The organism is Glutamicibacter sp. NPDC087661, from assembly GCF_044743275.1.
Lineage (GTDB): Bacteria > Actinomycetota > Actinomycetes > Actinomycetales > Micrococcaceae > Glutamicibacter.
This window is the reverse complement of sequence record NZ_JBIUWE010000001.1, coordinates 163,641-275,869: the sequence shown is the minus strand read 5'-3', so window position 1 is coordinate 275,869 and position 112,229 is coordinate 163,641. Positions and strand designations below refer to the sequence as shown.

108 protein-coding genes, 4 tRNA genes and 1 riboswitch (1 of these 113 only partly in view) are annotated in these 112,229 nt (G+C 60.8%); of the genes, 40 read left to right on the top strand and 72 right to left on the bottom strand.

Going from position 1 to position 112,229, the window contains the following annotated elements; translation table 11 throughout:
- Positions 1-685: the 3' portion of an aspartate-semialdehyde dehydrogenase gene (gene asd / locus ACIOTN_RS01315; RefSeq protein WP_400342041.1), read on the top strand. 434 nt of this gene lie to the left of the window's left edge; 685 of the gene's 1,119 nt are visible here — the last part of the coding sequence; its start codon lies beyond the left edge, outside the window; the stop codon is at positions 683-685.
- A gap of 81 nt (positions 686-766) precedes the next feature.
- Here the strand turns inward: asd and ACIOTN_RS01310 are convergent, their stop codons facing one another.
- The 7 genes from ACIOTN_RS01310 to ACIOTN_RS01280 all read right to left on the bottom strand — a co-directional run bounded on the left by ACIOTN_RS01310 (position 767) and on the right by ACIOTN_RS01280 (position 5,922).
- Entirely contained in the window at positions 767-1,282 is a 516-nt protein-coding gene (locus tag ACIOTN_RS01310) for a GNAT family N-acetyltransferase (RefSeq protein WP_388022769.1), read from the bottom strand.
- Between the two features lie 52 nt (positions 1,283-1,334).
- Positions 1,335-2,396, bottom strand: coding sequence for a UDP-N-acetylmuramate dehydrogenase (locus tag ACIOTN_RS01305; RefSeq protein WP_133833608.1), 1,062 nt, complete (start codon positions 2,394-2,396; stop codon positions 1,335-1,337).
- Positions 2,397-2,448: 52 nt separating this feature from the next.
- The gene (locus ACIOTN_RS01300; RefSeq protein ID WP_105656886.1) at positions 2,449-3,648 is read right to left on the bottom strand and encodes an MFS transporter; all 1,200 of its coding nucleotides are present in this window, start codon (positions 3,646-3,648) and stop codon (positions 2,449-2,451) included.
- Between the two features lie 2 nt (positions 3,649-3,650).
- Positions 3,651-4,067 carry a MaoC family dehydratase gene (locus ACIOTN_RS01295; RefSeq protein WP_105656887.1) on the bottom strand — a complete coding sequence of 139 codons (417 nt, stop codon included), beginning with the start codon at positions 4,065-4,067 and terminating at the stop codon, positions 3,651-3,653.
- A 2-nt stretch (positions 4,068-4,069) separates the two neighbouring features.
- Positions 4,070-4,516, bottom strand: a complete 447-nt coding sequence (locus ACIOTN_RS01290; protein WP_105656888.1) for a MaoC family dehydratase N-terminal domain-containing protein — start codon at positions 4,514-4,516, stop codon at positions 4,070-4,072.
- A 101-nt stretch (positions 4,517-4,617) separates the two neighbouring features.
- Positions 4,618-4,893 carry a hypothetical protein gene (locus tag ACIOTN_RS01285; RefSeq protein WP_105656889.1) on the bottom strand — a complete coding sequence of 92 codons (276 nt, stop codon included), beginning with the start codon at positions 4,891-4,893 and terminating at the stop codon, positions 4,618-4,620.
- Between the two features lie 87 nt (positions 4,894-4,980).
- Positions 4,981-5,922 (bottom strand): DUF2797 domain-containing protein, encoded by a 942-nt coding sequence (locus tag ACIOTN_RS01280; protein ID WP_332727213.1) that lies wholly within the window; start codon positions 5,920-5,922, stop codon positions 4,981-4,983.
- A 241-nt stretch (positions 5,923-6,163) separates the two neighbouring features.
- Here ACIOTN_RS01280 and ACIOTN_RS01275 point away from each other — a divergent pair, with 241 nt between their 5' ends.
- Positions 6,164-6,940 (top strand): GTP pyrophosphokinase family protein, encoded by a 777-nt coding sequence (locus ACIOTN_RS01275; RefSeq protein ID WP_286134123.1) that lies wholly within the window; start codon positions 6,164-6,166, stop codon positions 6,938-6,940.
- 82 nt (positions 6,941-7,022) lie between these two features.
- Here ACIOTN_RS01275 and ACIOTN_RS01270 read toward each other — a convergent pair.
- Both ACIOTN_RS01270 and ACIOTN_RS01265 read right to left on the bottom strand, forming a co-directional pair.
- Positions 7,023-7,099 (bottom strand) — tRNA-Met (locus ACIOTN_RS01270).
- Positions 7,100-7,146: 47 nt separating this feature from the next.
- Positions 7,147-7,218: transfer RNA gene (locus ACIOTN_RS01265), tRNA-Thr, on the bottom strand.
- 533 nt (positions 7,219-7,751) lie between these two features.
- Between ACIOTN_RS01265 and ACIOTN_RS01260 the strand changes: the two genes are divergently transcribed.
- Both ACIOTN_RS01260 and thiC read left to right on the top strand, forming a co-directional pair.
- A tRNA-Thr gene (locus tag ACIOTN_RS01260) sits at positions 7,752-7,823 on the top strand.
- A gap of 273 nt (positions 7,824-8,096) precedes the next feature.
- Positions 8,097-8,204, top strand: a riboswitch (TPP riboswitch).
- The gene (gene thiC / locus ACIOTN_RS01255; RefSeq protein WP_332594905.1) at positions 8,201-9,943 is read left to right on the top strand and encodes a phosphomethylpyrimidine synthase ThiC; all 1,743 of its coding nucleotides are present in this window, start codon (positions 8,201-8,203) and stop codon (positions 9,941-9,943) included. It overlaps the preceding riboswitch by 4 nt.
- Positions 9,944-10,035: 92 nt before the next feature.
- On the opposite strand, the gene ACIOTN_RS01250 is transcribed toward thiC, so the two are convergent.
- Positions 10,036-11,955: a DEAD/DEAH box helicase gene (locus ACIOTN_RS01250; RefSeq protein WP_388022972.1), complete on the bottom strand. Its 1,920-nt coding sequence runs from the start codon at positions 11,953-11,955 to the stop codon at positions 10,036-10,038.
- 308 nt (positions 11,956-12,263) lie between these two features.
- Here ACIOTN_RS01250 and ACIOTN_RS01245 point away from each other — a divergent pair, with 308 nt between their 5' ends.
- The gene (locus ACIOTN_RS01245; RefSeq protein ID WP_133833604.1) at positions 12,264-12,680 is read left to right on the top strand and encodes a hypothetical protein; all 417 of its coding nucleotides are present in this window, start codon (positions 12,264-12,266) and stop codon (positions 12,678-12,680) included.
- 88 nt (positions 12,681-12,768) lie between these two features.
- On the opposite strand, the gene ACIOTN_RS01240 is transcribed toward ACIOTN_RS01245, so the two are convergent.
- Positions 12,769-13,926 carry a cystathionine gamma-synthase gene (locus tag ACIOTN_RS01240; RefSeq protein WP_388022777.1) on the bottom strand — a complete coding sequence of 386 codons (1,158 nt, stop codon included), beginning with the start codon at positions 13,924-13,926 and terminating at the stop codon, positions 12,769-12,771.
- Between the two features lie 27 nt (positions 13,927-13,953).
- Positions 13,954-15,318, bottom strand: coding sequence for a pyridoxal-phosphate dependent enzyme (locus tag ACIOTN_RS01235; RefSeq protein ID WP_105657076.1), 1,365 nt, complete (start codon positions 15,316-15,318; stop codon positions 13,954-13,956).
- Positions 15,319-15,457: 139 nt separating this feature from the next.
- On the opposite strand from ACIOTN_RS01235, the gene ACIOTN_RS01230 reads away from it, so the two are divergent.
- Positions 15,458-16,420, top strand: a complete 963-nt coding sequence (locus ACIOTN_RS01230) for a DNA-3-methyladenine glycosylase family protein (protein ID WP_402734710.1) — start codon at positions 15,458-15,460, stop codon at positions 16,418-16,420.
- A gap of 24 nt (positions 16,421-16,444) precedes the next feature.
- On the opposite strand, the gene trxA is transcribed toward ACIOTN_RS01230, so the two are convergent.
- Both trxA and ACIOTN_RS01220 read right to left on the bottom strand, forming a co-directional pair.
- Positions 16,445-16,819, bottom strand: coding sequence for a thioredoxin (gene trxA, locus ACIOTN_RS01225; protein WP_105656896.1), 375 nt, complete (start codon positions 16,817-16,819; stop codon positions 16,445-16,447).
- 141 nt (positions 16,820-16,960) lie between these two features.
- Positions 16,961-17,042: transfer RNA gene (locus tag ACIOTN_RS01220), tRNA-Tyr, on the bottom strand.
- Between the two features lie 182 nt (positions 17,043-17,224).
- On the opposite strand from ACIOTN_RS01220, the gene ACIOTN_RS01215 reads away from it, so the two are divergent.
- A complete protein-coding gene (locus ACIOTN_RS01215) occupies positions 17,225-17,713 on the top strand; it encodes a YajQ family cyclic di-GMP-binding protein (RefSeq protein WP_105656897.1) in 489 nt (162 codons plus the stop codon).
- Between the two features lie 115 nt (positions 17,714-17,828).
- Here ACIOTN_RS01215 and ACIOTN_RS01210 read toward each other — a convergent pair whose 3' ends face one another.
- Positions 17,829-18,446: a hypothetical protein gene (locus tag ACIOTN_RS01210; RefSeq protein WP_402734709.1), complete on the bottom strand. Its 618-nt coding sequence runs from the start codon at positions 18,444-18,446 to the stop codon at positions 17,829-17,831.
- A 194-nt stretch (positions 18,447-18,640) separates the two neighbouring features.
- Entirely contained in the window at positions 18,641-19,519 is an 879-nt protein-coding gene (gene htpX / locus ACIOTN_RS01205) for a zinc metalloprotease HtpX (RefSeq protein ID WP_402734708.1), read from the bottom strand.
- Positions 19,520-19,757: 238 nt separating this feature from the next.
- On the opposite strand from htpX, the gene rarD reads away from it, so the two are divergent.
- Positions 19,758-20,696, top strand: a complete 939-nt coding sequence (gene rarD, locus ACIOTN_RS01200) for an EamA family transporter RarD (RefSeq protein ID WP_105656900.1) — start codon at positions 19,758-19,760, stop codon at positions 20,694-20,696.
- Positions 20,697-20,790: 94 nt separating this feature from the next.
- Here the strand turns inward: rarD and gabT are convergent, their stop codons facing one another.
- The 3 genes from gabT to ACIOTN_RS01185 form a co-directional block, all read right to left on the bottom strand.
- A complete protein-coding gene (gabT, locus tag ACIOTN_RS01195) occupies positions 20,791-22,134 on the bottom strand; it encodes a 4-aminobutyrate--2-oxoglutarate transaminase (protein ID WP_402734707.1) in 1,344 nt (447 codons plus the stop codon).
- 206 nt (positions 22,135-22,340) lie between these two features.
- Positions 22,341-22,484 carry a methionine/alanine import family NSS transporter small subunit gene (locus ACIOTN_RS01190; RefSeq protein ID WP_105656902.1) on the bottom strand — a complete coding sequence of 48 codons (144 nt, stop codon included), beginning with the start codon at positions 22,482-22,484 and terminating at the stop codon, positions 22,341-22,343.
- 2 nt (positions 22,485-22,486) lie between these two features.
- Positions 22,487-24,094 carry a sodium-dependent transporter gene (locus ACIOTN_RS01185; RefSeq protein ID WP_105656903.1) on the bottom strand — a complete coding sequence of 536 codons (1,608 nt, stop codon included), beginning with the start codon at positions 24,092-24,094 and terminating at the stop codon, positions 22,487-22,489.
- A gap of 114 nt (positions 24,095-24,208) precedes the next feature.
- Here ACIOTN_RS01185 and ACIOTN_RS01180 point away from each other — a divergent pair, with 114 nt between their 5' ends.
- The 4 genes from ACIOTN_RS01180 to ACIOTN_RS01165 all read left to right on the top strand — a co-directional run bounded on the left by ACIOTN_RS01180 (position 24,209) and on the right by ACIOTN_RS01165 (position 26,931).
- Complete coding sequence (locus tag ACIOTN_RS01180) at positions 24,209-25,612, top strand: PucR family transcriptional regulator ligand-binding domain-containing protein (RefSeq protein WP_332489058.1); 1,404 nt, start codon at positions 24,209-24,211, stop codon at positions 25,610-25,612.
- A gap of 18 nt (positions 25,613-25,630) precedes the next feature.
- On the top strand, positions 25,631-26,065 hold the full coding sequence (locus ACIOTN_RS01175; RefSeq protein WP_105656905.1) for a hypothetical protein: 435 nt from the start codon (positions 25,631-25,633) through the stop codon (positions 26,063-26,065).
- Positions 26,065-26,577: an HIT family protein gene (locus ACIOTN_RS01170; RefSeq protein ID WP_332489059.1), complete on the top strand. Its 513-nt coding sequence runs from the start codon at positions 26,065-26,067 to the stop codon at positions 26,575-26,577. The genes ACIOTN_RS01175 and ACIOTN_RS01170 overlap by 1 nt, the downstream gene beginning before the upstream one ends.
- Positions 26,578-26,760: 183 nt before the next feature.
- On the top strand, positions 26,761-26,931 hold the full coding sequence (locus ACIOTN_RS01165) for a hypothetical protein (RefSeq protein WP_166650716.1): 171 nt from the start codon (positions 26,761-26,763) through the stop codon (positions 26,929-26,931).
- Between the two features lie 83 nt (positions 26,932-27,014).
- On the opposite strand, the gene ACIOTN_RS01160 is transcribed toward ACIOTN_RS01165, so the two are convergent.
- A complete protein-coding gene (locus ACIOTN_RS01160) occupies positions 27,015-28,112 on the bottom strand; it encodes a polyprenyl synthetase family protein (RefSeq protein WP_332489060.1) in 1,098 nt (365 codons plus the stop codon).
- Between the two features lie 290 nt (positions 28,113-28,402).
- Between ACIOTN_RS01160 and ACIOTN_RS01155 the strand changes: the two genes are divergently transcribed.
- The 4 genes from ACIOTN_RS01155 to ACIOTN_RS01140 all read left to right on the top strand — a co-directional run bounded on the left by ACIOTN_RS01155 (position 28,403) and on the right by ACIOTN_RS01140 (position 32,381).
- Positions 28,403-29,740, top strand: a complete 1,338-nt coding sequence (locus ACIOTN_RS01155; RefSeq protein WP_402734706.1) for an isochorismate synthase MenF — start codon at positions 28,403-28,405, stop codon at positions 29,738-29,740.
- A 166-nt stretch (positions 29,741-29,906) separates the two neighbouring features.
- Complete coding sequence (locus ACIOTN_RS01150; protein ID WP_133833594.1) at positions 29,907-30,695, top strand: ABC transporter substrate-binding protein; 789 nt, start codon at positions 29,907-29,909, stop codon at positions 30,693-30,695.
- 98 nt (positions 30,696-30,793) lie between these two features.
- Entirely contained in the window at positions 30,794-31,585 is a 792-nt protein-coding gene (locus ACIOTN_RS01145; RefSeq protein WP_105656910.1) for an amino acid ABC transporter permease, read from the top strand.
- A 13-nt stretch (positions 31,586-31,598) separates the two neighbouring features.
- Positions 31,599-32,381 (top strand): amino acid ABC transporter ATP-binding protein, encoded by a 783-nt coding sequence (locus ACIOTN_RS01140; RefSeq protein ID WP_133833593.1) that lies wholly within the window; start codon positions 31,599-31,601, stop codon positions 32,379-32,381.
- A gap of 70 nt (positions 32,382-32,451) precedes the next feature.
- On the opposite strand, the gene menD is transcribed toward ACIOTN_RS01140, so the two are convergent.
- From menD to ACIOTN_RS01125, 3 genes are all read right to left on the bottom strand, one after another.
- Positions 32,452-34,143 (bottom strand): 2-succinyl-5-enolpyruvyl-6-hydroxy-3-cyclohexene-1-carboxylic-acid synthase, encoded by a 1,692-nt coding sequence (gene menD, locus ACIOTN_RS01135; protein WP_402734979.1) that lies wholly within the window; start codon positions 34,141-34,143, stop codon positions 32,452-32,454.
- A gap of 155 nt (positions 34,144-34,298) precedes the next feature.
- On the bottom strand, positions 34,299-36,416 hold the full coding sequence (locus tag ACIOTN_RS01130; protein WP_402734705.1) for a PhoX family protein: 2,118 nt from the start codon (positions 36,414-36,416) through the stop codon (positions 34,299-34,301).
- Between the two features lie 125 nt (positions 36,417-36,541).
- Positions 36,542-37,537, bottom strand: coding sequence for an o-succinylbenzoate synthase (locus tag ACIOTN_RS01125; RefSeq protein ID WP_402734704.1), 996 nt, complete (start codon positions 37,535-37,537; stop codon positions 36,542-36,544).
- A gap of 80 nt (positions 37,538-37,617) precedes the next feature.
- Here ACIOTN_RS01125 and ACIOTN_RS01120 point away from each other — a divergent pair, with 80 nt between their 5' ends.
- Positions 37,618-38,481 (top strand): phosphatase PAP2 family protein, encoded by an 864-nt coding sequence (locus ACIOTN_RS01120; protein ID WP_105656915.1) that lies wholly within the window; start codon positions 37,618-37,620, stop codon positions 38,479-38,481.
- 24 nt (positions 38,482-38,505) lie between these two features.
- Here the strand turns inward: ACIOTN_RS01120 and ACIOTN_RS01115 are convergent, their stop codons facing one another.
- The 4 genes from ACIOTN_RS01115 to pdhA form a co-directional block, all read right to left on the bottom strand.
- On the bottom strand, positions 38,506-39,531 hold the full coding sequence (locus ACIOTN_RS01115; RefSeq protein WP_402695874.1) for a hypothetical protein: 1,026 nt from the start codon (positions 39,529-39,531) through the stop codon (positions 38,506-38,508).
- Positions 39,532-39,765: 234 nt separating this feature from the next.
- The gene (locus ACIOTN_RS01110; RefSeq protein ID WP_402734703.1) at positions 39,766-41,157 is read right to left on the bottom strand and encodes a dihydrolipoamide acetyltransferase family protein; all 1,392 of its coding nucleotides are present in this window, start codon (positions 41,155-41,157) and stop codon (positions 39,766-39,768) included.
- Positions 41,158-42,240 carry an alpha-ketoacid dehydrogenase subunit beta gene (locus tag ACIOTN_RS01105; RefSeq protein WP_105656918.1) on the bottom strand — a complete coding sequence of 361 codons (1,083 nt, stop codon included), beginning with the start codon at positions 42,238-42,240 and terminating at the stop codon, positions 41,158-41,160. It abuts the gene before it with no gap.
- Position 42,241: 1 nt separating this feature from the next.
- Complete coding sequence (gene pdhA / locus ACIOTN_RS01100; protein ID WP_402734702.1) at positions 42,242-43,405, bottom strand: pyruvate dehydrogenase (acetyl-transferring) E1 component subunit alpha; 1,164 nt, start codon at positions 43,403-43,405, stop codon at positions 42,242-42,244.
- A gap of 226 nt (positions 43,406-43,631) precedes the next feature.
- On the opposite strand from pdhA, the gene ACIOTN_RS01095 reads away from it, so the two are divergent.
- Complete coding sequence (locus tag ACIOTN_RS01095) at positions 43,632-44,084, top strand: Lrp/AsnC family transcriptional regulator (protein ID WP_013349765.1); 453 nt, start codon at positions 43,632-43,634, stop codon at positions 44,082-44,084.
- Between the two features lie 76 nt (positions 44,085-44,160).
- Here the strand turns inward: ACIOTN_RS01095 and ACIOTN_RS01090 are convergent, their stop codons facing one another.
- The 9 genes from ACIOTN_RS01090 to ACIOTN_RS01050 all read right to left on the bottom strand — a co-directional run bounded on the left by ACIOTN_RS01090 (position 44,161) and on the right by ACIOTN_RS01050 (position 51,797).
- Positions 44,161-44,946, bottom strand: coding sequence for an enoyl-CoA hydratase/isomerase family protein (locus ACIOTN_RS01090; RefSeq protein ID WP_402734701.1), 786 nt, complete (start codon positions 44,944-44,946; stop codon positions 44,161-44,163).
- A gap of 18 nt (positions 44,947-44,964) precedes the next feature.
- Entirely contained in the window at positions 44,965-46,125 is a 1,161-nt protein-coding gene (gene paaE, locus ACIOTN_RS01085) for a 1,2-phenylacetyl-CoA epoxidase subunit PaaE (RefSeq protein WP_105656922.1), read from the bottom strand.
- The gene (gene paaD, locus ACIOTN_RS01080) at positions 46,122-46,619 is read right to left on the bottom strand and encodes a 1,2-phenylacetyl-CoA epoxidase subunit PaaD (RefSeq protein ID WP_332489069.1); all 498 of its coding nucleotides are present in this window, start codon (positions 46,617-46,619) and stop codon (positions 46,122-46,124) included. Before paaD ends, paaE begins: the two co-directional genes overlap by 4 nt.
- Before the next feature lie 37 nt (positions 46,620-46,656).
- Positions 46,657-47,517 (bottom strand): 1,2-phenylacetyl-CoA epoxidase subunit PaaC, encoded by an 861-nt coding sequence (gene paaC / locus ACIOTN_RS01075; protein WP_402734700.1) that lies wholly within the window; start codon positions 47,515-47,517, stop codon positions 46,657-46,659.
- Positions 47,514-47,804, bottom strand: a complete 291-nt coding sequence (gene paaB, locus ACIOTN_RS01070) for a 1,2-phenylacetyl-CoA epoxidase subunit PaaB (protein WP_105656924.1) — start codon at positions 47,802-47,804, stop codon at positions 47,514-47,516. Before paaB ends, paaC begins: the two co-directional genes overlap by 4 nt.
- Position 47,805: 1 nt before the next feature.
- Positions 47,806-48,792 (bottom strand): 1,2-phenylacetyl-CoA epoxidase subunit PaaA, encoded by a 987-nt coding sequence (paaA, locus tag ACIOTN_RS01065; RefSeq protein ID WP_105656925.1) that lies wholly within the window; start codon positions 48,790-48,792, stop codon positions 47,806-47,808.
- A 141-nt stretch (positions 48,793-48,933) separates the two neighbouring features.
- Positions 48,934-49,383 (bottom strand): DoxX family protein, encoded by a 450-nt coding sequence (locus tag ACIOTN_RS01060; RefSeq protein WP_105656926.1) that lies wholly within the window; start codon positions 49,381-49,383, stop codon positions 48,934-48,936.
- A gap of 195 nt (positions 49,384-49,578) precedes the next feature.
- Positions 49,579-50,334, bottom strand: coding sequence for an amino acid ABC transporter ATP-binding protein (locus ACIOTN_RS01055; protein WP_105656927.1), 756 nt, complete (start codon positions 50,332-50,334; stop codon positions 49,579-49,581).
- Complete coding sequence (locus ACIOTN_RS01050) at positions 50,331-51,797, bottom strand: amino acid ABC transporter substrate-binding protein/permease (protein ID WP_402734699.1); 1,467 nt, start codon at positions 51,795-51,797, stop codon at positions 50,331-50,333. The genes ACIOTN_RS01055 and ACIOTN_RS01050 overlap by 4 nt, the downstream gene beginning before the upstream one ends.
- 202 nt (positions 51,798-51,999) lie before the next feature.
- Here ACIOTN_RS01050 and ACIOTN_RS01045 point away from each other — a divergent pair, with 202 nt between their 5' ends.
- From ACIOTN_RS01045 to ACIOTN_RS01020, 6 genes are all read left to right on the top strand, one after another.
- A complete protein-coding gene (locus ACIOTN_RS01045) occupies positions 52,000-54,153 on the top strand; it encodes a S9 family peptidase (protein ID WP_133833592.1) in 2,154 nt (717 codons plus the stop codon).
- 20 nt (positions 54,154-54,173) lie between these two features.
- On the top strand, positions 54,174-55,187 hold the full coding sequence (locus ACIOTN_RS01040) for a GNAT family N-acetyltransferase (protein ID WP_332489073.1): 1,014 nt from the start codon (positions 54,174-54,176) through the stop codon (positions 55,185-55,187).
- 116 nt (positions 55,188-55,303) lie between these two features.
- Positions 55,304-55,750, top strand: a complete 447-nt coding sequence (locus ACIOTN_RS01035; protein WP_105656931.1) for a hotdog fold thioesterase — start codon at positions 55,304-55,306, stop codon at positions 55,748-55,750.
- A 32-nt stretch (positions 55,751-55,782) separates the two neighbouring features.
- Complete coding sequence (locus ACIOTN_RS01030; RefSeq protein ID WP_105656932.1) at positions 55,783-57,102, top strand: phenylacetate--CoA ligase family protein; 1,320 nt, start codon at positions 55,783-55,785, stop codon at positions 57,100-57,102.
- A gap of 32 nt (positions 57,103-57,134) precedes the next feature.
- Positions 57,135-57,752 carry a TetR/AcrR family transcriptional regulator gene (locus ACIOTN_RS01025; protein WP_105656933.1) on the top strand — a complete coding sequence of 206 codons (618 nt, stop codon included), beginning with the start codon at positions 57,135-57,137 and terminating at the stop codon, positions 57,750-57,752.
- 216 nt (positions 57,753-57,968) lie between these two features.
- Positions 57,969-58,697: a nicotinamide mononucleotide transporter gene (locus ACIOTN_RS01020; RefSeq protein WP_402695869.1), complete on the top strand. Its 729-nt coding sequence runs from the start codon at positions 57,969-57,971 to the stop codon at positions 58,695-58,697.
- 84 nt (positions 58,698-58,781) lie between these two features.
- On the opposite strand, the gene paaZ is transcribed toward ACIOTN_RS01020, so the two are convergent.
- Both paaZ and ACIOTN_RS01010 read right to left on the bottom strand, forming a co-directional pair.
- Entirely contained in the window at positions 58,782-60,905 is a 2,124-nt protein-coding gene (gene paaZ, locus ACIOTN_RS01015) for a phenylacetic acid degradation bifunctional protein PaaZ (RefSeq protein ID WP_105662536.1), read from the bottom strand.
- Between the two features lie 110 nt (positions 60,906-61,015).
- Complete coding sequence (locus ACIOTN_RS01010) at positions 61,016-61,732, bottom strand: tyrosine-protein phosphatase (protein WP_402734698.1); 717 nt, start codon at positions 61,730-61,732, stop codon at positions 61,016-61,018.
- Positions 61,733-61,872: 140 nt separating this feature from the next.
- Between ACIOTN_RS01010 and ACIOTN_RS01005 the strand changes: the two genes are divergently transcribed.
- Complete coding sequence (locus ACIOTN_RS01005) at positions 61,873-62,775, top strand: serine protein kinase RIO (RefSeq protein ID WP_402734697.1); 903 nt, start codon at positions 61,873-61,875, stop codon at positions 62,773-62,775.
- Between the two features lie 117 nt (positions 62,776-62,892).
- On the opposite strand, the gene ACIOTN_RS01000 is transcribed toward ACIOTN_RS01005, so the two are convergent.
- Positions 62,893-63,507 carry an acetate uptake transporter gene (locus tag ACIOTN_RS01000; RefSeq protein WP_105656938.1) on the bottom strand — a complete coding sequence of 205 codons (615 nt, stop codon included), beginning with the start codon at positions 63,505-63,507 and terminating at the stop codon, positions 62,893-62,895.
- 122 nt (positions 63,508-63,629) lie between these two features.
- Here ACIOTN_RS01000 and ACIOTN_RS00995 point away from each other — a divergent pair, with 122 nt between their 5' ends.
- Positions 63,630-64,487 carry a response regulator transcription factor gene (locus tag ACIOTN_RS00995; RefSeq protein WP_402734696.1) on the top strand — a complete coding sequence of 286 codons (858 nt, stop codon included), beginning with the start codon at positions 63,630-63,632 and terminating at the stop codon, positions 64,485-64,487.
- 58 nt (positions 64,488-64,545) lie between these two features.
- Here the strand turns inward: ACIOTN_RS00995 and ACIOTN_RS00990 are convergent, their stop codons facing one another.
- Genes ACIOTN_RS00990 through ACIOTN_RS00980 form a run of 3 tightly spaced genes read right to left on the bottom strand, consistent with a single transcriptional unit; the run spans position 64,546 to position 67,441 of the window.
- Positions 64,546-65,418 carry a 3-hydroxyacyl-CoA dehydrogenase family protein gene (locus ACIOTN_RS00990; RefSeq protein ID WP_332594625.1) on the bottom strand — a complete coding sequence of 291 codons (873 nt, stop codon included), beginning with the start codon at positions 65,416-65,418 and terminating at the stop codon, positions 64,546-64,548.
- A 2-nt stretch (positions 65,419-65,420) separates the two neighbouring features.
- The gene (locus ACIOTN_RS00985) at positions 65,421-66,215 is read right to left on the bottom strand and encodes an enoyl-CoA hydratase/isomerase family protein (RefSeq protein ID WP_402734695.1); all 795 of its coding nucleotides are present in this window, start codon (positions 66,213-66,215) and stop codon (positions 65,421-65,423) included.
- 2 nt (positions 66,216-66,217) lie between these two features.
- Positions 66,218-67,441 carry an acetyl-CoA C-acyltransferase gene (locus ACIOTN_RS00980; protein ID WP_105656942.1) on the bottom strand — a complete coding sequence of 408 codons (1,224 nt, stop codon included), beginning with the start codon at positions 67,439-67,441 and terminating at the stop codon, positions 66,218-66,220.
- A gap of 336 nt (positions 67,442-67,777) precedes the next feature.
- On the opposite strand from ACIOTN_RS00980, the gene ACIOTN_RS00975 reads away from it, so the two are divergent.
- Positions 67,778-69,205 carry an MFS transporter gene (locus ACIOTN_RS00975; RefSeq protein WP_332728231.1) on the top strand — a complete coding sequence of 476 codons (1,428 nt, stop codon included), beginning with the start codon at positions 67,778-67,780 and terminating at the stop codon, positions 69,203-69,205.
- 72 nt (positions 69,206-69,277) lie between these two features.
- Here the strand turns inward: ACIOTN_RS00975 and ACIOTN_RS00970 are convergent, their stop codons facing one another.
- Entirely contained in the window at positions 69,278-70,717 is a 1,440-nt protein-coding gene (locus ACIOTN_RS00970; RefSeq protein WP_105656944.1) for an amino acid permease, read from the bottom strand.
- A gap of 185 nt (positions 70,718-70,902) precedes the next feature.
- On the opposite strand from ACIOTN_RS00970, the gene ACIOTN_RS00965 reads away from it, so the two are divergent.
- From ACIOTN_RS00965 to ACIOTN_RS00955, 3 genes are all read left to right on the top strand, one after another.
- Positions 70,903-71,865, top strand: coding sequence for a 1,4-dihydroxy-2-naphthoyl-CoA synthase (locus ACIOTN_RS00965; protein WP_402734694.1), 963 nt, complete (start codon positions 70,903-70,905; stop codon positions 71,863-71,865).
- A 27-nt stretch (positions 71,866-71,892) separates the two neighbouring features.
- Positions 71,893-73,020 carry an AMP-binding protein gene (locus tag ACIOTN_RS00960; protein ID WP_105656945.1) on the top strand — a complete coding sequence of 376 codons (1,128 nt, stop codon included), beginning with the start codon at positions 71,893-71,895 and terminating at the stop codon, positions 73,018-73,020.
- Between the two features lie 75 nt (positions 73,021-73,095).
- Entirely contained in the window at positions 73,096-73,980 is an 885-nt protein-coding gene (locus ACIOTN_RS00955) for a 1,4-dihydroxy-2-naphthoate polyprenyltransferase (protein WP_332485940.1), read from the top strand.
- A gap of 133 nt (positions 73,981-74,113) precedes the next feature.
- Here the strand turns inward: ACIOTN_RS00955 and ACIOTN_RS00950 are convergent, their stop codons facing one another.
- Complete coding sequence (locus ACIOTN_RS00950; protein ID WP_105656947.1) at positions 74,114-74,404, bottom strand: DUF4229 domain-containing protein; 291 nt, start codon at positions 74,402-74,404, stop codon at positions 74,114-74,116.
- Positions 74,405-74,457: 53 nt separating this feature from the next.
- Here ACIOTN_RS00950 and ACIOTN_RS00945 point away from each other — a divergent pair, with 53 nt between their 5' ends.
- Positions 74,458-74,901, top strand: a complete 444-nt coding sequence (locus tag ACIOTN_RS00945) for a PLD nuclease N-terminal domain-containing protein (RefSeq protein WP_105656948.1) — start codon at positions 74,458-74,460, stop codon at positions 74,899-74,901.
- A 255-nt stretch (positions 74,902-75,156) separates the two neighbouring features.
- Here the strand turns inward: ACIOTN_RS00945 and ccsB are convergent, their stop codons facing one another.
- Genes ccsB through ACIOTN_RS00920 form a run of 5 tightly spaced genes read right to left on the bottom strand, consistent with a single transcriptional unit; the run spans position 75,157 to position 79,898 of the window.
- Positions 75,157-76,221: a c-type cytochrome biogenesis protein CcsB gene (gene ccsB / locus ACIOTN_RS00940; protein ID WP_105656949.1), complete on the bottom strand. Its 1,065-nt coding sequence runs from the start codon at positions 76,219-76,221 to the stop codon at positions 75,157-75,159.
- Positions 76,214-77,842, bottom strand: coding sequence for a cytochrome c biogenesis protein ResB (locus ACIOTN_RS00935; RefSeq protein WP_133833583.1), 1,629 nt, complete (start codon positions 77,840-77,842; stop codon positions 76,214-76,216). The genes ccsB and ACIOTN_RS00935 overlap by 8 nt, the downstream gene beginning before the upstream one ends.
- The gene (locus ACIOTN_RS00930; protein WP_105656951.1) at positions 77,842-78,597 is read right to left on the bottom strand and encodes a cytochrome c biogenesis CcdA family protein; all 756 of its coding nucleotides are present in this window, start codon (positions 78,595-78,597) and stop codon (positions 77,842-77,844) included. Before ACIOTN_RS00930 ends, ACIOTN_RS00935 begins: the two co-directional genes overlap by 1 nt.
- Positions 78,598-78,605: 8 nt before the next feature.
- Complete coding sequence (locus ACIOTN_RS00925) at positions 78,606-79,229, bottom strand: TlpA disulfide reductase family protein (RefSeq protein ID WP_105656952.1); 624 nt, start codon at positions 79,227-79,229, stop codon at positions 78,606-78,608.
- A 6-nt stretch (positions 79,230-79,235) separates the two neighbouring features.
- Positions 79,236-79,898, bottom strand: coding sequence for a histidine phosphatase family protein (locus ACIOTN_RS00920; protein ID WP_105656953.1), 663 nt, complete (start codon positions 79,896-79,898; stop codon positions 79,236-79,238).
- 173 nt (positions 79,899-80,071) lie between these two features.
- Between ACIOTN_RS00920 and ACIOTN_RS00915 the strand changes: the two genes are divergently transcribed.
- On the top strand, positions 80,072-80,848 hold the full coding sequence (locus ACIOTN_RS00915; RefSeq protein WP_105656954.1) for a DUF3824 domain-containing protein: 777 nt from the start codon (positions 80,072-80,074) through the stop codon (positions 80,846-80,848).
- A gap of 106 nt (positions 80,849-80,954) precedes the next feature.
- Here the strand turns inward: ACIOTN_RS00915 and ACIOTN_RS00910 are convergent, their stop codons facing one another.
- Positions 80,955-81,629 carry a redox-sensing transcriptional repressor Rex gene (locus tag ACIOTN_RS00910; protein WP_286134124.1) on the bottom strand — a complete coding sequence of 225 codons (675 nt, stop codon included), beginning with the start codon at positions 81,627-81,629 and terminating at the stop codon, positions 80,955-80,957.
- A 27-nt stretch (positions 81,630-81,656) separates the two neighbouring features.
- Entirely contained in the window at positions 81,657-81,902 is a 246-nt protein-coding gene (locus tag ACIOTN_RS00905) for a glutaredoxin family protein (protein ID WP_332485935.1), read from the bottom strand.
- A gap of 62 nt (positions 81,903-81,964) precedes the next feature.
- On the opposite strand from ACIOTN_RS00905, the gene ACIOTN_RS00900 reads away from it, so the two are divergent.
- Positions 81,965-82,771: an HAD family phosphatase gene (locus ACIOTN_RS00900; RefSeq protein ID WP_105656956.1), complete on the top strand. Its 807-nt coding sequence runs from the start codon at positions 81,965-81,967 to the stop codon at positions 82,769-82,771.
- A 102-nt stretch (positions 82,772-82,873) separates the two neighbouring features.
- Here ACIOTN_RS00900 and ACIOTN_RS00895 read toward each other — a convergent pair whose 3' ends face one another.
- The 5 genes from ACIOTN_RS00895 to ACIOTN_RS00875 all read right to left on the bottom strand — a co-directional run bounded on the left by ACIOTN_RS00895 (position 82,874) and on the right by ACIOTN_RS00875 (position 86,835).
- Positions 82,874-82,972 carry a 30S ribosomal protein bS22 gene (locus tag ACIOTN_RS00895; protein ID WP_005504750.1) on the bottom strand — a complete coding sequence of 33 codons (99 nt, stop codon included), beginning with the start codon at positions 82,970-82,972 and terminating at the stop codon, positions 82,874-82,876.
- Positions 82,973-83,111: 139 nt separating this feature from the next.
- Complete coding sequence (locus tag ACIOTN_RS00890) at positions 83,112-83,336, bottom strand: helix-turn-helix domain-containing protein (protein ID WP_013349804.1); 225 nt, start codon at positions 83,334-83,336, stop codon at positions 83,112-83,114.
- A 256-nt stretch (positions 83,337-83,592) separates the two neighbouring features.
- Positions 83,593-84,936, bottom strand: coding sequence for an NADP-specific glutamate dehydrogenase (gdhA, locus tag ACIOTN_RS00885; RefSeq protein ID WP_105656957.1), 1,344 nt, complete (start codon positions 84,934-84,936; stop codon positions 83,593-83,595).
- A gap of 190 nt (positions 84,937-85,126) precedes the next feature.
- Positions 85,127-85,564, bottom strand: coding sequence for a metalloregulator ArsR/SmtB family transcription factor (locus ACIOTN_RS00880; protein WP_332485934.1), 438 nt, complete (start codon positions 85,562-85,564; stop codon positions 85,127-85,129).
- A gap of 101 nt (positions 85,565-85,665) precedes the next feature.
- Positions 85,666-86,835: an acetoin utilization protein AcuC gene (locus tag ACIOTN_RS00875; RefSeq protein ID WP_181148815.1), complete on the bottom strand. Its 1,170-nt coding sequence runs from the start codon at positions 86,833-86,835 to the stop codon at positions 85,666-85,668.
- Positions 86,836-87,040: 205 nt separating this feature from the next.
- Here ACIOTN_RS00875 and ACIOTN_RS00870 point away from each other — a divergent pair, with 205 nt between their 5' ends.
- A complete protein-coding gene (locus ACIOTN_RS00870) occupies positions 87,041-88,474 on the top strand; it encodes a TrkH family potassium uptake protein (RefSeq protein ID WP_105656958.1) in 1,434 nt (477 codons plus the stop codon).
- 25 nt (positions 88,475-88,499) lie between these two features.
- Positions 88,500-89,138, top strand: coding sequence for a TrkA family potassium uptake protein (locus tag ACIOTN_RS00865; protein ID WP_105657082.1), 639 nt, complete (start codon positions 88,500-88,502; stop codon positions 89,136-89,138).
- A 75-nt stretch (positions 89,139-89,213) separates the two neighbouring features.
- On the opposite strand, the gene proC is transcribed toward ACIOTN_RS00865, so the two are convergent.
- The 6 genes from proC to ACIOTN_RS00835 form a co-directional block, all read right to left on the bottom strand.
- Entirely contained in the window at positions 89,214-90,056 is an 843-nt protein-coding gene (gene proC, locus ACIOTN_RS00860) for a pyrroline-5-carboxylate reductase (RefSeq protein WP_105656959.1), read from the bottom strand.
- Positions 90,057-90,060: 4 nt separating this feature from the next.
- A complete protein-coding gene (locus tag ACIOTN_RS00855) occupies positions 90,061-90,885 on the bottom strand; it encodes a sugar phosphate isomerase/epimerase (RefSeq protein ID WP_332485932.1) in 825 nt (274 codons plus the stop codon).
- Positions 90,886-90,939: 54 nt separating this feature from the next.
- Complete coding sequence (locus ACIOTN_RS00850) at positions 90,940-91,959, bottom strand: Ppx/GppA phosphatase family protein (RefSeq protein ID WP_105656961.1); 1,020 nt, start codon at positions 91,957-91,959, stop codon at positions 90,940-90,942.
- A gap of 32 nt (positions 91,960-91,991) precedes the next feature.
- Positions 91,992-94,781: a type I DNA topoisomerase gene (gene topA / locus ACIOTN_RS00845; RefSeq protein ID WP_133833581.1), complete on the bottom strand. Its 2,790-nt coding sequence runs from the start codon at positions 94,779-94,781 to the stop codon at positions 91,992-91,994.
- A gap of 149 nt (positions 94,782-94,930) precedes the next feature.
- Entirely contained in the window at positions 94,931-95,581 is a 651-nt protein-coding gene (locus ACIOTN_RS00840) for a helix-turn-helix transcriptional regulator (protein WP_105657083.1), read from the bottom strand.
- 23 nt (positions 95,582-95,604) lie between these two features.
- Positions 95,605-97,194, bottom strand: coding sequence for a methyltransferase (locus tag ACIOTN_RS00835; RefSeq protein WP_388063441.1), 1,590 nt, complete (start codon positions 97,192-97,194; stop codon positions 95,605-95,607).
- A gap of 73 nt (positions 97,195-97,267) precedes the next feature.
- Between ACIOTN_RS00835 and ACIOTN_RS00830 the strand changes: the two genes are divergently transcribed.
- A complete protein-coding gene (locus ACIOTN_RS00830; RefSeq protein ID WP_105656964.1) occupies positions 97,268-97,846 on the top strand; it encodes a GNAT family N-acetyltransferase in 579 nt (192 codons plus the stop codon).
- Between the two features lie 54 nt (positions 97,847-97,900).
- Here the strand turns inward: ACIOTN_RS00830 and ACIOTN_RS00825 are convergent, their stop codons facing one another.
- Positions 97,901-98,800, bottom strand: coding sequence for a rhodanese-related sulfurtransferase (locus ACIOTN_RS00825; protein ID WP_105656965.1), 900 nt, complete (start codon positions 98,798-98,800; stop codon positions 97,901-97,903).
- Between the two features lie 165 nt (positions 98,801-98,965).
- Here ACIOTN_RS00825 and ACIOTN_RS00820 point away from each other — a divergent pair, with 165 nt between their 5' ends.
- Together ACIOTN_RS00820 and ACIOTN_RS00815 are read left to right on the top strand one after the other, a co-directional pair.
- Positions 98,966-99,622, top strand: coding sequence for a GNAT family N-acetyltransferase (locus tag ACIOTN_RS00820; RefSeq protein ID WP_402734693.1), 657 nt, complete (start codon positions 98,966-98,968; stop codon positions 99,620-99,622).
- A 98-nt stretch (positions 99,623-99,720) separates the two neighbouring features.
- The gene (locus ACIOTN_RS00815; protein ID WP_133833579.1) at positions 99,721-102,051 is read left to right on the top strand and encodes a DEAD/DEAH box helicase; all 2,331 of its coding nucleotides are present in this window, start codon (positions 99,721-99,723) and stop codon (positions 102,049-102,051) included.
- Positions 102,052-102,066: 15 nt separating this feature from the next.
- Here the strand turns inward: ACIOTN_RS00815 and ACIOTN_RS00810 are convergent, their stop codons facing one another.
- The 7 genes from ACIOTN_RS00810 to ACIOTN_RS00780 form a co-directional block, all read right to left on the bottom strand.
- Positions 102,067-102,462 carry an Rv3654c family TadE-like protein gene (locus ACIOTN_RS00810; RefSeq protein WP_133833578.1) on the bottom strand — a complete coding sequence of 132 codons (396 nt, stop codon included), beginning with the start codon at positions 102,460-102,462 and terminating at the stop codon, positions 102,067-102,069.
- Complete coding sequence (locus tag ACIOTN_RS00805) at positions 102,459-102,794, bottom strand: TadE family type IV pilus minor pilin (protein ID WP_105656969.1); 336 nt, start codon at positions 102,792-102,794, stop codon at positions 102,459-102,461. Before ACIOTN_RS00805 ends, ACIOTN_RS00810 begins: the two co-directional genes overlap by 4 nt.
- Before the next feature lie 3 nt (positions 102,795-102,797).
- Complete coding sequence (locus tag ACIOTN_RS00800; RefSeq protein WP_105656970.1) at positions 102,798-102,980, bottom strand: DUF4244 domain-containing protein; 183 nt, start codon at positions 102,978-102,980, stop codon at positions 102,798-102,800.
- A 126-nt stretch (positions 102,981-103,106) separates the two neighbouring features.
- Positions 103,107-103,643, bottom strand: coding sequence for a type II secretion system F family protein (locus tag ACIOTN_RS00795; RefSeq protein WP_133833577.1), 537 nt, complete (start codon positions 103,641-103,643; stop codon positions 103,107-103,109).
- A complete protein-coding gene (locus tag ACIOTN_RS00790; RefSeq protein ID WP_133833576.1) occupies positions 103,640-104,320 on the bottom strand; it encodes a type II secretion system F family protein in 681 nt (226 codons plus the stop codon). Before ACIOTN_RS00790 ends, ACIOTN_RS00795 begins: the two co-directional genes overlap by 4 nt.
- A gap of 3 nt (positions 104,321-104,323) precedes the next feature.
- Positions 104,324-105,565, bottom strand: a complete 1,242-nt coding sequence (locus ACIOTN_RS00785; RefSeq protein ID WP_133833575.1) for a TadA family conjugal transfer-associated ATPase — start codon at positions 105,563-105,565, stop codon at positions 104,324-104,326.
- Entirely contained in the window at positions 105,562-106,626 is a 1,065-nt protein-coding gene (locus ACIOTN_RS00780) for a hypothetical protein (protein WP_332503652.1), read from the bottom strand. The genes ACIOTN_RS00785 and ACIOTN_RS00780 overlap by 4 nt, the downstream gene beginning before the upstream one ends.
- A 147-nt stretch (positions 106,627-106,773) precedes the next feature.
- On the opposite strand from ACIOTN_RS00780, the gene ACIOTN_RS00775 reads away from it, so the two are divergent.
- Entirely contained in the window at positions 106,774-108,423 is a 1,650-nt protein-coding gene (locus ACIOTN_RS00775; RefSeq protein WP_133833573.1) for a bifunctional 3'-5' exonuclease/DNA polymerase, read from the top strand.
- A 6-nt stretch (positions 108,424-108,429) separates the two neighbouring features.
- Here ACIOTN_RS00775 and ACIOTN_RS00770 read toward each other — a convergent pair whose 3' ends face one another.
- On the bottom strand, positions 108,430-109,107 hold the full coding sequence (locus ACIOTN_RS00770; RefSeq protein WP_133833572.1) for a CoA pyrophosphatase: 678 nt from the start codon (positions 109,105-109,107) through the stop codon (positions 108,430-108,432).
- Complete coding sequence (gene nth, locus ACIOTN_RS00765) at positions 109,104-109,898, bottom strand: endonuclease III (RefSeq protein ID WP_105656977.1); 795 nt, start codon at positions 109,896-109,898, stop codon at positions 109,104-109,106. Before nth ends, ACIOTN_RS00770 begins: the two co-directional genes overlap by 4 nt.
- A 203-nt stretch (positions 109,899-110,101) precedes the next feature.
- On the opposite strand from nth, the gene acs reads away from it, so the two are divergent.
- On the top strand, positions 110,102-112,078 hold the full coding sequence (gene acs / locus ACIOTN_RS00760) for an acetate--CoA ligase (RefSeq protein WP_105656978.1): 1,977 nt from the start codon (positions 110,102-110,104) through the stop codon (positions 112,076-112,078).
- Positions 112,079-112,229: the final 151 nt, after the last annotated feature.

Below are 112,229 nucleotides of genomic sequence, written 5' to 3'. Positions count from 1 at the left end.
GGGCGGGCTATTCAAGAACAACTTGGTCGAGTGGGGCACCGCGATGACCTACCAGGCCGCTTCCGGCGGCGGCGCACGCCATATGCGCGAACTGCTCACCCAGTTCGGCGACATCAATGCGTCGGTGGGCAGCGAGTTGGCCGATCCAGCCAGCGCCATCCTGGAAATCGACCGCAAGGTCCTGGAAACCCAGCGCGGAAACCTGGATGCCGCGCAATTCGGCGTACCACTGGGCGGCTCGCTGATCCCATGGATCGACGCTGATTTGGGCAACGGCCAGTCCCGCGAAGAGTGGAAGGCAGGCGTTGAGACCAACAAGATCCTGCAGACCCCCGGCGACAAGCAGATCATCATGGACGGCCTGTGCGTCCGCATCGGTGCCATGCGCTCGCACTCGCAGGCACTGACGCTGAAGCTGAAGGAAGACCTGCCAGTCTCCGAAATCGAGTCGCTGCTCTCAGCAGACAACCAGTGGGCCAAGGTCGTTCCCAACGAGAAGGAAGCCACCATGGACCAGCTGACTCCGGTCGCGGCGTCCGGTACCTTGGATATCCCGGTCGGCCGTATCCGCAAGCTGGAAATGGGTCCTGAGTACATCTCGGCCTTTACCGTTGGAGACCAGCTGCTGTGGGGCGCTGCCGAGCCGCTGCGCCGCATGCTCGCTATCGCCCAGGGCCGCCTCTAGGCACCTCCGAGGCAAAGCCATGGCCAAGCCCAGAACAGAAATTTCTGTTCTGGGCTTGGCCATTTCCCCTGCGGATGAGCTCTAGTGGGCCCACTCATCCCGGAGTACTGAATAGATCAGCTGGTCATGCCACGCACCGGCGCGCCACTGCGCTTGGCGGATGACACCCTCGCGGGTGAACCCCAGCTTCTCCAGGCACTTCTGCTCAGCCGCATTTTCTGCGGTTGTCGTAGCCTGGATCCGATGACGGGGGTAGTGGGTGAACAAGTAGTCGACGAGCATCTTCTGCGCCTGCGTGCCATGGCCCTGGCCGCGGTACTGGGCAAAGATGCCGATAGCGACTTCCCAGCAGGCCGAGGTGTTGGCCCGGCCCCACGACGAAACGGTGAACCAATCGACTTTGCCGATTACCTGCTCCCCCAAGCAGACCGCCAGTGCGCCATCGGCGTTGCCGATCAACTGGTCCTGGCCGACACGGGCGCGCAGCTTGTTCGTATCCCAGAAGCCGAACCACTGGGCTTCACCGGCGCCCTGCACGGATTGGAAGTTCGCTTCCAGCAGGTCGATATCCTCCAGCGCGAGCTTTCGCAATGACAAGTGCACCCTTGTTTTCCTCCCGTGTTCCGGCGATGGCTGGCATGCTGCTCGCTTAGAGAGCTAGGCCGATCAGCAGCGGCTCATTGACCAGTTCAATGCCAAAACGCTGCTGCACGCCGGCGCGAACTGCCCGCGCAATGGCCACAATGTCCTGGGCGGTGGCTTCCCCGCGGTTGGTGATGGCCAGTGTGTGCTTGGTGGACAGGGACGCTCGGCCGCCAGCGAGCGCGAACCCCTCGGTCCCCTCCAAGCCGTAGCCCTTGCCGAAACCGGCCTGGTCGATGAGCCACGCGGCGGACAGCTTGAGGAAGCCAGCTTGTTCCGCCGGGTAGCTCGGAGCGTTCTCGGGAAGCTTGCCCATGACGCTGGATTCAACGATGGGGTTGGTGAAGAAGGAACCCGTGGAGTGCGAGTCGGCATCCCTGGCATCAAAGACCATGCCCTTGGAACGACGCAAGTCCAGAACGGTCTGGCGCACTTCGAGTGCGTCGGCGCGTTCGCCAGCTTCGACTCCGAGCCGGCGGGCCAGCTCTGCATAGCGGATAGGAGCCGATTCATTTTCACGGGTCAGCAGGAAGGCCACTTCCAGGACCACGTAGCGTGGGGATCCGTTGGTGCTCGTGCGCTTGATGACCGAATCGCGGTAGGCGAAACCAAGCTCGGAGTTATCCAGCTTGAGTACCTGGTTGCTCTGGCGGTCGTAGGCACGCACCCACGCCAGGGTCTGGGAAATGTCTGCCCCGTAGGCCCCGACGTTCTGCACCGGAGTGGCACCGGTGCACCCGGGGATGCCCGAGAGCGCTTCCAGTCCGCTCAGGCCCTCAGCCAGGCTGTATTCAACGGTCGTGTCCCAGTTCTCGCCGGCGGCAGCGCGCAGCAGCACCTTGCCATTAGGCTGCTCGTCCAGGTGCAGTCCGCGGGTGGCGATCTGCACTGCGACGCCCGGGTACCCCTCGTCGGAGATCACCAGGTTGGAACCCCCGCCAATGAGCAGAACGTCGTGCCCTGCGGTGTCTGCTGCCGCAACGGCTTGAGCCAGTTCAGCTTCGCTGGTAGCGGTCACCAATTGCTGGGCTGGCCCACCAACGTGGGTCGTGGTCAGATTCTTCAGCATTGCTTCAGTTTACTTTCCGTATGGGAACGAATAGGTGCGGCCGGCCGGCGTTCTACGCTTTGCCTGCGCCGCCGGTACGGTTTCCGGCGGCATTAGAGGACAAGCAGAAGGCCACGACCACCAGGATGGAAATGGAACCCAAAGCAGGGAGCAGGCCGATGACTTCAGCCAGCAGTCCCAAAAGCGGCGGGCCACCGAGGAAGGCGCCGTAGCCGATGGTGGACACTACCGAGACGCGGGTCGCGGCATGAACAGGATCATCCGATGCCGCGCTCATGGCCAGCGGGAAGGTCAGGGCCACTCCCATGCCCCAGATGGCCAAGGCCACGAAGGCCAGCGGCAGGTTGTTGCCAAAGGCGAAGAGCAGTACCCCGACCAGGGCGCTGATGGCGCTGGCCCGGATCATGACGACGCGGCCCAGGCGCAAGATCAGATCGCCGGACAGCAGCCGGGTCAGGGTCATGGCGGTAACGAAGACGCCGTAGCCGATGGCTCCCACGCCTTCCTTCGTGTGGTATCCATCCACCAGTGCCATGGCCACCCAGTCGCCGGCTGCGCCTTCAGCCAGGGCCATGCCCAGAACCAGAACGCCCAAGAGGACGGTCTGCGGTTCGGTCCATGCCTTCTTCAGCGAGGTCCCGCTGCTGGTGCGCGGGGTCCGGCTGTAGTCTTCTCCGTAGAATCGGGCACTGTAGAGCACGGTGAAGACGATAACCAGGCCCATGAAGCCGTAGTGGTACTGCAACGGGATCTGCAGTCGGGCACCTAGCGCACCAGCGCCGGCACCGATCACGGTGCCGATGGAGAAGAAACCGTGCAGGGCGGGCATGATGCTCTTGCCCAAGGCGCGTTCCATGGCCGCGCCTTGGACATTGGAGGCGACATTCCATGATGCGGTCCCCAGGCCCTGGGCGAAGAGGAAGATGCCGCAGATCAGGGCGCTGCCAAAGATTCCTGCGCCCACGCCTACAAGAATGAGTGAACAGCCGGCTATTGTCGCGGCGATGCGCATGACGCGGGTGGCCCCAAGGCGCAGAACCAGTTGTCCTGAGACCGAGACGGACAGGAAGGATCCTGCACTCATGCACAGCAGCAGCAGTCCAACGCTGGCGTGGTCCAGCTGCAGGGCATCACGCACTGCGGGCAAGCGCGAAACCAGGGCCGAGATCAGCAGGCCGCTGGCCAGGTAGGCGGCCATCAGCGCGTTGCGCCACTGGGTTACAGGCCTCTGCGCTTCACCGGGAAGTTGCATGCCTAGAGCTGCACCACGGCTTGGCACTTGAGCAGTACCTTGCTGTCATGGGCCGAGACTGCCAGATCGATGCGGGCGGTGCGGGCTTCGGAGTCCAAGGCACCGACCTTGCCCTCCACCGAAATGGTGGTACCTTCGGGATCTTCGACGACTACCGGCTTGGTGAAGCGGGTCTGGTAGTCGATGATGGCCCCCGGGTTGCCGACCCACTGGGAGACCAGGTCGATGACCGATCCCATGGTGAACATGCCGTGGGCAATCACCGATGGCAGTTCCACTTCCTTGGCGAAGCGCTCATTCCAGTGAATCGGGTTGAAGTCGCCCGAGGCACCTGCATAGCGGACGAGGTCCGCGCGGTTGACCTGCACCGTGTGCGATCCAATGACCTGGCCCTTTTCGAGGCTTTCGAATTCAATCATGCTTAGTCCTCAGCTCGTACCAGTAGCGATGAAACGGTGGTTGCGATCTTCTCGCCAGCCACGGTGGTTATTTCCGCGCGGGTGGTGATCATGGCACCGGCACCCATTTCACGGACCTGGTCCACGTAGAGCTCGGCAAGCAGTTCATCGCCGGCAACGATTGGACGGTGATGGGTGAAGCGCTGGTCGGCGTGCACCACGCGGGAGAAGTCGATGCCACTGGCCGGGTCGGCAATCAGCTGCGCGTCAGCGCGCTGGGCGATGATGATCGCGAAGGTCGGAGGGGCAACGACATCGCTATAGCCCAGCTCGCGAGCGGCCTGCACATCGTAGTGCGCCTGGTTGGCGGCCTTGGTGGCCTTGGCGAATTCGCGGATCTTTTCGCGGCCTACCTGGTAGGACTCGCCGGCAGGGTAGATGCGCCCTACCAGGTCGGGGTTGATGCCCATGGATTCTCCTGAACGTTGTTGGAAGTGGCCAGGCGAGGCTGCCGCCGGATACGGGACCCGGGCGCAGCCAAGCGGTCACACGGTGGAATTCTTGCGGAGCCCTAGTCCTGCCCGTCCGCCGGGCGCTTCTTGGCTCGAGGGGCCGCCAGGCCATTGGCAATGCGCCACTGGCGCGCATCCCTGGCGCGGACAACCAGTCCGGCGATGTGGCAGAGCATGCCGATGACCATGATGCCGATTGCTGTGTAGACCGTTGGCAGCGATGGAATGTTGGCGCCGATGATGGCCAAGATGATGCCTGCGCCCATGATGCCCATGGCAGCGAAGACGAGCTTCTTATAGCGTGGTGAGGCTGATTCCCAAGGAGTGTTGGTCATGGTTCAAGTCTAGTTCAGCTCCGGCTGTGTCCGCTCATTGTGGCCGGGGCATTTCCCCGTGACTCCCCCGACAACGCTGGGCCTGATTCAGAACAGGGCGGATTGCTCTTCCCTGAAATCTGCGCAGTTCTCCACGATGGCGACCTCGCGGGTCTTCAACTCGGCGGCATCCAGCAGGCGCACGGTGGTGCCTTCGCCGCTGTCTGCGAGGATGCTTTGCCCCAGCACGCCGCGGATGCGCAGATTCACGGTGTTCCCGCCCAGCGCGGTATTCCAGGCATGCAGCGCATGGGTATCCCAGGCGTCTACTACCGGGCGGGCAAAGGCCGGTTGTTCCCACAGCTCGTCGCGCAGCTGCACGCCGTAGGTTTCCAAGCCCCGCTGGGCGCCAAGGAAGGACCGGGCCCGGCTTGCCGCTTCGGAGTTGATCTGGTCCAGCTGGGCGTAGTCCAGTTCCCAGCTGGCCAGTCCCTTGATCTTGGACTTCTGCCGGACTTGCTGGCTCAGGCCCACGTGTTCAGTGACAAGGTCTTCGAGCACTCGAATAGCGGCTCCATCAGCGGCGCGGGCAATATAGCGGGCAATGACCGCTCCCTGCTGCGCCAAGCGAGTCCATTTGCTCTGGGTTGAGGTGGTACCGACTTTGGTCGCCCCATGGGCGAAGCTTGCGACATACAAGAAGTGCGGCTGCTCCAGGTACTTGCGCATGCCTTCCGGGGCTTCGCCGGTCTTGTGGAAATGATGCATGAACTTCGAATGATCCAGCCGGCGGCAGCGTTCGCACTGGGTTCCGGTACGCAGCGCTTTGTTCTTCGGGCAAGGCAAGGTGTTGCGAGAGCCATCGCTGTTCATCGTGATGTAGCCCAGGCAGAATTTCAGTTCGCCGATGCGCAAGCTTAGGGAACGGTTGGCTTCCAGATATTCGGTGCTCCATTTTTCCGCTTGCCTAAGCCGGAGCATGGGGGCGCGTTCATGCTCTGAGAAGCTGATGCCGTGGCAGAGCTGCCGGTGGTCGCTGGCGAATTCCATCGATGCCTTCCTCGAAGTTACCTCTTCAACGATAGTTCACCGGACATGGCTAGCTCCTGCAAGGCAGGTTGGCCGGCGCCTGCAGCCCGAAAGTTTGCTGGACGAATTCCCGATTCGTTCTGGCCTAATTCCTAGGAGAAGCCCTTAGGCTGGAACTGCACCGGAACCGTACCGCGGGCCGGGCCATAATCTGCTGAGGTGATCCAGGATTTCTGTCCCATTTGATGACAAGACTCGTGCAGTGGCCATCGCAGCTGCCGAGACCGCCCCTTCGCCGGCCGAGCTGCAGCGATTGACGCAGGCTTTCCGCCATGATTTCCAGCGTTTCATGATGGAGTACCAGTTTGCGGTGGACGAGGTGCTGACCAAGGTCTCGATCTTGCGTGAAGAGTTCTTGTATTTGCACAATTACAATCCAATTGAGCACGTCACTTCCCGGGTGAAAACTCCGGAGAGCATCATGCGCAAGGTCTCCCGCCGGAACATCTCCCCGTCCCTGCCTGCCATTCGCGAGAACATCAGCGACATTGCCGGCGTGCGCATTACCTGCAGTTTCGTCAAGGACATCTACAAGGTTCTGAACACGCTAACCTCGCAGAATGACCTGAAGGTCCTCCAAATCAAGGACTACATCAAGAACCCGAAGCCCAACGGCTATAAAAGTGTCCATGCGATCGTGCAGATCCCGGTCTACTTATCCGATGGCCCGGTCGATGTCGTGGTGGAGCTGCAGATCCGTACCATTGCCCAGGATTTCTGGGCAAGCCTGGAACATAAGATCTTCTACAAGTACGAGGGCGAAGTTCCAGAACATCTAGTGCAAGAGCTTGCCGACGCGGCGGCCATGGCGACGAAACTCGACATGCAGATGCAGCGCTTGCATACCGAAGTCCACGGCCATGATGCCAATCAGGCACCGAGCCAAGAGGCGGATTTCGATACGACAGCGATCCAGGGGCTGCTGTCGCTGGCTCAGCAAGCCAAGGACGGGAACCAGGAGAAGGACTTGGATCACTAGCCGTTCATGCCCTCGAAGGACAATGCTGCTTCGGGGCCGGAAACCAAAAAAGATCCTCGGCCGAGGCCGAGGATCTTTGATTTGGTAGCGGCGCCGGGACTCGATCCCGGGACCTCACGATTATGAGTCGTGCGCTCTAACCAGCTGAGCTACGCCGCCACAAGTGAGAAGCAATCCAGTAGAAGCCAAGAATGCTTCTCACTCAGAGCCCCCTGCCGGAATCGATCCGGCGACCTCGTTCTTACCAAGAACGCGCTCTACCACTGAGCTAAGGGGGCAACGAGTAAATACTCTACACGGATTTCCCGGCAAAGAAAAATCGGCGGATCACCCCGGAAAAGACCAGGAGAATTCTGTAAAACCACTAGTCAATGACTATTTATCCTCTTACTCGCTACCCCGGGGACGAAGGGTGGGACAAAAAGTGCCCTGGTGACGATGCTCACGAGAGTGCTCCTCGCGGTCAATCGCGGATTTGCCATGACGCGCAGGATAGAATCCCGCGGATCATCCCCGGTGGCCAAGCATCGAATTACCCCGCTTGGAACTTCGGAACGCTGACACCCTTTCCCACTCCAGAACCCCTGACCGAGCGGCACTTGGGCAACACCCGATCCACCTAGGCGCCCAGGCACGGCTCCGGTGCCCGGCAGCTGGATCCCGGGCCGTGAACCGGGGTGCTGGAAACCGCCAGGAAGGCAACAGCTCCTTGCCGCCCATTCCGGTCTTGAGTAGGAATATTGTGACCTCAGCAACAAATTCCCGACGGATTTTGCAAACCTCAAAAACCTGTGTAAAGTATTTACCTGTTGCCCCCTTAGCTCAGTGGTAGAGCGCGTTCTTGGTAAGAACGAGGTCGCCGGATCGATTCCGGCAGGGGGCTCGAAATAAGAGAGGCAATCTGGTTCCAGATTGCCTCTCTTTTCGTTTATCCCGCAGATGCCGTGTAGCCACTGCGAGCATGGCCCAAGGCGCACCCCAAGCTGCAGCACCGGCTATCGGCCGCGTCTTGCGCCCCGGATTCCAGGTGCCCCCGGCAAGAGTCTCCGGCCAATGAAAAGCATCCTGGCCCGCCACAGCCGGCCCTTCCCACTTCCTTGATGTCAGGCCCTGACCACTGGGTTTGCGTTTTCTCCTCGCAAGCGTGCTAAGTTGTTCGCGACCACACGGGTGCCCTGGCAAGGGCTGAGATCGGGCTATCGCCGTCCGCGACCGTTGAACCTGTCCGGGTAATGCCGGCGAAGGAAGTGAGTTTCCCCAGTGGAACAAATTGAACAGCACCCTGCCCACACCCTTGCCTACCGTGAATCTGCGGGAATTTCTGTTCCCGTCACGCAGATCCAATTGGCAGACTCCCCCAATGGACAGCCCAACGAGCCGCTGGCGGTATATCGCACCAGCGGACCGGGAAGCGAGCCCACCCAAGGCCTGCAACCCTTCCGCGAGCGGTGGATCCTGGAACGCGGGGACGTGGAAACCTATGCAGGCCGCGAACGCAACCTGCACGACGACGGACGCTCAGCGGTCCGCCGCGGCACGGCCAGCGCGGAATGGGCCGGACGCTCAGCCCCGCCACTGCGGGCCGTTGGCGGAGCCCGCGTGACGCAGATGCACTATGCGCGTGCCGGGATCATCACCCCGGAAATGCGCTATGTGGCCCTGCGCGAGGAATGCGATGTCGAGCTGGTGCGCAGCGAGCTCGCGGCCGGGCGAGCCATCATCCCGGCGAACATCAACCACCCGGAATCCGAGCCGATGATCATCGGCAAGGCGTTCCTGGTCAAGATCAATGCGAATATCGGCAACTCGGCGGTGACCAGCTCCATCGCAGAAGAAGTCTCCAAGCTCCAGTGGGCGGCCAAATGGGGCGCGGACACGGTAATGGACCTGTCCACCGGAGATGACATCCACACCACCCGCGAGTGGATCATCCGCAACTCCCCGGTCCCCATCGGCACCGTGCCGATCTACCAGGCGTTGGAGAAGGTCAACGGCGAAGCCAACGAACTGACCTGGGAGATCTTCCGCGACACCGTCATTGAGCAGTGCGAGCAGGGCGTGGACTACATGACCATCCACGCCGGGGTGCTGCTGCGCTACATCCCGCTGACCGCCAACCGGGTCACCGGCATGGTCTCGCGTGGCGGGTCCATCATGGCCGGCTGGTGCTTGGCGCACCACCAGGAGAATTTCCTGTACACCCACTTCGATCAGCTGTGCGAGATCTTCGCGCAGTACGACGTGGCCTTCTCGCTGGGCGACGGGCTGCGCCCGGGCTCCATCGCAGATGCGAACGACGCCGCCCAGTTCGCCGAGCTGGACACCCTGGCCGAGCTGACCAAGCGCGCCTGGAAGTACGATGTGCAGGTGATGGTCGAAGGCCCGGGGCATATCCCGTTCCATCTGGTGCGCGAGAATGTGGAACGCCAGCAGCAGCTGTGCGACGGGGCGCCGTTCTATACCCTGGGCCCGCTGGTCACCGACATCGCCCCGGGCTACGACCACATCACCAGCGCCATTGGCGCCACGGAGATCGCACGGTACGGGACCGCGATGCTCTGCTACGTCACCCCCAAGGAGCATCTGGGACTGCCCAACCGGGATGATGTGAAGACCGGGGTGATCACCTACAAGATCGCTGCGCACGCCGCCGATCTGGCCAAGGGCCACCCGGGTGCCACAGCGCGGGATGATGCGCTGAGCAAGGCGCGCTTCGAATTCCGCTGGAATGACCAGTTCGCGTTGTCCCTTGACCCGGTCACCGCACAGGAATTCCATGATGAGACCTTGCCGGCCGAGCCGGCCAAGACCGCCCACTTCTGCTCCATGTGCGGGCCGAAGTTCTGCTCCATGCGCATCTCCCAGGATATCCGCGACGAGTACGGCTCGGCCGAGGCGCAGGCCGCATTGGCCGGGATGGCGCAGAAAAGCAGGCAGTTCCTTGAAAGCGGCGGCACGGTCTATCTCGGGGACGGGATCCCGGTGGGAACTCCTGCTCCGTAAATAGCCTGCGGCGCACGAAAAACGCCCTTGGGGCAAGCTTTCGGCTTGCCCCAAGGGCGTTATTCAATGCTGTTCAGCTGCGTGCGACTGGCTTAGTAGTCGCGACGTCCACCGCTACGGCCCGAATCGCTGAAGCGATCCTTGCCGCCGCGTCCGCCGCCACCGAAACCGCCACGTCCGCCACTGCGTCCGCCACCGAAACCGCCACGTCCGCCGCTGCGTCCGCCGCCGAAGCCGCCACCACGGCCGCCACGGAAGCCACCGCGGTCGCCTTCGTCGTCGCGACGTGGGCTGCGGCCATTGTCGAGCTCAAGCTCGATGGCCTCGCCGCCGATGCGGGTCTTGGACAGTGCACGCCACTGGTCCTTGCTCAGCTCTGCTGGCAACTCGACCAGGGTGTGGTCCGAACGGATCTCGATGCCGCCGATTTCCGAAGAATCGAAGCCACCCTCGTTGGCCAGTGCGCCAACGATCGAGCCCGGCTGCACGCGGTTGCGGCGGCCAACGGCCAGACGGTACATGGCGTTGCCCTCGGCAGCGGTCTTGCGGGCACGTGGACCGCGATCGCCACGGTCACCGCGGTCGCCACGCTCGCCGCGCTCTGGGCGATCCATGCGCGCCTTCTTCGAAGGGGACATGACTGGTTCGGTCATCAGCAGCGGGCGGCCGCCCTGGGCCATCAGAGCCAGTGCAGCTGCGATTTCCAGCTGGTCCAGGTCTTCGTGCTCGGAAGCGAACTTCTCCACGATTTCGCGGAAGGTGGTCAAGTCCTGGCCGCTGATGGTCTTATCGATGCGATCAGTGAACTTCTGGATACGACGGTCGTTGACCGAATCCAGCGAAGGCAGCTGCATCTGGGTCACCGGCTGGCGGGTAGCCTTCTCGATGGCACGCAGCAAGTACTTCTCGCGCGGGGTCATGAACAGGATCGCGTCGCCCGAGCGGCCGGCACGGCCGGTACGGCCAATGCGGTGCACGTAGGACTCGGTGTCATGCGGGATGTCGAAGTTGATAACGTGCGAAATGCGCTCAACGTCCAAACCACGAGCTGCCACGTCGGTAGCAACCAGGATGTCGATCTTGCCCGAGCGCAGGTTCTCAACGGTGCGCTCACGCTGCTGCTGAGGGATGTCGCCGTTGATGGCAGCCGCGGTGAAGCCGCGGGCCTTCAGCTTGTCGGCCAGGTCCTCGGTAGCCATCTTGGTGCGGACGAAGGTGATAACGCCTTCGAACGACTCGGATTCCAGGATGCGGGTCATGGCGTCCAGCTTGTGGGCGCCCATGACCTGCAGGTAGCGCTGGGTGATGTTGGTGCCGGTGGACTGCTTGGACTTCACGGCAACTTCCTGCGGGTTGCGCAGGTATTCCGAAGCGATGCGGCGGATGGTGCGTGGCATGGTTGCCGAGAACAGGGCAACCTGCTTGTCCTCTGGGGTAGCTTCCAAGATCTTGTCGACCTCCTCGGCGAAGCCCATGCGCAGCATTTCGTCGGCCTCATCAAGGACAACGTACTGCAGGTTCGACAGGTCCAAGGAACCCTTGTTGATGTGGTCGATAACGCGACCTGGGGTACCAACGACTACCTGGGCGCCACGGCGCAAGCCGTTGAGCTGCGGGCCGTATGGCGAGCCGCCGTACACTGGCAGAACGGTGAAGTTCGGCAGGTACTTGGCGTAGGAAGTGAAGGCTTCGGCGACCTGGAGGGCCAGCTCGCGGGTTGGAGCCAGAACCAGGATCTGCGGGGTCTTGGCTGGACCATTGGTGTCAGCCAGCTCTGCCATGCGGGACAGGGCAGGAAGCGCGAAAGCAGCGGTCTTGCCGGTACCGGTCTGGGCCAGGCCGACAACGTCGCGGCCTTCGAGAAGCAGTGGAATGGTCGCTGCCTGGATTGGCGATGGCTTTTCGTAGCCAAGGTCGGCAAGCGATGCAAGCACGCGGGCATCCAGGCCAAGTTCGGAGAAGAGCACGGTTGGCTCTTCCGGGGTCTGGTTGTCGTCGGTGTTTACGGGCATGTCAGAAGACACGAAGAATTACCTCATTCGTTAGGGGATAGGCCTTGGCCGTCCCCAAAGAAACGACGTATAGGCTGCACAGTCAGATACAAGTCACGCTCATCAAGCGCTCCCCTATGACATAAAGACCCGCACACACTTTGCGGAAAATACAACACGAGAAGGCTCCGGCCTCAAAAATTGGGCTGGATGCGAGAGGGATACCCTGATGTTCGCGAACACTTAATGCTAGCTTGAACAGGCCACTATTGTCAGTGTCGAGAGCGTGTGAGATCGGGCACCGCACCGAAGCACGTAGGGTTGAGAACGTGAAGAAACCACTTTTTCCGCGACGTCCAGATGAGCCCACCCCAGGCGGATTGTTCATCGCCCAAATGCTATGGCTCCTAGCCGGAGTGCTTTTTCTCGGCTTCGGAGGCTTCCTGGCTTACGAGCATATCCAGGATTCCGCGCTGGATTTCGGAGCCATTGCGCTGATGATCTTTTTCGCCGCTGCCGGCCTTGCCTGCTGTGTGCTGGGTTACCGCTTATTCACCGGAGATCGGGCCGCGCGCGCCCAGCTGTCCTGGTTGGGCCTGATTACCGCGCTGCCGCTGTTGCTGCGATTCGGCCGCTATTCGCTGTTGGCGGCCATCATCATGTTCAGCGTGGCCCTGATGTGGATGCCAGCGAGCAACAGGTATTTCAAGATCGTAGACCCCAAACCGGCCAAGCGCCGCCGGTAGCCGACCCGGAACTTCGTTCAAAGCACCAAGGACCTGGGTTCCGTTGCCCTTTGCGGGCAGCGGAACCCAGGTCCTTTGCGCTTGGTTCTCACAGGTTGGCGAAGGCCTTCTCCAGATCTTCAATCAAATCCGCAGGGTCCTCGATGCCAACGGACAGGCGCAACAGGTTCACCGGAACCGCCAGCTCGGTACCCTTCACCGAAGCGTGGGTCATCTCCGACGGGTAGTTCATCAGCGATTCGATGCCGCCCAGGGATTCTGCCAAGGTGAAAAGCTTGGTGCTCTCGGCAATCTTGCGGGCCGCCGATTCTCCGCCGGTGAACTGGACGGACACCATGCCGCCGAAGCCTGACATCTGCTTCTTGGCAATCTCGTGGCCCGGGTGGTCTTCGAAGCCCGGGTAGAGCACGCGCTCGACTTCGCTGCGCTCACGCAGCCACCCGGCAACCTGTGCGGCGTTCTCCGAGTGGGCGCGCATGCGAACGCCCAGGGTCTTCAGGCCGCGGGTGGTCAAGAAGGCGTCCATCGGGCCCGAGACGGCACCCACAGCGAACTGGATGAAGCCGATCTTTTCTGCCAGCTGCGCATCCTTGACGATCACCGCACCGCCCACCACATCGGAGTGGCCGCCGATGTACTTGGTGGTCGAGTGGACCACGATGTCAGCACCCAGGGTCAGCGGCTGCTGCAGGAATGGGCTGGCGAAGGTGTTGTCCACGACCAGCAATGCGCCGGCAGCATGGGCGATTTCAGCGACCTTGGCGATGTCGGTGATGGTCATCATCGGGTTCGAAGGGGTTTCAACCCACACCAGCTTGGCCTTGTTCTTTTCGATAGCGGCAGCCAGGGCTGCTTCGTCAGCCATGTTCACCGGGGTGTTGCCGATGCCCCAGTCGCCCAGCACACGGTCAATCAGGCGGAAGGTTCCACCGTAGGCGTCGTTGCCCAGCACAATGTGATCGCCCGGACGCAGGATCGCACGGATCAGCGAGTCCTCGGCGGCCAGGCCGGAGCCGAAGGAGAAGGCGTGGGTGCCGAATTCTGCGCCGGCCAGCTGCGCCTGCAGCGCGTCGCGGGTCGGGTTGGTGCCGCGGCCGTACTCGTAGCCGTTGCGCAGGCCGCCAATGCCGTCCTGCGCGTAGGTCGAGGAGAAGTGCAGCGGCGGAACTACCGCGCCGGTGACCGGTTCGAATTCCTGGCCCGCATGGACAAAGCGGGTGTTTGCTCCCTGATGGTTTTCAGTCATCGATATCAATCCTTTGAGGTGTTGTCTCTAGCGGGTGGAGTAGGCCAAGAGATCGGCTGCGGTAGCCGCGGCGATCACTTCGCCGCCCTTGGTCAGCAGTACGGCCGGGTGGCTCTTGAGCAGTTCCTGTGCATGTTCCGGGGTGTCTGCGGTGCCGATGAATGGCTTGGCCAAGTCGCCCAGGTCTGCCAGCGTACTGGTTGGTTCTGCGCCAGCCAGCAGTGCGTCGGTAATGTCCCCCGCGCCAATGACACCGCGGATCTCGCCGATACGCGCTGGCAGCGGCGAAGTGGACACGACCAGTGCGTCATCGCCCTGCTCGCGCAGTGCCTTGGCCGCTTCGGCCAGGGTTGTATCCAAAGCCACCGTGGTGGTGCCCTGCTTGGCAAGTGCCGCGCCGATGAAGTCCAAGGCGGAGTATTCATCGGTGGTGAAGCCCTGGTCCAGCATCCACTGGTCGTTGAAGATCTTGGCCAGGTAGCCGCGGCCGCCATCCGGGGCGATCACGACAACTATGTCGTCTTCGCCCAGGTCCTTGGCTGCACGCAGCGCGGCGACCACTGCCATGCCCGAAGAACCGCCCAGCAGCAGGCCTTCTTCCTTGGCCAACCGGCGGGTCATTTCAAAAGCCTCAGCGTCGGTGACTGGTTCCACGGCATCCGGCACGGATGGGTCGTAGTTCCCTGGCCACATATCTTCACCGACGCCCTCGACGAAGTATGGGCGTCCGGTGCCACCGGAGTAGACCGAGCCATCCGGGTCAGCGGCAATGATCTTGACCGGGCCCGAGGCGCGGCCGGCGGAAACCTGCTTGAGGTAGCGTCCGGTGCCGGTGATGGTGCCGCCGGTTCCTGCGCTGATGACCGCATGGGTCAGCTTGCCGTCGGTGTCGTTCCAGATTTCCGGTCCGGTGGTTTCGAAGTGGCTGTCGGGTGCTGCCGGGTTGGAGAACTGGTCGGGCTTGTAGGCGCCGTCGATCTCGGTAACCAGGCGGTCCGATACGCCGTAGTAGGACTGAGGGGAATCCGGGGCCACCGCGGTTGGGGTGACTACTACCTTGGCACCGTAGGCGCGCAGTACGTCGCGCTTTTCCTCGCCGACCTTATCCGGGGTGACGAAGATGGTGTTGTAGCCCTTGAGCTGGCCCACCATGGCCAAGCCGACACCGGTGTTGCCGCTGGTTGGTTCCACGATGGTTCCGCCGGGCTTGAGCTGGCCGGATTCTTCGGCGCGCTCGACCATCTTCAATGCGATGCGGTCCTTGATGGAACCACCCGGATTCAAGTATTCAAGCTTCACCAATACAGTGGCTTTGATCCCCTCGGTGACTCGATTGAGCTTCACCAAAGGGGTATTGCCGATCAGATCTAGGACTGTGGACGCATACTTCATGTCAAGAACTTTACCGGCGGTTGTCATACATGTCGTTCCGGCACGTAGCGAAACGTCACGCAGTGGACGGGCACTTTTCATCAGTGCTAGGCAAGCCTGCCGCAAGCTACTGCAGGCACGAGGCTATAGGATGCGATTCATGGAGAAGCCGTTGAGCGCCGATTACGATCCGCACCGCCCCGTGTCCTTGCTCAAGACTTTGGGAATCCTGCGCCGGGGACTGGGAGATCCGACCATCCGCCTGTCCCAGAGCGAAGCATGGCTGGCCTTTGGAACACCGTTCGGAGATGCCACGCTGCAAATCAGCAAGCCCGCGCCCACCGCCCCGGCAATGTTTCGAGCATGGGGTCCCGGAGCCCACTGGGCCATCGGCTCAGCTCCGAACCTTCTAGGGGCGCTCGATGACTGGAGCGATTTCGACGCGAGGATCAAAGAAGGAAAGTTCCCGGAAATTATCGCGCGCACCCGCGTCGAGCATCCAGATTTCGTTCTGCCCAGTACCGGCAGGATCTTTGAGCACGCCGCCGGGGCGATCCTGGAACAGCGGGTGACCGGGATTGAAGCGAATTATGCCTGGCGCTGGCTGATCCGCCACCTGGGACAGCGGGCTCCGGGTCCGGCTCCCGAGGGCCTGATGATTTTCCCCGGACCGCAAAAGCTAGCCTCGATGAGGCGCTGGGACTGGCAAAAGGCGCGCGTTGAAGGACAGCGGGCTAACACCATGGCACGCCTGCTGCAGGTTGCCGGCAGTTTGCAGTGGTGGGCAGAGAAGCCAATGGACCATGCACGGCCCACCGCCAAGGCTCCGGGCACCTTGGAAGCCGCCTTGGGTTCGGTGCCGGGCATTGGTCCCTGGACAATTGCCGAAACCCTGCAGCGCTCCCACGGATCCAGTGACCATATTTCGGTGGGAGATTTCCATCTGGCTGATTTCGTGGGCCAGGTGCTTACCGGTTGCCGAATCAGCGATGGGCAGATGCTGGAGCTATTGGCGCCATACGCCCCGCACCGTCAACGCGTAGTGCGCTTGCTGGTGCTTTCGGGGCAGAAAAAACAAAGCTTCGGGCCCCGTTACGCACCGCTGGATCACCGGCGGAGGTAAGGAGCCCGAAGCCTCTAATGGTTCTTAGGAATCAGCCTGCGCGGCTTCCTCGGCGATCTGCTTGTGCACTTCGCTCATGTCAATGCCCTTGACCGCGGTGACGAGATCTTCGAGCTGGGTCTGGTTCAACGCACCAGCCTGCGAGAACACGAGGACCTGTTCGCGGAACGCCATGATGGTAGGAATCGAGGTCACGTTAGCTGCACGTGCCAGGCCCTGCTCAGCTTCGGTATCCACCTTGGCAAAAACGACGTCGCTGAACTTGTCCGAGGTCTGGTCGTAAACCGGTGCAAACTGCTTGCACGGCCCGCACCAGTCAGCCCAGAAGTCCACGAGGACGATGTCGTTGTCTTCAATCAACTTCGCGAAGTCGTCTTCGCTCACATTTTTCGTTGCCATGGTTATACGGTAGCCGATCCTTATTTGAAATACGTAGAAAGGTGATCTTGTTCGGAACCGGGAATAGGAAAGATCCGGGTTGCCGTGCATTCCTTCCGCATGCAAAAAACTCCCGGATCCTGGGATCCGGGAGTTATTTTGTGGCAGATACTGGATTCGAACCAGTGAAGGCGTTGCCAGCTGATTTACAGTCAGCCCCCTTTGGCCACTCGGGTAATCTGCCGAGTACGTTCGCTTCAAGAACATTTGCTCTTGTCGGAACGAGAAATAACTCTACAGGAGTTTTTCGATGTTGTTAAATCGAGAGGGGCATTTTTGCTGTAAGCCTGATCACACCCCAAATCCAGGGGGCAAAACCGGTAGGCTATGAAGCGAATCAGACCCGTTTCAACTAGGAGTATTCACATGGCTAGTGATTCCACATTCGACGTCGTAAGCAAGGTTGATAGCCAGGAAGTCGCCAACGCGATGAACCAGGCCCAGAAGGAAATTGCCCAGCGCTACGACTTCAAGGGCGTTGGCGCTGAAGTTGATTTCAGCGGCGAGAAAATCCTGATGAAGGCCAACTCGGAAGAGCGCGTCAACGCAGTACTGGATGTTTTCCAGTCCAAGCTGGTCAAGCGCGGCATTTCCCTGAAGTCATTGGATGCCGGCGAGCCATTTGCATCCGGCAAGGAATACCGCATCGAGGCAAGCATCAAGGAGGGCATTGCCCAGGATGTCGCCAAGAAGATCAACAAGCTGATTCGCGATGAGGCGCCTAAGGGCATCAAGTCAACCATTCAGGGTGACGAGCTGCGCGTCTCTTCCAAGTCCCGCGATGACCTGCAGGCCACCATGGCTCTGCTGCGCGACTTCGAAGAAGCGGATCTGCAGTTCGTGAACTTCCGCTAGGACTGACCCAGCGTTAGAAATCACGTGATACACAGCGAGGGCTGTTTCCCATTCACCATGGGAAACAGCCCTCGCTGCCATTCTGCGCACCACTGGATCATGGACCCGGGAAGGATCAGCGCTGATCCTCGTCGCGCTTCTGCTTCTTCAGCCTCTTTGCTTCTTCGCGGGCCTTCTTCGCGTAGTACTGTTCACGAGTCCTTTCCCTGGCCCGCCGCTTGATATCAGCAACATCATCAGCGAAGTGGTCCTGGGTCATGGCTTTGAATTCATTGAACTTCGCGGCCATCTCTTCCGGCGAAGGTCCCGGCACCCATGGTTTGATCCAGAGGATCTCAGCGGCGTTGCATGCGGCAACGAGCACTGTCACAAAACTGCTATCACGCAATGAGCTGGTAACTGCATAGGCCGCAGCAAAGCTGACCACGATGGACACCACGAATGGAAGGACGACGTACAGCACTCCCCCGGGGTTGGGACGGCGTTCTTTCAGGACAATCGGTCGAACGATGATGGCGCCGAGGATTTCCGAGAGGAGATACGAGATCGCCAGCGCGATAGCGAATGTGCCGAAAGCAGTGTGGAGGGCAATCCATGATGAGCAAATCCAGGCCGCAAGCAGGCAAGCCAATCCTTTGACCGTTCCGGTGGCCAGTTGACCGGCTATGGCATCCCCAAGCCTGGGCAGAAGTGCCGCGTCGTCGTCTCGCATCCTTGTTCCTTGCTCCATCATCAGACGGCAGAGGGTCTTCTTTTCGGTGCCGCTACGATCAGCCTATCCTGGGTTGACTAGGGGGGACGAGGATTATCGCCTCATCCTTTAGTAGGAGGGGAAGTAACTATTAGTTCAACGGTAAAGGCCCAAAACAAGCTAAAGGCCGCATCTCCATATGAGATGCGGCCTTTAGCCCAGGAGCTGTTTGGCACTTAGTATCCGCGTCCGCCAGCCATCGCTTCAAGCCGTGCGATGCGATCCTCCATTGGCGGGTGGGTGGAGAACATGCGCTTGAGGCGCGAGCCGAATGGATTGGCGATCATCAGGTGCGAGCTGTTGACCAGCTTCTGGTCGTTGGAAGCCAGCGGAGCCTGCGTAATCCCCGATTCCAGTTTCCGAAGCGCGCTCGCCAACGCCAGCGGGTCATTGGTCAGCTTGGCTCCGTCCTCGTCTGCATCATATTCGCGGGTGCGGCTCACGGCCATCTGGATGATCGACGCTGCCAGTGGCGCCAGCAGGGAAAGGGCAATCAAGGCGATCGGATTCACCCCGCGGTTGTCATTGCTGTTGCCGCCGCCGAAGAACATCAGGAACTGGGCAACGGAGGTGATGACGCCCGCAACCGCGGCGGCGACCGAAGAAGTGAGGATGTCCCGGTTGTAGACATGCATCAGCTCGTGGCCCAGCACCCCGCGCAATTCGCGTTCGTTCAGCAACTGCAGGATGCCTTCGGTGCAGCACACCGCCGAATTCTGCGGGTTGCGGCCGGTGGCAAAGGCGTTCGGCGAAGTGGTTGGCGAAACGTACAGTCGCGGCATCGGTTGCTGCGCGTTCGTCGACAGCTCACGCACGATTCGGTACATTCCCGGCTGTTCCGCTTCGCTGACCGGGTAGGCGTGCATCGAGCGCAGAGCCAGCTTGTCGCTATTCCAATAGCTGTAGGCGGTAGTTCCGAGGCCGATCAAGGCAAATATCCAGATGAACATTGAACGGCCGGTGCCCGCAGATATCAGCGAGCCAATGGCCAGCAGCAGGGCAAACATTCCGCCCATCAAAAAGGCGGTTTTGAGTCCGTTGTTATGTCCATGCACGGCGATGCACTCCCTCAATGAAGCAAACCAAGTTGGTGTTCTCTAGTCTAGTCAACGACTGGAATTCTATTTATGTTCCGGTGAAAATATCACAGTGCCGCGTGCAATGGCAGGCACCGCCGGCCCTGGGGAATATCCAGACGGCGGGAACGTTGTAGTTTTAAGATGCGGTTCCACAACTTGTTTCCCGGTGGGCCGCTCCCATGATCCATTTTGTTTCTGAAAGTGTGCGCCCTGCATGTCCGTAAGTACCGCTAAACCGATCCGTTCAGAACATAGCTACGGACTGATCCAAGGCACCGCCGCGTACCTGATTTGGGGCATGCTCCCGGCTTACTTCCTATTGCTGCCTGACATCTCGGCCTTCGAATTCGTTGGCGTTCGCGTGATCTTCTCGCTGGTTTTCTGCCTGCTGCTGCTGGCGTTCACGCGCCAGGTCAAGCAGTTCCTTGCGATGTTCAAGGATTCCAAGACCATCTGGCAGTTGGGACTGGCTAGTGTTCTGATTGCAGCTAACTGGACTCTCTATGCACTGGCGGTCTTGACCGGACATGTGCTGGAAGCCTCGCTGGGCTACTTCATCAACCCAATTGTGGCAATCCTTCTGGGTGTCGTCGTCCTGAAAGAAAAATTGCGTCGGCTGCAATGGATCGCTGTTGCCATAGCCACCGTTGCTGTACTTGTCTTGACGATCGGCTTGGGACAGGTCCCTTGGATTTCCCTCGGCTTGGCTTTCTCCTTTGGCTTCTATGGCCTGGTGAAGAACAAAGTGGGCCAAAGCGGAACTGCGCTGGGGTCCTTGACCATTGAAACCGTCTGGCTGACCCCGTTGGCCATCGGCTATCTGGTTTGGCTGGCCGTTGACGGGAAGTCTGCGCTGTTCTCGGCTGATGTTCCTGGCCTCTCGCTTTTGGCAGCGAGCGGCATCATCACCGCCGTTCCGCTCTTGCTCTTCGGGGGCGCGGCTCGCCGCCTGCCTTTGAGCACCTTGGGCTCATTGCAATTCCTCGCCCCGCTCTTGCAGTTCATCCTAGGCCTGCTGGTCTTTGGCGAGCACATGCCATTCGAACGCTGGGTTGGTTTCGCCTTGGTATGGGTTGCGGTGCTCTTCGTGCTCGTGGACATGATGCGAACTCCACGCATTGGCTCCATGCCGGAACCGAAAAAGTTGGTCTGAACGCCCGGTTGCACTCACCGCCGATACAGCGAATGCCTCGAATCTCCCGTGGGAGGTTCGAGGCATTCGCTGTTTAGGACCAGTTTTGAGCTACTTAGGCGACAGCCTTGCGGATCGCATCTTCCAATACGTTGAATGCATCTTCGAGCAGCTCGTCGCCGATCACCAGCGGAGGCAAGAGGCGAACCACGTTGCCGTAGGTGCCGCAGGTGAGGATCAAGACGCCCTGGGCCAGGCATTCGGCTGCGATGGCCTTGGTCAGCTCGGCGTCCGGCTCCTTGCCACCAGCCTTGACGAATTCCATTGCGACCATGCCGCCACGGCCACGGATGTCGCCCATTTCCTTGATGTCCTTCTGCAGCGCACCGAAGCGGGTGAAGAACTTCTCTTCGATCTCGCGGGCGCGGCCCGCCAAGTCCTGCTCTTCCATGAACTTGATGGATTCCAGAGCCGCGGCCACAGCAACCGGGTTGCCGCCGTAGGTGCCGCCCAGGCCGCCACCGTGCACCGAATCCAGCAGTTCGGCACGGCCGATAATGCCAGACAGCGGCATGCCGCCGGCGATGCCCTTGGCCAGGGTGATGATGTCAGGCTCAATGCCTTCGATGTCCGAGGCGAACCAAGCACCAGAGCGTGCGAAGCCTGCCTGGACTTCGTCAGCAACGAAGACAATGCCGTTTTCCTTGGCCCATTCGGCGATGCGCGGCAGGAAGCCAGTGGCCGGAACGATGAAGCCGCCCTCGCCCTGGATCGGCTCGATGATGATCGCAGCGATCTGGTCGCCGCCGATCTGCTTTTCCATGGCCAGGATCGCGCGCTCGGCTGCTTCCTTGCCGGAGATGTTCGGGTTCTCTTCGCGGTATGGGTAGCTCATTGGCATGCGGTAGATCTCCGGTGCCAGTGGGCCGAAGCCGCGCTTGTATGGGGCGGCCTTGGCGGTCAAGCCCATGGTGAGGTTGGTGCGGCCATGGTAGGCGTGGTCGAAGGCGACTACTGCCTGGCGGCCGGTGGCAATGCGGGCTACCTTGATGGCGTTCTCTACCGCTTCGGCACCGGAGTTGAAGAAGACTGCACGCTTCTCGAAGTTGCCCGGAGTGATGGCAGCCAGCTTCTCGGCTAGCTCGATGTAGTTCTCGTACGGAGCGACCATGAAGCAGGTGTGGGTGAAGCGCGCGGCCTGTTCGGCGACGGCTTTGGCTACTGCCTGATTCGAGGCGCCAATGGTCGTTACGGCGATGCCGGAGCCCAGGTCAATCAGCTGGTTGCCATCGACATCGACAATGATGCCGCCATCAACCTCTGCCGCGTACACCGGCAGGCTGGAAGCTACGCCGGCAGCAACTGCTTTGGCTCGGCGTGCGGTCAGTTCCTGCGACTTCGGGCCGGGGAACGGACCATTGATCTTGCGCTTCTGGTCAATGCGGTAGGTAACGTCCATGTGATTGTCCTTCCATAACTTATTCGTGAGCTCACTGGCCCTGTTGTCTCTATAACTAGAGAGTATTCTCCCGGCTGCCCGGCCACTACGCGGATCGGCACAACACGTTTCGTGTCGCATAGTGCATCTGCACAGGAAAAGGCCTCTTCATTCCAAGCCGGGGCTTGAAACGAAGAGGCCTTCGATCCAGATGCTGCTTGCAGGTTCTAGTTGCCTGCCGAGCCAGCTGGCTCGATCACATCGTCGTCGTGCTTTTCAGGGTGGCGGTTCAGGCTGATCAACGAGATCGCCAGGCCGCCCCAGATGGTGAGCATGGAAATAATCATGAAGACAATCGCGATAGCGCTCATGGCTAGTATTCCTTTCCGGAAGCTTCAGGAACTTCTTCCGCCTCGACATTCGCACGATGCTGGTCGAATTCGGGATCATCGATCTTCGAGTTCTTGCTCCATGGAACCAGCGACAGCAGGACTGCGCCAACAATCAGCGCTCCAGCCATGCCCCAACCGAAGACACCGTTGAACCAAACCGGGTAACCGCTGTAGGACTCAGCCATCTTGCTCTGGATTTCATTGATCAGCATGTAGCCCAAAGCTGCTGGGCCGATGCCGCCAACCAGGACCTTCCAACCGGTACCCAGCTTGATGGAACTGTGGCGGTTCAGGTGCTTGGCCAGCTTAGGCAGCATGCCCAGGCCTGCACCGAAGACGATCACCATGACCAAAGCACAGGCCAGGATGCCGAATTGGTTCACGAAAGCGTCCATGGTGTCCAGCAGATACAGGCCCGTGGTGGTCGGGAACAGCACCAGCGAAACCAGGGCCACAGGAATTCCCACGACCAGGGTCGCCGGAACACGCTTCCAGCCCAGCTTGTCCTGGAAAGCTGCCACGATAACTTCAAGGATGGAAATCAGCGATGTCAGGCCAGCGAAGACCAGCGAACCGAAGAACAGCACACCGATTAGCGCGCCCAGGGGCGCCTCGGAAACGATGGTCGGGAAGGCAATGAAGGCCAGGCCGATGCCGGAGGTGGCAACTTCGTCCACAGAGCTGCCGGCGTTGTAGGCCATGAAGCCAAGCGCCGCGAACACGCCGATACCTGCAAGCAGTTCGAAGCTTGAGTTGGCAAAGGCAACAACGTAGCCCGAACCGGTCAGATCGCTCTTGCGCTTCATGTACGACGAGTACGTCACCATGATGCCGAAAGCCACGGACAGCGAGAAGAAGATGTGCCCGAAGGCCGCAGCCCACACCGCAGGGTTTGACAGTGCCGCGAAGTCAGGGGTGAAGAATGCGTTCAGGCCATCGATAGCTCCCGGCAGGAAGACCGACTGGACTACCAGAATCAGGAACATGACGATAAGCAGCGGCATGAAGACGGCGTTTGCCCGGGAAATACCCTTGTTCACACCGGCGACCATGATCACGATGGTCACCAGCCAAACGAAGAACATCGGGATGAAGATGTTGCCGACGAAGTCGAAGCCGACGTTGACGTTTTCCGAGACCTTGAGGAAGTCGTTCATGAAGAACCCGGCGGCGCCGTCGGCGTTCTTGTCCCAAGCCTTGGTGATGGAGAACCAGCAGTACATGGCCGCCCACGCAATGATGGCCGCGTAGTAGATGGCGATGATGAAGCAGATCAGTACCTGCCACCAGCCCAGGACCTCGGCCTTGCGGTTGGCCCGGCGGTACGCCAGCGGAGCAGAGCCGCGGTAGCGGTGGCCGATGGAGTAGTCGAGGAACAGCAACGGAATACCGGCGCAGAGAATTGCGACCAGGTATGGGATCAAGAATGCGCCGCCGCCGTTTTCGTAGGCGACGTAAGGGAAACGCCAGATGTTTCCCAGACCAACGGCCGAACCAATCGCTGAAAGGATGAACAACTTTCGGGAGCTGAAAGTCTCACGCTTCTCGGTTGCGAGTGGAGCGCCCTGTGATGAAGATGGAGTGCTCATGTGTCTAAGCTACTGCAAAACTTTCACATTGTGGTCATTTCTAGGGGTCGCGTGTCCACATTTTGAGCATATTGCTAAATCGGGAACTTTTCGCCATCCCTCTAGAATGGCTATATGGCAATTAGTTTACGCGGTCTTCTGGAACATGACGAGCTCGATCTTCGACCGCTGACTGAACACACCCACCGCGATGGCATGGTCATCACCTGGGGCGCGGTGACCGAGCTGCTTGACCCGTCGCAGTTCCTGACCGGGCGAGAAATTGTGTTGACCACCGGCGTGCGCCAGAAGACAAAAGCCGCACAGCGGCAGTTCGTCAAAGTCCTTGCGGCCAACGATGCCGTCGCTTTAGGTTTCGGTACAGGTCTGGAACACGCTTCAGTACCGCAAGCGACCGTTGAAGCCGCCCGCGAAGTAGGGCTTCCTGTCTTCGAGGTGCCCTATCAGATACCCTTTGCCGCAATTACCCGGCTGATCGCCGAAGCACTGAATTCCGACCATCTCAAGCGTGTTGAAAGTCTGTTGAAATCCCACCAGAAGCTGGCCCAGACGCTGCTTTCCTCGGATCTGGACAGCATGCTCGAGGAACTCGAGCGAATGCTCGGCACCCAGGTAGCGCTGACCCTGCACGGCGAAGTGATCAGCGGGGACTATGACCCTGCACGTTCCTGGAATGAGCGCCCAGTGGCCACGGGCCTGCGTGATAAGTGCACCCTGCATATTGCAGAACCCTATGTCCACCATCCAGTAGTCGATTACGCGCAGTCGCTGATCGGGCTGGAACTGGCCAATAAATCCCGCCTGCGCGCCTCGCAGCGCCATGCCACCGGCCAGGTGCTCGAGGACCTCGCCACTGGCGCCCTGGTTGGCGCCGATGCCGCTGGCCGCCTTGGGGCACTTGGCTTGAATACCCAGCGTGAGCACTCGGTCATCCTGGTGCAGGCTCCATCACAGGTCGAGCGTTTGCAAACTCTGCCACTGCCCGCAGATCTGTCCTCGCAGGTCTCAGCCATCATAGATGGCCGCTTGGCGATCATTGTCGCGCACAGCAAGCTGCAGCTGTCCATCAAGCACCTCGATGAGTATCTGCTCGCGGCCGGCCTTCCGGCTCGGGTGGGCTACGGCGGGCGCTACCCGAATACCACCGGCATCCGCTGGAGCTACTTCGAGGCCCTGGAGTCCCTGCGCCACGGAGAGCGGGTCAACGAACCCACCAAGCTTTCTCTCACCTCGCTCTTGCTCGCCGCCCACGATGTTCCGCTGCAGGATTTGGCCATCGAAGCCCTGGGCCCGTTGCAGGAATTCGACGCCTCCCACGATTCTGACCTATTGCTGACCTTGCGTGAATACCTCAACCGCGATGGCTCGGTGGGGGCAGTGGCCGAGTCCTTGGGCCTGCACCGCAATACGGTGCGCTACCGGATCCAGCAGATTTCCGATCTTTCTGGCTACGACCCTAATGTGACTAGCGACCGAGTCCAGCTCTGGATCGCGTTGAGTGCCCTTGAGCTGGGCTAATCTCGATAGGATAAAGACATGGCAGACATGTTTCTAGAGAAGTTCTGTTCCCTGGTTCCCAAGTACTTGGAAGACCAGTGGAACGAAGCCGATGGCTTGAGCGCCGAAGAATTGCGCGAAGGGCTGGCGCAGTCCGAGGTTTCAATTCCATTTGTCCTTGAAGAGTTCTATCGTGCTCTGGGCAACAATGAGGATTTCATGGAGGCCTACCACTACTTCTTCGACCCTGAAGAACTGGAAATCGAAGACGGCTACCTCCTGTTCCTGGAAGATGAGGAAGAGAAGTTCGTGTGGGGCTTCAAGGCATCCCAGCTCGATGTTCCGGATCCAATCGTCTACCGCCGCAGCAATGCCAAGGGAAAATGGACCAGCGAGGAAGGCACCTTCAGCGAATTCACCCTGGACATGTACACCTGGGTGTTTGAAGAGCTGGCCGCCGAATTGGAGGACTAGTGATCCACCGTTCCCATGAACCAGCCAACTACCAGTGTCCCTTCTGCGAGCTGGTCAACGACCAGCCTTTCAGCCTGGACAACTTGTGCGCGCCCACGGATCTGATCTACCAGACAGATCTGGTGGCAGCAATCATGGCTTGTGATGGGTTCGGCAATTACGGCGGGCACGTGATGATCATTCCGACCGCGCACCTGGAAGCGCTCTACGATCTGGACGAGCAGACCGGCGCCGCGATCATGCGGGAGACCAAGCGCGTTGCCTTGGCGATGAAGCTCGCCTGGAATCCCGAAGGCACGAGCACTCGGCAGCATAATGAGCCTGCGGGCAATCAGCATGTTTGGCATTACCATCAGCACGTTTTCCCGCGCTACGCCGATGACGAGCTCTATCGGCAGCTGCGCCACCGGGTATCGATCCAGGATCGGGCCGGCAAAGCGCAGCAGCTGCGCCAAGCGCTCTTTTCCCCCGAGCATCCGCAGCCGCTGGTCCCGGAGAACATCGTCCGATAAGCACGAGGGCATGACGCTGGCGCGCGCGGGCCCCGGGAACGAGAATTCGTTGCCGGGGCCTGCTTGCCACTTATGGGAGACCTCAGGCATTTTCCGCTCAGCACTAGGGCCATGCTCCCGGTTTACAGGAATATCATCACTGAGGTGGTACTGCATCTGTCAGGACCTTCATAAGATGAAGACATGAATCCCCTGGTCCCGAATACCTACGAACTGATTATTTTCTACATCATCCCGGCCCTCGTGGCCATTGGCCTGGTCATTCTCGCCGTCAGATTCTTTACCGCCAGCAAGAATCGTCCTGGGAGTAAAGCGTCAACCGACGACGGGCAGAACTGCAACGACCAGCTCTAGCAGGGATCTGGCAGCAGCCGCGGGCAAAACAGAACCCCGGAAGACCTTTGCAGTCTTCCGGGGTTTTGCTTGTTCGAGCTTGCCTAGGCTTCGCGGGTAACAACCGCATCCGCGAAGGAAATCAGCGCCTGCTTCACGGTGCCCTCGGGCAGTGGGGCCAAGACGGCAATCGCGTCATCGGCCCACTGGCGTGCGGCCTTCCATGCATCATGGATTGCCTGGTGCGAGGTGACAGCTTCCACAGCGGCCGCCAGTGCTTCATCGGTGGCCAGATCCGCATCAACCAGTTCGACAGCCTGCTGCGCTTGCGCGTCGCCCTCGGCTGCTGCCTGGCGCAGCAGCAGAATTGGCAAGGTCGGCACGCCTTCACGCAAATCGGTGCCCGGAGTCTTGCCCGAGTCGGCTTCCGTGGATGCCAAGTCGATCACGTCATCGGCGACCTGGAAGGCAACGCCAACCTTTTCGCCATACTCGCGCAGTACCTCAATGTACTGCGGGGCGCCACCGAAACGGGCGCCGAAGGCTCCGGAGGTGGAGAGCAGCGACGCGGTCTTGTCGCTGATTACCTGGATGTGGTGCTCGATGGCATCGTCGCCCTCGCGCGGGCCGATGGATTCATGCAGCTGTCCGAGGCACAAGCGCTCGAAGGTGCGCGACTGCCACATGACTGCTTCTGGGCCCAGCTCGGATCCGAAGACCGATGCACGGGCGAAGATCAGGTCGCCGGCGAGAATCGCCACCGAGTTGCCCCACACCTCGTGAGCTGTTGGTGCACCGCGGCGCATTGGAGCAGAGTCCATGACGTCATCGTGGTACAGGGTTGCCAGGTGGGTGAGTTCCACTACGGCAGCGGCCTTGATGACATCGTCATTCACGCCGTCGCCCAGCAGGGAAGTCAGCAGCACCAGCAGGGGACGCACTCGCTTGCCTCCGGCCTCAACGAGGTGGCGGCTGGATGCGTCGATCAAGGGGTCGGAGTTGGCCAGCGCGTCGCGCAGCAGCTTCTCCACCTTTGCCATGCCGATGGAAATAGCCGGACCGAAGTCCGGGTCCTCGGCCAGCAAAGCGAAGCCCGAGGGAAGATTGATGGCCGCAGCTAATGCAGCGGTTTCAGGATTCAGCTCAATCGAGTCGGACACGTCGTGTCCGGCTGCGGTCCAGTTGCTCTTCGAATCAGTCACTGTTCTACGGCTTACTTATCTTTCATCGGGTTGGCCATCGCGGTAGGCGAAGGCAATCTGCCTGCAAGATGCACGCAAACATCTCTTCACTCTAGCCGATGCTTTCCACTGCACATTGCTGGCATGGCCAGACCGGGCATACCGGTCTGGTACCAGCGACCTAGGAGGTCGTTTTAGAGTTTACCGGGTTCCCCCGGCACTTCTCACCAGACCCGGCCGATCTCACAGGGGTGACCACGGACACCCGCAAGCCTTTTCCCCCGGCATTGCGCGGTAGGCTTAGCCTTATCATGTCTGCAGATTCGCCCGTTCTTAGCGCCAGTGCTCATCAGCCGTCGGCTCCTGTTCTCACCAGCATCACCTTTGAATACCTTGATGCCCCCGAAACACTGGTTGCCGACTCATTGCGTCACCGAAGCTTGGTCTGGACCCGCAACGGCCACGGTCTGGTTGGCTTTGGCACTGCGGCCCGCTTGCACACCCACGGCGAAGAGCGCTTTGCACGTGCCCGCGCCTGGCTTGCACAGGTCATCGAACAGGCACAGATCATTGACCCGATCGCCCGCCCCGGCAGCGGCCTGGTGTCCTTCGGTTCTTTTGCGTTCTCCTTCACCAGCGTCTTCGAATCGCGCATGGTGATCCCGCAGCTGGTGATCGGACGCGATGAGGAAAAGTCCTGGATTACCATCACCGGCAGCGCAGAGGAACTCGACGGGCTGACCTACCAGCAGGCTTTGGCACGCGCCGAAGCCGCGATGGCCGATGCGTCGTTGCCAGCGAGCGAACCGGGCAGCATCGAACTGACCAGCGGGCAGCTGACCGCCGGTTCCTACCTTGATGCCGTGGATCAGGCGCTGGGCCGTTTCGAGGAACGCGGAATTTCCAAGCTGGTGCTGGCCCGCGATGTGTTGGCGCATAGTTCCACCCCGATCAATCTTGCCCGCGTGATCGATGCGCTGACCGAGCACTATGGCAATTGCTGGACCTATTCAGTGGACGGCCTGGTAGGCGCTACCCCGGAGATGCTGGTGCGCGTTACCGACGGCTTGGCCGAGGCCCGCGTATTAGCTGGCACGCTGGACCGCGCGGCCACTGGCGCCGAGGACCCCGGTTTCGCGCACCGCAACCTCTTTGAAGATCCGAAGCAGCGCAACGAGCACCAGCTGGCCATAGATTCGCTCACGGCTTCCCTGAATCCCATTTCGCACGGCATGAGCGCGCCGGAAGAACCTTTTATTCTGCAGCTTCCCAATGTTTGGCATTTGGCCAGCGACGTACGCGCCCAGCTGCGCGCCGATGCCGCCGGCGTTCTGCCTACCGCACTGGATGTTGCCGAGATTTTCCATCCGACCGCTGCCGTGTGCGGCACGCCGACCAAGAAGGCTGGCGTGCTCTTGCGCGAGCTGGAAGGCATGGACCGCGGACCGTATGCCGGCCCCGTGGGCTGGGTTGACAGCCGTGGCGATGGCGAATTCGGCATCGCGCTGCGTGGCGGAATCCTGGAAGACGAAAAGCTGATGCGCCTGTACGCGGGTTGCGGCATTGTTCCGGGCTCGGTGCCCGAGGATGAACTAGCCGAATCATGGGCAAAGATGCGCCCCATGCGCCAAGCCCTCCGAGCCGAGTAGGCGCAGGCTGCACAGCGGATCAAGGCCGCTAGGATCGCACTGAGCATAAATAATACTTAGCCTCGACGCGACATGTGTGAGGTGAATCTCAGCCTAGTGTTGCCCCGGTTATGATTGTGGCTACGCACTGATCCACTCGCATAACCCGAAAGTAGGTTCTGATCCTATGCGTAGTCTCAAGAAGAAGTTCGCCTCCGCTGTTGCCGTCACGTCCGTTGCACTGCTGGCTCTCACCGCCTGCGGTTCCGGCTCCAGTTCCGAAGGTGAAGCCGAAGCTGGTTCCTTCCCGCTCAACGAAGGCAAACTCACCATTTGCTCAGACATTCCTTACGAACCATTCGAATTCGTCAAGGACGGCAAGAACGTCGGCTTCGATATGGATATCGCTGCCGAGATTGCCAAGGATGCAGAACTGGATCTGAACGTCATCGACGCCAGCTTCGACTCCATTGAATCCGGCCTGTTCAGCACCCAGTGCGATATCGCGATCTCCTCGGTATCGATCACCGAAGAGCGTTCGGCCAAGATGGACTTCTCCACCCCTTATATGGATGACGATCTGGTGCTGATTTCGGCTGACGGTTCTGAAATCAAGGATCTTGAATCCGCCAAGGACAAGAAGGTCGGCGTCCAGCAGGCCACCACCGGCGAGAAGTACGCCAAGGAACAGGGCTTGAGCAACATCGTTGGCTTCGAGGATGCCGGTTTGCAAACCCAGGCACTTCTGGCTGGCCAAGTGGATGCATTGCTGGGCAACCAGTCGGTATTGGGCTACGCGATCAAGGATAAGGACGGCTTCAGCGTCGTGGCCGACTTCAAGACCGGCGAGCAGCTGGGCATTGCAGTTCCGCAGGACCAGCCCAAGACCCTGGAACTGGTCAATGGCACCCTCAAGCGGCTGGCCGATGCAGGAACCATGGAAGAACTGACTGTGAAGTGGTTCGGCGAGAAGTAATTCTCGAGCATCAACTGATTCCAAGGCAAGCGGGGGCATGGACTGCACCCACAGGTTGGCAGTCCAGCTTCCGCTTCCTTTATGAGAGGTAATCAAGCATGGCAATGACTACACGTCAGCGCGCCCGCATGAGCAAGACCATTCAAATCGCCATCTTCATCATCGCGATCATCGCACTGGTCTTGGCCGTTGATTGGAACAAGGCCATTTATGCCTTCTTCTCCTTCGACAAATTGGGACCGATGTTCCCTGGCATGATCTTGGTCGGTCTGAAGAACACGATCTTCTACACGATCATCTCCTTCGCCTTCGGCCTCATCCTGGGTCTGCTTCTGGCCCTGATGAAAATGGCGTCCTTCGCGCCATATCGCTGGTTCGCCACTGCATTTATCGAATTCTTCCGCGGTATTCCAGCCATCCTGGTCCTATTGGCCTTCGGCTTCGGCTTGCCTCAGGCGTTCGGAACCCAGTGGCCGCAGCCGGTCAATGTCATGTGCGCCTTGGGCCTGGTCTCGGCCGCCTACATCGCTGAGACCCTGCGTGCAGGCCTGCAGGCGGTGCCCAAGGGGCAGACCGAAGCTGCCCGTTCGTTGGGCATGCCAGCGTGGCGTGCCATGGTCACCATCGTGATTCCGCAGGCGTTCAAGATCGTCTTGCCGCCCATGACCAACGAAATCATCTTGCTGACCAAGGACACCTCGTTGGCATTCATCCTCGGTGCGTCGATGGCCCAGTACGAAATGACCAAGTTTGGCCGTGACGGCATCTCGCAAATCGATGCCGGCATCACCCCGTTGGTCGTCGCCGGCCTGTTCTACTTGGTGATCACCATCCCGCTGAGCTTGGTGGCCCGCAAGTTTGAATCCCGCGCCGCCAAGACCAAGCGATAGATAGGACTTGAAAATGTCGACTGACACCAATGAACTTTCAGTCCATGCTTCGGGCGTGGAAATCACCGGACTGCGCAAGTCCTACGGTAGCAACGAAGTGCTCAAGGGCATTGACCTGAATGTTGCTCCGGGCGAGGTTGTCTGCCTGATCGGCCCATCCGGTTCAGGCAAGTCCACTCTGCTGCGTTGCGTGAATTTGCTGGAGCAGCCAAACGGAGGAACCATTATGGTCGGTGGCTTCAATGTCACCGATCCCGATGTGAACCTGGACAAGATGCGCCAGCAAGTAGGCATGGTCTTCCAGCAGTTCAACCTCTTCCCGCACCTGACCGTGCTGGAGAACTGCACGATATCCCCTATCAAGGTGCTCAAGCGCAAGAAGGCCGACGCCCAGAAGGTCGCGTTGCGCAATCTGGAACGTGTAGGCCTGGGCGACTTCGGCGATCGCTACCCCGACCAGCTTTCCGGCGGCCAGCAGCAGCGCGTGGCCATTGCCCGAGCGCTATCCATGGAACCAACGCTGATGCTCTTCGATGAGCCAACCAGTGCATTGGATCCGGAGACCGTGGGCGAGGTCCTGTCCATTATGAAGAATCTGGCCCAAGCGGGCATGACCATGCTGGTGGTCACCCACGAGATGGCTTTCGCCAAGGAAGTTGCTGACCGCGTGTTCTTCATGGACGGTGGCGTCGTGGTGGAAGAAGGCAAGGCCGTGGATGTCATTGGCAATCCGCAGCAGCCACGTACCCAGGACTTCCTGCGTCGCGTGCTCGATCCCACGCACGTGGATATCTGAGTTCAACTGCAAAAATTCCCCTGCGTTGCCCGTCTTTGCCGACGGGCAAGGCAGGGGAATTTCTTTTGCCCTAGGTCGTTGGCCAGGAAAGCTGCCCGATCTTCCGGTTCAACTCAAGATTCTCCGCGCGCAGGCTGCTCCGTGATGCCGGCACTTCAATCAGGCGCAGGTTCGCCGGCTGCCTTGCAGCCAAGATGGCGCTAAGCTCTTCCTTGCTTGCCGCCATGGCGTACTGCCAACCATAGGCTTCGGCGAGCGCAGGCAGGCTCAGCTGCTGCGGCGTGGCAAAGAGGCGTTCCACCGCATTGGCGTAGCGGCCCGAGGCATCCACGGCTCCGTGCTCCAGTGTGGAGAAGATTGCTCCTCCCCCGTCGTTGTAGACCACGATATCCACCATTGGCTGCTCCTCGCCGGGGGTCCAGGACAGCGAACTGGCGTCATGGGCGAAGGTGATATCTCCCATTACCGCCAGTGTGCGCCGCTTGCCGCCCTGGGCCAGGCCCAAGGCGGTGGCAATGGTTCCATCAATTCCGGCAAGGCCGCGGTTGGCATGCACGGTCATGGTTCGTCCGGGCGCGGGGCGGGCCGCCAAGTCGAAGTCGCGAACTATATTCGATGAGCCAAGCAGGAGAACTTCTGGTGCGTGTTCCCAAATGGCGTCGGCGACATCTACCCCGTTAATCGCCGATTCGCGGCTGAGGCCCTGGCGCACGGCCAAGGCCTGGGCATCGAGCTGCTGCCATGCTTCCAGCCACCCCTTTGCACCGGTGCCGGCGAACTCCTGCAATTCGCTCCAAGAGCTGACCGGGGTTTCGCGACGCCGGCCCGCTTCATACCAGGCCACCGGCTGAGGCTGCCAAATCACCGATTCGATCGCCGGGTTGGCCAGAAGCTGGCCCACCGGGCGGCTCAACGTCGGACGGCCAAAGAGCACCACGCGTTCAATGCGGTCCATGCCCGCCGTGATCAGGGGACGGTAGTGGCCAATGGCGTTGGCCGAGAACCGTGCGTTGGAAGATGGCTCGGCAAACAATGGCAGCCCCAGGCCATGGGCGAATCGTTGCGCTTCCTGCCCGGCGCCATGCCCGGCGACGACAATGCTCCGGCGTGGCTTCAGCTGCTGGACCGGCAAGCTCGCTCTGTCCAGCTGGTCGTGTGCCTTCCACTGCCCCGGCTCAACTGCCGTCCAGCTTTGGCTCTCGATCCTCTCGTCCTGTGCAGGGGTGAGCGGATCCCGGAACTGCAGATTCAATTGGACCGGACCTGCGGCAGTGTGCTGGTCACCGGCCAAGGCCAGTAATGCGCGTTGGACCTCGTGTTGCGGATCTGCCGCAGCGGGGACATTGGCGGCCAGACGAACGTGCTCGCCAAAGAGGGTTTTCTGGCGCGTGCTCTGGCTGGCTCCGGTGCCGTGCAGTTCATCGGGACGGTCGGCAGAAAGGACCAGAAGTGGTGTCGCGGTGTGGTTGGCTTCCATTACTGCCGGCAGCATTTGCCCGATGGCCGAGCCGCTGGTGGCGGCGAGGGCTACCGGCCGCATGGTGCTTTGGGCGAGGCCCAGTGCCATGAAGGCCGCGGAGCGTTCGTCGATGCGTACATGGATATCCAGGATCCCCGCGGCTTCTGCCTCGGCTGCAGCATAGGCCAAGGGCGCGCTGCGCGAACCGGGAGAAATCACCAGATCCCTGATCCCGGCACTGATCAGGGCGGAGAGCACATGGCGAGCTGTAGTGATGGCGCGTTGCTCGCCAGGTTGCTGCATTCCCACGCCGCATGACTCCTTAGATTCCAAAGCTGAAGGCAATGATCCAAGTCTATGCCTTGACGTGCCGGTCAACCGACTTGGAACGGCAAAGGGCGCCGGCCGGATCCCGGAGAGGATCCTGCCGACGCCCTTGCACTGCGGGCTAGTCCGACTTATTTGTCGTGTCCCTTGCCTTTGTCGTGTCCCTTGCCCTTGCCGTTGCCCGGCTTCACATCCTGCTTGAAGACCTGGACGACCGATGGGCGCGGGCCGTAGAACTCGCCCTTGCCGGCTCCTCCTGCGTTCTTCACGAAGTCCGGGAACAGCGAGGTAGGGCTGGCAAAACTGCCGCCTTCACCCGGGTGCTGCACCGCGACGAAGACCGAGTTGTCCCTGTCATGGATCAGCGGGCCGCAGGTCTCTGCACCGGTTGGCACGGCCAGGAACTGCTCGACACGGCCGCGATCCTTGCCGGTCAGGGTGACCTTGTGCAGTGCATCGGAGTAGCCGATGGTGCCAGGGGCGCCGTCGGTGGAGATCCACAGGTTGCCCTTGGAATCGAATGCCAGGTTATCCGGGCAGGAAATTGGCGAGACCTTGTCCGTTGGGTAGCCGGAGAAGTAGGTCGATCCGTTCACATTTGGATCGCCGGCAACCAGCAAGATGTTCCAGGTGAACTTCGCGGCGGTGGCGTCGTTGCCGGCTTCGGTGATTTCCAAGACGTGGCCGTCGCGGTTGCGTACCCGTGGGCTGACCTCGGTTGCGCCTTCCTTGCCGTCCTTGCCGCGGTCGGTGTTGTTGGTCAGTGCCACATAGACCTTGCCGGATACCGGGCTTGGCTCAACATCTTCGGGACGGTCCAGCTTGGTGGCGCCGACCTTGTCAGCTGCTTGGCGGGTGTAGACCAGCACCTCGTCGATGCCCATGCCCTCCACCTTGGATTCGCCGTTCTTCACCAGTGGCAGCCAGGTTCCCATGCCGTCGAAAGCACCATCAGACGGAACTGCGCCGCTGCCGTCGATCTCGCTAGCTGGAGAGTTGCCGGCGAACTTGGCAACGTACAGGTCGCCTTCGGAGAGCAAGCCCATATTGTGCTTGCGATCGTGCTTGGAGAAAGTGTTTTTCGAGACGAACTTGTACAGGTACTCGAAGCGCGAGTCATCGCCGGAGTAGGCAACAACCTTGCCGTTCTTGGCAATGCGAACGTTGGCGCCCTCGTGCTTGAAACGGCCCAGGTTGGTGTGCTTGACCGGCGTGGACGAAGGGTCCTGCGGATCGATTTCGACTACCCAGCCGAAACGGTTGGCTTCGTTTTCGAAGCCTTCGTTGTGCAGGCCGAAGCGCGGGTCGCTTTCTTCCCAGCCGCGGTCGGTCGCGGCGGTGCCAATGCCGTAGCGGGATTCCTCGGCGGTGCCCTTGCCGCGGAAATACTGGTCGAAGTTTTCTTCACCGGAGAGTACGGTGCCCCATGGGGTGGTGCCTCCGGCGCAGTTGTTCAAGGTGCCAAGAACCTTGGTACCGGTTGGATCTGCGGCGGTCTTGAGCAGGTCGCTGCCTGCGGCTGGGCCATCGACCCGGAATTCAGTACTAGCGGTGATGCGGCGGTTGCGTTCGCCGCCCTGCACGTAGCTCCACTTCTTGTCATTCTTCTTGCGCTTGACCTCAACCACTGAGAAGCCATGCGCGTTCATCGCGATCTTGCGGGCTTCTTCCTGGTTCGCTTCGAACCAAGCCGAGTCGAACATCATGTCTTCATTGGTGTATTCGTGGTTGGCAACCAGCACGCCGGTGCGTCCCGAGTACTTGTCGACAATGATGTCCAGGTAGTCGCAGTTGTAGCCGAACTGCTCAGCCTGCTTGCGGGCGGACTGCTTGGAAGCATCGAATTCCGCGGTGTTCTTGAAGAGCGGGTCGCCCCAGCGGATGATGGCATTCCAGTCATAGCCTTCTGGAACGGAAACAGTATCCACCGAACGCGACACCGGCTCAATGGCATCGAATGAAAGGTGCCCGCCCTTGCCTGGCTTCATTGGAACCAGTGGTGCCGCGGTAGCGTCGACTGCACCGAAAAGCTGCGGGCCGATGACCAGGGCTGAAGCACCGACGGCGCCCAGGCCCAGCATGCTGCGGCGGGAGAGCGATTTGTCGGCAATGTCCTTGAAGTAGCCGTTGGACGAAGTGTTGCAATCTGGCTTGGTGCAGGCGTCGGCGCACTTGAAGTGGCAAGTAGCTGCAGAACGACCGCCGCGGGTGTGGCCCAGCATTGGCAAAAGGGTACGGGTTGGATTCATGATCCGCTCACTTCCTCAGTATGTGGCTCATTGTCAGGGGAATGACTCGAACTGAGGTTTTCACTTGGAAGTGTTCTAAATGCAACGCAAAGGTTAACGCCGGGGAAATAGATTCTTGCCTGAGGTTATCCCCTAGTCAGCTCGGCATAGCAGGACTCCAGGCGTTGCAGCCACCAGCGCACGCGCGCCTCTTGCGGACGCAAGCCATCCAATTTCCGGTGATCCGGCTCAATGCGACGCACCGGCAAGTACCCAGCGGTGGCCAGCAACGGCTCGGCACATACGTCTTCGGCGAACAAGGTGCCCGTCGCAAGGCCGCAGGCATAGGGCAGTTCTGGCAGCGCGCTGGCTAAGGCGGCGGCTTGGGCCAGCCCTACCGAAGTATCCAGGGCGCTGGAGACGACAACATCCAGTTCCGCTTGTTTGGCAATTTCGAGCACCGCGCCGATGCCGCCCAGCGGTTGGGCCTTGATGACCATCAGATCTGCGGCGCCCAACCGCGAGACTTCCAAGGGGTCGGTGTGCTTCCGCACCGCTTCATCAGCGGCGATCTTCAAGGGGTTGCCGGCGTTGCGCAGTTGCTCGCGGACTTCTGCCAGCCCGGTAATGCCAGGCACTGGTTGCTCCGCGTATTGCAGGTCGTACTCGCTCAGGGCCTTCAAGGCCGGGACCGCCTGGGCAATATCCCATCCCATATTCGCGTCCACGCGCAGCGCTGCTTGCGGGTAGAGCCGACGGGCCTCAGCTACACGCGCCAGGTCCTGCTCGATCCCCTGGCCTTTTTCTGCCACTTTGATCTTGATGGTGTGCGGCGCGTCATAGCGTTCGAGAACCGCTCCGACATCTTTTACCGCAACTGCAGGCAAGGTGGCGTTGACCGGAATGCTGGTGCGCAACGGTTCCGGGAACGGCTGGTAAGCGGCCTCGATTCCGGCGGCTAGCCACAGTGAGGCTTCGGCCGGTCCGTACTCGGTAAATGCGGAGAACTCGCCCCAACCTTCCGGCCCGTTGATCAGCAGCGCTTCACGCTGGGTGACACCACGGAATTTCACACGCATCGGCAACCGGACAACATGGGAATTTGCCAGCAGATCTTCAAGGGGCGGAAGTTCAACACTCATGCTCTAAGCCTATCGAGGGTGGGCATAGTTACATGCCTGAACTGTGCCGTTCCCCGTGCCGGATATGACACCCTAGAGATATGCCTCGCAATCCAGCATCCGCGCGCCCGCACCATATCAGGTGGTGGTGGGCTCTGCTGTTGCTGATTTCGCTGTTCTGCCTCGAATACGTATTTTTCGTCCAGCAGCGTGTGGGGCAATGGGCCGATCAGGCTGGATTCATAGCGTGGTCGCAATGGTGGCCCCGGACGGACCTGATTAATCCGATCCGTGAATTCCTGAATCTCTTGCCGGCAATCTGCGGCATCATTGCGGCAGTTTTCCTGCTGTATCGCGTGATTCGAGACCGGCGCTTCCTGCGGGCCATCGTGGCGGTCATCGCGGCCGCAGCCGCAGCGGGCAGCACGCAATTGCTCAAGCACGAGATCTTGTCCCGCCCGGATTTCAACTTCGGCACCACAGGAAATTCTTTTCCCTCAGGACACACCACCGCCGCTGCCGCCGCAATGGGACTGATGTACCTGGTTTCACCACCGAAACTGCGTCCGGTAGTCCAGCCGATCGCGTGGTTGTTCGCGACGGTGACCGGGGTGGCCACTTTGATCTGCGGTTGGCACCGTCCAAGTGACATTGCAGCTGGTTTCGTGGTGGCCGGATTCTGGATGGTCTTGGCCTCGGTCGTGCTCCAGCGCATCCAGCCGCTGAGCCATGAACTGCCAAAGGGCACCTGGTCGAGGAAAGTTGGGGCCGGCAGCCTGGTTGTCTGGGCTGCGGTAATCGGGCTCTCGTTCCTCCTGCCGCACCCGCATATCCAGAAGATCCCGGAGTTCCTGCAATTGGTCTACGCGGCATTGGGGATCATCCATGTCGTGGCCGCTTCGCTGGTATCCGGCTTGGTGCTGCGCTCGGTGGTTATCGGGCCCATGCGCACCTTCAATAAGTAGGGCGCAGGCCCAGAACGTTATTCGCTACTGTTTCCCGCAGGCCATACGGGCATTGAGCAAGTCTGCGGCTTGCTGCGATTCCGGGATGGTCACGGCGAAACGCTTCTTGTTCTTGAGTTCGAAAACGAGGCCTTCGTGTTCTTTCATCACGATGGCCGAACCGCCTGGAATGATTCGCCAGCCCCAGCCTCCCCACATCATGGGAACGATCTTTTCGCTGGTCGCAGATTCAATTTCGTCGATTTTGATGGTTCGCATCGGGAACCCCAAGACCGCTGATGATACCCGGAAGCGATCACCGCTGATCGATACCCGAATCCAGATCAAACCCAGAATCGATACGCACGCCACGGCCGACAGGGTCATGGCAACGATGAAGCCCACCCAGTCGCCATCTTGGCTGTCACCGGTCAGCAGCGGCAACGCAACAGCAATGAAAAGCGCCACGAACACCACCAGGCATAGCAGCCACGTCCACCACGGTGCTGCCATCGTTTGATTGAATTCTTGCCGTGCCATGACTGGTGTCCCCGCCGCAACAGGCCGCTGGATGCCCTGCGCTGCATCACTTCGTGCCTGGCGGGCCTCAACGGATTGCCTGGTGTATTGCTGGTAGATGCCGCTGACCCACAGTGGCGCAATGCCCAGCAGCGAGCAGGCAATCAGCACAACCATCATGCCGCCCAGCACTGCGGTTTCAGGTGTCTCGGCGAGCGCTGTAGGCACCGCCGAGCCGACGAATACGCCAGCTGCACTCCAGGAGAGCAACCCGCCGGCGAAGAGCAGCACCATGAGCAGTGCCGGTTTGCGGCGCAGCGCCAAGGAAATCACTCCGGTGATGGCACCAAGAATGCATAGCCCGATGCAGACGGGAACAAACACCGCGGTGCGGGTAAACTCGTCCGGATAGGTCGAACTCCAGTGAGTGGCGGTCATTTCCGGCAGTTTGCCGGCGAGCAGGGCGTAGGCGCCCAGCACAATGGCCGTCGGTAGCAGGAGCAGCAGGTAGATGAATGGCCGGTTCTTGATTCCGGTCCCCGCTGTTGACATCTCAATCCCCTGTTCCTGCTGCCTAGCCCGCGTCATAAGCGGCTGGAAAGCAACCCAACATATTTCCATCATAGAAATAATAATTGGTTCAATTCTAGCAACCTATATTTGACATGCTGATAAATGATCGAACATAGATGAAATATCAGCAAAAAGGGTGATGCCCGTCAATCCTCGTGAGGTTCGACGGGCATCAAGATCACTCTTGAGAGCGAGCACTGCGCACAGTAGGCGCTAGAGCGAAGCCAGCGCAGTCTTTGGATCCGTCATCGCGTCGGCAACATAGCGCATGAAGCCGGCAGCGGTTCCGCCATCGCAGACCCGGTGGTCAAAGCTCAGTGTCATCTCGCAGATGGAACGGACCTTGATCTTGCCATTGACCACCCACGGCTTCTCGATGATGCGCCCCAGCCCCAGAATGGCCGCTTCCGGGTAGTTGATGATGGCCGCGGAGCCATCAACATTGAACACGCCGTAGTTGTTGATGGTGAAGGTGCTGCCGGACAGGTCGGCGACACCGGCCTTGCCCTCGCGGGCCACCGTAGCCAGTCGAGCGAACTCGGCTGACAGTTCCTTGGCGTTCAGCTTGTGGGCGTTGCGCACATTCGGCACAACCAGGCCGCGACCGGTCTGGGCTGCGAACCCGAGGTTCACGCCCTCGAAGAGGGTATGGCGCAAGCCCCCATCAGCTTCAGCCTCAATGCGGCTGTTCAGTTCAGGGAAGCGCCGCAAGCCGGCCACCGCGAAACGGGAGATCAGTGCCATGACGCTTGGAGCTTGGCCTTCGGCTTCCTTGATCATCGATCGCAGCTTCAGCAGCTTGGTGACATCGACATCCACCCACACGGTAGCCTCGGGGATCTCGCGGCGCGAAGTGCTCATCGCGGTGGCGATGGTCTTGCGCACGCCCGAGAGCACCTGGGAAGATGCGACCGGCAGGCCGGTCTTCGAATCCGCCCCGCCAGCCTGGGCTGGTGCAGCGGGCACCGCGGCTGCGGAAGCCGGGGCCGGTGCTGCCGGCGCAGCGGCCGCCGCATCAGCCGACAAGGCGGCTTCCACGTCGGTGCGCAGAATCAGCCCTTCTGGACCAGAGCCTCGAACCGTTGTGATATCCAAGGCGTTATCCCGCGCCAGCTTGCGTACCAGCGGGTTGATCACGCGGGCCGCTTCGGCCGGTGCCTGTGCCGCTGGCGTAGCTACCCCGCCGCGCGGCTTGCGCCGACGGCTGGTCTTGCGCTGGGCAGAGGAAGTGCCGTAGCCAATGAGCACATTGCCGCTACCCTCATCGGCTTCTGCTGATTCTTCGGCAGGTACCTGGGTGCCAGCACGCTCTTCCTCGCGGTAGGACTGCGCACGTTCGGCTTCAGGCGCTTCAGCTTCTTCGCCGCCGGTGTTCACGGAGATGAAAGGCTCATCCACCAGCATCATCTGGCCGGCGTCCCCATGCAGGGTCGACACTACGCCTTCAAACGGGCAAGGGATCTCCACCAGCGACTTCGCGGTTTCCACCTCCGCTATGGGCTGGTCAACTGCGACAACGTCACCGGCGGCAACCATCCAGCGCACCAGCTCGGCTTCGGTCAGGCCTTCGCCAAGGTCTGGCAAGAGAAAAGTCTTGATGCTCATTTACGCCTCCCACTGAAGCTGGTCAACCGCGTCGAGAATGCGTTCGGCGCTTGGAAGATGGAACTTTTCCAGCGTTGGGGCCGGGTATGGAATGTCGAATCCGGTCACGCGAAGCACTGGAGCGGCCAACGAGTGGAAGCAGCGCTCCTGCACCCGGGCCACGATTTCACTGGCTACCGAGGCGAAGCCCTGGGCTTCGGCAACCACGATAGCGCGTCCGGTCTTGCGCACCGATGCGCAGACGGTCTCGTCATCGAAGGGCACAATGCTCCGGATGTCGAGAACTTCCAGGCTGATGCCTTCCTCGGCTGCCAACTTGGCAGCTTCCAATGCGGTGGAAACGCTTGGACCATAGGTAATCAGCGTGGCATCGCTGCCCGGACGGGCGATGCGCGCCTGGCCCTCGGTCCTAGCGCTCTTCTTGGCCTCGTACTGCTCGGCCAGCTGCGCCAAGTCCACCTGCTCCTTGGACCAGTACAGCTTCTTCGGCTCGAAGAAGACCACCGGATCATCCGAATCGATGGCTTCGCGCAGCATCAGGTAGGCATCCTCTACGCACGAGGGCGTGAAGACCTTCAGCCCTGGAGTGTGGGCATAGTAGGCTTCCGAGGAATCGCAGTGGTGCTCCACGCCGCCCACGCCGCCGGCGTACGGAATGCGGATGACCATCGGCAGGTTCAGCTTGCCCTGGGTTCGGTTGCGCATTTTGGCGACATGCGAAGCGATCTGCTCGAACGCCGGGTAGGCGAATGCATCGAACTGCATCTCGATAACCGGTCGCATGCCGTTGATGGCCATGCCCACGGCCATGCCGACAATGCCGGATTCGGCCAGCGGGGTGTCAAAGCAGCGTTCGGAACCAAAGCGTGCGGTCAGCCCGTCGGTGATGCGGAAAACGCCGCCAAGGGTTCCCACATCCTCGCCGAAGATCACTACCGAGTTGTCGGCAACCAGCGAATCAGCCAGGGCGGTATTCAAGGCCTTGCCGAAGGTCACCGGCTGGTGCTCATTGGCGGCCTTGGCTGCGGCTCGTGCGGTGGCAGCGCTGACGTTCGGGTTCAAGCGCGAAGTAGTAGCAGTCATCCTAGGCCTCCTCACGGTCTAGTTCGTCGACGAGCATGGATTGCTGTTCAGCCAGCTGCGGGGTCTTGGCCGAGTACACGTGCTCGAACAGCTCACGTGGATCGGTGTTGGCTTCCTGGTTCATGCCATCACGCAAGGTCTTGGCGACCGACTCGGCGTCTGCGGTGATCTTGGCGACGGTGCTATCGGTCAAGAGCCCGGCATCGTCCAGGTACGCCTTCATGCGGGTCACCGGATCCTTGGCGATCCATTCCTGGACCTCGGAGTCCTCGCGGTAGCGCTTGTCGTCATCTGCGTTGGTGTGCGCCTGCATGCGGTAGGTGTGGGCCTCGATCAGCAGCGGGCCGTGGCCTTCGCGGGCCATGCGCACCGCACGGGTCATGATGGCCATCAAGGCCATCAGGTCGTTGCCATCCACGCGCTCGCCGGCCATGCCGTAGCCAACAGCCTTGTGGGCCAGGGACGGGGCGGCACTTTGCTGCGAGAGCGGAACCGAGATGGCGTACTTGTTGTTCTGCACGAAGAAGATCACCGGAAGGTTGAAGACCGCGGCGAAGTTCAGCGCTTCGTGGAAGTCGCCCTCGCTGGTGGCGCCATCGCCGCACATGGCCACCACTACGGTGTCTTCGCCGCGCAGCTTGGCAGCGTGGGCGACACCCACTGCGTGCAGCAGCTGGGTCGTGAGCGGGGTGGACATCGGTGCGCAGTTATACGCCTTCGGGTCATAGCCGCAGTGCCATTCGCCGCGGAAGCTGGTCATGACTTCCATCGGGGCTACGCCCTTGGTCAGCACCGCTACCGTGTCGCGGTAGGTTGGGAAAAGCCAGTCGTTCTCGCCCAGGCACAGGGCTGCTGCGATTTGGCAGGCTTCCTGCCCGTGGCTGGAGGGGTAGACAGCCATGCGGCCCTGGCGGACCAGTGCGGAGTTCTGGTCGTTGACGCGGCGGCCGGTGACCAGGGCCGCATAGGCTTCCAGCAGCCGGGCCGGGCTTGGCAGCGGGTACTCGTGGCCAGGTTCAGTACCCTGCTGGTCCTCTGGGCGCAGGGTTCCGTCCGGGTTCAACAGGTTGATCATGTGGCGTGCTGGCAGCATGTAGTCTTCGGGGGTAATCCCGAATTTCTTGCTGACATCAGAGATGCGATCTGCATGCGCTTCAGTGCTCATGTTCTCCCACCTTTCGTGGTTCTGGCTCGGTCCATGAGCACAACTGCTTGTGACTCACTTCACCTAAACATCATTTGCAATCAATTATGGGTATGCGTGGCATTCTGTATCCAGTCCGGCGTGGAATCGTGGAAAGTTGTGATTGGTATCCTTATACTCGTAGACGAAAAGTTTCGATAGATTGTGTTTGGAACAGAGACGTCCGACACGTCAACAAGGAGTACCAATGGCCGCGGAAGCGGAGTTAAAACTCGATGATGTCGACCATGCGATCCTCGCTGAGCTAACCAGCGACGGGCGCCAGTCGGTCACCACCGTGGCACAAAAGGTGCATGTATCGCGTGCCCACGCCTATTCCCGTATCGCAAAGCTCCAAGATGCCGGGGTGATCACTCGTTATACGGCGGTGATTGATCCGGTGAAGGCAGGGCTCAAGGCCAGCGCCTACGTGACCTTGAAACTCCGCCAGCATTCCTGGCGCGAACTGCGCGATCACTTGGCGTCCATTCCCGAGGTGCATCATGTGGGCCTGGTCGGAGGCAATTTCGATGTGATCCTGCTGGTGCGAGCCAAGGACAATCTGGATCTGCGCCGCGTGGTCTTCGAGCAATTGCAGTCTTTGCCAACGGTCCTGGATACGCAGACCCTGCTGATCTTCGAAGACACCGACACTCGATAGGCAGCAGTTCACCAGAAGACACGAGAAGAGCACCTGGATACCATTTCCAGGTGCTCTTCTCGTGTCTGCTGCGAAACTACTTCTGGCCGGTGAACACCGGCTTGCGCTTCTCCTGGAAGGACTTGAAACCTTCGGCGTAGTCAGCGGTGTCGCACAGGGCTGCCTGCGCCCGGTTCTCGGTACGCATCGATTCCCACAGCCCCGCACGCTGGTCACGGATTTCCTTGACCAGCTGCTTGGAAGCGATGAATGCCTGAGTTGCACCCTGGGCTACCTTGGCAATGATTTCTTCGCTGCGCTCCACCAGTTCCCCGGGCGCGAACGCACGCGAGAACAATCCCGAACGCACCGCTTCAGCACCGGAGATCAGTTCGGCGGTGTAGATCAGATCCAGCGTGCGGTGTGCCCCGAGACGCTCGGTGAACAGCCAGTGCCCGCCCGAGTCCAAGGTGGCACCGAGGTTCGCGAACGGCGAGCCGATCTTGGCGTTTTCCGCGACGTAGACTACGTCGGTAGCGATCGCCAGCCCCAATCCCACGCCCAGGCAGGCCCCCTGCACCAGCGCGAAGGTTGGCGCAGGGAAGCTGGACATCTTTTCCAGCAGCGGCTGGACCTTGCCGTCAAGATAGCCGATCACGTCATCGTCCGCGGGATCTACCCCGGAGATGTCGCGACCTGCGCAGAATCCGCGTCCCTCGCCGGTCAGTACCAGCGCGCGCACGGTGCCCGCAGCCACGGCGACGGCCGCTTTGTCATAGGCTTCCGAGAGCTGCGCCAACGCAGCTTCATCCAGCGAGTTCATCTTCTGCGGAGCGTTGAGCACCACCCGCGCGATGGAATCTTCAATCGTCAGTTCGATCATGGATTCGTCCTGGCCTTTCTAGGCGTCGAAGTCGACGCTCAGCTTTTCGCTGGTTGGGTGCGACTGGCAGGTCAGTACGTAGCCGGCTTCGACTTCGTCGGGTTCCAGCGCGTAGTTCTCGGCCATGGTGACCGTACCGCAGGTGACCTTGGCACGGCAGGTGCCGCACACGCCGCCAGCGCAAGCGAACGGCACATCCGGACGCACGCGCAAGGCAGCGTTCAGCACGGTTTCGTTGGCCCGCACCGGCGACTTGACCTCGCCCTTCAGGCCGTCGAGGTTGAAGCTGATCTCGTAGCTTTCCTCATTCTCGTCCGCCACCACGGGACGGCCGATATGCCCTTGCGGCTTCGTCGGCTCGCCGGTGGTGAATAGCTCGAAACGGACCTTCTCGGCGGGAACGTCCAAGCTGGCCAGCTGGTCGCGGACCAACTGGACGAGCTCGAATGGGCCGCAAAGGAACCACTCGTCAACATTCGGTGCCTGGACCACGCTGGTCAGCAGCGTGGTGAGCTTCTCGGCGTCGATGCGGCCCGAAAGCAACGGCGAAATGCGCTGTTCGCGGCTGAGCACGTGGTGCAGTGCCAGCCGGGATGTGTAGCGGTCCTTCAGGTCGGCCAGTTCCTCCAGGAACATGACGTCCATGGCGGCCTTGTTCGCGTAGATCAGGTCGAAGCGGGTGTGCTCATTGGCTTCGAGGATCGTGCGGGCAATGGCCAGCACCGGGGTAATGCCCGAGCCGGCGGCGACGGCCACGAAACGGTCCTGCGCTTTGGTGTCGATGGTCGACGGGTTATTGATCTGGGTGAGCTTGTGCTTGGAGATGAAAGCGCCGGCAGGGCTCATCACATCGATCTGGTCCCCTGCGGCCAGGGACTCGTTGGCCCAGGTGGAGAACAGGCCGCCCAGGTCGCGCTTGATCGCCACCTTGATCTCGTCGCCCGTCGGGGCGGCGCAGATCGAGTACGAACGGCGCAGTTCGACCAGCTCGCCTTCGGCGTTGGGGATTTCCTTGCGCAACGCCACGTACTGGCCTGCGACGTAGTCGTATTCCTCGCTCAAGTCGCCAGGGATGGCGAAGCTGACTTCAATTGAGTCCTTGGTCAACCGGCGCACGTTCGAGACGGTGAGCCGATGGAAGGATGCCCGGCGTCGGGTGGGAGTGGTTTTTTCGGTCATGAGAGCACCTTGAAGTAGTCGAAGGGTTCCAAGCAGTCTTTGCAGGTGTAGAGCGCCTTGCAGGAAGTCGAGGCGAAGCGGGCCAACTCCCGGGTGTTCAGCGAGTGGCACCGCGGGCATTTCACGCTCATGCCCAGGGTGACGCGGCCTGCGTGGCCCTGGCCGGTCGGTGGGGCAATCCCGTACTCTTCGAGCTTGGCCTTGCCTTCCGCGGTCATCCAGTCCGTTGACCACGCCGGGCTCAGTACCAGCTTGACGTCAACCTTTTCATATCCGGCGTCTGCGAAAGCGGTGTACAGGTCGCCATTGATGGCATCCATCGCCGGGCAACCTGAATAGGTCGGGGTGATGACTACCTGCACGGTTCCGTCCTCGGCCATGTCCACCTCGCGCAGGATTCCCAGGTCCGCGATGGATAGCACCGGAATTTCCGGGTCGGTCACCTGGGAGGCGATAGCGAACAGGTCCTTGGCGCCAGCGATCGTCTTGCTCAAGACTGCTTCCCCCTTTTCGGGCAAAAATGTTGCGTAGTTACCAGCTGGCACCGGGATGCTTGCGGGCGAGAACTTGCATCTCTGCCAGCAGGTAGCCCAGGTGCTCCGAATGCTCGCCGCGGCGTCCGTAGGCCATGGCCTGTCCGGTTGCAGGAATCTCCAGTCCGGCGTCGGCCAGTACCGCAGTGATTTCTTCATCCCATGCACCGCGCAGGGTGGAGGGCAGCACGGCGATGCCCGCAAGGTCCTGGTGGACTTCCTCATCGCGGAACATCTCATCGACGTACGGCCAGAGGATTTCCAGGGCATGGCGCACCTTGGACGCTGATTCCTCGGTCCCCATGCCCAGGCGGATGGTCCACTGGATGGCGTGGTCGCGGTGGTAGTCGACTTCCTTGACTGCCTTGGCCGAGATGGCGGCCAGGGTTTCGTCCTTTGACTGCGCCAGCTGCTTGTAGAGCAGGTTCTGGAAGATCGAAACGATCAGCTGGCGGATGATGGTCACGCCGAAGTGGCCGTTAGGCTGTTCGACAATCCACAGCGAAGTGAATTCTTCTTCCTCGCGCCAGTAGGCCAATTCGTCTTCGGTCTTGTCCCAGGCCAGTCCGGCGTAGGTCAGGAACGAGCGGGCGTGGCCCAGGATATCCAGGGCGATATTGCCCAGGGCAACATCTTCTTCCAGTTCCGGAGCGCGGGAAATCCAGTGCGACATGCGCTGCGCCAGGATCAGGGCATCGTCGCCCAGGGTCAGCGCGTAGCGCGCAACCTCTTCGCTTGGCTTGACGCCGTCCACGGCGATGTCCTCCGGACGCAGGGCATTGCCCGGGGTGACGCGGGTGGCCGAGGCCAGCGCGTCGCCGAAGCTATCGAGCGCTTCGTCGAGTTCTTCGTGCTTCACAGGTGCTTCACTCCCTCACTGGCCTTGTAATAGGTCGCGTGGCGGTAGTCTTTGCCCTGCGGGGATTCGAAAAAGGAATCCTTTTCACCGGGGTCGGAGCTGATGATGTCCGAGGATTTTACGACCCATAGCGAGACGCCTTCATTGCGGCGGGTGTACAGATCGCGGGCGTTGCGCAGTGCCATCTGCTGATCCGGTGCATGCAGGGATCCGGCGTGGACGTGCGAGAGTCCTCGGGACGAACGGACGAATACTTCCCACAGGGGCCAATTGCTCTGTTGGCTCATGCTAGGCGACCTCACTTCGTGCTTGTTTTGCTGCGTATGCTGCGGCGGCTTCTCGGACCCAGGCACCTTCGCGGTGCGCTTCACGGCGGCGTTCCAGCCGCTGCGCGTTGGCCGGGCCATTGCCCTTGATCACTGCCATGAATTCATCCCAGTTCAAATCCTTGTGGATCCACTGCTTCTTCTCTTCATCGAAGTGCAACTGGGGATCCGGCAGGGTCAGGCCAAGGACCTTGACCTGCTCGGCAATCATGCCAACGAAGCGCTGGCGCAGTTCGTCATTGGAGAAACGCTTGATCTTCCAGGCCATGGACTGCTGGGAGTTCGGCGACTGGTCATCTGGCGGACCGAACATCATCAGCGAGGGTTCGTAGAAGCGGTTGATGGCGTCCTGGGCCATCTTCTTCTGCGCCTCGGTGCCGCGGGAGAGCGAGAGCAGGATTTCGAAGCCCTGGCGCTGATGGAAGGATTCTTCCTTGCACACGCGCACCATCGCACGGCCGTAGGGGCCGTAGGAGGCGCGGCACAGCGGAACCTGGTTGGCGATGGCCGCACCATCGACCAGCCAGCCGATAGCACCCATATCCGCCCAAGTGCGTGCAGGGTAGTTGAAGATCGAGGAGTACTTGGCCTTGCCGGAGAGCAGCTGCTCGTTGTACTCGTCGCGGGTGGTGCCCAGGGTCTCGGCAGCCGAGTAGAGGTAGAGCCCGTGCCCGGCTTCATCCTGCACCTTGGCCATCAGAATTGACTTGCGCTTCAGCGAGGGAGCACGGGTGATCCAGTTGGCCTCAGGCTGCATGCCGATGATTTCGGAGTGCGCGTGCTGGGAGATCTGGCGGCTGAGGGTCTTGCGGTACTTCTCAGGCATCCAGTCGCGTGGCTCGACGCGGGAGTCCTGATCGATCAAGGCGTCGAAACGCGCTTGGGACTGCTCTTCTTCGTAGCTCGGGACGGCACTCAGTCCCGGCTCCTGCGGTGTGGTCGGGGCCATGGGTTCACCTCATCGAAAACAAATTACATACTGACCGTTCGTTCAGTATGTCAGAGTGCGTTCGATCACGTCAACACCAACCCACTCCAGGCACAACAAAACCCCGGGAAAGAATTCCCGGGGTTTCCTTGAAGCTGGGGATTAGGCGTTAGCCAGCGCCTTTTCCGACTTCTTGCCCTTGAATATCAGCGCATCAAGCGAGATGCGGCCTGGGCCCGTCAAGAGCAGTGCCAGCGCGCCGGCAGCCAGTGCCAGGACAAGCTCGAAGCCGCCATTTTCCACGAACACGCCACCTGAGGCATGAACCATGAACAGGGCGGCAATCATCTGCAGGCCCAGCAGGCCAGCGAAGACGCGGGTCAGCAGGCCAAGGATGATCGCGGCGCCGCCGGCGATCTCCAGGGTTGCCGCCACTGGAGCAATCAAACCGGCAGCAGGAACGCCCATCTGGCCAAAGGCCGCAGTGGTGCCCTCGATGGTGAACTGGAAGTATTTCTGCCAGCCATGAGCCAGGAAGAGGAAGCCGAAGGCCAGGCGAAGCAGGGTACGCGCAGCGGTCTGCAGACCCGGGTTGTTTTCCAGAGCGGACATATTTTAACTCCTAGGGATTGGGGCACGGGAAGATCCCGTGTGGCTACTGCTCCAACCCTACAAGGGGATAAGTTGAACCTTCAAGCATATGAAGGTTTTTGTCCCGTAAGCTTCGTCACGAAAAAACCGTGCTGCCCGCAACCAGTTTCATCTGGTCGTGGACAGCACGGTTTTCCGCTGGCTTGGCGGTACGGCTCAGAGAACCTTGGACAAGAAGTCCTGGGTACGCGCCTGCTGCGGGTTGCCGAACAGCTGTTCGGGCGCACCCTGCTCGCAGACAACACCATCAGCCATGAAGACCACGCGGTCAGCGACTTCGCGCGCAAAGCCCATCTCGTGGGTCACCAGAACCATGGTCATGCCGGTGTCGGCCAGCTCCTTGATAACCTGCAGCACTTCGCCGACCATCTCCGGGTCAAGAGCGCTGGTAGCCTCGTCGAAGAGCATGATGCCCGGGGCCATGGCAAGCGCGCGGGCGATGGCCACACGCTGCTTCTGGCCGCCAGAGAGCGAGGCCGGACGGGCGTTGGCCTTCTCGCGCAAGCCCACGCGTTCCAGCAGCTCAAGTGCGCGCTCCCGGCCTTCCGCCTTGCTCATCTTCTTGAGCTCGACCGGCGCCAGCATGATGTTCTCTGCCACGCTCATATGCGGGAACAGGTTGAAGTGCTGGAACACCATGCCTACATGGCGGCGCACCTCATTGATGTCCACCTTGGGGTCGGTGACATCAAAGCCATCGACAACCACCTTGCCCGAGGTAATGTCCTCAAGCTTGTTGAGGCAACGCAGCAAGGTGGACTTGCCGGACCCGGAAGGGCCGATCACGCACACCACCTCGCCTTCGCGGACATCCATGTCGATGCCCTTGAGGACATTGTTGGAGCCAAAGGACTTGTGCAAGTCCTTGACCTGGATCTTCACGTTGGAGCTTTGCTCGGTTACGGTGCTCACTTGTTGAACCTCCGATCGGCATAATTTGCCAATTTGGTCAGCGCCATAATGGCAATGAAGTAGATAATGCCCACGATCAGCAGCGTCTCAGTGACACGGAAGTTCGCCGCGTAGATCTGCTGGCCCTGGTAGAGCAGCTCGGTGAAGCCGATAGCCAGCAGCAACGAGGAGTCCTTCAGGCTGATGATCAACTGGTTGATCAGCGACGGGGTCATCATCTTGAAAGCCTGCGGGATCACGACCTTCTGCATCGACTTGCCATAGCCCAGGCCCAGCGAACGGGATGCTTCAAGTTGCCCTGGATCCACCGACTGGATACCGCCGCGAACGATTTCGGCGACATAGGCACCGGCGTTCAGCGACAGCGTCAGCACGCCTGCGGTCCAGACGCTGATCTCCCAGCCGGTCAGCTGCGGCAGGCCGAAGTAGAACATGAAGGCCCAGAGCAGCAACGGGGTGCCGCGGAAGATGTTCACGAAGGTCGTGGCGATGCCGCGCAGCACGATGTTCCCGGAGATCTTCATGAAGCCGAAGACCAGGCCCAATGCCATGGCAATGGCGAAGGAAATCGCGGTCACCAGCAGGGTGTGCCACAGACCGGTCATCAATGCGGGAATGGACTTGACCAGCAGGTCGAAGAAGTTGCTTGGCGCCGCTGCGGTCGGGTCGGCAAGGTAGGAGTCCAGGATCTGCTGGTACTCGCCGTTGGCCTTCAGCTCGGCCAAGCCGTCGTTGAACGCTGCCAGCAGCGCGGTGTTCTCGCCCTTGTTCACGGCGAAGCCATAGGAACCGCCCGGGACCTTGTCGGTGACGGTCTTCAGGCCATTGCCCTGGGCAATGCCGTAGGCCAGCACCGGGTAGTCGTCGAAGACGGCAACTGCAGAACCGGCCTTGACCGATTCGTACATGGTGGCCGACTGGTCCAAGGACTTGACCTCGAAGCCGTATTCCTCGGCGATGGACTTTGCATAGCTTTCGCCCTCGGCGCCGGTCTTGGCGACAACGGTCTTGCCTTTCAAGTCCTCGTAACCGGTGATCTCGTCATTGCCGGCAGCGACAGCCATCTGCACGCCGGACTCGAAGTACGGCTCGGAGAAGTCGTAGATCTCCTTGCGCTCGTCGGTAATCGACATGCCGGCGATCACGCCATCCACCTGGTTGGAGGAAAGGGCGGCCAAAGCCGCATTGAAGCCCAGGGACCTGATCTCGACTTCAAAACCCTGGTCTTCGGCAATGGCGCGCAGAAGATCCATGTCGATACCGGTCAGTTCGCCGTTCTGGCGGAACTCGAAGGGCGCGAAAGTCGTATCCGTGCCGATGACGTAGGTCTGGCCCTCGACGCTTTCACTGCCTTGGGCCACGGCCGAGGGTGCCCCGACGACCAGGGCCATCAAACCGATGGCAGCCGCGGCTATCCATCGGGCCAGGCGCCCTGTGGGGGCAGCTGTTCTTTTCTTTTCCACTGATGTATCGCTTTCTCGTACTGAAGGGCGAATGGCCCAAGTTGCAGATGATACGTTCTGCCTGCAAGCCTAGGACTTATAAAGCCTAGCCGGTACCCCGCGACTCGCCTGCACTTGCATCGTTATCGGTTTGAAACCGCTGTTCTGTCCGCGCTGAGCATAGCTGCACCCGCATAGCACGGTAGTGGGATTGAATAGGGGTATGACTCCAGAATCGTTGACCGCCAATGCACCGCGTGCCGCAAAGCTGCCCACCACCCGCAGCTTCCACGGCGATGACTTCATCGACAACTACGAGTGGCTGCGGGAGAAAGCCAACCCGGATGTCATCGCGCATCTGACCGCAGAAAACGAGTACACCGACACTATTACCGCTAGCCAGCAGCCGCTGCGCGATGCCTTGTTCAGCGAGATCAAGGCACGCACCGTTGAAACCGACTTGTCGGTTCCAGTGCGCCGCCGCGGCTGGTGGTACTTCACCCGTTCGGCCGAAGGCAAGCCCTACACCATCCAGTGCCGCGTCAAGGCATCGGACACCGGGGACCTTGTTGCCGACTGGACTCCCCCGGTCATCGACGCGGAAACTGCATTGCCTGCCGAAGAGGTGCTGCTTGATGGCAACGCCTTAGCCGAAGGGCAGCCGTTCTTCTCGCTCGGCGGCATGGCGTTGAATGAAGCAGGCAACTTGCTTGCCTACTGTGTCGATAATGCGGGCGATGAGCGATTCACCCTTTTCATCAAGGACCTGGACACCGGCCTGCTGCTGAGCGACACCATTGAAGGAGTGTTCTACGGCCTGGCCTTCTCCCCCGATTCTTCAACTGTCTTCTACACGGTGGTTGACGAAACCTGGCGGCCACACCAGATTCGCGCTCACCTGCTGGGGACCCTCCCAACGCAGGACAAGATCATTTTCGAGGAAAATGATCCTGGCATGTGGCTCGGCTTCGATCTGAGCCCGGACCGCAACACCCTGATGATCTCCAGCGGCAACTCCGAATACGCTGAAACCAGCATGCTGGATCTGGCCGAGCCTTCGGCTGCCGTGACCTTGCTGGTGCCGCGCTCCTTGCGCCTGCTGCACGGAATCGACCTGATGCCGGGCGCCGGCCAGGCCTTGATCACCCACGACCACCAGGCACCGAACAACATGGTGTCGCTGGCATCCCTGGACCAGCTGGGCGAAAACGCCGACCCGGCGCACTGGCAGACCGTGGTGGCCCACGAGGACACGGTCAAGATCGAAGGCACCGCGCTGACCGGTTCGCACGTGGTGCTCTCGGTGCGCCGAGATACCTGCGAGCGCGTGCAGCTGATCGCCTTGGACGGATTGGGCACCAAAGCCCAGCAGCCGGCCATTGAACCGGATTTCGATGATGAGCTGTTCACTGCCTCGGCGACCTTTGCCGAGCTGGATGCTCCGTTGATCCGCATCGGCTACACCGCAGACTTCACCCCGGCCCGCGTATACGACCTGTGGCTCCAGAACCAGTCGCTGGTGCTGCGCAAGCAGACCCCGGTGAACAACTTCGATCCTGCCAAGTACCTGTCCACCCGCGAGTGGGCCACCGCGGCCGATGGCGCCAAGATCCCCTTGACCATCATGCGCCGTGCCGACCTGGATACCTCGGTTCCCCAGCCGGTGCTGATCTACGGCTACGGTTCCTACGAGGCCTCCATGGATCCTGGTTTCGGCATCCCCCGCTTGAGCGTGCTGGATCGCGGAGTGGTCTTTGTCATTGCCCACGTGCGCGGCGGCGGCGAGCTGGGCCGCAACTGGTACCTGCAGGGCAAGAAGCTGCACAAGAAGAACACCTTCACCGACTTCATTGATTCCACACAGTACCTGCTCGATTCCGGGTGGGCCGATCCGCAGCGCATCGCCGCCCTGGGCGGTTCGGCCGGCGGACTGCTGATGGGCGCTGTCGCGAATATGGCTCCGCAGCTGTATACCGCGATCATCGCCCAGGTGCCGTTCGTCGATGCCTTGACCTCCATCCTGGATCCAGAGCTTCCGCTCTCGGCACTGGAATGGGAAGAATGGGGCAACCCGATCGAGAGCAAGGAGGTCTACGACTACATGAAGTCCTACACTCCCTACGAAAACGTCACAGCACAGGATTACCCGAAGATCGCTGCGGTCACCTCGCTCAATGACACCCGTGTACTGTATGTGGAGCCAGCCAAATGGGTGGCCAAGCTGCGGGAAGTCGGTACCGGACAGGCCCCGATTGTGCTGAAGACCGAAATGGATGGCGGTCACGGCGGCGCTTCGGGACGTTACGAGTCCTGGAAGGCCCGCGCGTGGGACTACGCCTTCGCCTTGGACGCCCTGGGATGCACCGACGAAATCTAAGTAGCAAAGGAACGGCGGCCATGCACCACATCAAGATCAGCGACTACCGCAACGACCCTGCGATTCGCCGCTTGCTGGTGCTGGCCGCCGAACCTGCCAACGAGCAGGCGCTTGAAGTGCTGCTCGATGAATGCGAAGGCCTTGAGGTGCTTGCCATCGCCACTGCCGCGGGCGATATTGCGGCACTGGCCGCCTACCGGCACAGCGGCAAATACGCGGTGTGCGTTGAATACCTGGCCGTGGAAACATCCCACCAGGGCCGGGGGCTGGGCTCGAGGCTGCTCGCTGAGCTGCGCGACTGCCATGAGAAGAACGTTTGGGCCACCACTGCAGAGGATGCGGTGGGTTTTTACCGCTCGCTGGGTTGCGTTGTTTCGCAGTCTTCTGCCGACCCGCGCTGGCCGGATGCCCGGCGGTACCTGTGCACCTTGCCCTTCTACCCGCTGCTCACCGACCAGCCAGATGAAGATCCGGAATACGAGGCCGTGGGTGGAGAGCTGATGCGCGGCCTCATAGAGATTGCCGAGCCATCGAAGCAATGGGCCAGGGACTTCCACCGCCTGCACCATCGAATCGCCAGTGTCCTGGGGGCCACCGCGTTGGCCATTGAACACACCGGCTCGACATCCGTTCCGGACCTGCCCGCCAAGCCGATCATCGACATCGTCTTGCTGGTCCCCGACGCGGATCAGGAAGCGTCCTACGTTCCGGCGCTGGAATCCAGCGGCATGCTTCTTTGGCATCGTGAACCTGGCTGGTATGGCCACCGCATGCTCAAGCCCGCTGCCGGTTCGCGGCTCCCCGAGGCCAATATCCATGTCTTCAGCGCAGGAAGCCCCGAGTATCTGCGGCTCGTGATTTTCCGCGAGCATCTGAAACACCATGAAGCCGACCGTTTGGCATACGCCGCGGTAAAGCGGGAAGCCGCCCGCGCATTGGCTGCAAGCGACGGCGAGAACGGCCTGGTCATGGACTACAACCGGATCAAGGAACCTTTCATCCTTGACGTCCATCAACGAATTTTCACCGCCTGAATCCGCTGCGCTTCATCGCTGAAACAGTACCGCCGATACGGCCGCATAACTTGACTTAGCTCACATAATGTTATTACCTAATGATCGTTCGGTAAATAATTCGGCGAAGGAAGATGATGAGCGAAACACAGCTAGAGAATTCGGTCCCGCACGCCATTCTCCGCAATGACTACGCCACCCAGTGGATGGGAATCGAAGTCGTCGAGGTCTCCGACGGCCACGCAGTCATCACCATGGCGCTCCGGCAGGAAATGCTCAACGGCTTCGGCATTGGCCACGGCGGAATGATCTTCGCTCTGGCCGACACTGCGTTCGCACTGAGCTGCAATCCGCAGGCAGGCTCCGACGAGACCATCACGGTAGCCTCCGGCGCCGACGTCAACTTCCTCAAGCCAGCCATTCCCGGACGAGTGCTGACTGCCACCGGCAACCGTGTCTCGCAGCAAGGCCGCAGCGGGATCTACGACATCAAGGTGACCCAGCCAGCGGCCGACGGCTCAATTGAAACCGTCGCAGAGTTCCGCGGACGATCGCGCACCGTCCCGAAACCGAAGAACCGCTAAGCACCCTGCCCACTCGACACGAAAGTTTCAGCATGTCCCAGAACACCGACCGCGACAGCCTTCCGAATCCGCTTGATCCAGAAGAAACCATGAGCCGTGAGCAGATCGAAGCGATCCAGCTGACCCGCTTGAAGGAAACTCTGCACCATGCCTACAACAACGTGCCGTACTACAAGGCAAAGTACGATGCCGCTGGCGTGCACCCTGATGACCTGAAGGAACTGAGCGACCTCGCCAAGTTCCCCTTCACCGACAAGGAAGATCTGCGCAAGAACTACCCTTTCGGCATGTTCGCCGTCCCGCAGCATGCAGTCGCCCGCATCCATGCCTCCTCGGGTACCACTGGCCAGCCCACCGTGGTTGGCTACACCAAGAAGGACCTGGAGGACTGGGCCAAGCTCGGCGCCCGCTGCCTGCGCCTGGCCGGAGTCAAGCCAGGCTGGAAGGTCCACAACGCCTACGGCTACGGCCTGTTCACCGGCGGCCTGGGTGCGCATGCCGCCGCCGAGCACCTCGGAGCGACGGTCATCCCCATGTCCGGAGGCCAGACCGACAAGCAGATCTCGCTGATCCAGGACTTCGAGCCTGATGCGATCCTGTGCACGCCGACCTACCTGTTGACCATTGGCGATGCCATGCAGCGCAAGGGCCTTGATCCGCGGTCCACCTCGCTGAAGGTGGCCGTCCTCGGTGCCGAACCATGGACCGAAGAGATGCGCCACGAGCTGGAAGAGATGTTCAACATCACCGCCTGCGACATCTACGGCCTCTCCGAGGTCATGGGCCCCGGGGTGGCCGGCGAATCCGGAGAACGCAAGGATGGCAGCCACATCTGGGAAGACCACTTCCGCCCGGAAATCATTGATGCCTTCGACGAAACCAAGGTGCTGCCCGATGGCGAGCACGGTGAATTGGTCTTCACCTCGCTGACCAAGCAGGCCCTGCCGATCATCCGCTACCGCACCCACGATTTGACCCGCCTGATGCCTGGCACCAGCCGACCGGGCCACCGCCGCATGGGCCGCATCACCGGACGCAGCGATGACATGATCATCCTGCGCGGCGTGAACCTGTTCCCAAGCCAGATCGAGGAATTGATCCTGAAGGTGCCGACCCTGTCGCCGCACTTCCAGCTGATCCTGACCCGTCCGGATCGCATGGACCAGCTGGCGGTGAAGGTGGAGCGCCGCGGCGAGGCGTCCATCGAAGATGCCACCAACGGCGCCAAGGAACTGGCCAAGCTGATCAAGATCCATGTCGGTTCTTCCTGCGCCATCGACGTTGTCGAACCGGAATCCCTGGAACGCTCCATGGGCAAGCTCAAGCGCATCTACGACATGCGCGCTAACTAGCCTCCGCCGGGACATGGGATAATCAACTAATCATGGAAACTACCGATACTGCCAACCGTCCGGCCAAGCGTGGCCGCCCTGGTTACGATCAAGAAACCGTTTTGCGCATTGCTGTCGAGGCATTCAACGAATACGGCTACGACGCGACCTCCATGGGCAAGCTCGCCGACCGACTGGGTATCAGCAAATCCGCGATTTACCACCATGTCCCGTCGAAAGAGGACCTGCTGCGCCTAGCGTTGGATGAGGCGCTGATTCCCCTGGAGGCGGTGATCGCCGAGGTCCGCTCGCATGAGGGCACCGCGGATGAGCGTCTGGAATTCTTCCTGCGCGCAACCTTCAGGATCCTGCTGGCCAAGCGTTCCTACGTGACCTTGTTGTTGCGTCTGCGTGGCAACACTGATCTGGAACGCCAGGCGCTGGAACGCCGCCGCGCAATGGACCGCCAGCTGGCAGAATTGGTGACTGCCGCGCAGTCGGATGGCAAGTTGCGTGCCGACTTGGAACCTCGGGCCACCGCCAGGCTGCTTTTCGGCTTGATCAACTCAGTGGTGGACTGGTACCGCGCTGACGGGCCGATCGACGGACCCGAGTTGGAGGACCAGGCTGTTTCGCTGCTCTTCAACGGCCTGCATACCGGCGGCGCCTGATTCCAAGTCCGGGCTCCCCATATCGGCTCCCGCCTTCCAGTCGGGAGCCGACGTCGCTAACCGGGCTGGGCGTCCGCTGCAATGTGGCGCAGCCAACCTTGTAATCTTGCCGTCCTCACAGAAATCACCGTTAGCATCGAAGGGGTGCTTTAGCACCTGTCATTCTCGATCAACCAAGTGAAGAGCGCTGTGGATTCCATCTTAGAAACCCTTTTCATGGCTACCGCCGACAGCAGTAGTTCCTTTGTCCAGATTTTGCTCTCGGCTGCGAGCATGCTGCTCGTCTTCGTCTCCGCCGCACTGCTGGCGCACCGCAACGACCTGGGTTGGTGGACCCTGATCCTGGGTGTCTTCGTAGGCCCGGTCATTTCTTCGATGCAGTTCGACCTGCTGGGCCTGATCTACGCCGTTCCGCTGCTGCTGATTGCAATCTTCGGCCTCTGGCGCTTCTCCCGCTACGAGCTCAAGGGAAAGTTCACCCGCATGGTCACGAGCACCGCGGTGACAGTGTGGTCCGCGCTCGGCCTGCTCGTGGGCCTGATCCTGCTGGTCGCCTTGCGCTTCGGCCCGTTCCTCTTCAATGGCGGCTTCATGAGTGCAACCCCGGAAATCTGGGTGCTGTACTTCGCTGATGCGGCCATCTTCGCATCGTTCGTCATGGTTGCCCGCGGTGTGCGAGCTGGCTGGCTGGTGCTGGCCGTGGCCGCCGTTGCCGATCTGGTCGTCTACTTCCTGATCTCCCCAATGCTGGGCATGCTGGGCCTGTTCGTCTTCATCGCCTTGGCGGCACTGTACGGCTTCTTCCTCTGGCGCAACCTGCCAGCCGCCGGCCAGGCCGGTCAAGGCATTGCAGAGCTCTCCGAGGCCGAGCTGGCACTGGATGCCGCCAAGGAAGCTACCTTGGCGAAGCTGAACAAGCAGCACGGAATCAACGGCGCTTCCTAGGCTTCGCGAAAATGGCGTTGGACCACGATTTCCTCATCGTGGCCCAACGCCATTTCTTGTTTCCCGCGAAGGGGTCAGCCGGACTTAGCCGTTCCAGTTGGCATAGGTCGAGTCGGTCTTTTCAACCAAGGTCAGCACGTCGTAGGTGGCGACCAGTTCATCGTTCTGGTTGTGCAGCACCGCATCCCAAGCAACCTCGCCGTATTCGTCGGTGACGCGCGGGGTGATTTTCTTGGCCGTCAGGGTGACGCGAATCGAGTCGCCGGCAGCTACAGGGGTGATGAATCGCAGTGATTCAAGGCCGTAGTTAGCCAAGACGGGTCCCGGAGCGGGCTCCACGAACAGTCCCGCGGCCCAGGAAACCAGCAAGTAGCCGTGGGCCACGATTCCCGGGAAGAACGGGTTGGCTTCGGCGGCGGCCTGATCGGTGTGCGCATAGAAGGTATCGCCGGTTTCGTGAGCGAATTCGGTGATCTTCTCCAAGCTGACTTCACGCAGATCCGAGACGAAACCGTCACCGATCTTCAGCTCAGCCAGCGACTTGCGGAACGGGTGGACGTTCTGCGGCTTACCGCCAAACTGCTGGCTGCCAGCGAGGGACTGCTGGGCACCGGTGTGCCAGACGCCGCTCAGCGCGGTGATCATGTTGGGTGAGCCCTGCACCGCGGTGCGCTGCATGTGGTGCTTGACCGAACGGATGCCGCCCAGTTCTTCGCCGCCTCCGGCCCGGCCTGGACCGCCATGGACCAGATGCGGAACCGGAGAGCCGTGGCCGGTGGTGGATCGTGCGGTTTCGCGGTTCAGGATGTGCACGCGCCCGTGGTGCGCGGCAATGCCCAACGACAGGGCGCGCATGGCTTCGGCGTCATTGGTGCACACGGTTGCGACCAGCGAGCCGGCGCCCATGGCAGCCAGTTCCACGGCCTCGTCAACGCTGCTGTAGCCGATGACGGAACTGACAGGGCCGAAGGCTTCGCGCGAGTGCACCATCGGGTTGCGCGCGTCGTTCCAGCGAAGGACCACTGGGGACATGAAGGCTCCGCCTTCTGCCACGGCGTCCTTTTCGGGAGCGACACGTACCGCAGGGGCATCCAGGCGGCCGTAGGCCAGCTCGCCGCCGGCAGCGATCATGTCCTCGACGGCCCCGCGCACATCGGCCAGCTGTTCCAGCGAAGCCAGGGCACCCATGGTGACGCCCTCAACTCGAGGATCGCCGATGACCACCCGTTCATCGATGCGCTTGCCAACGGCCGAAATGACCGCATCCACCTGTGCTGCAGGCACGATGTTGCGACGGATGGCGGTGCATTTCTGGCCGGCCTTCGACGTCATTTCATTGACGACAACCTTGACGAAAGCGTCGAATTCCGGGGTGCCTTCCACAGCGTCGGGGCCGAGGATGGCTGCATTCAGGGAATCGGTTTCAGCCGCGAAGCGCACGCCTCCGTCGATAACGTTGCGGTGCGACTTGAGCTTGCTTGCGGTGGATGCCGATCCGGTGAAGGCGAACATATCGCGGTAGTCCAGGTGGTCCATGATGTCGCGAGCAGAACCGGAAAGCAGCTGCAGGGAACCCTCTGGAAGGATGCCCGAGTCCAGCATCATGCGCACAGCCGCTTCGGTGAGGTACCCGGTGGGGGTTGCCGGCTTGACGATTGTCGGCACACCGGCGATGAAGGCCGGTGCGAACTTCTCAAGCATCCCCCAGACAGGGAAGTTGAAGGCATTGACCTGGACGACTACGCCGGCCATCGCGGTGTAGATGTGGGTGCCAATGAAGGAACCGTCCTTGCTCAGCGGCTCGGTGGGGCCATCGAGGATCACGTTGGAATTAGGCAGTTCGCGCCGGCCCTTGGAAGAGAAGGTGAACAGCACGCCAATGCCACCGTCGATGTCCACCATCGAGTCGATTTTGGTGGCACCGGTCTTGAAGGAAACCTCGTACAGGTCCTTGCGCCGCTCATTGAGGTACAGCGCTAGTTCCTTGAGCTTGAGCGCCCGCTCATGCAAGGAGAGCTTGGCTAGTTCGCGCTGGCCGGTCTGTCGGCCGTATGCCACGGCGCCAGCAACATCCAAGTTGTCCTTGGTGACGGTGACCAGCACTTCGCCGGTATTGGCGTCGCGGACCTCGGTTCCGCCTTGTGCCGCTGGGCTATGCCAGTTCCCCGCGATGTAGCTGGGTACTACGGTGATCTGTTCTGTCGTCATTGACGCAATTCCTTCCTGAACGGTCGGTCAGTATTACCGTTAACCATAGCAGGAAGGGGTGATCGAGGACACTTGCGCGCCTCGCTGCTTCGCCAGCGCTCTCCTGGCTCCTAGCGTGCCAGCTGGCGCAGGCGCTCCACGGCGTTCTCGCTCATTCCCTGGTCCAGCAAATACCTCCGCGTGGACCCGAGCCACCTGAGGAAATTCTCCAGTTCGCCAGCTCGGCCATGAATAATTTCCCGCAGTTGCCCTTCACTGCGGTAGCTCTCGTACGGGTGCTTGCGAGGGGAAATGCGATGCCACTCATTGATCCCCCTGACCGCGAGTTCATCATGGAGCAGGATCTGGCCATCCAAGCCAGCCAGCTGAAGCAGCATTGTGGCTATCAATCCCGATCGGTCGCGTCCAGCCGAGCAGTGGACCACCGTGCCCTGATCCGCGGTCGCGAGTCTCTCGAACACCGCCCGCAGGTGGTCGCCGAATTCCTCGCAGACCAGCTGGTACATCCCGGTGTGATTCATGTACGGCACCGCCACCGACTCGAAACGTTCATTGCCTGGCGATTCCAGCGGCAGGTTCACCAGCTCGATCCCTGCGAGGCTTGCCGCGGGCACCGCTGGGTCATGCTCGCGACGGCGGATTTCATCCGGGTTGCGCAGGTCGATGACTCTATTGACGCCAGCAGCGTGCATTTGCTGCCAACCCTCAGCCGTCAGCCACTCATGCCTGCCCATACGGTAGAAGGCTCCGCAGATGTGGCGGGCATTAACGGCTCCGCTCCAGTCCAGGTCCCCGGCTTGCTTGCGGTAGGTAAGGCTGTGGCTCATAAGCCTATTGCAACACATTGCCCGGCTGTTGTATTGTTCTAGTCATTGGCAAATGTCAATCAGTCTATTGAAGGAGGGGTAACAATGATTGCTTACCGCCTGAACAAGCCATTTCCCCCTTCTCCCAAGGACTACTTCCGATGCATTTTCCCGCTGGCCTCGAGGCCGCAAATTCGCCACTGATCGCCGCTGCCTCCACGAATGCCGATCAACAACTGAAATTCAGCAAGCACAAGCCGGTCTGGAACGACTCCGAGACCGGTGATCCGGCAAACGGCCAACGTTATTCGACATGGCCATTTATCGAGAAGGGCTTGCGCGGACCCAAACCGTATCCGCACTGGCTCATCGAAGAGGCCGCAGCCATCGACACCGAGCTGGGCATCTTGAAAACGGGCAAGGAAGGCGATGTCTTCCTGCTGGAACGTGCCACCGAAGATCGCAGCAGCCTTCTGGCAGCAAAGCGCTATCGTTCGCGCGAGCAAATGCAGTTCAGCCGCTCGCAGTCCTATAGCGACGGGCGCTCCGCACGGCGTTCGCGTGATAACCGCGCTATCCGCAACAACTCCACGTACGGCAAGCAGATCGCCGCTCTGCAGTGGGCCAATGCCGAATGGAGCTATTTGCTCCGTTGCTACGAGGCGGGCATACCTGTTCCCTACCCTGTGCAAATAGATGGCACCGAAATCCTCATGGAGTTCATTGCCGATCCAGACGATCAGCATGCGGCAGCGCCTCGCCTGCAGCAGCTCTCGCGCTTTGACCCGCGCCTTCCATCGCTATGGGACCAGCTCACCGGAGCATTGGAGAAATTTGCCGGGCTCGGCATCGCCCACGGAGACCTCTCCGCGTACAACATTCTTGTCTCCGGCGAAAGGCTGGTAGTAATCGATGTTCCGCAGTGCGTAGATCTGGCCGGCAACCCGAACGGCTTGGACTTCCTGCACCGTGATTGCGTGAATCTTTGCGATTGGTTCACTTCCAAGGGCTTGCCCAATGACCCCGATGAATTGTTCTCCTCGCTGATGAGCTACCTCTTCTGAGGACAGCCAGAACTGGGCGCGCCCGCGACGAATCCCGATGATTCGCCGCGGGCGCGCGCCTGCGACGAATCCCGATGATTCGCCGCGGGCGCGCGCCTGCGACCAGCTTTCCGCCGCCTACTTCGCCCAGGTAGGCAGGACCTGGCGTCCCCAGGTGGCGTTCGCGACAATGGCAAAGGAGCCGCACCAGGCCAGGAATGCGGTAACCAGGCCCAACCAGCCTCCGAGTTCGTGTATCAGCGTGCTGCCGGTGAAGGCGCCGATAGTCAGGCAGATGAAGGCCGCGGTCAGCATGGTGAACACGGCAACCAGCACGCCATTGGTACGCAGGGCGGCGACCGCCATGTAGGCGGTGAAAATGGTCCACCCCAGAAGGAATGCACCGAGGCCCGCCGGGCCCGCCGCCTGCGCTACCTCCGGGTTGGTTTCCAGCCACCAGAAGGCCATCCAGAATGCGCCATAGGAAGTGAACGCGGTGGCGCCGAAGACATTGCCTTTCGCGAATTCGATGACGCCAGCAATCAGCTGGACCAAGCCACCGTAGAATAGGGCAATCGCCAGGACGGCGGCGCCAGCTTCTGGAATGATCCCGGCGTTGGACAGGCTCAGCGCAAAGGTTGTCAGCGCAAAGGCGCCCAATCCCAGTGCCGCGGGGTCAGCCAGGCCCGGCTTGGCCGGTGCGGCTGGTGAGGCGATTCCAACGGGGTCTTCTCGGGTCAGCAGTGCGGTCATGGCGGATACTCCATCGTGTCAGCGGTCAGTTCAATCCAGGAAAGTGATGCCGATCACTTGCCTTTAGCAGGTATCCTAAATTGATGGTGAGTCGGATCACTACCATCTAAAGGAGGTAGCCGGTGACCACTGATTCTTCGCACGAAATAGCCCTTTTGGACCGCACGCTCAATACTTTGGCGGCACGCACCGGCCTGCCAGTTGCCTTTGGCGGTTTCGCCCGGTCCACGGGTACGAAGCTGACTTGTTTCGCAGGAACCCGTACCGGTTCGCTGCGTGGCCTGGTGGTCAAGCCCGGTGAGGGCCTAGGCGGCTTGGCGCTATCGCGGCGTCAATTGGCTGCCACGGATTCGTACCATGAGACCCCGGAAATCATTCACAGCTATGACCGGGAAATTGGCGGCGAGGGAATACTGGTCTTGCTGGCAGTACCGGTCGTGGTTGACGACCAGGTGCGCGCGCTGATCTATGCCGGACTGCGAAACCGCCGGCAGCTGACCGATGGAATGCTGTCCGCCGCCGCAGCAGAGGCCCGCCGGCTCGCTTGGGAACTATCGGTCCATGAAGAGACCCAGAGGCGCATGGCGGTGCTCAGTGCCTACGAACCGCAGGCCGCGCACCCCTCGGAGATGGCATTGAGCCAAGAAGATTTCAATGCGCTCTACACCGAGCTGCGCGATATTGCGCGGATGGTGCAGGATCCGGAGCTCGCCGCACGGCTCAGCACGGCCGGCACGATGCTGCGCCCAGGGCAGGGGCCAGCGCCGCAGGCAATCGACGGCCCCTCGAACCTTTCGCCGCGTGAGCTGGATGTGCTTTCCCATCTGGCGCTGGGCAAGCGCAACGCCTTGATTGCGACGCATCTGGGATTAGCCGAAAGCACCGTCAAAAGCTATCTGGCCTCGGCCGTGCGAAAGCTGGGTGCCACGAATCGCTTTGATGTGGTGTTGCGCGCTCGCAGCCGGGGCCCGATCCCCTAGGCGGCCATTCCGGGGACCCCGGGCCCGGGCTACGGGCGTCGCAACTGGCTTCAGCCGTTTACCAGCTGTAGAAGCCCTGGCCGGTCTTGCGTCCGAGCTTGCCCTGGGCCACCAGGTCCTTGAGGATCTGCGGCGGAGCGAAACGCTCCCCCAGAGTCTCGTGCAGGTACTGGGCAATGCCCAGGCGCACATCCAAACCGACAATGTCGGTGGTCTTCAGCGGGCCGGTAGGGTGCTTGTATCCCAGGACCATCGCGTTATCGATGTCTTCGGCACTGGCTACGCCGTCCTCGACCATGCGCATGGCTTCCAGAGCGATAGCCACGCCCAAGCGGGAAGAAGCGAACCCGGGAGCGTCATTGACCACCACTGCGGTCTTGCCCAGTGCTTGAACCCATCCGCGCGATGCGTCCACCAGGGTCTTATCGGTCTGCTTGCCGATCACGACCTCGATCAGGGTGGAGGCGGGAACCGGGTTGAAGAAGTGCAAGCCCAGGAAGTTCGCGGGACGCTGCAATTCCTTGGCCAAGCCGCTGACCGACAGCGACGAGGTGTTCGAAGCGAGCACCGCCTCGGCGTTCAGTGCCTGCTCCACGGCCTGCAGGGAAGAAACCTTCAGGTCCCAGATTTCCGGAACGGCTTCAACCACCAGCTGCGCGCTGGCGAACTGCTCGTAGTCGGTGCTGGTGGAGAAGCGGGACAAAAGCTCTTCGCGGCTTTCGCTGATCTGGCCACGGGCAATGGACTTGTCCACGGATCCGGCCACGCGCTCATAGGCCGCCTGCGCCGCCTCGTCGTCGCGTTCAACAACGAGAACGGCGCTGCCGCTGGTCAAGAAGGCGTGGGCGATGCCTGCACCCATGCGTCCGCCGCCGAGCACGCCCATCTGCTGCGGCAACGCTCCGGTGGTGAAGCTGGTTTGTGCACTCATGGTTACTTCTTCTTTCGATCTAGGAATGCTTGCATGCGGTCGAACTTGGCTTGGGACTCGAAAAGCATGCCCTGGGCCAAGGTATCGATCACCGGATGGACTTCGCGCGGAGCATGGAAGACGGACTTGGTGATGCGCACCGCCAGCGGATCCTGGGCTGCTATGCGATCTGCCAGGGCATCGGCGGCGGTATCCAGCTCGGCAGCCGGATGCAGTTCGGTCACCAGGTTGGCGGCCAGGCATTGCTCGCCGGTGAGCACCTTGCCAGCCAGCAGGATTTCCTTGGCCAGCGGCTCGCCGACCAGTTCCTTCAGCCGCCAGGTGGCGCCTGCGGCGGCCATGATGCCCAGATTCGTTTCCGGGTTGCCCATGCGCAGCTCGGGGGTGCCGATGCGGAAGTCCGCGGCGTAGGCCAGTTCGGCGCCCCCGCCCAGGGCGAAGCCGTCCAATGCCGCAACCACCGGCATCGGCAACTTGGCGATCCTGTCGAAGATGCCCGAGTTGATCCCGGCGAGCGCGTCATCCCGGCGGCGTTCGCGCAACTGGGAAATATCGGCTCCGGAAGCGAAGATGCCCTTGCGCCCCTTGGGATTCGCTTCGCTCGCTGCCTCTGCGGGGGTGCCAGCCATAATCAGGATCTTGGGATTCTTCTCCAGATAATCGCAGATGGTGTGCAGCTCGTCGACCATGGCCTGGTCAATGGCATTGCGGACCGCTGGGCGGTGCAGGCGCACCCAGAGGCGGTCATCGGTTTCCGTCAGCTTGAGGGTGGTGAACCCGCTGTTCAAATCGCCCACTTCTAGACGCCTTCCAGCAAGATCGCGGTGCCTTGGCCCACGCCAACGCACATGGTGGCAATGCCCAGCTTGCGCTGCTCGGAAGCCAGCTCCCGTTCCATGCGCCCCAGCAGGGTGATGACAATGCGGGAACCGCTGGAACCCAGCGGATGGCCCAGCGAGATGGCGCCGCCGTCGCGGTTGACGATTCCTGCATCGACCCCCAGCTCGCGCATGCTGGCCAGGGACTGGCTGGCGAAGGCTTCATTGATTTCCATGGCACCGATCTGGTCAATGCCCAGTCCCGCGCGTTCAAGTACCTTGCGGGTCGCCGGGACCGGTCCCATGCCCATGATTTCTGGTTCCAGGCCCGCGGCCTGCCCGTCGACGATTCGGGCGCGAGGCGCCAGTCCGTACTTCTTGATGGCCCGTTCGGAGACCACGAGGATTGCCGACGCTCCGTCGTTCAGCGTCGACGCATTGCCAGCAGTGACGACGCTTCCTCCCTTGACTACTGGGCGCAGGGCGGAAAGCACATCCATGGTGGTCCCTGGCCGTGGCCCCTCGTCGGTGTCCACGATGCTCTCTGCCTTGCGTCCCTTGACAGTGACCGGAACGATTTCATCGCGGAAATGCCCGGCCTCGATGGCGGCAATGGCCTTGGCGTGGGATTCGACGGCGAACTGGTCGCAATCCTCACGCGAGATGTTGTAGACGCGGGCGACTTCCTCGGCGGTTTCCGGCATCGAGAAGGTGGCTTTGCCATCGCGCGAGTACTGGCCGGAGAGGAATTGCGGGTTGGTGAAGCGCCAGCCGATGGAGGTGTCGAAGGTTGCTCCCGGCTTGGCGAAGGCCTTGGAAGGCTTTTCCATGACCCAAGGTGCCCGCGACATGGATTCGGTGCCGCCGGCGATCACGATGTCCGCGGCGCCGGCCTTGATCATGTGGCTGGCCATAGTGATGGCGCTCATGCCCGAGGCGCAGAGGCGGTTGACCGTGATGCCCGGGACGGTCACGGGCAGGCCGGCCAGCAGCGCAGCCATGCGGGCAACATTGCGGTTCTCTTCGCCCGCGCCGTTGGCGTTTCCGTAGATGACTTCATCAACGTCGGCCGGATCGATGCCCGCGTCTTCAATGACTCGGCGAATAGTCAGCGCGGCCAGGTCATCGGGGCGCACAGCACTGAGCGCACCTCCATAACGGCCTACCGGCGTGCGTGCTCCACCTACGAGAAATGCCTCGGTCATCTGTGCTCCTTATGCCAAAATGATTAGTGACCCTCAACACCTAAACTTACCGACCATTCGTTCAATAATAAAGTCGCGGGTCGCCGGATTTTCACAATTGAGCATTTCCAGGCCGCCGGGACCACATGGCCGGGCCACGGGCCAACCCCCGTTCTGTCCGCAATTGCGGGCAATCAATTCCATGTCAGTGGTTGATTTTAGAAATTGATTCGAATAGCCTCTGGTATTTAACCGACTCCGGGGAACTCCCGGATCGTGGACCGCGGCCAAGGCGATGAATTCCTATCTGGCCTTAGGGCGATCGGTCGACGGAAAGCTGAAAACAACGGAGCAGCAATGCAACCGGAACATAGCCAGCCAAACGACAACTCGAATGCACATAATTTCGCTCCCGACCTGGACCATGACATCGGGCCGGACATGAACACGCAAGAAGGCCGGCAAGAAGTTCGCAAGGCCACTGCGGCATCTGCCATGGGCAACATGACCGAGTGGTTCGACTACGGTGTCTATGCCGTGGCCGTCACCTACATCACTGCCCACTTCTTCCCCACCGAGGGCGGCACCTTCATGGCCTTGGCCACCTTCGCCCTCTCCTTCCTGGTCCGCCCGATTGGCGGCCTGGTCTGGGGCCCGCTGGGCGACAAGCTGGGGCGCAAGAAGATCCTGGCCTTGACCATCATCATGATGTCGCTGGCCACCTTCCTCATCGGCATCCTGCCAACCTTCGAAGCCATTGGCGTCGCCGCGCCAATCCTGCTGGTTCTGCTGCGCATGATCCAGGGCTTCTCCACCGGTGGCGAGTACGGCGGCGCGGCAACCTTCATGGCCGAGTATGCGCCGGATCGCAAACGCGGCTTCTTCGGTTCCTTCTTGGAATTCGGCACCTTGGGCGGTTTCGCCCTCGGCACCGCCGTGATGCTGGGCCTGCAGGTGGTGCTCAGCGAGGAAGCCATGATGGCTTACGGCTGGCGCATCCCATTCTTCCTCGCTTTGCCCATGGGCCTGATCGGCCTGTACCTGCGTAGCAGATTGGAGGACACGCCGGTCTTCCAGGAGATGGAAGAATCCGGCGAAGCCCAGCAGGGCGGGTCGCTCAAGGAACTGGTGTTCACCTACTGGCGCCCCATGCTGACCATGACCGGACTGGTCATTGCGCTGAACGTCGTGAACTACACGTTGCTCAGCTACATGCCGACGTACCTGGAAACCCAGTTGGGGCTGGACCCCAACGCTTCGCTGGCCACCATCCTGATCGGCGAGGTGGCCATGATGGCCGTAATTCCATTTGCGGGCTCGCTTTCGGACAAGGTCGGACGCAAGCCAATGTGGTACGCCTCAGTCATTGGCCTGTTCGTCTTGGCAGTACCGATGTTCTGGCTGATGGGCAAGTCCTTCGCCTGGGCCATTGTCGGCTTCGCCGTGCTGGGTCTGCTCTACATTCCGCAGTTGGCCACGATTACCGCGACGTTCCCGGCGATGTTCCCTTCGCAGGTGCGCTTCGCAGGATTCGCGATTACCTACAACATCGCTACGGCGGTCTTCGGCGGCACCGCCGCGATGGTCAATGAAGCGGCCATCAATGCCACCGGTTTCCTGCTCTTCCCGGCCATCTACATGATGGCAGCGTGCGTGATTGGTGCGATCGCCATCAAGTTCATGCCGGAGACCGCCGGCGCTTCGCTGCGCGGCACCGCGATTCCCGATGCCTTGGACACCGGCATCCTCGCTGCGGTGCAGCGCGATGAAAACCGAACGTCCTGAGCCATCCAGCCGCCAAGGGGGCGCATCAGTTGAACTGCTCCCCTTGGCGGCTGGCGCATAATCGCTGGCGGCCTAGAAATCAATGCCCGGCCGGGCGTGCTTGCGAGCAAAATGCCATCCGCCCCACAACAGCAAGGCGAACACCGGAATTGTGGCGATCGTGTACAGCCCCACCGGGAAGACCTCGCCGTTTTCCCCGGTCAAGGTATCGAAAGAAATCAGGACGGTGATAACCAGCAAGGAAATCAATCCGACCCAACCGGTAATGGGCGACCCGGGCATGGGCAGCGAGGAAACAGAGCCCTTTTTCTTGCGCAGCATGAGCTGGCATCCGAAAATCGAGGCCCAGGTGAACAGCACGCCGATGGATGCGGTATTCAAGGCAAGGTCGAAGGCGAAGGAATCTCCGAGCCAGATGTTCAGGATGACGCCGGCAAGATAGACCACGCCCACGGTGATAATGCCGGTCGAGGGAACAAAGTGCTTGTTCATCTTCGCGAGCCACTGCGGAGCATGCCCATTGCCGCTCATGGTGCGCAGGATGCGGCCGATGGAATACAGGCCCGAGTTGCACGAGGACAGCGCAGCGGTAATCACCACCAGGTTCATCGCGCTGCCAACCCAGCCCAGGCCCATCTTCTCGAAGACCGTGACAAACGGGCTGACCCCGGATTCGTATTCGTTCCATGGCAGCACCATGGCCAGCAGGGAGACGCTGCCTACGTAGAAGACCAGGATGCGAACGACCACCGCACGGATTGCCGATGGAACTTCCTTTTCCGGGTTCTCCATCTCGCCGGCGGCAATGCCCACCAGTTCAATGGCGTTATAGGCGAAGATCACCGAGTTCAGGACCAGGATGCTGACGAAGAAACCACGGGGGAACATTCCGCCCTCGCCGTTCTCATCGCCGATGAAGAGGTTGGCCACCGACGCGGTGTGGTCTCCCACCTGTGCGTTGGTCACCACCATGTATGTACCCACGGCCAGGAACAGGACGATCGCGGTCACCTTGATGCAAGCTGCCCAGAACTCGAATTCTGCGAAAGCCTTGGCGCTGAAGAGGTTGATGGCCACCAGCAGCAGCAACGCGCAGAACGCGGAAACGGTTACCGGAACATTCGGGAAGAAATACTGGAAGTACAGGCCGATGGCGATCAGCTCGGCAATGCCGGTCATGATCCAATTCAGCACGTACATCCATCCGGAGATGAAGGCGCCCTTGGGGCCGAAGAGCTCAGCCGCATACGAGACGAAGGAACCGGAAGTCTGGCGGTACATGATCAGTTCGCCCAGTGCCCGCATCAGCAGGTAGGCCAATGCGCCAGCTACCAGATAGGACAGCACCAGCGCCGGACCGGTCGAGGCCAGGCGCCCGCCGGAGCCCATGAACAGGCCCACACCGATGGCTCCTCCGATCGCGATCATCTGGACGTGGCGGCGGCTCAGGGATTTCTTGTAGCCCTCGGCACTGATTTCCGGGGTTGCCGGGCGATGCTGACCAGATGGCATAGATGAACTCCTGACCTACGGACGCGTTCAATGAATCCGTGCAAAAATCGTGAAATGAATCCGGTGATTCACTGGATGGTCCAAGCCGTACGGGCGGGGATTCCACGCGCAACCGCGAGTCGGGCCGTGAAAAGTCTACTCCTCCTTTCTTAGAGTTCCGGACGAAACCGACTAGCATTCATAGGGTGAGTAGCCTGAATAATTCCGCATTGCCCGAGAAGGTCTCCGATGTCTTCGATCCAACGCGCTGGCGCGTGGTCGAGGGATTCGACTTCACCGACATCACTTACCATCGCCAGGTCCAGCGAGTGGCGGATGGAAGCATCGTGCGCGACCTTCCGACCGTGCGCATCGCTTTCGACCGCCCCGAGGTGCGCAACGCCTTCCGCCCGCACACCGTGGACGAGCTGTTCCGCGCCATGGATCATGCCCGCATGACCAGCGACGTGGCCACTGTCCTGCTGACCGGCAATGGCCCCTCGGAAAAGGACGGCGGACACGCATTCTGCTCCGGCGGCGACCAGCGCATCCGTGGCCGTGACGGCTACCGCTATGCCGAAGGCGAGACCCGCGAATCCATCGACCCGGCGCGTGCCGGGCGCCTGCACATCCTGGAAGTCCAGCGCCTGATGCGCACCATGCCCAAGGTTGTCCTCTGCGTCGTCAACGGCTGGGCTGCCGGTGGCGGCCATTCGCTGCACGTGGTCTCGGATCTGACCATTGCCTCGAAGCAGAACGGCAAGTTCAAGCAGACCGACGCTACCGTCGGTTCCTTCGATGCCGGATACGGTTCGGCATTGCTCGCCCGCCAGGTCGGGCAGAAGACCGCCCGCGAAATCTTCTTCCTTGCCCGCGAGTACTCGGCCGATGACATGGTCCGCATGGGCGCCGTCAACGAGTCGGTAGAGCACGAACGCCTCGAAGAGGTGGCCCTGGAGTACGCAGCCGACATCGCCCGCCAGTCCCCGCAGGCCATCCGCATGCTGAAGTTCGCTTTCAACTTGGCCGATGACGGCTTGGCCGGCCAGCAGGTCTTCGCTGGCGAAGCCACCCGCATGGCGTACATGACTGATGAGGCAGTAGAAGGACGCGACGCGTTCCTGGGCAAGCGCGACCCGGATTGGTCCAACTACCCTTACTACTTCTAATCTTCCGCGACGGAACGAGGACCGGATATGGACAGACAACTCTCTGAACTGCTCGCAGCCTTGGCCACGGCGGCCAATGACGGGGGGCCGGCCGTTGAGGTATTGCTCGATGAGAGCAACCCCAACGGCTGGCGCATCGAGTACTTGGCACCACAGGACCTGCCAGGTTTCGAGCAGCCCATGGCAGTGGTGCGGACTTCCGGTTCCACCGGCCGGGCCAAGCGCACGGTGCTCAGCGTTTCGGCGTTGGCATCCAGTGCGCAGGCCACGGCCGAGTTCCTCGGCTTCGAAGGCCAGTGGCTGCTGGCCTTGCCGGTGCACTATGTCGCGGGACTGAGCGTGCTGACGCGTTCATTGTTCGCCGGCACCAAGCCCGTGGTGATGGACACCGAGGGCAGCTTCTCGGCCACGGCATTCACCGAAGCCGCCAATCAAATGATCGACTCCCGCCGGATCACCTCGCTGGTTCCAACCCAGCTTGCCCGGCTGCTGGATAACCCGGCGCCGGAAACCTTGCAGGCGCTGAAGCGTTTCGACGCCATCCTCTTGGGCGGCGCGCGAGCCAGCAAGGACCTGCTGGTCAGCGCCCGACACCATGGGCTGAAGATTTTCCAGACCTATGGGTCCTCGGAAACTTCCGGCGGCCTGGTCTACAACGGCACGGCCCTTCCCGGCGTGCAGCTGGCAGCGCATGAGGGGCGCATCTGGGTCGCCGGCCCCATGCTCGCCGACGGATACGCCAACTCCCCCGAAGCCACCGCCGAGCACTTCATTGAACGCGATGGTGTCCGCTGGTACGTCACCGATGACCTGGGCACCGTTGAAAAACAGCGCTTGAAGATCATTGGACGCATCGATGATGTGATCAATACCGGGGGCATCAAGCTTTCGGCATCGAAGATTGAAGGGCTGCTGGAAGAATTCTTCACGCAGGCAATCGTGGTCCCGGTGCCCGATCCGCAATGGGGCCACAGCGTTGGCCTGGCCTATGCGGGCCCGACCAATACCGCCGATGCCTTCGAAGCGGTGCGCCGGACCTTGGGCAAGGAAGCGGTGCCCAAGCACGTGCGCCACTACCCTCTTGGCTTGCCGCAGCTGCCTAATGGCAAGTTCAATCGACAACTGGTCATCGAAGAACTAGGCGTTCGCGACTAGTCTCGATTCGCCTTGCACGCCTAATCGCGGGAAACTAGAGGGTACGAGTTTCCGCTTGCCCTGAAAGGACAGAAAGTGGCCACACTTTCCCAGTGGGTTTCTGGGGCGCGTTTGCGCACCTTGCCTATCGTCATTGCCCCGGTTGTCATCGGTACCGCAGCCGCGCTGGGCGAAACTGGAACCGTTCATTGGTTCCGTTTCGTCTTGGCTCTGCTGGTGGGCCTGCTGCTCCAGGTCGGAGTGAACTACTCCAACGACTACTCGGACGGCATCCGAGGCACCGATGACGAACGCGTCGGCCCGCTGCGCCTGACCGGTTCCAAGCTCACCGAGCCGAAGAACGTGCGCAATGCCGCTTTCGGCTGCTTCGGGCTAGCCGCCATCTTCGGTCTGGTCCTGGTCATCATTTCTTCCTCGTGGCCGCTGCTGCTGGTAGGCGTCGCCGCGATCTTCGCCGCTTGGGGCTACACCGGCGGCAAGAACCCCTACGGCTACCGCGGCTTGGGCGATATTTACGTTTTCATCTTCTTCGGCTTGGTCGCCACCTTGGGTACCACCTTCACCCAGATCAACCAGCTGACCATGGCTTCGCTGTGGGGTGCCATCGGCACCGGCCTGATTGGCTGCGCCCTGCTGATGGCCAATAATGTGCGAGACATTCCTACCGATAAAGAGGTGGGAAAGATTACCTTGGCGGTGCGCCTTGGCGAACACAATGCCCGCTTGAGCTACGTGCTGATGCTGGCGGTAGCCATCCTCCTCCCTTTGCTGGCCACCAGCGCCTTCCCATGGATGTGGCTGGTCCTGCTCACCTTCGTTCCTGCAGTGGCTCCATCGCTGCTGATGCTTCGCGAGCAGCAGCTGCCAATGCTGGTGCTGGTGCTCAAGCAGACCGGCATGGTCAATGTCGTATATGCGGTGCTCTTCTCCTTGGCTATCGCCATCGAGGTTTTGGCCTAGCCACCGCTGCAGAAGGAAAAACGAGATGGGCTGGCCGGATCAATTGATCCGGCCAGCCCATCTCGTTAATTGTCATGCCGGCCATGCGTGAATGGCTGGCTATGCAGTTCGAGGTGAACCTGCGTGGGGAAATTTACTCGGCGCCAGGGGTCTGCTTGCGCTGTGATTCGTCGAATTCATCCTCAACGGCTTCATCAGCTAGCTGCATCCTGGTCTTGTTTGCCGAGGTCTTGCTGAAAGCGTTGCGGATATCTTCGTTCGCCTTTAGCCGAAGTTTATTGAAGAAAAGGTAGGCCACCGCGAAGGCCACGACCAGGCCAATAATTCCGGAAACGAAGATTGGCCACTTCATACCTAACCAGAGGCCCAAGAAAACGGCTAGGAATATGCCTAGGCGGATAACGGTATATTTCACAAACTGCATAGTCTCAATTCTACCGGTGAACCTGTGAACAGGATTATCACTAGAATGGAAGCATGGTCCGCTTATTGATTTTCGCCGCAGTGGTTTCGGTTGCTTTGACGATTTATACCCTGATCGAATGCGCTCGTGCAGAGCGCCGCAGCATTCGTTCATTGCCTAAGCCTGCGTGGATTGCGGTCGTCATCCTCCTTCCGCTAATCGGAGCCGGTTTGTGGTTCCTCCTAGGTCGCCCTGTTGCGTCAAATGGCACCCCTGCGCAGAAGTCCATGGCTCCGGACGACGATGAGGATTTCCTGCGCCAGCTGGAGGTCTGGCGCCGCCAGCAACAGCGTGAAGCCGACTCGAAAGCGCGTGAGCAAGACCTCACTAAACGTGAAGACGTGCAGAAGGCCGATGGCGAGAAACCAGCCAAGCCTGAGGCCAAGGAACCGAAGCCAGGTGCAGAACGCAAGAACAAGCCAGAAGGCACCGACAGCTCTTCGTCTGAAACCGAATAACCCCCTAGTACTGCCGGGATCCCGGCAACCAGCCCAGCACGCGTGCCAGCGCCGCTGGGCTTTTTCATGCCTCGTGAGAACTTCGGGCATTCTTGCAGGCGGCCAGGGACGCGGGGCTTCCTCTACGGGCGCTGGAGGGGCAGGCGCCGGTCAGTGCCCCGCACTTGAGTACCAGGGCCCGCAACGAACGCTTAAAGTACTGCGAGCGGCCTCCCCGCTAAAGGGAAACCGCTCGCAGTGCTGGATTCTTAGGAACTAGACTCCGGCGTAGGAGTGCAGACCGTCGAAGAAGATATTCACGATGGTGAAGTTGAAGACCACGCACAGGAAACCGATGATCGACAACCAGGCCGAGCGTGGGCCCGTCCAGCCACCGGTGGCACGGGCGTGCAGGTAGCCTGCGTAGACAACCCAGATCACGAAGGACCAGACTTCCTTTGGATCCCAGCCCCAGTAGCGGCTCCAAGCGGCCTCAGCCCAGATCGCACCAGCGATGACAGTGAAGGTCCACATCACGAAGCCGATGGTGTTGATGCGGTAGGCGAAGTTCTCCAATGCGCCGGCACCTGGCACCACGCGCATGAAGGGCAGCTTGTCGTCCTGTCCAGCGGCCAGCCGGTTCATGCGAGCATGCTGTACCAGCTGCAGCACATTCATGGCGAAGCTGATGGCGAACAGTGCCGATGCCAGGACGGCGATGGAGACGTGAATGACGATCCATGGCGACTGCAGGGCAGGAACGAGGTGGCCAACCGGTGTCGGGAAGCCGATGGTGGCACCGCACAGCATCAAGGTGACCAGGCCGGAGATGAAGGATCCCATGAAGCGCAGGTCCTTGAAGATCAGCACCAGCAAGAAGACCAGAGCCACCAGGAATGCACCGGTGGACAGGAACTCGTACATGTTGCCCCAGGGCACTCGGTGCGCGGCTATCGCACGGGAAACCACGGCACCGCCGTGCAGGGCAGCGGCCAGCCACATCAGCACCACGGCAATGCGAGCCGTGGGGCGCTTGGCCGACAACTGCGTGTACTCCATCTTGTCGGTCACGATATGCTCGCCGACGTTGTCGGCACGCACAGCGGCACCCCGGCGCGAACGGGGCTTGGTGCCCACGGCGCCGCCGGCGCTAACCAGCAGTTCCTCGTCGCGCTTGAGCGCTTCGGAATCCATTTCGCTGATGGACTTGTTGGTCTTTGCCAGGTCCAAGGCGAAAATGATGAAGACCACTCCGTAGACCATGGCGGCCAGCAGCATGAACAACTGGCTGTATTCACCCAGCGTTTCATTGATTGGCGCTAATGCCCCAGCGTTATCCATTTACTGCTCCTTGGTTCTGCTCCTGGCTTGCCAATGGCCAAGCCTTGTCAAAGATCTTCTGTAGTTCTGCAGCTTCGCGTTCCAGACGCGGATCCTCGCCACGTGCCAGCAGTGCGTACTCGATACTACGCTTGCCGTTTTCTTGTTTCAGCTTCACCCAGACGCGGCGACGCGGGGTGAACAGCGAGACCGCAAGGCCGATCAGCGCCAGACCTGAGAAAATGCCGATTGGCAGCTTGCCCGGGTCATGATTGATGTCCAATGCAACGAAGCGCTTGAGGTCGTCAAAGGTAATCGAGCCCTTGCCGTCGGGCAGCTCGTAGGTCTGCCCCGCTTCGAGGATGATGCCGCCGGCATCCAAATCACGGCTGTTCAGCGGTTCCATCTTCTCCGTGTCCAGCACGAACACGTTTTGCGGGTTGCCGTCGTCAAGGCCCAGATCCCCGAAGTACGAGTTCAGGTGCAGCTGGGGGTTGATGGCGTTGGGATCGCCCGAGATGCCGAAGCCGTTCTCATCCACCAGTGCGGTTGGCAGCAAGAAGCCCTGGAAGCCCAGCTGCGATGGCTCGGCGTCCGGAACCTTCAGCACGAACATCGAGGTGTAGACCGAATCCTGCGGAATGGAAACCGCCGGGCCGGAATAGGAGACATTGCCGTTGCCATCCTTGACGGTGATCACCGGGGCGTAGCCATTGCCGACCAGGTACACGTCACCGCCGCTGATCCGCAGCGGATGGTTGACCTTCAGCTCCTGCTTCACTGGCTCGGCATCGGGCGATTCGCGCACCTTGACGTGGGCGGTGAAGTCCAGCGGCTGTCCGAAATGCGATTCGGATTCGCGGTCGAAGATGATGTCGAATTTGTCCAGCGTCACAGCAAAGGGCGGCAAATTATCGGCATTGAAGCCGGTGCCCGGGGTGAAGGAGTCGTAGGCCACCAGCGAATTCACGAAGGTCTCCCCCTCGACAACCACGCGCTGTCCGGTGTAGCCCAGGGCTCCGCCGATCGCGGCCGAAGCCAGTACGCCCATCAGCGAGATGTGGAAGAGCAGGTTGCCGATTTCGCGGGTATACCCGCGCTCTGCGGCAACCGAGGCCCCGGTGGCATCCTCGCGGCGCTCGACACGGTAGCCGCGCTTCTTCAGGATCCTGAACGAATCCTCGATGACCTGCTGGTCATCGGGCGTATCCGTCTCGCCTTCCAGAATTTCATGCGAGCTGTACTGGGGAAGTCGTTCCAGGCGCACCGGGGTCCTCGGCGGCGGGGTGCGCAAGGCTTTGGCGTGCTTCTTCACACGCGGGATGATGCAGCCAATCAGCGAGACGAACAGCAAGATGTAGATCGCGGAGAACCACACCGATGAATACACTTCGAACATCTGGAAGCGATCCAGCCATGGACCAGCGGTGGTGTGCTGTTCCAGGTACTGGGCTACAGATTCGGGGTTGGCGTCGCGTTGCGGGAAGATCGATCCCGGTACCGCAGCGACGGCGAGCAGCAACAGCAAGAACAAGGCTGTTGGCATCGATGTCAGCTGGGTCCAGATCCAACGCATGGAACCCATGAATCCCAGAGCAGGCGCGTCGCCAGTTCCCTTGGAATTCCGTTGTTGTTTCGCCATTAAATTGGCAACCTCACTTCATTGGCAAACCAGTTTTGCAGTTCTGCTACCCATGTTCCCCACAGACCGGTCACCATGACCAGTCCCAAGGCAATGAGTAGTACCCCGCCCAAACGCATGATGAAAACCTGGTGCTTGCGGAAGAACGCCAGCGCCTGCATGCCGCGCTGCAACCCCATTGCAATCAGGATGAAGGGCAAACCCAATCCGAGGCAATAGAACACAGTCAGGAGCGTTCCACGCCCTACGTTCGCGTCCACACCGGTGGACATGATCAGTACCGCACTCAAGGTGGGGCCGATGCACGGTGCCCACCCCAGGCCGAAGGTCAGCCCCAGAACCGGGGCACCCCACAGGCCTGCGGGCGGTTTCCTGTGGATCTTGCGGTCACGCTGCATCCAGGAGAAGCCGCCCATGAACACGATGCCCATGAAGACCACGACCAGGCCCAATGCCTGGGTGACCCAGGAGCCGTTGAACCTGAGCCACGCGGAGGCCTGGCTGAAAAGCACGCCCGCTGCGATGAAGACCACGGAGAATCCCAGGACAAAGAGCAGTACGCCGGAGACCACGCGGCCGCGCCGGTGCTCCTTCAGATCCGCACCAGTCAACCCGGTGACGTAACCGAGGTAGCCCGGCACCAGCGGCAGGACGCAAGGCGAAAGGAAGGAGACCAGCCCGGCCAGCAGTGCTACTGGGGCAGCCAGCAGCAACGACCCGTCCAGGACGATGTCGGCAAAGGGATTAGTGGTCACTGATCAGCTCACAACTCTTCGGTCAGAGCGGAGTCGATCAATGACTTCAGGGTGCCAGGCTCTACGGCACCGATCACGCGGGCACGGACACGGCCCTGGCGGTCCAGCACCAAGGTGGATGGAACCGCTTGCAACGGGACGTACTTGGTCATCGCCAGCTGGATGTCCCCGGAGGTATCCTGTACCGACTCATAGGGAATCTCGAAAGTGCGCTCGAAGGCCTTCGCCGCTTCGGCTTCATCGCGTACGTTGACGCCAATGAATTCGACTTTCTCGCCGAAGCCTTCAGCGATTTCCTTCAGATCCGGTGCCTCGATGCGGCACGGAGCGCAGGCGGCATACCAGAAGTTCATGACTACGGGCTTGCCCTGCCACTGCGTGAAGTCGATATCGGTGCCATGGTAGGTGGTGGCCTTGAGGGCAACCGGTTCGCTGCGCTTGGAAACTTCGTACTCTTCCACGGCGCCGTCGCCAGCGATGTAGTTCTTGCCGTCGCCGCTGTTTGCTTGCGCGGTCAGCGCATCTTCCTTGCCGCTGCAGGCAGCCAAGGGCACCACGGCGGCGGCAACCATGAGCGAACGCAACATGGTGCGGCGGCTCAAGTGGCGAGGATTAGGCACAGGATCTGTCATTTTGCTTTAGGCTCCAGGGATATTCGCCGCGCCGGCAAGCAGCTCGGGGCACGGTTCGGTGTAACGCACGGAGACCAATTCGTCTCCCTCAAAATCAAAGCTGGTGATGGAAGCCAGGGTGCACTCGCGCTGGCGCGGATCGTGCCACAGCGGCTTCTTCTCGGCGGCGCGGCGCGTAACCCAGATCGGCAGCTGGTGGCTGACGATAATGACTTCCGCTCCTTCGCCGTGCTCGGCGAGGGCGGCCTTGCGGTGCTCATCCATGGCCAGGCGCATGCGAGCAACCTGCTGGGCATATGGTTCGCCCCATGAAGGCTTCAGCGGGTTGACCAGCAGCGGCCAGTACTTCGGCTGACGCAGGTGCTCCGCAACCTTGGACAGCCCTTCCAGCTTGTTGCCGGCTTCGATAACCCGCTCGTCGGTGTGGACCTGCAGATCCAGAGCATTGGAGGTCGGCGCGGCTGTCTGCTGGGCTCGCAGGAGCGGTGAGGCCACCAGACGCACCACGTTGCCGCCTTCTGCTTGGCGCTTGGCAAAATATTCTCCTGCCCCATCGGCCATCTGGAATCCGAGTTCCGAGAGCCCGAAGCCGGGGATCCTGCCGTAGAGCATACGGTCAGGGTTGAAAACTTCCCCGTGGCGCAACAAATGGACGGTCGATAAAGGCATGCCTCCAGTGTCTCAAATATTCGGTGCAAATTAGCCATATTGTGGCCACCGTCAACTATTCACAGGACACGCATTGGAATCCCATATGGAAAAACCATCCTTTCGGAGGGGTTGCTCACAATCGACTGCCACTACGCTTAGTCAATAAGACAGTTCGACCAGAAGGACGCATCATGAGCGACAACGATCCTAACCAGCCGGGCCAGCCCTACAACCCGGGCCCTTCCGGCCAGGGTTCATCGCAGAACCCGTACGGCGAAAACCCCTACGGCCAGCAGCCCTCGCCGTACGGCCAGAACCCGTACGGCCAGAATCCGAATCCTTACGGGCAACCGCAGGCACCGGGCTACGACCAGTATGCCCAGCAGGGAGGTTACGCCGGCGTGCAGCCGCCGACCGAGCGGCCACGGACCTTGGCTATCGCCTTTGGCTTGATCATGCTCGCGGGCATCTTCAGTGCCCTCGCCAGCTGGCTGATGACCAACTCCAACATGATGGCCAACATGATTGGCCAGCAGTGGTCGCTGGTGCAAGAAGAGTTCCAGAACCAGATGCAGAGCACCCCGGGCATGGAGCAGGATCCACTGGTTGAACAGATGATGGCAAGCCCTGAGGCCTTCATGGCCCAGGTCAATTCCATGATGTCGACCTTCGTGATTATCTCCATGATCATCACCTTGGCCCTGTATTTCCTGGTGGGCTTCTTCGTTGGCCGCGGCGTGGGCGCCATGCGAATTATCGCCACGATCCTCGGTGCGCTTTCACTGCTGAATCTGGTGACTATCGTTCCAATGATCAGCATGTTCGCTGACACTCAAGCCGGAATTATCAACGCTGTCTACGTTGTGGGCATCTTGTTGGGCATTGCAGGCGTGGTCTTCGCCTGGTTGCGCCCTTCTTCGCAATACATTGCGCAGCGCCGCCAGGCTCGCCTGGCCGGCTTCCGCTAAACGCATGGCCGAGCCTCTTCGCGAGGCCCTGCAGGGACAATAAAGGCGTAGCCGCTCCATCCACCCAAGGGATGACGCGGCTACGCCTTTTCTCGTCTGCGCGGCTTCAGCCTTGAACGGCGAGGTATGCCAGGATCTGCAATTCAGTGGAAAGATCAACGCGCCGCAGGTTCATGCCCGCGGGTACGCGAAGCGGCATCGGTGCGAACGAGAGCACCGAGCGGACCGAAAGCGCGGCCAGTTCGTAGACCAGGTCCTGCGCAGCATCGCCCGGAATTGCCAGAACAGCGATGTTGATTTCTTCGCGTTCAACCACTGCGGCCAAGTCCGCGATCGCTTCCACGTGCAGCTCGCCGACCGGGCTGCCGACCAGTGCGGGGTCGATATCCAGGATCGCCTTGACGTTGAAGCCACGAGTCCTGAAGCCTGCATATCCGCTGAGCGCGCGCCCCAGGTTACCGGCGCCGAGGATGGCCACACGCCAGTCCTGGTTCAGGCCGAGGGTGCGGCTGATATGTTCTGCCAGTTCGCGGACCACGTAGCCCACCCCGCGGGTTCCGTAGGAACCCAACCAGGAAAGGTCTTTGCGCAGGATGGAGGGGTTCACTCCAGCTTCCTTGGCCAGCACCCCGGAACTGGTGCGTTCCAGGCCCTGGGCTTCCAAGGCGTTCAGCGCGCGCAAGTACTGGGTCAGTCGAGCCAGCGTGGCCTCAGGCAGGACCCGGGCTTCAAGCTCTGACATCTTCGTTCTCCCGCACTTTTCGGTGCTCTTGAAGAGCACAACGCATTTTCATTTATTCGGCAGCGGCTAGCTGCTCAGTAGTCGTTCCAGACGCTGTGCGTCGATGTGCCAGAAGTCGCGGACTTCTCCGTTGATCAGCAGAACCGGCACTTCCTCGTGGTGCTTGGCCAGCAATTCAGGGTGCTGGTCAATATCCAGTTCGGAAAACTCCATATTCAACCGGCCAGTCACCTCGGCCACGGTTGCGCGTGCGGCCTGGCACAGGTGGCAGCCTTCTCGAACCAACAGCTGGATCTGATTCAAAGTACTCACCTGCCTATAATCTCACGAGCCGTAACCGCCCTTAAACTTGGCAATGAAATAAACTGGATCAAATGTCTTCCATCGATCATCACCCCAGCCCGAATTCCGCCCTGGCTCCGGACACGGTCGCCGCTTTCTTCGATGTAGATAACACCCTTGTGCGCGGTGCATCGCTGTATCTGCTGGCCCGGAAACTGCATGAGCGCCGCTTCTTCCAATTCCGCGAAATCCTCTGGTTCGCGCTCAAGCAGTTGCGCTTCGCCGCGCGCGGTGAGCACCTAGGGGACATTCACCAGATTCGCGACCGTGCGTTGATGATGGTCCGAGGGATCCCGGTGTCCGAGATCGAGAAGATCGGCAACGAGATCTATGACGAATACATCGAACCCAAGCTATGGACCGGTACGGTAGCCATTGCTCGCCAGCATCGGACGGTGGGCCGTGAAGTCTGGCTAGTCACTGCCACTCCCCTGGAAGTGGCGAATGTCATCTCGCAACGTCTCGAACTTACCGGTGCATTGGGCACTGTAGTGGCCAGCGAAGACGGTTTCTACACCGGAGCGCTGGCCAGCCCGATCCTGCACGCTGCGGAAAAAGCGCAAGCGGTGCGCACCCTGGCGAAGGCTCGCGGCATCTCGCTGTCGAAATCATGGGCATACTCGGATTCCTACAATGATGTTCCCTTGCTTGAAGCTGTGGGACACCCCGTATGCATCAATCCCGATGCGCGGCTTCGCGCCTACGCCAAGCGCCGCGGCTGGCAGGTCTACGATTTCCGCACCGGCCAGCGAGCTGCCAAACTAGGCCTGAAGGCCGCTGGAGTGCTTGGTGCGCTCTGGGCGGCGCGACGGTCCATTCTGCGCCGTTCCGGCTCTTAGGCCGGCGCTGGGCGGCTTTGGATAAAGCAATCGCCACCGTTCAACAGTTTCACTGTGAAGCGGTGGCGATGATTGCCAAGCGGCAAATGCTCAGAAGTAGATTTACTTCTTATTACGACGCTGGTGGCGGGTCTTACGAAGCAATTTGCGGTGCTTCTTCTTCGACATACGCTTGCGGCGCTTCTTGATAACAGAGCCCATAGTGGTTCCTCACAAACTAAATAAATGCGTCAACCCCAAATGCCTGCTTGCGCGCGAGCCCAAGGACAAGGTTGACCGGACGTTAAACGTTCCTTAACAGATTACCCGCTTTTCGGTCATGCTCTGACCATCGCGCGGACTATCGACCGTAAGAACCGGTACCGTGCTGCGGATCAATGGCCGCGGCATTCAGATATGATTCCACGGCGTTTTCCGGAACGCGATAGGAGCGACCGAACTGAACAGCAGGCAAATCACCGGCGTGGATCAGCCGATAAACGGTCATTTTGGAAACGCGCATCATGTCGGCCACTTCGGCCACAGTCATGAAACGGGCTCCGGCAAAATTCTGTTTATCCGTCATGCGGGATATTCTCCTGACGCTGATCTCTTATTCGTCGCGTTAATTTAGCGAAGATGAACTTACACGACTTTGGATCAACATCGGCGGTTCAGGTTCACGTTCGCTTTGTACTAGTCTAATCGCACTTTTGTAACTTTTGCATCACGAAACACACACGTGACCATCTGAATCACATTTTTTGATGCCTGAACGAGACAATCCGCGTGATTTCACCGGGTCCCCAATGAATTCACGCGGATTGCAGCGCTGCAGATTATTAGATGACGCCCTGTGCGAGCATTGCGTCTGCGACCTTCACGAAGCCCGCGATGTTGGCGCCGGCGACGTAGTTCCCCGGCATGCCGTACTCGTCTGCAGTAGCAGCACAGCTGGTGTGGATGCCGACCATGATCTCAGTCAGGCGACGCTCGGTGTGCTCGAAGCTCCATGCATCGCGGCTGGCGTTCTGCTGCATCTCCAGAGCGGAGGTAGCAACACCACCAGCGTTGGCTGCCTTGCCCGGGCCGAAGAGCACCCCTGCATCCTGGAAGATCGAGGTCGCTTCAGCGGTAGTAGGCATGTTGGCGCCTTCGGCCACTGCGATGGTGCCAGCAGCAACCATCTTCTTTGCGGCCTCAGCGCCCAATTCGTTCTGGGTTGCGCAGGGCAGCGCTACGGTGCCTGCAACGTCCCAGACGCTGCCACCGGCAACGTACTTCACCTTCTTGGTGCCACGGCGTTCGGCATACTCGGAGATGCGGCCGCGCTCAACTTCCTTGATCTGACGCAGCAGATCCAGGTCGATGCCGCCCTCGTCAACGATGAAGCCGGCCGAGTCGGAAGCCGTAACGACCTTCGCTCCCAGTGCCTGCGCCTTCTCGATGGCGTGGATTGCCACGTTGCCCGAACCGGAAACGACCACGCGCTGGCCATCGAAAGTCTGGCCGCGGGTCTTGAGCATTTCTTCAGTGAAGATCACTGCGCCGTAGCCGGTGGCTTCCGGGCGAACCAGGGAACCGCCCCAGCTCAAGCCCTTGCCCGTCAGCACACCGGACTCGTAGCGGTTGGTGATGCGCTTGTACTGGCCGAAGAGGTAACCGATTTCGCGGCCGCCAACGCCGATATCGCCGGCTGGCACGTCGGTGTATTCGCCAATGTGGCGGTAGAGCTCAGTCATGAAGGACTGGCAGAAGCGCATGACTTCGCCATCGGACTTGCCGCGCGGGTCGAAGTCCGAGCCGCCCTTGCCGCCGCCGATGGGCATGCCGGTCAGGGAGTTCTTGAAGATCTGTTCGAAGCCCAGGAACTTGACGATGCCAAGGTAAACCGATGGGTGGAAACGCAGACCGCCCTTGTATGGGCCCAGAGCCGAGTTGAATTCAACGCGGAAGCCGCGGTTGATCTGCACGCGGCCTTCGTCGTCAACCCATGGCACTCGGAAGATGATCTGGCGTTCAGGTTCGCACAAACGCTGCAGGATTGCGGCTTCGGCGTATTCAGGATGCTTGACCGATACAGCTTCAAGGCTGTCGAATACTTCCGTGACGGCCTGGTGGAATTCTGCTTCGCCGGGATTGCGGCGGAAGACTTCGTCGCGAATCGTCGCTAAGTGCTTATCCAAGTTTTTCTCCTCATCACTTGGGGCAGGCACAGGCGCACAAGGGGCCTCATTGCCGGCGTCACTGCCCCGCACACGAGAATGCCATGCTGGGCATTCTGAACAAAATTTTCATGTTATAAAACAGGATTGCGCGCGTAACTTAAAAGATTGACCATATTGCACGGTTGCAGCGCCGAAGACTGGACAAGAGCTAGCGCCGACGCCCGAACCGCGGAAGTTTCTCGAAAAACTCTTGCGCACGTCCAGTAACTTGTTCCAGGCCTTGGCCAACGCGCCGACCGATCTGCTGAGCCGTTGGATTCGATACCGCTGCCAGCTGCCCCTCGGCTTCGGCCTGCGTGGTTGCCAGCTCCTGGCCCTCCAGTTGGGCAGGTACCAAATCGGCGCACCAGCGCACGAGATCTTCCAGCGCTGAGGTATCAATGCTGTAGATGCGCCGCTGCCCGGCAGCGGCCATGCTCACGAGTTCAGCTTCGCGCAGCACCTTCAAGTGCTTGGAAACAGTCGGCTGCGAGATCTCCAGTTCAGTGACCAGAGTGCCCACTGCTTTCGGCTCGTTCTTGAGCGCTTCTATTATCTTTCGTCGGGTTGGTTCAGCCAACGCCGAAAACACTTCATCAATTGCCACACACATAACCCTAACGGCATATGAACGGTTGGCAATCGATTTCCATGCCTAAAATGCTGTGAGGTCTCGCCTCTGTCTCCGTTGGCCGCAGCCATGCGAGGCTAGTCGAACCATGGATCGAGCCCGAAAAGCGGGAATATCTCCTTGCGTGTAGCAATGATGGTTCGGTCTACCGGATCGGCCGGATCATAGCCGACTTCCCAATTGCGCCACCACAGCTGGGCGTCATCGCCCATGAGGTAAGGCATGGCACGGCCGTACCTTTCCAGAACGTAGCGGCGGAAGGTCTCGGGAACATAGGTACGCAACGGCACCGGCTTGCCGGCAACAATCGCCGTCAGATGGGTCCAGGTACGCGGCACGACGGCGGTGACGTTGTATCCCCCGCCTCCGGTAGCCAGCCACCGGCCTTCGCACAGCTCATCTGCCAACTGGGATATGTCCAGGGCCGCCTGGCGTTGCGCATCAACAGACAGCTTCAAGTTGGTCATGTCATCATCACGGTGCGCATCGCAACCGTGCTGGGAGACGATGATTTCGGGCTTGAAGGCGCGTACCAGCTGCGGAACGATCGCATGGAAGGCACGCATCCACCCGGAGTCCCCGGTCATTGCCGGCAGAGCAACATTTACTGCGCTGCCTTCGGCGTTCTTGCCGCCAATTTCATTGGCGAATCCCGTACCGGGGAACAGCGACAGCCCGGATTCATGGATGGAAATGGTCAGCACGCGTTCGTCATCCCAGAAGATCGACTCGGTGCCATCCCCGTGATGCGCGTCCACATCGATGTAGACCACGCGTTGGGCACCTTGTTCCAGCATGCGATGGATCGCGGCAGCAGCGTCATTGTAGATGCAGAAACCGCTGGCCTTGCTTTTCGCGGCGTGGTGCATGCCGCCGGCGAAGTTCACCGCACGGACCACCTCTTGGTCCATGATGGCTTGGGCCGCTGCTACCGAACCGCCAACAATGCGCCCGGCGGCTTCATGCATCCCGGCGAATACCGGGTCGTCTTCGGTGCCCAAGCCGAATTCTTCGGCAACGAGTGTTGGATCCTGGCTCACCCGCCGCACCTGATCGATATAGCTCTGGTCATGGACGGAGCCGATGACCGCATCGTCGGCAATATCCGGAGCCTGTATCGTGACGTTCGGCGCATCGAAGATATCCAGCTCATCGCTGAGTCGATAGGTCAGTTCTAGCCGTGAAGGGTGCATGGGATGCCAGTCGCTGAATTTGTACTTCAGATACTCTTCATCCCACATCACCATGGTGGGCCGTGGGGCATGCTGCGGATCTAACACGATTTCAGGCTACCCGATAGTGACCCAACTCATGAATTCATGGCAGTTTGCGCGGCTTGTCGGGTCTTTAGCCGGGCAACACAAGCGTTTAGCGGTGGAAACGCGTAAATTACTAGAAGGACTTCAAATCCTCATGGCAAAGAACTGTTCCCCAGGAAACGGCGAGTAATAAATGAGCACAGCCAGTGCATCGGGCCCCAGCGCCCGGGCAGCTGAAATGCGCGAACAGCGACGCAAGAAATGGCTGACCGTTCGCATCGCAGTTGCGGACTTCACCGTGCGCTCCCCCGCGCGCTTGACTCTTGGCGCCTTCTTGCTGGCTATCACGTTGTTCACCTCCCTGCTCGCGGCGCCGTTTTCCTCGGCCACGGGGGAAGCCACCGCGCTGCATGACGCATTATTCACCGCTGTGTCGGCAGTTTGCGTTACTGGCCTAACGACCGTCTCCACCGCTGTGCACTGGTCATTCGCCGGTCAGCTGATCATGCTGGTCGCAACGTTCATGGGCGGCCTGGGCATTTTGACCCTGGCCTCCATCATGTCCCTGGCGGTATCCCGCAAGCTGGGCGTGCGAGCCAAGCTGATGGCGCAGAATTCGATGAACAGTTCTGGAGCCTCAGCCCTGGGTGAAGTAAGTTCATTGCTGCGCATCGTGATCCTCACAGCGATCAGCCTGCAGGCGGTCATCGCGCTCTTTCTGATCCCGCGCTTCTACATTCTGGGTGAAAGCGTCCTGTCCGCCATCTGGCATGGAATCTTCTATGCCGTCTCGGCTTTCAACAATGCAGGCTTCACCCCGCACTCCGACGGATTGGTTCCCTACGAAACCGACCTGTGGATCCTGGGCCCATTGATGGCCGGCGTGTTCACCGGTTCCTTGGGTTTCCCGGTGATCATGGTGCTGCTGGCGCACAAGTTCAATATGAAGAAGTGGAACCTGCACACCAAGCTGACCATGCTCACCACCACCATCCTGCTCTTTGCCGGATCCTTCCTGTGGCTGATTTTCGAATGGGCCAATCCCAAGACCATCGGCGGCTTATCCATCAGCGACAAGCTCATTCATGGCTTCTTCGCCTCCACCATGACCCGTTCTGGCGGCTTCAACCTGGTGGATCAGAACGACATCCACCAGGTGACCATCTTGTTGACCGACGCATTGATGTTCGCCGGTGGCGGTTCAGCTTCTACTGCTGGCGGCATCAAGGTCACCACCATTGCCGTGATGTTCTTGGCGATCTTGGCCGAGGTCCGTGGCGATACTGACGCGAAGGCCTTTGGCCGGCAGATTCCGCAAGGCACCATGCGCGTGGCCATCTCCGTGGTCGCCATGGGTGCTTCGCTGGTGATGGTCGCTACCGGCGCACTCGTGACCATCGACGAATCGGTGGGCTTCTCGCGAGCCCTGTTCGAGTCGATCTCGGCCTTTGCTACCGTGGGCCTGAGTAGCGGGGTTTCGCAAGAAGTGCCTCCGGCCGGCAAGTATGTGCTCAGCGCGTTGATGTTTGCCGGACGCATCGGCAGTATTACGCTCGCCAGCGCGTTGACCATGCGCCACCGCAATACGCTGTTCAGACTCCCAGAAGAAAGGCCACTCATTGGCTGACAAGAACATAGACCACAATGCCCCGGTGCTGGTTATCGGCCTGGGCCGCTTCGGTGCATCTGTCGCTGAAACGCTGGTCAAGCAGGGGCGCGAAGTGCTGGCCATTGAGCGCAGCCCGGAGCTCGTTCAGCAGTGGGCCAGCACCTTGACCCACGTGGTCGCGGCCGACGCGACCAATATTGACGCCCTGCGCCAGCTCGGCGCCCAGGAATTCTCCTCTGCCGTCGTGGGCGTGGGTACCTCCATCGAATCATCCGTGCTGATCACCGTGAACCTGGTGGATCTGGGCATTGAGCATCTGTGGGTCAAGGCCATTACGCCCTCCCATGGCAAGATTCTTACCCGCATTGGTGCCAACCACGTCATCTACCCGGAAGCCGATGCCGGTGTGCGTGCCGCGCACCTGGTCGGTGGCCGCATGCTCGACTTCATCGAATTCGATGACGGCTTCGCCATCGTGAAGATGTACCCTCCGAAGGAGACCCAGGGCTTCACCTTGGCCCAGTCCCAAGTCCGCTCCAAGTACGGGGTGACGATCGTTGGTGTGAAGTCCCCGGGCGAGGATTTCACCTACGCCATGCCGGATACCATGGTGACTCGCCGAGATGTCCTGATCGTCTCGGGGCACGTGGACCTGCTCGAGCGTTTCGCAGCACGCCCGTAGGGCACGAGGATCGTGAATACGGCGGTGGCCGGCAACCAATCGGTTGCCGGCCACCGCCGTATTGAATGCTCGTTCCTAGCCGAGCTCTTCACTCAGCTGCGCTGCACGGGCGGCTGCCGCTTGCGTGCCCGCAGCAATAATCTTTGGAATTCCCTGCTCATCGAAGGTGGCGATAGCCTGCTCGGTGGTGCCCTTCGGGCTGGTTACCGCCTTGCGCAGGGTCGCGGGATCCGCGTCAGGGTTCGAGAGCATCTTGCCGGCACCGGCCACAGTGGCACGTGCCAGCGCGATTGAAAGCTTTTCATCCAAGCCCATGGCCACACCGGCATTGGCCATGGCCTCAGCCAGGTAGAAAGCATAGGCCGGACCGGACCCGGAAATTGCCGAGAGCGCATTTTGCTGCTCTTCGTCGATGACGTGCACGTCGCCGGATCCGGAGAGCAGATCGGTGACCAACTTGGTCTGCTCGTCGCTCACGCTTGCCGCCGGGCTGATTCCCACCACGCCGGCACCGACCATCAAAGGGGTGTTCGGCATGGAACGGATGACCGGCTGGCCAGCTGGCAGATGAGACTGCATGCTGCTCAGGGTGATAGCGGCGGCTACGGAAACAACGACCTTCTGCGCGTCCAGCGATCCGGAAATCTCCTCGCACAGTTCGGTGATGCCTACCGGCTTCACGCCCAGGAAGATAATGTCTGCGCTGGCGGCAGCCCGGCGGTTGGCTTCGGGATCTTCCTCGCTGACCAAGACGTTGATGCCCAATTCGCGCAGTTCCGCTACGCGGTTATCGCTTCGCACGGTAGCGGTGATGAGCTGCGGGTCATGGCCCGAGGCGATAATGCCACGCAGGATGGCGCCGTTCATGGAGCCGGCGCCGAGGAAGGACAGGGACAGATTCTTTGTTGCTTCACTCATATGGCTATTGTGTCATTGGCTTGGGGTCGCTGCCGACTGTTAAGTGCTGGCGGGCAAATTCTAGGGTCTTTCCCAGCCATTCTTCTTTTTGCCCGGTGTTCCGAGCTTTGCGCGTGGAGACCTCGACCGCTACGGTTCCGCTCCAATTGGCATCACGCAGATATTGCAGCGTTTCGGCCACCGGTTGGGTGCCCAGGCCTGGCACAAGGTGCTCGTCTTTGCCGTTATCCAAACCATCGCACAGATGAACGTGCGCCAGTCGCTGGCCCAGGTCCTCGACGGCTTGGCGCGAATCCATATTGGCAATCGCCGCATGGGAGAAATCCCAGGTCACATGCTGGTAGTGCTGCGGGACTGGGTTCCAGTGCGGAAGGTACATTTTCGCTTCACGGCCCCGGGCACGCCATGGGTACATGTTTTCCACGGCGATTTTCATCCCCGTGGTCTCAACCAATCGCTGCACGCCTTCGGCGAATTCTTCGGCGTAGGAGCCCTGCCACCTGAATGGCGGATGGGCGACAACCACATTTGCGCCGACCGCTTGGGCCAGGATGACCGAACGTTCGATCTTGGCCCAAGCAGAGCCCCACACCTGCTGGGTGAGCAGCAGTGTCGGTGCGTGGATGGCCATGATCGGCAGTTGGTACTTGTCCATCAAGGCTTTGAGCGCGGTCGCAGATTGGCTGGCTGCGTTGCCGGTAATCAGCACTTCCAGCCCGTCGTATCCCACGTCCTTGGCCATCGCGAAGGCGTCATGGACGGTCAGCGGATAAACTGACGCGCTAGAGAGGGTGACTGGCACCTTCATTGTGCTCTTCTGGTCTTCCATGCTCTTGCCTCCTGTTACCGTGTCCACTGTGCGGGCACCGCTTAGCCAAGAAGGTTAGCTGCTGGGTTTGGCGAGAAATTTGTACTTCTCGTTATCCAGAGCTACTTCCCCAACTCCAACGCTACTACTGAGCGGTGTCGCAGAGTCAAACATCACGTGATCAAAACGTCGCAGCATCAAGCCTTCACGAATCGCCCAAGGGCAAATCCGCACAGATTTCAGTTTCAAGGCATTCATCGCTTCGTGAGCGACAATCGCCCCGGCAAGCAGTTGCGGGGCGCGAATCTCCGAGACACCGGGCAATTCTGCCCGTTCAGCCCAGCTCATCGCGGTCAATCGGTTGGTCCACAATTTCAATGCGTCACGATTGAGCACGCGCTTAACATAGGGGCCTTCCGTGCTCGGCGCGGCTCCGGTGATGCGAGCCAGCGAGCGGAAAGTCTTGGAAGTAGCGGTGGCCAAGGTGGGCTTGCCATACTGGCGCAGCTCGGTAGTCGGGTCCGTGAGAACGTCACGCACGTACGTACGCAGTTCCTTGACTTCCTTGATGGACGGCAGGTCGTTAGGAAGCCATTCGCGGGTCAGCCGGCCGGCACCCAGGGGCACGGAGAAGGCTGTTTGCGGGAACTCGTCAACGCCCAAGGCCAGCTCCAGCGAGCCTCCGCCCATATCCAGGTTCAGGATGGATTCCGAAGACCAGCCAAACCAACGGCGTACGGAGTAGAAGGTCATGCCGGCTTCTTCTTCGCCGGTCAGTTCCATCAAGCTCACGCCTGTCTCGACTTCGACGCGTTCCAGGACGGCAGCACCGTTGGAGGATTCGCGAATCGCTGAAGTGCAGAAAGCCATGAAGTCCTCAACCTGGTGGTTTTCGGCGAACTTGGCGGCTTCCTTGATGAAGGAGATCAGCTCGCGCTGGCCCTCTTCAGTTATGGCGCCATACTCATTGAGGTAGCGCACCAAGGACAAGGGTCGCTTGTGCGAGGCATAGGGAACCGGGCGGGCTCCCGGATATGCATCGACGAGCAACAGGTGAACGGTATTCGAACCGATATCCAATACACCGAGTCTCATGGTGCGCTCCTCGTTAGGCCTGGCAAGAAAGACTAGTCAGTCTTTTTCGCGGTCGTCTTCTTGGCCGTAGCCTTCTTCGCCGGGGTCTTCTTGGCTGCTGGCTTCTTGGCCGGCGCCTTCTTTGCCGTGCGCTTCACCGGTCCGCGGGCACGTTTGTCGGCCAGCAGCTCGATAGCCTGCTCGCGTGTCAGTTCCTCCATGGAGGTAGTGCGCGGAACAGTGATGTTGGTGACGCCGTCGGTGATGTATGGACCGAAGCGGCCATCCTTGACCACGATGTTCTTCTCGCTGGTCGGGTCCACTCCGAACTCGGCCAATGGCGGTACCGCGGCACGACGGCCACGCTGCTTCGGCTGCGCGTAGATCGCCAGCGCTTCGTCCAAGGTGATCGTGAAGATCTGCTCTTCGCTCTCGATCGAGCGCGAATCGCTGCCCTTCTTCAGGTACGGACCGAAGCGGCCGTTCTGCACGGTGATCTCTTCGCCGTCAGCGTCAGCACCCAGTACACGAGGCAGGCTCATCAGCTTCAGGGCATCTTCCAAGGTCACTGATTCGACAGTCATGGACTTGAACAGCGACGCGGTGCGCGGCTTGACCTTGGTTGGCTTCTTCGGCGGCTTCGGCTTGCCATTCTTGTAGTACTCGACCGGCTGGGCCGCCAATTCCTCTTCGGTTGGCTCCGGGATGATCTCGGTGACGTAGGCGCCGTAGCGGCCATCCTTGGCTACGATCTGGCGACCGGTTTCCGGATCAATGCCCAAGTGCATTTCGGAGACCTGCGAGTTGGCAAAGAGCTCCTCTGCCTTTTCGGCAGTCAGCTCATCCGGGGCCAGATCCTCAGGCACGTTGGCGCGCTGCGGCTCGGTGCCTTCCTCGGCGCCTTCCGGGATGGCACGTTCCAGGTACGGGCCGAACTTGCCCACACGCAAGGTGATGTCGTCGGTGACCTTGATCGAGTTGATCGCACGGGCGTCGATGTCGCCGAGGTTATCGACCACATGCTTCAAGCCTTCGGATTCGGTCTCCGCGCCCTTGCCGAAGTAGAACAGGTTCAGCCAGTCGGTGCGGGCACGATGGCCCTTGGCGATCTCATCGAGATCATCTTCCAGGCGGGCGGTGAAATCGTAGTCCACGTACTTCGCGAAGTGCTCTTCGAGCAAGCGGATCACCGAGAAGGCGATCCAGCTCGGCACCAGGGCGCCGCCTCGCTTGGTGACATAGCCGCGGTCCATGATCGTGGAGATGGTTGGCGCGTAGGTCGACGGGCGGCCGATCTCGCGCTTTTCCAGCTCGGCCACGATCGAAGCTTCGGTGTAACGAGCCGGCGGGGAGGTTTCGTGGCCTAGAGCGGTCAGCTCATCGCCGGCCAGCTGCTGGCCCACAGCCAGCTGCGGCAGGCGGGCTTCGGCATTCTCTGCCGCGGCTTCCAGGGCCTGTTCGTCCTTGCCCTCCTCATAGGCGGAAAGGAAACCGCGGAAGGTGATTACGGTGCCGGAGGCCGAGAACTCGGCCACGCGCTGATCGCTGGCGGTGCCCTGCAGCTTGATGGTGGCGGTGAAGCCCTTGGCATCGGCCATCTGCGAGGCGACGGTGCGCTTCCAGATCAGCTCGTACAATGCGTACTCGTCCTTGGACAACGAGGAACGCACGTCCTTCGGGCGGCGGAACATGTCACCGGCCGGGCGGATTGCCTCGTGGGCTTCCTGCGCGGCATCGTTCTTCGCCTTGTAGACGCGCGGCTTGGCTGGAACGGAATCCGCGCCATACAGTTCGGTTGCCTGCTTGCGCGCGGCATTCACTGCCTCGCCTGAGAGGAAGACCGAATCGGTACGCATATAGGTGATGTAGCCGTTTTCATACAGCCGCTGAGCGATCTGCATGGTGATCTTGGAGCTCCAGCGCAGCTTGCGGGATGCTTCCTGCTGCAGCGTGGAGGTGGTGAAAGGGGCGGCCGGACGACGGGTGTACGGCTTGTCCTCGACGGAGGTCACCGCAAAGCCGGTGTCCGACAGGTTCGCCACCAGCGACTGGGCCGACTCCTGATCCAGGTGGGCCAGCTTATTGCGGGTGGTCTTCAGCTGGCCGCGGTCATCGAAGTCACGGCCGGAGGCGACACGGGCGCCGTCCACTGCCGAGAGCTTCGCTGCGAAGCCTTCGCCTTCACTGGTGGCGAAGTTGCCCTTCACATCCCAGTATCCGGCGGGGATGAAGGCCATGCGTTCGCGTTCGCGCTCGACGACCAAACGGGTTGCCACGGACTGCACGCGGCCTGCGGACAGCCCGCGAGCCACCTTGCGCCAGAGCACCGGTGAAATTTCGTAACCATAGAGGCGGTCCAGGACACGGCGGGTTTCCTGGGCGTCGACGAGGTCGGTATCGAGCTCGCGCATGTTTTCCAGTGCGCGGGCGATGCCTTCCTTGGTGATTTCGGTAAATGCCAGGCGGCGTACCGGAACCTTTGGCTTCAGGACCTGCAGCAGGTGCCACGCGATGGCTTCGCCTTCGCGGTCCGCATCGGTTGCGAGGTAAAGTTCGTCAGCTTCTTTGAGCTTCGCCTTCAGTTCGGAAACGCGCTTCTTCTTGTCCGGGTAGACCATGTAGTAAGGCTCAAAGTCGTTGTCCAGATCGACAGCGAACTTGCCTACTGAGGTCTTTTTCAGCTCGGTTGGCAGTTCTGAGGGCTGCGGAAGGTCGCGGATATGGCCCACTGAGGCATCCACGTCAAAGCCTTCACCCAAATATTTGGCGATCGACTTCACCTTGGCAGGAGACTCCACGATTACGAGTTTCTTACCAGTCTTTTCCTTGGCCTTGGGGGGCACAGCACTCCTTTAGACAACACGGACCTTGGACACCCATTTCCGGGCCCTGATCGATCCGCCATCGCAGCTTCGTTCTTCATGCCTACTCTATAAGCACATTTCCCGATGATCTTACACCGAAGAATCTGCGCTCCCTGAGCCGGGCATACTTATGATGATGCCTCCCCCATGCTCTGGTATTCGGGAAGCAATGAGATTAAGTAGAACATACGCCGCGAATCAATACTGCGTTCCTCGGCTGTTGCCTGTGCCTCGTATTCGTAGACCAGATCCAGCATTCTGCGGTTGAACTCGCGTTGCTTGGCTTCCGAGAGGAAGACCAAACCGCTAGTCAGCATCGGCGGACGATCCGGGTCCGGAGCGATTCCGGTCTTCGCTTCTGCCTCGCGCCGCTGGACTTCAGCATTGAGCCGGGTGCGGAATGCGTTCAATTGCACGTTCAAGTACGCAGTTTTGGCGTTCGCCGAGTCGATCTGCGTGTTCAGCTCTAGCCGTTCACCAGCCGCTCGCCACCGCCGCTCGCGTGCGTCTCCTTCGCTGGCAGCACGAATCACGTACCCGTACTTCTCCAGGGCCCGGAGGTGATAGCTCATGGCGCTAGGTGTCAGCGCACACAAGGATGCAAGTTCTGTAGCGGTGCGGGTGGTCTGCGAAGCAAAGAGCTCATCCAAGACGATCAGTCGAGCGTCATGGGCCAACGCTCGAATCGCCTGAGGGTCAGTGATCGAGACAACTTGTGGGATTTCCGCCTCATCGCGCGAGGCGGCCCCACCTTGTTCCTCAATTGTGTTCCGTGTCATAGGGAAAAACTTTAGCGCTTGTTTCACATTTTCTGAAGCAGGCCATGTCGCAAGAGTCGCTTCACTGCTTCATAAAGCAGGTCCGCGAAGTCTTCTTGCCCTTCTCCAATCAAGGAATCCAACGCGTTGACTAGTTGCGATACCGACAAATCACCATCGCAGGCGGAAACAAATCCTGCCTGCGCGGTATCAAGCAATTCAGTACGGCGCAGCCCTGCCCCCTGCCGCAGCAAGATCACGCCGGGGTGCTCCGCCCCCGGACGCTGATGGCGCTCCTCAGTAACATCCTCGGCCACCAGCAGGTGCCAATCCTTGAACCCTTCATTGGCGGCGGCCAGCTGGTCGGACATGGCAATGTCCCGCTGCAGGGTCGGGGCCAGCGGCTGTTCCACCTGGTGCGAGATCTGCTCGTAGCGCTGCAGTACCGGATGGCCTGCGGCTGGACGGCGGAAGTACACCAGACCGAAGCCGATGGCACCCACGCCGCGGGACTCGAAGTCATCGAGGTATGCGTTGTAGGCGGAGATGTATGAAGTGCTGTCCTCGGTCTGGGAAGCGTCGCGCAGCCATGTCTCGGCGTAGCCGCTTGGCGTTGTTTGCTCGCGCTCGATCACCCATACGTCCAGCTGGTCGCCGAACCACTGGCGCACGCGGGCATCCCACGGCTGGTTGGATTCATCATCTAGGCGAGGAATCTCCCAGTTTGACAGCATTTGCATGCAGCCACCCGGCGCCAGGAAGCCAGGAGCCTGCTCGATCAAGGTGCTCACCAGCGTATCGCCGGCCATCCCGCCATCACGGTAGGTGAACCGGTCCTTGGCGCGCTCGTTGCTGCTTCGCGGGGTAATCACGAACGGCGGGTTGCTGGCGATCAGGTTGAAAGTGGATCCAGCCACCGGATCGAACAGGCTTCCCTGGAGCAGGGTGACCCGCGATTCGAGGTTATCCGGATCCAGCTCCAGGGCCTGGTAGTTGAGCATCAGGTTGAAGCGGGTGAAGCCCAGGGCTCGGGCCGACAGGTCTGTGGCCGTAACATGCTCCGCGTGCGATAGCAGATGGAACAGCTGGATGCCGCAGCCGGTACCCAAGTCCAGTGCGCGCTCGACCTTTTCGCGGATCGTGATCTGCGCCAGGGTCAGGGACGCCTGGCCAATGCCCAGCACATGGTCGGTGCGCAACACGCCGGGACGCTGGTGGGCACCCAGGTCGTGGGCCACCCACAATTCACCGTCAGCATCGGAGGAATGCAGCGCCAGGGCAATCTTGGCCCGGTAACCGGTAGCCCAGGACTCGATCAGGCCCAGCTTGAGCAATCCGTCGGTCTTCAATGTCGGGAAGGCGGCATTGATGGCCGCGTCTTCCTGGGTCTGGCCCATTTGGAAGAGGCGAACCACACAGGCAAGCGAGCTATCTGGCCTGCTACGATCCAGGTTTCGCAAGGCAGGGTGGAGCTGGTCGCGGGCAAATGCTGCCGCAGCTTCCTCACCAAGCAGCCCCGCAACATTTTCATAGTTGTACCCGACATCAGTGAGGTCTTTGGCTAGCGAGTCGATGAGCAGTTGATTGTAGCTCTGGGGAGCGTCATCAATGGAAGAAAATTCAGCAGCATTCACACCTCCAAGTCTACCGAGTAACTCAACGGGTGATAGCTAGGCCAGGCAAACTACGGCGACCTATGATGTGGGCATGACCCAAGTAACGGTGACCTATCTCCAGCAACTCGACTCCGCTGATGTCATTCGCTCGGCCAAGTCCTTGCCCGAGGACGCCCGGATCGAGCTGGCCAAGGAGATCACCCCGGAATTTTCGCGGTTTCTGTATCAGAGCGTGGGCAGCGAATTGAACTGGTCTGACCGCCTGGGTTCGACCCGAGACCAGTGGGACGAAGTGCTCCGACGCCCGGGCTCAGAAACCTGGGTGCTCTACCAGCACGGTGCTCCCCAGGGGTACGTGGAGCTCGTCACGGAAGTCGCGGACGCCGGCAGCGAGGTCGAGATCTTCTACTTCGGCTTATTTCCCGAAGCTACCGGCCGCGGCCTTGGCGGGGTGCTGCTCAGCGAAGCACTGCAACAGGCCTGGGCCCTGGGTTCACGATGGCCGCAGCTGCCTGAGGTCAGCCGGGTATGGCTGCATACCTGCTCACTGGACGGACCGGCGGCGCTACCGAACTACCAGGCGCGAGGGCTGAGAATCTACCGGACCGAGGTGGAACAGGTCGACGTCAAGGATGCGTCGCGCGGAATGTGGCCGAAGGTGACCGCATAGAAAACGCGGCCTGGACTTATGGAAAGTCCAGGCCGCGGTTGGTGAAAGCTGAAGTTAGGCGTCTACGGTGCTGCAGTCTGGGCAGCGGCGCAGTGCTTCGTCCTTTGCGCAGTCCTCGCAGAACAGGCGCAGGTTGCGGCAGGCCGGGTCCGAACAGTTCTCGAACTTGTTGGTTGGACCTTGGCAGCCCACGCATTCACCGATGGTGACAGCGTCTTCGGAGAATTCGGTATGCATGCGCTTATCGAAAACGTAGAGAGAGCCTTCCCATAGGCCTTCATCCCCGTACTTCTCGCCATAGCGGACGATGCCGCCCTGCATCTGGTACACCTCTTGGAATCCGCGTTTGACCATCAAAGCCGAAAGCACTTCGCAGCGAATGCCGCCGGTGCAGTAGGTGACCACCGGCTGGTCCTTCAGGTGGTCGTACTTGCCCGAATCCAGCTCGGCAACGAAATCGCGGGTGGTGTCCACTTCGGGGACAATCGCGTCCTTGAACTTGCCGATCTGCGCTTCGAATGCGTTGCGGCCATCGAAGAAATGGACCTTCTCGCCGGTCTTCTTCTTGTTGTCAACCAGCTCGTGAAGTTCTTCGGGGCGCAAGTGGGTGCCACCACCGACAACACCGTTCTCGTCAACTTCCAGTTCGCCAGGAGCGCCGAAGGTCACGATCTCGTCGCGAACCTTGACGGAGATACGCGGGAAGTCTTCTGCCGAACCTTCCGACCACTTGATATCCATCTTCTTGAAAGCTGGCAGTTCTCGCGTGGCCTTGACGTAGGCCTTGACTGCGGAGATCTCGCCACCAACGGTGCCGTTGATGCCGTCTTTGGAGATGATGATGCGTCCGCGCAAGCCCCAGCGCTCCAGCAGCGAGCGCTGCCAAAGGCGGATTGCCTCCGGGTCTGGGAGCGGAGTAAAAGCGTAATACAGAACAATACGATGAATGGCCACCCTACAATGTTAGTAGCTTTTGGCCGCGAAACGCCGAGGAAAAGAGCAATGTCACATTGATCTTTCCCGAAAATATCGAGCTCTCGGCCAGTGCAATAGTTCCAAGTAGGCAACGATTAGTTCAATGTCAGCTAATTCCTAGGAAAGACAAGGTAGGGTCAAATTATGGCATCAAACGCAAGCGATGAACTGATTGGCACCTGGGTAGCAGGCTGGGCTGGGGCTCGTGGTTATGAAACCCGCAACGAAGGACGGGTCCACGCTGCGCTGCGCCACGACACCACTGAAGACTGGGAATACGTCATCTATGGTCCCTCCAAAGAGGAACTCGCAGCAGTAGCCGAGACCCTGACGAAGCACCCGAACCGTCGGCTGACGGCTTTCGACGACTCCGTCGAGAATCTGGTTGCCATTGCGGCTGAAGTAGGCCTGCAGGTCACTGCCGATGACGAAGCACTGATGGTCACCGAACTAGCCGTGCACGACGTCGAGGTCCCACTGCCTGCAGACGGGTTCGTCTTCCAGATTGAACGCGATGGCACTCATGCCTACGTTTCGCTGCATCCCGAGGACAACCAGGAAGTCGTTGCGGCATCCGGCCATGTCTCAGCAGTTGGCGGATACGCAATCTTCGACCGCATCATCACCGGCGCCGATTTCCGCCGCAAGGGCCTAGGTACCCTGATCATGCGTGCGCTTGCTTCGCTGGCTCAAGAACACGATGTTGATGAAGGCCTGTTGATCGCTTCGGTCGATGGCCAGCAGCTTTACGCTTCGCTGGGCTGGACTTCGCTGGGCAAGGTTGTCATGTTCAAGGCCTAGGGCCTCCAAGATTACTCTTATCGCCGTGCTTGACGCTTCCGCGTCAAGCACGGCGATAGTCTTTAACTCCAGCAGTTCTCGGTCCGGAAGGCGTCCTCGTGAAGTCAGTGCGTTCTCTCTTAGATCCCTATGACCGGACCAATGATCCCGATGCTGTGGTGCACCGCCGCACCAGGACTGCCAAAGACGAGATCACCAGCCAATGGCCAGCGTGGCTCAGCGCTGAACTAGTTGGGATATTCCAGGGACTGGGCATCCAACAGCCTTGGCTACACCAGGCCCAAGCAGCCAACCTCATCCACGAGGGCCACCACACCATAGTTTCCACCGGTACCGCCTCAGGCAAGTCCATGGCCTACCTGATGCCAAGTCTGGAACAGTTGTACCAGGCGAAGGACAGCGGATTCAACGATGCTGATGCCGGTGCATCGGTGCTTTATATCTGCCCAACCAAAGCACTGGCAGCCGACCAGCTTTCCGCTGTGGAGTCCCTAGGCGTTCCCGGGGTCCGAGCCGCTCCCTACGATGGCGATACCGACCAGGCCACCCGTGCTTGGGTACGCCAGCACGCCAACTTCGTCTTCACCAACCCAGATATGCTGCACCGCGGCATCCTGCCCAACCATCCGGCCTGGTCCAGATTCTTCAAGCGCCTTCGCTACATCATTATCGACGAGGCCCATTCCTACCGTGGGGTCTTTGGCGCACACGTAGCCAACCTGATGCGCCGGTTGCGTCGCATTTGCGCCTATTACGGCAGCTGCCCGGTCTTCATCGGTGCGTCCGCGACGAGCTCAGACCCCGAAGCATCCTTCGGGCGTCTCATTGGGGCGCCAGCTCAGGCGGTGACCAACGATTTCTCCGCCAGCGGTGAACTGGTGATGGCCTTGTGGGAACCTCCGATGAGTGATCACCGCGGTGAAAACGGTGCGCCGGTACGGCGTACCGCCATCGCCGAGAGCGCTTCGATCCTCACCGATCTGATGGCTGATCATATTCGAACCATTGTCTTCATCAAGTCCCGCCGCGGTGCTGAAACAATCGCAACGCTCACCCGCAAGCATCTGGAAAAATTTGCACCGGATCTATCCGTCCGGCTTGCAGCGTACCGCTCGGGCTACTTGCCTAATGAACGCCGTGAGGTGGAAAAGCAATTGCGCAGTGGCGAGCTGCTGGGTGTCACCTCAACTTCGGCGCTGGAACTGGGTATCGATATTGCGGGGCTGGACGCGGTAGTGGTGGCTGGGTGGCCAGGCACCCGCGCATCGTTCTTCCAGCAAATCGGCCGTGCCGGACGTTCGGGCCAGGATGCGCTGGCGATCTTTGTCGCAGCTGAAGATCCGTTGGACACCTACCTGGCACATCATCCCGAAGCCATCTTCGATTTGGGTGTCGAAGCGACAGTCTTTGATCCGCAGAATAAGTATGTGCTTAGCGGCCACCTCTGCGCCGCCGCGCAAGAATCTCCCCTGCGCCCGGAGGAGTTGGAAATTTTCGGTCCGCAGACCGAACAGCTTCTGGATTCGCTGGTGCAACGCGGCTACTTGCGCCGGCGCCCGGCTGGATGGTTCTGGACGCATCCGCAACATGCGGCAGGGATGTTCTCCATTCGGGCCGATGGCGGTGGACCAGTGGACATCATCGATGCGGAAACCGGCGCTCTGCTAGGCACGATGGATTCCCCGCAAACGCATTATCAGGCGCATCCCGGGGCCATCTACGTCCATCAGGGTGCCAGCTACCATGTGGAAGAACTTGATGAGCAGAACCACGTGGTGATCGTGACTCGGGTGAATCCTGATTACTACACCACGGCGCGTGATCTCACCACGGTTGCCATTGATTCCGAGGAACGCAGCCGTAACCACCGAGAACTGACGATTCATTTCGGTGAAGTCACTGTGACCACCCAGGTCGTGTCTTTCCAGCGGAAGTCGGTGGCTTCTAATGAAGTGCTGTCCGAAGAACCGTTGGAGCTTGAAGCCCGGGATCTGAATACCAAGTCCATTTGGTTCACCCTGACCGAGCAGCGATTGCTTCGAGCTGGTTTGGAGGTAGATCAGTTCCCCGGAGCCTTGCATGCTGCCGAGCATGCCATGATCGGGTTGCTGCCGCTGGTTGCTACCAGCGACCGTTGGGATATCGGCGGAGTATCCACTGCGCTACACATGGATACCGGCCATCCGACAATTTTCGTCTATGACGCGCAGCCTGGCGGTGCTGGATTCGCCGAGCGTGGTTTCGAGCGCTTCACCGATTGGATCCGGGCCACCCGGGATGCCATCGAGGCCTGCGAATGCCAGCACGGCTGCCCAAGCTGCGTGCAGTCCCCCAAGTGCGGTAACCGCAATAATCCATTGGACAAGGCTGGAGCGATCTTGCTGTTGACGGCCGTGCTTGACGACGTGGAGCCAGCGCACCACCGCTAACCGCTTCCGCCATGCTCACCGCCCCGGTGCATCCAGTGGCGGTGCTCCCGCCCGTGCCTGGGCTTCGGCCAGATACAGTTCTATGCCCAGGGCACGGAATCCGACAGGAACGTTAGTCGTAACGCGCACCGACTGGCCGTCGGGTTCCACCGTGCATGCTGCCAGCAGTGCACCGTTGGATTCGGCCAACAACGCCGCAACTGTGCAGGGGTCCCCGGGGCGCAACCCGCGGGCCGTATCCGCAGCAGCCAGCGCCGACAGATCGGCGGCGCTGGCAGCCTGCATCGCGGCTCGGGTTGCTGCAACCCATGCTAAAACGGCACCGGCAATTAGCAGTGCAACAACCACGAGCGCTGTTGCCATGACCGTTCCGCTACCCTGTTCGCTTCGAAGGCTCCGCCGCTTTTTCATTCGACGGCCACACTGGCTTGTCCATGGATTTGAAGGCTGCCAACGATTGGAAGGCTCACCGATTTGCTGACGTGAACCTGCCAGTAGCCGTTGGCTGTTGAGAGCGAGAAACGGGCTTGGCTTCCTGCCAGCCTCACGCCGCTGGCGCGAGCGGTTGCATCGTCCTCGCCGCGGGCCAATTCCCTGGCCATGGCACCGGCTGCCTGCTGAACTTGGATCTGCTGGATCCCGACGACACCCAAGCACAAACCCAAGGACAGCATCATGGCAACCGCGGGTAGCAGCACCGCAAATTCGGCGGTACTGCTACCCGATTCGTCGCTGAAGCTCATGGCCTACAGCGACAGCGCTTTAGTAATCAGGCCCATCAGCATGCCACGTACGTCGCCGCTGGACAGGATGCTGATCAGCAAGCCGGCAAAAGCCACGGCAGCCAGCGTGACCATAGCAAATTCGGCGGTGGTGGATCCCTGCTCTTCTCGCAGCAGATCCCTGATTTCCCGGAACCGTCGGTTCATTGTGTTGTCCTTTCTAGACTGTCATCCCCGGCGTCGATACCGTGGATGTTGTGCTTCTACCATCGGCGAGCGCCGCGGGCAGCAACATGGGTTTCCTACGAGCTGGGCATAACCTTCGGCCGGGGATTACTGGTAGCTGGGGAATAGCGCGATGATCAGTGGAACCACGCCCAGGGCGATGAAAGCCGGCAGTGCGCAGGCCCCTAGAGGCAGTACGAGCCTGGTACCGAATTGTGCTCCGAGGCGCGCGACTTTCTGTGCATGTTCACGGCGTTGCAGAATCGCGGTATTTCGTAGCAGATTGGCTGCCGGCGCTCCGGTCATGTGGGCAAAGTGCAGTGCTTTCCGCAGCGGGTCGAGCCAGGGCGGAACGGCTTCCCAGGCTTTGTCCCACGCCATGTTCATTTCCAAGCAGCGCGCTACGCTGCGCAGCACCGCGCACTGTTCAATGCTGTGACCGAGCAGATCGAGGATCTCGGTGATGGGCATCCCCGAGTCCAACAGGCTGGCGCTCAGATCCAGGATCAGCTCGACAGGTTTTTCATCTTCCTGCCGTCTTTTCCCAAGGCACTGCGGCGCCTTGCCTTCTCGACTTTTCGAGTTGGGCCGTCCTAATGCCAAAGCGATGGAAAGCGCCCCTAGAAGCAGAATCAGAACGATCATGACAGTGCCTGGCTAGTGGTTGCCTGCATGAGCCGCCGGCACCAGATCCGGTTGGCGATCCACAGCAATGCTCCAATGAGCACGCTGAGTTGCGCCGCCCATGATCGGCCTATTGTGCCCAGAACATCAATGCCCACAAGCAGACCGAATCCAAACCCGACTAGTGGAAGCCATGTCAGCAACTTAGTCGTTGCTTTCGGGCCAGCCATAGCCGCCTCGAATGCTTGCTGGGCTACTAGGGCGCATTCGAGGTCTTCGGCTAGCCGTTCCAGCACATCGGCAAGGCTTGCGCCGCTGCGTTCGGAGAGTTCCAGGCACCAGTGCAGTCGTCGCACCGCTGGACCTTGTCCCTGCTCCGCCGGAAGACCGGGTCCGGGAGCGCTGTTGCTTAGCCGATGCGTTGCTTGGAGGTCTTTGAGCGCTCGGATGATGTTCCCGCTGTCGTCCTCGGCCTCCAGCAACGCATCAACTGCGGGATGGAAATCCAATCCGCTTCGGAGCAGCGCCGAGAGTTCACGAATGATGCGGGCATCGGTGCTCAGTACCTGGTCATCGTCCGTGTGGCGTTCCGCCCCGCGATCCCGGAGCCTGCGCAGGGAACCCGCTTTGATTTTGCTTGCCGGGTGCGCGGGGATCCACAGCCACAAGGCCAGTGCGCCAAAGATGAGGATCAGCATTGGTCAACGCTCCTTGGCGTGCTCATCGCCTAGCGCCTTGGCAATGGTGCACGTGAGCGATGGGCCAAATCTGTTCGCCAGGAAGTTGTGCCCGTAGTCGGCCAGCGGTTCGGCGGCGTCCAGGTCTATCAGGCGCCGCATGTGCATCTGGCCATCGCTACCGGTGTCCAGGCATCCAAGGGCCACCGGTCCGCGCTGCCCTTGGCTCCCCCTGTTCATGTGAATGACAAGATCCAAGGCGCTGGAGGCCTGCAACGAAGTCGCCTGCACGCTCCATCCGGCGAGCGCACCCAGCGCCGCCAAGCGGGCCGGAACTGACTGCGGGTTGTTGGCGTGCATGGTGCCTGCGGCTCCCTGATGCCCCGTGTTCATGGCTGCCAGAAAATCGCGTATTTCCTCCCCACGGCATTCGCCAACGACCAGACGGTCAGGGCGCATGCGCAGGGCTTGGACAACCAAATCCTTCAGCTGCACCTGGCCGGCAGATTCGACGTTGGCCGACCGGGTTTGCAAGGACACAACATGCGGGTGCGGTACATGCAGTTCTTGCGAGTCTTCCACGATGACCAGACGGTGCCGCGGATTGGCTTCGGCAAGCATGGCTTGCAGGAGGGTAGTTTTGCCGCTGCCTGTTCCTCCGGTAATCAGGAAGTTCATCTGGCGTTCCACGATGGCTTGAAGCAGCGGTAGCCAGAACCCGTTCGATCCTTCCAGGACGGTGCCCAGTTCGAGCTGGGCACTGCGCTTGACGCGAATCGAGATCAGCGGTCCGGCTGTGGCAATTGGAGGCAGTACAGCGTGGACGCGGTAATTCTTCAAGCTCATGTCCATGAACGGGCTAGCTGAATCGAGCCGTCGGCCCGCAAGGGTTGCAAGATGGACGGCCAGGGTCCGAACCTGCTCTGGGGAAGAAAACCGGAATTCGGTGGGCTGCAGGCCGGCCGGAGAATCCGTCCAGACCATCCCTTGCCCGTCGACCAGGACATCGGTCACCTCGGGCCGCTGTGCGAAAGGCTCGAGGATTGATAATCCTGCCACTTCGTTCTGCAGCGATTCCAGCGATTGTGCGGCACCTTGGGAACCCAGAGCCGCGCCGGAGTCGTGAACGGCTCCTGCCAAGGCAATCGCATCAAGCTGCCCGCCGGTGAGCAATGCGCGTTCACGCACGGATTCAAGGATTTTGGCATCCAGCACAGGCCCGCCCGTTGATGGGTTGGCGTTGTGGCTATGCCGGCCCGGGCTCATGGGTGCTGCTCCTTCATTTGCGGTATCAGGCAGAGGTTGGACAGGTGCTGGCGCAATGCCCGGGATTTGAAACTGTCGTATAATTGGCCGCGCTCGATCGCTTTGCTGATCCGGGGAAAATCGGGGAAGGCACCAAGAATCTGAGGAAAACCCGCAGGGGTGCTGCGTAGTTTCTGTTCCCCGCACAGCACCACTTCCCCAGAGGCTGGCACGGTCAGCGAACTGACAGTGGCGATATTCCGGTCTATGAATTGGTTCAGTGCCAGCCGTTGCGGATGCGGTGCGCGCCCGGCATCCACTACGACCAGATCGAATCCTTGCCGGGCGGCGGCCAGCAGGCGGATCACCAGCTGGTCCTCCAGCTCATGCGTTCTGCTTGCCTGGGACCAGGTCAAGATCGCGGTATCGCGAAGCTTCGGCAGCGTTTCAGCCAGTTGATGAGCAGCAAGCGCGCCACCGGATTGCCGCAATTCTTCCCATCCAATTCCCGTTGGCGGTTGGGTGCAAACCAGCGGCCAAGCGCCCTGGGAATGCGGATCCAGATCAATCATGGCGCTGCGAAGACCACTTAATGTCCCGGCATGCGCCAGCAACAGGGCCAGGGTCGTTGTTCCCAGCCCGCCTGCTGTGGAATGCAGTGCCAGTGTGTGTCCATGCCCTGCCCTCATGGCCCATAGACCCAGGTACTCGCCGAGCCATTGGCTGGCCGAGGGCAAAACTGCCACCCTTGCCTTGGGAATTCTGCTGGCCAAGCTCCACACGATGGCCTCGCCATCTTCCAGACCGACCAGGACATCCACCGGCCGGCTCGTATTTTCGGCTAGTGCTGCCATGTCGCTGCCCCACAGCACCGGCCCAGAACCATCGGCGGGCAGCAGCTGCGGGTCGGTGCATTTGTTGATTCTCACCGCCGCGCCGACCGCGATCACTGCGCATCGCTCAATAATCCGTGCATCGTTGCTCACGATGGTGCAGATCGGTTCATCTTCCGCCGTGTGGTCAGCCGCTGCCGGCCTCCTGGTGCTGTTCGGAGGCGCCTGCGCGAAATCCAGTTCAGTCATCACGAATCGTTGGGTGTCCTTCAGCGGTTTAGCCGATGAGGACTCTGATAGCCATTTCATGCATCGAGCGTGGCATCTGCCTAATCATTTGCGTGCCGCTCGCCAACCAACTGGGGATATCGGCCGCTGGCACGGCACAATAGATCCATGAGTGCCATCGCTTTCCTTGCTGCCGATCCTGATGGCTATGCCCTGATCGATCTTCGCGACCAGTATTCTGGCAACTCGCTGCAGCCGGTCGTCTCGGTATCCCGGGATGATTTTGCCGGATTTGTTGCCGAAATCGAAGCACGGCATTCGCCCCGATGGGCCATGCTCCGCACCACCCCGTGGATGCAGCCACTTGTTTCTGCGGGTGTTCATCTGGCCAAGGCCTGCATTCTCTCCTTGGCCCAACGCATCTTGCACCGCTCGCCGCTGAGTGAGGAAAAGCTCGAAGACTTCGATCTTGAACGACCAGTTCAGGCTCACGAAAGGGCCAACCAGGATGCGCTCTTTGCCGCCCCGACCTCCGGCGAATCCCTTTCCGAGCTCGTAGCCATGTACGTTGCCCAGCGCAAGGCGTTGCCGCAGGATCCCAGCACCCGTCAGCGTCTGGAATTATTGATCCACGCCGAATCGGTAGGTGCGTTGATTGCCTGCGAGATGGAAGCGGCCGGTTTGTCGTGGGATGAAGCCGGACACCGCGCCCTGCTGCGCGAGCAATTGGGCGAACGCGTATCCGACTATGGACGGCCGCCGAAACTCGCGGCCAAGGCCCAGCAATTGGCCAAGGCATTAGGCAGTCCCGGGCTCAATCCGGATTCGCCGCAGGAGCTGTTGCGCGCCCTGCATAAGGCCGGTTTCGCGGTGAGCTCGGTGCGGGCCTGGGAACTGGAGCAGATCAAGCATCCATTGATTTCTGAGGTTCTTGAATACAAGAAACTCTCGCGTCTTGCCAGCACCCATGGTGATGCGTGGTTGGATCAATGGGTGAAAGGCGGCCGTTTCCATCCGCATTATGTGCTGGGAACGGTGACTTCAGGACGCTGGGCCGCTTCTGGTGGCGGGGCGCTCCAATTGCCGCATTCCATCCGGCAGGTCGTGCGCACCCGTCCCGGCTCGACGTTTGTGGTGGCCGACGGGAGGCAACTGGAACCTCGAATCCTGGCAGCTATTTCCAATGACCAGCAATTGCAAAAAGCAGGCCAGCAAGATGACCTGTACCAGTGGCTGCTCGATGCCCAGCTCGTGGCTTCCCGAGATGAGGCCAAGCTGGGCATGCTCTCGGTCATCTACGGCGGTGGCGGCGGTGCTTCAGGTGCAGTGGGTGCGGCCCTGACCCGCAGTTTTCCCACCGCCATGCGTTTTGTCGAACAGGCAGCTCTTGCCGGCGAGCAAGGTGAAGGCGTGCGCAGTTTCCTCGGCCGCGGCTGCCCGCCAGCCGATGAGCAGTGGCTGCAGGCGCAGAAAGCTACCAACGATGAAGCATCGCAGCGGGCTGCTGACGGCGCGGCGAGAGCCCGCGGCCGGTTCACCAGGAACTTTGTCGTACAGGCGACCGCCGCGGAGTGGGCTTTGGTGTGGATGGGCCACGCACGGCACCTGATCCATCAGGCCGGGTGGAGCCAGACCTGCCGCCAGGTGTTCTTTGTCCATGACGAAATCGTCTTTGAATGCCCCACCGAATTGGCTGGGCAACTGCAGGAGCTCATCCGGCATGCGGCCATGCTCGCCGGGCGTTCCCTGTTCGGCCAGGCCTCGCCGCGCTTCCCGGTCAGTGTTGCGATCTCCGGGAACTACGCGGATGCGAAGTAGCCGGCTTCAGGCCATGCGCAGTTCACGGCGGTTGTTCCACGGCTGGGTCCAACCCAGCTCGTTGAACAGCCTGTCCAGCACGATCGCGGTGAAGCCCCAGATGATCCGGTCGTCAAAATCGAAGGCCGGGGACTTGAACTTCTGATTGCCGCGCTGCACCACGCCGGTCAGGCGATTCCTCGGCTCCAGCAGGTGCGCCACCGGGGCGCGGAATACGCCGGCGCTTTCGGCCGGGTCAGCCGGATAGACCCTGGATTCGGTATGCCACCAGCCAATCACCGGGGTGACCAGGAAGTTCGAAACCGGCAATTCGGTTTCCCCCAAGGTGCCCAGGACCTCGATCCCGGAGGTGTCCACGCCAGTTTCCTCCCACGCCTCGCGCAAGGCGGCGTCGGCAACGCTCGAATCCTCCTGGTCGATCCCGCCTCCGGGGAAAGCGATCTGGCCCGCGTGCTTGCGCAGGGTCGCGGCGCGCTCCACGAACAGCACGTCCAGATCGCCGGCCCGGGAGTGCGGCTCCAGGGCCGCTTCGCCGGCAGCACCGAACAGGATCAGGACCGCGGCACGGCGCGCAGCACCGAGCTCGATATCGCTCATCACCCATTCGCTGGGCAGTTTCTGCGTTGCCCCGACCTGTGCCGTGTGGCGGGCAATTACTTTTTCCAGTTCCAAGCGCGCGCTCATGCGTCCAATCCGTATCCTTCAGCCCTCAGCTCGCGGCGGGTTGCGCCGGCGATCATTTTCGCCAGCAATTCTTCCCGTCCTGGTGCGAGCTCATACTTGAGCAACGCTGTGGCCTTGGCAGGTATTTCCTCGCCGATGCCGAACGAGGGGCAAAGCTTGGCGATGGCGCAGGCCCCGCAGGCAGGTTTGCGCGAGTGGCAGACGCGGCGGCCATGGAAGACCACGCGGTGGCTGAGCATCGTCCAGTCGCGTTTTTCGAACAGTTCCCCCACCGCGTGCTCGACCTTGACCGGATCGGTTTCATCGGTCCACCCAAAGCGGTTGGCCAGGCGCCCGAAGTGGGTGTCCACGGTGATTCCGGGAACACCGAAGGCATTTCCCAGCACGACGTTGGCGGTTTTGCGTCCCACCCCGGGAAGCTTCACCAGCTCTTCGAGCTTGGCTGGCACTTCTCCGTCAAAGCGTTCAACCAAGGCGGCGGATAGCCCGAGCAGGGAGTCCGTCTTGGCGCGGAAGAAACCGGTGGGGCGGATCAGCTGCTCAAGCTCGCCCCGTTCGGCTTGGCTCATTGCGTGGGCGTCCGGGAAACGGGCGAAGAGCGCTGGAGTGATGGCATTGACCCGCACGTCGGTGGTCTGCGCGGAGAGCACGGTGGCTACCAGCAGTTCGAAGGGGTTCTCGAAGTCCAGTTCGGGCACCGCGTAGGGGTAGGCCTTCGCCAGTTCCCGGTTGATCTTGCGTGCCCGGCGCTTCAGCCCCAGCTCGGTTTCGTTGTCCAATTTCTTCGCCACGCTTTAGATCGTGTCATGAGGGCGTGAAGTTTTCACCCTTGGACACCACCTTGGCGTGCTGTTCATCGCGTGCAGCTAACCGCTCGGCGCACAAATTACCCCATTTCCCCTTTCCCGGTGACACAAAGCACACCGGCCCTGCTGGAGGATGTAACTTTGATCACAGGGAAATATTTGTGACTACGCGGAAGGACGCGAACCCAGTGAGTGATTCGAAAACCTTGGATAACCTGTCGACCGAAACCCGTTCCTTTGCCCCGAGCAAGGACTTCAGCGATCAGGCCATCGCAACGCAGGCCCGCTACGACGCAGCCAAGGCAGACCGCTTGGGCTATTGGGCGGACCAGGCACGCCAGGTACTGACCTGGGACACCGATTTCACTGAAACCTTGGACTGGTCGCAGGCACCGGTGGCCAAGTGGTTCGTCGGCGGCAAGCTCAACGCGGCCTACAACGCGCTGGACCGCCATGTGGAAAACGGCCTGGGCGACCGCGTCGCCATCTACTTCGAAGGCGAGCCGGGCGATACCCGCACCTACACTTACGCGCAGCTGACCGAAGAGGTCAAGAAGGCCGCCAACGCTTTCGAATCCCTGGGCGTGGCCAAGGGCGACCGCGTGGCCGTCTACCTGCCAATGATCCCGGAAGCCGTCATCACCATGCTGGCCTGCGCCCGCATTGGCGCCATCCACTCGGTGGTCTTCGGCGGCTTCTCCGCCGACGCGCTGCGCAGCCGCATCGATGATGCGGACGCCAAGCTCGTGGTCACCGCCGATGGCACCTGGCGCCGCGGCAAGCCGTCCTCGCTGAAGCCGGCAGTCGATGCGGCGCTGGAAGCACCGGGCCACACCGTGGAAAACGTTCTGGTGGTCAAGCGCAACGGCGAGCCCACCGAATTCGGCGCACTGGACAAGTGGTGGGATGACGTCGTCGGCACCGCCGCCACCGAGCACACTGCGGTAGCCCACGACTCCGAGCACCCGTTGTTCGTGCTGTATACCTCGGGCACCACTGGCAAGCCCAAGGGCATTGTGCACACCACCGGCGGCTTCTTGGCCCAGGGCGCCGTGACCCACCGCGACACCTTCGATTTGCACCCGGAAACCGACGTGTACTGGTGCACCGCGGACATCGGCTGGGTGACCGGCCATTCCTACGTCACCTACGCGCCGCTGGTCAACGGCGCCACCCAGGTGATCTACGAGGGCACCCCGGATACCCCGCACCAGGGCCGCTGGTGGGAACTGGTGGAAAAGTACGGCGTCACCATCCTGTACACCGCGCCCACCGCAATCCGCACCTTCATGAAGTGGGGCCGCGAGATCCCCGATGGCTACGACCTGTCCTCGCTGCGCGTGCTGGGTTCGGTGGGCGAACCGATCAACCCGGAAGCATGGATGTGGTACCGCGATGCCATCGGCACCAACAACGGCAAGAACGGCGAGCGCAAGGAACACCCGGCCCCGATCGTGGACACCTGGTGGCAGACCGAAACCGGCGCGCACATGATCGCTCCGCTGCCGGGCGTCACCGCAACCAAGCCGGGTTCGGCCCAGGTGGCCGTGCCGGGCATCGCCATTGACGTGGTGGATGAAGCCGGCGAATCCGTGGCCGACGGCGAGGGCGGCTTCCTCGTCATCCGCGAGCCGTGGCCAGCGATGCTGCGCGGCATCTGGGGCGACATGGAACGCTACAAGGACACCTACTGGTCGCGGTTCGAGAACATGTACTTCGCTGGCGACGGTGCGAAGAAGGACGCCGATGGCGATATCTGGCTGCTGGGCCGCGTGGATGACGTGATGAACGTCTCCGGGCACCGCCTGTCCACCACCGAGATCGAGTCCTCGCTGGTCGCCCACCCATACGTGGCAGAGGCCGCCGTGGTGGGAGCGAAGGACGAGACCACCGGCGAGGCCGTGGTGGCCTTCGTGATCCTGCAAACCGAGCCGGCGGAAGGCGAGGATGTGGTGGCGACCCTGCGCAACCACGTGGGCAAGGACATCGGCCCGATCGCCAAGCCGAAGCATGTGCTGGTGGTTCCGGAACTGCCTAAGACCCGCTCGGGCAAGATCATGCGCCGCCTGCTCAAGGACGTGGCCGAGGGCCGCGAGGTCGGCGATGCCACCACGCTGTCCGATTCAACGGTGATGAGCCAGATCGCGCAGTCCATGGGCAAATAGCCTCAGCACGCCCCAGTGCAGCAAGCCGCCGTGGGGGGCCCCCCCCCGGGGGGGGGGCGCGCGGGGGGTGTGTGTTTGGCGGGGAGGGATTAGGGGGGGGGCTTAGGAGGGGTGTTTGTTTGTTTTTTTTTTTTATTGGATGCCAGACGAA

What these genes read in the sequence shown, in the direction of transcription:
- ACIOTN_RS00875 (WP_181148815.1), bottom strand. Translation starts at nt 86,835, where the DNA reads ATGGTGATGTGGGATGAAGAGTATCTGAAGTACAAATTCAGCGACTGG.
- ACIOTN_RS01090 (WP_402734701.1), bottom strand. Translation starts at nt 44,946, where the DNA reads ATGATCGAACTGACGATTGAAGATTCCATCGCGCGGGTGGTGCTCAAC.
- ACIOTN_RS00785 (WP_133833575.1), bottom strand. Translation starts at nt 105,565, where the DNA reads ATGAGCCCGGGCCGGCATAGCCACAACGCCAACCCATCAACGGGCGGG.
- ACIOTN_RS01035 (WP_105656931.1), top strand. Translation starts at nt 55,304, where the DNA reads ATGAGCGAAACACAGCTAGAGAATTCGGTCCCGCACGCCATTCTCCGC.
- ACIOTN_RS00900 (WP_105656956.1), top strand. Translation starts at nt 81,965, where the DNA reads ATGTCTTCCATCGATCATCACCCCAGCCCGAATTCCGCCCTGGCTCCG.
- trxA (WP_105656896.1), bottom strand. Translation starts at nt 16,819, where the DNA reads ATGGCAACGAAAAATGTGAGCGAAGACGACTTCGCGAAGTTGATTGAA.
- ACIOTN_RS01125 (WP_402734704.1), bottom strand. Translation starts at nt 37,537, where the DNA reads ATGAGTGTTGAACTTCCGCCCCTTGAAGATCTGCTGGCAAATTCCCAT.
- ACIOTN_RS01145 (WP_105656910.1), top strand. Translation starts at nt 30,794, where the DNA reads ATGGCAATGACTACACGTCAGCGCGCCCGCATGAGCAAGACCATTCAA.
- ACIOTN_RS00915 (WP_105656954.1), top strand. Translation starts at nt 80,072, where the DNA reads ATGAGCGACAACGATCCTAACCAGCCGGGCCAGCCCTACAACCCGGGC.
- ACIOTN_RS00975 (WP_332728231.1), top strand. Translation starts at nt 67,778, where the DNA reads ATGCAACCGGAACATAGCCAGCCAAACGACAACTCGAATGCACATAAT.
- ACIOTN_RS01000 (WP_105656938.1), bottom strand. Translation starts at nt 63,507, where the DNA reads ATGACCGCACTGCTGACCCGAGAAGACCCCGTTGGAATCGCCTCACCA.
- ACIOTN_RS01250 (WP_388022972.1), bottom strand. Translation starts at nt 11,955, where the DNA reads ATGCCCGTAAACACCGACGACAACCAGACCCCGGAAGAGCCAACCGTG.
- ACIOTN_RS00840 (WP_105657083.1), bottom strand. Translation starts at nt 95,581, where the DNA reads ATGACACGGAACACAATTGAGGAACAAGGTGGGGCCGCCTCGCGCGAT.
- paaB (WP_105656924.1), bottom strand. Translation starts at nt 47,804, where the DNA reads ATGAGCCAACAGAGCAATTGGCCCCTGTGGGAAGTATTCGTCCGTTCG.
- ACIOTN_RS00830 (WP_105656964.1), top strand. Translation starts at nt 97,268, where the DNA reads ATGACCCAAGTAACGGTGACCTATCTCCAGCAACTCGACTCCGCTGAT.
- ACIOTN_RS00855 (WP_332485932.1), bottom strand. Translation starts at nt 90,885, where the DNA reads ATGGAAGACCAGAAGAGCACAATGAAGGTGCCAGTCACCCTCTCTAGC.
- ACIOTN_RS00990 (WP_332594625.1), bottom strand. Translation starts at nt 65,418, where the DNA reads ATGAGTGCACAAACCAGCTTCACCACCGGAGCGTTGCCGCAGCAGATG.
- ACIOTN_RS00935 (WP_133833583.1), bottom strand. Translation starts at nt 77,842, where the DNA reads ATGGCGAAACAACAACGGAATTCCAAGGGAACTGGCGACGCGCCTGCT.
- ACIOTN_RS01025 (WP_105656933.1), top strand. Translation starts at nt 57,135, where the DNA reads ATGGAAACTACCGATACTGCCAACCGTCCGGCCAAGCGTGGCCGCCCT.
- ACIOTN_RS01120 (WP_105656915.1), top strand. Translation starts at nt 37,618, where the DNA reads ATGCCTCGCAATCCAGCATCCGCGCGCCCGCACCATATCAGGTGGTGG.
- ACIOTN_RS01230 (WP_402734710.1), top strand. Translation starts at nt 15,458, where the DNA reads ATGGAGAAGCCGTTGAGCGCCGATTACGATCCGCACCGCCCCGTGTCC.
- ACIOTN_RS01045 (WP_133833592.1), top strand. Translation starts at nt 52,000, where the DNA reads ATGACTCCAGAATCGTTGACCGCCAATGCACCGCGTGCCGCAAAGCTG.
- ACIOTN_RS01150 (WP_133833594.1), top strand. Translation starts at nt 29,907, where the DNA reads ATGCGTAGTCTCAAGAAGAAGTTCGCCTCCGCTGTTGCCGTCACGTCC.
- ACIOTN_RS00795 (WP_133833577.1), bottom strand. Translation starts at nt 103,643, where the DNA reads ATGATCGTTCTGATTCTGCTTCTAGGGGCGCTTTCCATCGCTTTGGCA.
- gabT (WP_402734707.1), bottom strand. Translation starts at nt 22,134, where the DNA reads ATGGACGTTACCTACCGCATTGACCAGAAGCGCAAGATCAATGGTCCG.
- ACIOTN_RS00970 (WP_105656944.1), bottom strand. Translation starts at nt 70,717, where the DNA reads ATGCCATCTGGTCAGCATCGCCCGGCAACCCCGGAAATCAGTGCCGAG.
- ACIOTN_RS01115 (WP_402695874.1), bottom strand. Translation starts at nt 39,531, where the DNA reads ATGTCAACAGCGGGGACCGGAATCAAGAACCGGCCATTCATCTACCTG.
- ACIOTN_RS00950 (WP_105656947.1), bottom strand. Translation starts at nt 74,404, where the DNA reads ATGCAGTTTGTGAAATATACCGTTATCCGCCTAGGCATATTCCTAGCC.
- ACIOTN_RS00800 (WP_105656970.1), bottom strand. Translation starts at nt 102,980, where the DNA reads ATGAACCGACGGTTCCGGGAAATCAGGGATCTGCTGCGAGAAGAGCAG.
- ACIOTN_RS01165 (WP_166650716.1), top strand. Translation starts at nt 26,761, where the DNA reads ATGAATCCCCTGGTCCCGAATACCTACGAACTGATTATTTTCTACATC.
- paaA (WP_105656925.1), bottom strand. Translation starts at nt 48,792, where the DNA reads ATGGCCCCGACCACACCGCAGGAGCCGGGACTGAGTGCCGTCCCGAGC.
- ACIOTN_RS01130 (WP_402734705.1), bottom strand. Translation starts at nt 36,416, where the DNA reads ATGAATCCAACCCGTACCCTTTTGCCAATGCTGGGCCACACCCGCGGC.
- ACIOTN_RS01005 (WP_402734697.1), top strand. Translation starts at nt 61,873, where the DNA reads ATGCATTTTCCCGCTGGCCTCGAGGCCGCAAATTCGCCACTGATCGCC.
- ACIOTN_RS00920 (WP_105656953.1), bottom strand. Translation starts at nt 79,898, where the DNA reads ATGCCTTTATCGACCGTCCATTTGTTGCGCCACGGGGAAGTTTTCAAC.
- ACIOTN_RS01180 (WP_332489058.1), top strand. Translation starts at nt 24,209, where the DNA reads ATGGCAATTAGTTTACGCGGTCTTCTGGAACATGACGAGCTCGATCTT.
- ACIOTN_RS00810 (WP_133833578.1), bottom strand. Translation starts at nt 102,462, where the DNA reads ATGAAAAAGCGGCGGAGCCTTCGAAGCGAACAGGGTAGCGGAACGGTC.
- ACIOTN_RS01240 (WP_388022777.1), bottom strand. Translation starts at nt 13,926, where the DNA reads ATGACTGAAAACCATCAGGGAGCAAACACCCGCTTTGTCCATGCGGGC.
- ACIOTN_RS00770 (WP_133833572.1), bottom strand. Translation starts at nt 109,107, where the DNA reads ATGAGCGCGCGCTTGGAACTGGAAAAAGTAATTGCCCGCCACACGGCA.
- ACIOTN_RS00870 (WP_105656958.1), top strand. Translation starts at nt 87,041, where the DNA reads ATGAGCACAGCCAGTGCATCGGGCCCCAGCGCCCGGGCAGCTGAAATG.
- ACIOTN_RS01285 (WP_105656889.1), bottom strand. Translation starts at nt 4,893, where the DNA reads ATGACCAACACTCCTTGGGAATCAGCCTCACCACGCTATAAGAAGCTC.
- ACIOTN_RS00790 (WP_133833576.1), bottom strand. Translation starts at nt 104,320, where the DNA reads ATGCTGATCCTCATCTTTGGCGCACTGGCCTTGTGGCTGTGGATCCCC.
- ACIOTN_RS01140 (WP_133833593.1), top strand. Translation starts at nt 31,599, where the DNA reads ATGTCGACTGACACCAATGAACTTTCAGTCCATGCTTCGGGCGTGGAA.
- ACIOTN_RS01305 (WP_133833608.1), bottom strand. Translation starts at nt 2,396, where the DNA reads ATGCTGAAGAATCTGACCACGACCCACGTTGGTGGGCCAGCCCAGCAA.
- ACIOTN_RS00780 (WP_332503652.1), bottom strand. Translation starts at nt 106,626, where the DNA reads ATGACTGAACTGGATTTCGCGCAGGCGCCTCCGAACAGCACCAGGAGG.
- ACIOTN_RS01185 (WP_105656903.1), bottom strand. Translation starts at nt 24,094, where the DNA reads ATGAGCACTCCATCTTCATCACAGGGCGCTCCACTCGCAACCGAGAAG.
- ACIOTN_RS01290 (WP_105656888.1), bottom strand. Translation starts at nt 4,516, where the DNA reads ATGGGCATCAACCCCGACCTGGTAGGGCGCATCTACCCTGCCGGCGAG.
- paaZ (WP_105662536.1), bottom strand. Translation starts at nt 60,905, where the DNA reads ATGACGACAGAACAGATCACCGTAGTACCCAGCTACATCGCGGGGAAC.
- ACIOTN_RS01030 (WP_105656932.1), top strand. Translation starts at nt 55,783, where the DNA reads ATGTCCCAGAACACCGACCGCGACAGCCTTCCGAATCCGCTTGATCCA.
- ACIOTN_RS01040 (WP_332489073.1), top strand. Translation starts at nt 54,174, where the DNA reads ATGCACCACATCAAGATCAGCGACTACCGCAACGACCCTGCGATTCGC.
- ACIOTN_RS01215 (WP_105656897.1), top strand. Translation starts at nt 17,225, where the DNA reads ATGGCTAGTGATTCCACATTCGACGTCGTAAGCAAGGTTGATAGCCAG.
- ACIOTN_RS00805 (WP_105656969.1), bottom strand. Translation starts at nt 102,794, where the DNA reads ATGAGCTTCAGCGACGAATCGGGTAGCAGTACCGCCGAATTTGCGGTG.
- ACIOTN_RS00820 (WP_402734693.1), top strand. Translation starts at nt 98,966, where the DNA reads ATGGCATCAAACGCAAGCGATGAACTGATTGGCACCTGGGTAGCAGGC.
- ACIOTN_RS01235 (WP_105657076.1), bottom strand. Translation starts at nt 15,318, where the DNA reads ATGAAGTATGCGTCCACAGTCCTAGATCTGATCGGCAATACCCCTTTG.
- ACIOTN_RS01105 (WP_105656918.1), bottom strand. Translation starts at nt 42,240, where the DNA reads ATGACTGCTACTACTTCGCGCTTGAACCCGAACGTCAGCGCTGCCACC.
- ACIOTN_RS01155 (WP_402734706.1), top strand. Translation starts at nt 28,403, where the DNA reads ATGTCTGCAGATTCGCCCGTTCTTAGCGCCAGTGCTCATCAGCCGTCG.
- ACIOTN_RS00775 (WP_133833573.1), top strand. Translation starts at nt 106,774, where the DNA reads ATGAGTGCCATCGCTTTCCTTGCTGCCGATCCTGATGGCTATGCCCTG.
- pdhA (WP_402734702.1), bottom strand. Translation starts at nt 43,405, where the DNA reads ATGAGCACTGAAGCGCATGCAGATCGCATCTCTGATGTCAGCAAGAAA.
- ACIOTN_RS00925 (WP_105656952.1), bottom strand. Translation starts at nt 79,229, where the DNA reads ATGACAGATCCTGTGCCTAATCCTCGCCACTTGAGCCGCCGCACCATG.
- ACIOTN_RS00850 (WP_105656961.1), bottom strand. Translation starts at nt 91,959, where the DNA reads ATGAGACTCGGTGTATTGGATATCGGTTCGAATACCGTTCACCTGTTG.
- ACIOTN_RS01110 (WP_402734703.1), bottom strand. Translation starts at nt 41,157, where the DNA reads ATGAGCATCAAGACTTTTCTCTTGCCAGACCTTGGCGAAGGCCTGACC.
- ACIOTN_RS01280 (WP_332727213.1), bottom strand. Translation starts at nt 5,922, where the DNA reads ATGGAATTCGCCAGCGACCACCGGCAGCTCTGCCACGGCATCAGCTTC.
- rarD (WP_105656900.1), top strand. Translation starts at nt 19,758, where the DNA reads ATGTCCGTAAGTACCGCTAAACCGATCCGTTCAGAACATAGCTACGGA.
- ACIOTN_RS01060 (WP_105656926.1), bottom strand. Translation starts at nt 49,383, where the DNA reads ATGTCCGCTCTGGAAAACAACCCGGGTCTGCAGACCGCTGCGCGTACC.
- ACIOTN_RS00980 (WP_105656942.1), bottom strand. Translation starts at nt 67,441, where the DNA reads ATGACCGAGGCATTTCTCGTAGGTGGAGCACGCACGCCGGTAGGCCGT.
- ACIOTN_RS01010 (WP_402734698.1), bottom strand. Translation starts at nt 61,732, where the DNA reads ATGAGCCACAGCCTTACCTACCGCAAGCAAGCCGGGGACCTGGACTGG.
- ACIOTN_RS01190 (WP_105656902.1), bottom strand. Translation starts at nt 22,484, where the DNA reads ATGAGCGCTATCGCGATTGTCTTCATGATTATTTCCATGCTCACCATC.
- proC (WP_105656959.1), bottom strand. Translation starts at nt 90,056, where the DNA reads ATGAGTGAAGCAACAAAGAATCTGTCCCTGTCCTTCCTCGGCGCCGGC.
- paaE (WP_105656922.1), bottom strand. Translation starts at nt 46,125, where the DNA reads ATGACCGAAAAAACCACTCCCACCCGACGCCGGGCATCCTTCCATCGG.
- ccsB (WP_105656949.1), bottom strand. Translation starts at nt 76,221, where the DNA reads ATGGATAACGCTGGGGCATTAGCGCCAATCAATGAAACGCTGGGTGAA.
- ACIOTN_RS00890 (WP_013349804.1), bottom strand. Translation starts at nt 83,336, where the DNA reads ATGACGGATAAACAGAATTTTGCCGGAGCCCGTTTCATGACTGTGGCC.
- ACIOTN_RS01020 (WP_402695869.1), top strand. Translation starts at nt 57,969, where the DNA reads ATGGCTACCGCCGACAGCAGTAGTTCCTTTGTCCAGATTTTGCTCTCG.
- ACIOTN_RS01175 (WP_105656905.1), top strand. Translation starts at nt 25,631, where the DNA reads ATGGCAGACATGTTTCTAGAGAAGTTCTGTTCCCTGGTTCCCAAGTAC.
- ACIOTN_RS00945 (WP_105656948.1), top strand. Translation starts at nt 74,458, where the DNA reads ATGGTCCGCTTATTGATTTTCGCCGCAGTGGTTTCGGTTGCTTTGACG.
- ACIOTN_RS01210 (WP_402734709.1), bottom strand. Translation starts at nt 18,446, where the DNA reads ATGATGGAGCAAGGAACAAGGATGCGAGACGACGACGCGGCACTTCTG.
- ACIOTN_RS01300 (WP_105656886.1), bottom strand. Translation starts at nt 3,648, where the DNA reads ATGCAACTTCCCGGTGAAGCGCAGAGGCCTGTAACCCAGTGGCGCAAC.
- ACIOTN_RS01295 (WP_105656887.1), bottom strand. Translation starts at nt 4,067, where the DNA reads ATGATTGAATTCGAAAGCCTCGAAAAGGGCCAGGTCATTGGATCGCAC.
- menD (WP_402734979.1), bottom strand. Translation starts at nt 34,143, where the DNA reads ATGCAGCAACCTGGCGAGCAACGCGCCATCACTACAGCTCGCCATGTG.
- ACIOTN_RS00960 (WP_105656945.1), top strand. Translation starts at nt 71,893, where the DNA reads ATGGACAGACAACTCTCTGAACTGCTCGCAGCCTTGGCCACGGCGGCC.
- ACIOTN_RS00895 (WP_005504750.1), bottom strand. Translation starts at nt 82,972, where the DNA reads ATGGGCTCTGTTATCAAGAAGCGCCGCAAGCGTATGTCGAAGAAGAAG.
- ACIOTN_RS01095 (WP_013349765.1), top strand. Translation starts at nt 43,632, where the DNA reads ATGGCCGCGGAAGCGGAGTTAAAACTCGATGATGTCGACCATGCGATC.